We start from the raw sequence: 110,208 nt of genomic DNA, 5'->3' as shown, positions 1-110,208 counted from the left end.
ATGCCACCCCGGCCCGGCGGCGCCGCTGGTCAGGGCCGCCCGGCGCGGCCCGGCGCCCCGCGGCCCGGCGGTGGCCGGCCCGGCGGACCCGGCGGTCGTGACGGCGGCGGCGGCAACTACCGCGGCGGTGGCGGCGGTGGAGTCGGCGCCCCGCCCGGCGGTGGCGGCGGTTTCCGCGGTCGCCCCGGTGGTGGCGGTGGCCGCCCCGGACAGCGCGGCGGTGCGGCCGGCGCGTTCGGCCGTCCCGGTGGCGCGCCCCGGCGTGGCCGCAAGTCGAAGCGGGCGAAGCGCGCCGAGTACGAGAACATGCAGGCGCCGGTCGTCGGCGGCGTGCGGTTGCCGCACGGCAACGGCGAGACGATCCGGCTGGCGCGCGGCGCATCGCTCTCCGACTTCGCCGACAAGATCAACGCCAACCCGGCCTCACTGGTGCAGGCGCTGTTCAACCTCGGCGAGATGGTGACGGCCACCCAATCGGTGGGCGACGAGACGCTCGAGTTGCTGGGCAGCGAGATGAACTACGTCGTCCAGGTCGTCAGCCCGGAGGACGAGGACCGCGAACTGCTCGAGTCCTTCGACCTGACCTACGGCGAGGACGAGGGCGGCGAGGAAGACCTGCAGACCCGCCCGCCGGTGGTGACCGTGATGGGTCACGTCGACCACGGTAAAACCCGGCTGTTGGACACCATCCGCAAGGCCAACGTGCGTGAGGCCGAGGCGGGTGGCATCACCCAGCACATCGGTGCCTACCAGGTGTCCGTCGAGCACGACGGCGCCGAGCGGCCGATCACCTTCATCGACACCCCGGGTCACGAGGCGTTCACCGCCATGCGTGCGCGCGGTGCCAAGGCCACCGACATCGCGATCCTGGTGGTCGCCGCCGACGACGGCGTCATGCCGCAGACGGTGGAGGCCATCAACCACGCGCAGGCGGCCGACGTGCCCATTGTGGTGGCGGTCAACAAGATCGACGTGGAGGGCGCTGACCCGGCCAAGATTCGCGGCCAGCTCACCGAATACGGTTTGGTGGCAGAGGATTTCGGTGGCGAGACGATGTTCGTCGACATCTCCGCCAAGCAGGGCACCAACATCGATGCGCTGCTCGAGGCGGTTCTGCTGACCGCGGACGCCGCCCTGGACCTGCGGGCCAACCCCGACATGGAGGCCCAGGGTGTGGCGATCGAGGCGCACCTGGACCGCGGCCGCGGGCCGGTCGCGACCGTTCTGGTGCAGCGCGGCACGCTGCGCGTGGGCGACTCGGTGGTCGCCGGCGACGCCTACGGTCGGGTGCGGCGCATGGTCGACGAGCACGGCGACGACGTCGAAGAGGCGCTGCCGTCGCGGCCCGTGCAGGTCATCGGCTTCACGTCGGTGCCCGGCGCCGGTGACAACCTGCTGGTCGTCGACGAGGACCGCATCGCCCGCCAGATCGCCGACAAGCGCAGCGCCCGCAAGCGCAACGCGCTGGCGGCGCGCTCGCGCAAGCGGATCAGCCTGGAGGACCTGGACTCGGCGCTGAAGGAAACCAGCCAGCTGAACCTGATCCTCAAGGGCGACAACGCCGGTACGGTCGAGGCGCTCGAAGAGGCCCTGATGGGCATCCAGATCGACGACGAGGTGGCGCTGCGCGTCATCGACCGCGGTGTCGGTGGCATCACCGAGACCAACGTCAACCTGGCGTCGGCCTCGGACGCGGTGATCATCGGCTTCAACGTGCGGGCCGAGGGCAAGGCCACCGAGCTGGCCAACCGCGAGGGCGTGGAGATCCGCTACTACTCGGTGATCTACCAGGCGATCGACGAGATCGAGAAGGCCCTGCGCGGCATGCTCAAGCCGATCTACGAGGAGAACACGCTGGGTCGCGCGGAGATCCGGGCGATCTTCCGGTCCTCCAAGGTCGGCATCATCGCGGGCTGCATGATCAGCAGCGGCATCGTGCGCCGCAACGCCAAGGCCCGGTTGCTGCGCGACAACGTGGTGGTCACCGAGAACCTCACGATCAACTCGCTGCGGCGCGAAAAGGATGATGTGACCGAGGTCCGCGAGGGCTTTGAATGCGGTATGACGCTGGGCTATTCCGACATCAAGGAAGGCGACATCATCGAGTCCTACGAGCTGGTGGAAAAGGAACGGTCGTGACCCGGCATGGCTGACCCGGCCCGGGCCCGCCGCCTGGCCAAGCGGATCAACACGATCGTCGCCTCGGCGATCGAGTTCGAGATCAAGGACCCCGGGCTCGACGGGGTCACCATCGTGGACGCGAAGGTGACCGCCGACCTGCATGACGCGACGGTGTTCTACACGGTGATGGGACGCACGCTGGACGACGAGCCGGACTACGCCGCCGCCGCGGCCGCGCTGGAGCGGGCCAAGGGCGCGCTGCGCACGATGGTCGGGGCGGGCACCGGCGTGCGCTTCACACCCACCCTCACGTTCACCCGCGACACCACGTCGGACAACGTGCAGCGGATGGACGAGTTGCTGGCGCGGGCCCGCGCCGCGGACGCTGATCTGGCGCGGGTTCGTTCGGGCGCCAAGCCGGCTGGGGAGGCCGATCCATACCGGGATAGCGGATCGGGCGTCGAGCCCGGCCTCGACGGGAGCATCGGTGACGGCGACCAACGCGAATACTGAACTGGCCGGCGTGGGAGCACGCGTCGACGCGCCGGCCGCCGTCGAACTCCTGTCGGACGCCGACACCGTCGCGGTGATCGCCCACGTGCATCCCGACGCCGACACCATCGGCGCCGGGCTGGCGCTGGGTTTGGTGCTCGACAAGTGCGGCAAGCGGGTCGAGGTCAGCTTCGCCGAGCCGGCCGGTCTGCCGGAATCGCTGGCGTCGCTGCCGGGCCGCCAGCTGCTGGTCAGCCCGGACGAGATGCGTCGCGACGTCGATCTGGTTGTCACCGTTGACGTTCCGAGCGTCAAGCGGCTGGGCGCGTTGGGCGACCTGGCCGTGTCGGGCGCCGAGGTGTTGGTGATCGACCACCACGCCTCCAACGACGTGTTCGGCACCGCCAATTTCGTTGACGTGGCCGCGGATTCGACCACGATGATGATCGCCGACATCCTCGACGCGTGGGACAAACCCATCGATCCCGACGTCGCGCACTGCATTTACGCCGGCCTGACGACCGACACCGGATCGTTCCGCTGGGCCAGCGCGCGCGCCCTTCGCCTGGCCGCCCGGCTGGTCGACGCCGGCGTGGACAACGCCGCGATCAGCCGGACCCTGATGGACACCCATCCGTTCGGCTGGCTGCCGCTGCTGTCGCGCGTGCTGGCGTCGGCCCAGTTGCTGCCGGGCGCGGCCGGCGGCCGGGGACTGGTGTACGCGGTTGTCTGCCACCAGGATTGGAGCGCTTCGCGCCCGGAGGAAGTCGAAAGCATCGTCGACATCGTGCGGACCACGCAGCAGGCCGAGGTGGCCGCGGTCTTCAAGGAGATCGCGCCGGGGCAGTGGTCGGTGTCGATGCGGGCCAAGGCCGACGTGGACCTGGCGACTGTCGCGTCCGCGTTCGGCGGCGGCGGGCACCGGCTGGCGGCCGGCTACTCGACCACCGGCTCGATCGACGACGCCGTCGCGGCGCTGCGCACCGTGCTGGGGTGATTGACGGGGATCGACCCGGGGCCGGGGGCCGGCAGATCGCCGGCCTGGCGCTGCCCGCGCTGGGCGTGCTGGCGGCCGAACCGCTCTATCTGCTGTTCGACACGGCGGTCGTCGGGCGGCTCGGCGCCCTGAGCCTGGCCGGGCTGGCCATCGGCGGGCTGCTGCTCAGCCTGGTGGGTTCGGACCTGACCTTTTTGTCCTACGGCACGACGGCACGCTCGGCCCGGCACTTCGGCGCTGGGCACCGGGCATCGGCGGTGGCCGAGGGCGTGCAGGCCACATGGTTGGCGCTGGGGCTGGGCGCGCTCGTCGTGATCGTGGTGCAGGCCGCGGCGCAACCGCTGGTATCGGCCATCGCCGGCGGCAAAGTGGGGGGCGAGGCGATCGCCGGAGCGGCGCTGCCGTGGCTGCGGATCGCGATCTTCGGCGCCCCGGCCATTCTGGTGTCGCTGGCCGGGAACGGATGGCTGCGCGGCGTGCAGGACACCGTCCGCCCGCTGCGTTATGTCGTTGCCGGCTTTGGGCTTTCGGCGCTGCTGTGCCCGCTGTTGGTCTACGGCTGGCTGGGGTTGCCGCGCCTGGGGCTGGCCGGATCGGCCGTCGCCAATCTGGCGGGCCAGTGGCTGGCCGCGGTGCTGTTCGTACGCGCGCTGCTCGCCGAGCGGGCACCGGTGCGGCTGGACCGCGCCGTGCTGCGAGCCCAACTCGTGATGGGTCGCGACCTGGTGGTGCGGACGCTGGCTTTCCAGGCCTGCTTCGTCTCGGCCGGCGCGGTCGCCGCCCGATTCGGCGCGTCGGCGCTGGCCGCGCATCAAGTGGTGCTGCAGCTGTGGGAATTCCTTGCGCTGGTTCTGGATTCGTTGGCAATAGCGGCGCAGGCGCTGGTGGGCGCCGCGCTGGGCGCCGGTGACCCCGCGCACGCCAAATCGGTGGCGTGGCGGGTCACGCTGTGGTCGACGGCGGCCGCCGCGCTGCTGGCCGCGGTGTTCGCGGTCGGGTTTTCCGCGCTTCCCGCGCTGTTCACCGATGACCATTCGGTGCTGGCCGCGATCCGGGTGCCGTGGTGGTTCCTGGTGGCTCAATTACCCTTTGCCGGAATAGTTTTCGCGCTGGACGGCGTGCTGCTGGGTGCGGGGGATGCCGCGTTCATGCGCACCGCCACCGTGATCAGCGCGCTGGTCGGCTTCTTGCCGTTGATCTGGCTGTCGCTGGCGTTCGACTGGGGTCTCGCGGGCATCTGGTCGGGACTGACCACGTTCGTGCTGCTGCGCCTGATCTTCGTTGGCGCCCGGGCGATCTCGGGTCGCTGGGCGACCACCGCCGGTCGCTAGAACGCCCAGCTGCCCGAGCGCTGCACGACGAATCCGTGGTCGCCGCTGGTGGTGTCCAGGCAGGCGACCATGTTGTCGGCGCCCACCGCACAGGTGACGTTGAGGTAGGTCAACTTCTGGCCCGCGGCCAACAGTTTGGCGCCCGTGGGCAGCGCGGGTGGGTTGCCGTCGCATCCGCTGTAGGACATGCGGCTCAATTGGTAGCCGGGGCCCTTGAAGTCGACCGAACCCACCACGCAATCGCCCGGCCGCGGGCGGCCGCCGGGGATGGGGACGTCGTCCATGCCGGACATGTCGCCCTTGCACTTGATGCCCTGCGAGGGTGGGGGCGCGGGCGCCGGCCCGCCGTAGAAGTCACAGACCACCGCGAACGGGGTCGAAAAGCTGATCCGCGGCGAGGTGCCCGCGGGCCCGGTGCTGAGGTAGCCGTCGGCCGGGACGGCGGTGAAGCCGTCGAGGTTGGGGAAATTCGGTGGTGGCTGCGCGGCCGCGGGCGGCGCACCGACCACGATCGCCGATGCCGCCACCGTCAGGCCGGCGAGCGCCCTGCTGATTCCGACGACCGCGTGCATCACCTGATCGTATTGCGTGGCCGCAACCGGCCGGAACGGACCGCCCGGTCAGCGGACCTGGGCCCGGCCGCGTTGCAGCACGGCCTCGCGGTTGGCGGCGATGTCGTCGCCGCTGGTCCGGAATTGCCGGGCCGCCATCGCCTCCTGCCAGAGCCCGGCGCCGGTCTGCGCGTCGTCGATGCGGTGATAGGACGCCAGCAGCGCCCGCACCGCGTCCTGGTTGTTCCCGACGATCGACGCCGCGACCTGCCGGGCGGCACCCAGCAGTTGCTCGTGGGGCACCACCTCGGTCACCAGGCCGGCGCGCAGCGCGTCGGCGGCGGACAGGTAGTCGCCGGTCATGCTCATCCGCCGGGCCAGGCCGACGCCCACCTTTTGCGGTAGCCGCACGCTCAGCCCCCAGGTGGGCAGCAGGCCCACCCGGGCGTGCGTGTCGGCGAAGCGGGCGTTCTCCGAGGCGATCAGGATGTCGCAGTACAGGGCCAGCTCCAGCCCGCCGGTCACCGCGGCGCCGTTGATCGCGCCGATCACCGGCTTGCTCATCGCCGGCCACCGCGGCGAGATGTCCGGAAGCGCCGAGGAACCGCCCAGCTCCTTGAGATCCAGTCCCGCGCAGAACACCGGGTCGGCGCCGGTGACGATGACGACGTCGACGTCGTCGTCGGTTTCGGCGTCGGCCAGCGCACCGAAAAAGCGGTCCCGCAACGCCGAGGACAGCGCGTTGCGCGATTGCGGTCGGTTCAGGGTCAGGGTGCGCACCCGTTCCTCGGTGTCGATCAGCAGGATCTCGTCGGTCATGAGTGCCACCGTAGCCAGTCGTCGGTGGCGACCAGAGGCGGTACCACGGGGCGGCGCTTATCGTTGGGGTCATGTGCCGGAACATCACCGAACTGCGCGGTCTACAGCCGGCGGCCACCGCCGAGGAAATCGCGGCGGCGGCCCGCCAGTACGTGCGCAAGGTCAGCGGCATCACCCACCCCTCGGCGGTCAATGCCGAGGCGTTCGAGGAGGCGGTCGCCGAGGTCACCGAGACGACGACGCGGCTGCTCGGGAGGCTGGCGCCGCGGCGTCAGCCGCCCAAGACGGTTCCGCCGCTGCGCCGGCCCGAGGTGGTGGCCCGGCTGGCCGGCGCGACATGACGGTGACCACCACGATGCCCGCGCTCAAAGAGTGGAGCGCCGCCGTCCACGCCCTGCTCGACGGCCGCCAGCGGGTGCTGCTGCGCAAGGGCGGCATCGGGGAGAAGCGATTCGAACTGGCCGCCCGCGAATTCCTGTTGTTCCCGACGGTCGCGCACAGCCACGCCGAGCGGGTGCGCGCCGAGCATCAAGACCTCCTGGCCCCCGCCGCCGCCGACAGCACCGACGACGAGCTCGTGATCCGCGCCGCCGCGAAAGTGGTTGCGGCGGTGCCGGTTAACCGGCCGGACGGTCTTTCCTCCATCGAGGACCTGCACATCTGGACGCCCGAGTCGGTGCGCGCCGACCGGCTCGATTTTCGCCCCAAGCACAAAATGGCCGTGCTGGTGGTGTCGGTGATTCCGTTGGCCCAGCCGGTGCGCATCGCCCGCACCCCGGACTACGCCGGCTGCAAGAGCTGGGTGGAGCTGCCGGTGCACGCACCGCTGGCGGCGCCGGTGCACGACGATCGCGCGCTAGGCGCGGTCGCCATCCGCGTCCGCGACGCCGTTGGCTGACAATTCGGCCGGGCCGACGGGCAACACCAGCCGGGAGCGTCCGTAGCGCACGCTGTGAGTGACCGGTGTGGCGTGCCGCGCGGTCAGCACCGGTTCGTCGCCGCCGAGGTTGTGCGCGTAGCGCGGGGACCAACTGCCGGCGATCAGCACCCGGATGCGTGAGCCGGCGCGGAAGCGGTGGGCCGTGCCGTCGAGCTCGAGGCGAACGATCTTCTCCGACTTCGTCTTCGCCGCGGTGCGCAACCGCCGGTAGGCTTCGCTGACATTGCGCGACCGGCCCTTGGGATCGACCTCGCTCACCCGCACGAACAGGTCGACGTGCGGATTGTCGGCGCCGTGCGCGAGCTCGATGACCGGGGTCCCGTAGGCGTACAGGTCCTCGGTGAGGGCTGCGCTGGTGAACGCCAGCACATCGGCACGCGACGCGAGCCGGCTGTCGTCGCGGTAACCGCCGCTCGGGGACAGCAGCGGGCCGCCGGTGGTGGGCGTCGGATCGGCCGGGTCGTAGCGAAATGTGGCCGGGGACAGACCTTTCAGCGCCGGCGCGGTCTCGCCCAGGTAGCCGCCGGGCCGCAGGTACAGCGCGCGCTCGGTGGTGGCGGGCGGCCACTCGGACAGGCTGCGCCAGGCTTGGCCCCGGTCCACGCCGGTGACGTAGACCCGGACCGGGCTGGGCCGGCGCGCGGCGGGGGCGTCGCCCAGGTGGGTGCCCAGCCAATCCAGTGACTCCTGCGTGACGGTGGCCAGCCCGCTGGTGAGCAGCTGGGTGTGCGTCCACGGGCCGACGGTGAGCGCGACGTCGGCTCCCCGGCCGTGCAGATGCGTGTACTGCCGCAGCGTCTGCCTGATGAAGATGTCTTGCCAGCCGCCGACCAGCAGCACGGGCACCTGCACGCGGTCCAGCGCCTCGTTGCACCGCAACGGATCCCAGAACGGGTCGCCGGGATCGCGGTGTTCGACCCAGGATTCGAACCACGGGGCGCCCGTGCCGAGCAGGGCACGCGCGGCGTCGCCCAGTGGGGCCGCGGCCGCGGCCCGCGACACGTTGCGGCGGCTCTGCAACTGGCGCAGCGCGGTGCGGGCGCGCACCGGGTCCTCCTGGTGCGCCACCATGTCGCTCCAGCCCAGGAAGTCATTGACCGCGAAAGCGCCTGTACCCCAAGTTGATTCGTGGAAGTCGTGCGGGCCTACCACGATCACGGCGGTGGCCAGTTCCGGCGGGGGATCTTGCAGCAGGGCCCACTGGGTGAATCCCAGGTACGACATGCCGATGGTGGCGAAGCGGCCGGTGAACCACGGCTGCTCGCGCAGCCACGCGACGGTGTCGGCGCCGTCGGCGACCTCGTTGGCCATCGGCTCGAAAACCCCACCCGAGCCGAACGTTCCGCGCACGCTCTGCAGCACCACGTGATAGCCGCGCGCGGCATACAGCGCGCCGAATATCAGGGTGAACGGAAACCCGCGTCCGTAGGGGCCGCGGACCAGCAGGGTGCCGACGGCCGCGGTGGTGGTGGGCGTGTAATGGTCGGCCACCAGTTCGATCCCGTCGCGCATCGGCACGCGCACGCGTTCCACGGTGTAGTCGGTGGTCGCCGGGGGCAGACCGAGCAGGCGGCCGAGGGCCTTGGCGCCGAGGTGGTTCAGGGTGCGCAGGGCCGGCTGCGCGGGTCGGATCGAGGTGGTGCTCACCCTAGAACTTGTAGTACGGCGCGAGGTCGTTGGCGCGCTGCAGGTTGGTCTGCATGCAATCGACCTCGGGGTCGGAGTAGACGGTGGAGTAGTACAGCGCCTGCTGCAGCACCCCGTAGCTGGTCTTGAACGCGACCATGCAGGAGTAGAACCAGTAGCTGTTGTGATAGGTCGGCTTGAGCACCCAGTACTGGGCGGCGCGGTGGCCCGCGATCGTCGTCTCGACGGCGTCAGCGGGCAGCGATGCCTCGTAGGTGCGCCAGATGATCGGCTCGACGGCGACCTGATAGTTGCCCGCGTCGAAGTGGCAGCGCAGGCCGTCCTCGTGTTCGGGCGGTGTGAATCCCAGCCCGAGCCGCTGGATCACATCGAACGGGATGTCCTCGCACGCGTCGAACGGGCGCGGGTCGGTGGTCGCCACGATGGGGCTCTTCATGGTGGTTTCCATCGGTTGCGCGGTCGAGCGCAGTTCGACGGGGCGATCGCCGCCGCCCGGAGTCTGCGGGGCGGTCAGCAGGCCCACCGTGCCCCCGATGGCCGCTGTGAGCAGCGCACCCAGCGCGCCCATCAGACGAACATTGGCGAACACGACACCCCCCTGACGCCGCAGCGGTCCTTTCGGGGGAGTGTACAAGTCGCGCGCGTGACGTCACAGGCAAAGGTGAACTTGTTCTAGTTCGCCCGGCCGCCGGGCGCGAAAGCGGCTCGCCCGGCTCGGGTCGTTAGGGTGGTTATTCGTGGCTGGGCATAGATCGGGGCAGGACTCGACCAACGGTGGGCAACCGACGCTGTGGGCGGTGTCCGACCTGCACACCGGTCACCTCGGCAACAAGCCGGTCACCGAATCGCTGCATCCCTCGTCGCCCGACGACTGGCTGATCGTCGCCGGCGACGTCGCCGAGCGCACCGACGAGATCCGTTGGGCCCTCGACCTGCTACGACGGCGGTTCGCCAAGGTGATCTGGGTTCCGGGCAACCACGAGCTGTGGACCACCACCCGCGACCCCGTGCAGATCTTCGGCAAGGCGCGCTACGACTACCTGGTCAACATGTGCGACGAGATGGGCGTGATCACGCCCGAGCACCCGTTCCCGGTCTGGACCGAGCGCGGCGGCCCGGCCACGATCGTGCCGATGTTCCTGCTCTACGACTACAGCTTCTTGCCGCAGGGGGCCACGAGCAAAGCCGAGGGCCTGACCATCGCGCGCGACCGCAACGTTGTGGCCACCGACGAGTTCCTGCTCTCCTCGGAGCCGTACCCCACCCGCGAGGCCTGGTGCCGCGAGCGCCTGGAGATCACCCGCGCCCGCCTCGAACAGCTGGACTGGATGACACCGACCGTCCTGGTCAACCATTTCCCGTTGGTCCGCGATCCCTGCGACGCGTTGTTCTACCCGGAGTTCTCGCTGTGGTGCGGAACCACCAAGACCGCCGACTGGCACACCCGCTACAACGCGGTCTGTTCGGTCTACGGTCACCTGCACATCCCGCGCACCACCTGGTACGACGACGTGCGCTTCGAGGAGGTTTCCGTGGGCTATCCGCGGGAATGGCGGCGCCGCAAGCCGCCGAGCTGGCTGCGCCAGGTGCTGCCGGATCCCCAGTACTCGCCGGGCGACCTCAACGACTTCGGCGGCCACTTCGAGATCACCCCCGAGATGCGGCAGCAGGCCACGCAGTTCCGGGAACGGTTGCGGCAGCGGCAATCACGATGACGGGGGAGCACACGCTGGTGTCCTCCGTCTTGCCGGCCACGGATGGCCTGGCCTACTCGGAGACGTATTCCGATCCGCCCGATCTCGTCCCGCTGCCCGAAGAGGAGCCGTTGATCGCGAAATCGGTGGCCAAGCGGCGCAACGAGTTCATCACCGTCCGGCACTGCGCCCGGATCGCGCTGGGCGAGCTCGGCCTGCCGCCGGTGCCGATCCTCAAGGGTGAGAAGGGAGAACCCTGCTGGCCCGACGGCGTGGTCGGCAGCCTCACCCATTGCGCCGGCTACCGCGGCGCGGTGGTGGGCCGCACCGGCGCGCTGCGCTCGGTGGGCATCGACGCCGAGCCGCACGACGTGCTGCCCGACGGCGTGCTCAACGCGATCAGCCTGCCGGCCGAACGCACCGAGATCCCCGCCAACCTGTCGGGCGAACTGCATTGGGACCGAATCCTGTTCTGCGCCAAGGAGGCAACGTACAAGGCGTGGTTCCCGCTGACCAAGAGGTGGCTGGGCTTCGAGGACGCCCACATCACGTTCGAGTCCGACGGGCCGGGCGCGGCGACGGGCGGGTTCGTGTCGCGGATCCTGATCGATCCGACGGCGCTGTCCGGTCCACCGTTGACGGAGCTGGCGGGCCGTTGGTCGGTCGAGCGCGGGCTGGTGTTGACCGCCATCGTGTTATGAGCGGTGCGGGCATCGTCGTCGTCGACAAGCCGGCCGGAATGACCAGCCACGACGTGGTGGGCCGCTGCCGCCGGATCTTTTCCACCCGCCGGGTGGGGCATGCGGGGACCTTGGACCCGATGGCCACCGGCGTGCTGGTGATCGGCGTCGAGCGGGCCACCAAGATCCTCGGCCTGCTGACGGCTTCGTCGAAGTCGTACGCGGCCACCATCCGCCTGGGCCAGAGCACGTCGACCGACGACGCCGAGGGCGAATTACTGCACAGCGTCGCGGCGGGGGACCTGGCCAGCGAGGCGATCGAGGCCGCCGTCGGTGGCCTGCGCGGTGACATCGCGCAGGTGCCGTCGACCGTCAGCGCGATCAAGGTGGGCGGCAAGCGCGCCTACCGGTTGGCCCGCGAGGGCCAGGCCGTCGAGCTCGAGGCCCGCCCGGTGCGCATCGACCGGTTCGAGGTGCGCGGCGTCCGCCCCGGACCGCAGGGCCTGGACGTCACCGACGTTGACGTCGAGGTCGACTGCTCGTCGGGAACCTACATTCGAGCGCTGGCCCGCGATCTGGGCGCCGCGCTGGGGGTGGGCGGCCACCTGACGGCGTTGCGGCGCACCCGCGTCGGGCGCTTCGGGCTGGACCAGGCGCATGCGCTCGACGAGCTGGCGGAACGCCCGCGGCTGAGCTACAGCCTGGACGAGGCCTGCCTGCTGATCTTCCCGCGCCGCGACCTTTGCGCCGATGAGGCCGACGCCGCCGCCAACGGCCGGTCCCTGCCGCCGGCCGGCATCGACGGCGTCTACGCCGCGTGTGACCCCGACGGCCGGGTGATGGCGCTGCTGCGCGACGAGGGTGCGCGGACCAAGTCGGTGGTGGTGATCCGCCCGGCGACGCTCTAGCGGGTCCCGGCCGAGCGGTTGGTTGGGCCACGTTGCACACTGATGGTCTAGGCGGCCCACGCTGCGGAAGGGACGATGATGTCTAACAAGATCTCTAACAAGGTTTATGTCGTCGGCGTCGGGATGACGAAATTCGAGAAGCCCGGTCGCCGCGAGGGCTGGGACTACCCGGACATGGCGCGCGAATCGGGAACCAACGCCTTGGCGGACGCCGGCATCGCCTACCACGAGGTGCAGCAGGGCTACGTCGGCTACGTCGCCGGTGATTCGACGTCCGGGCAGCGCGCGCTCTATGAGCTCGGCATGACCGGCATCCCGGTCGTCAACGTCAACAACAACTGCTCCACCGGCTCGACGGCGCTTTTCCTGGCCGCGCAGGCGATCCGCGGTGGCATCGTCGACTGCGCGATCGCTCTGGGTTTCGAGAAGATGCAGCCCGGTTCGCTGGGCGGCGGGGCCCAGGACCGCGAATCGCCGATGGCCAAACACGTCAAGGCGATGGCCGAGATCGACGAGTTCGCGATGCCCGTCGCGCCGTGGATGTTCGGCGCCGCCGGCCGCGAGCACATGAAGCAATACGGCTCCACCGCAGAGCATTTCGCCAAGATCGGCTACAAGAATCACAAGCACTCCGTGAACAACCCGTTCGCCCAGTTCCAGGAGTCCTACACGCTGGAAGACGTCCTGGCGGCGCGGATGATCTCCGACCCGCTGACCAAGCTGCAGTGTTCGCCGACCTCCGACGGGTCGGGCGCCGCGATCCTGGCCTCGGAAAGCTTCGTCGACAGCCACGGGCTGGCGGGCCAGGCCGTCGAGATCGTCGGACAGGCCATGACCACCGACTTCGCCTCGACGTTCGACGGAAGCGCCAAGAACCTCATCGGCTATGACATGAATGTGCAAGCCGCACAACAGGTCTACGACCAGTCCGGGCTGGGTCCGCAAGACTTCCAGGTGATCGAGCTGCACGACTGCTTCTCGGCCAACGAGCTGCTGCTCTACGAAGCCCTGGGCCTGTGCGGGCCGGGCGAGGCGCCCAAGCTGATCGACAACGGCGACACCACCTACGGCGGTCGCTGGGTGGTCAACCCCTCGGGCGGCCTGATCTCCAAGGGCCACCCGCTGGGCGCGACCGGGCTGGCGCAGTGCGCGGAACTGACCTGGCAGCTGCGGGGCACGGCCGACAAACGTCAGGTCGAGGGCGTCAGCGCCGCACTGCAACACAACATCGGGCTGGGCGGCGCCGCCGTCGTCACCGCCTATCAGCGCGCCGAACGCTAAGGACATCATGATCGAGTGGTCCGACACCGACCTGATGGTCCGGGATGCCGTTCGGCAGTTCGTCGACAAGGAGATCCGGCCGCACCTCGACGAATTGGAAAGCGGCGCAATGTCGCCCTATCCGATCGCGCGCAAGCTGTTCAGCCAGTTCGGCCTCGACGCGATGGCCGCCGAGTCGGTCAAGAAGATGCTGGACTCCGAACGTTCCAAGCTCGACGGCAGGCCCGCGGCTGAGGAGCCCGACGAAAAGCCGGACGACGCAGGCGGTTTCGGCGGTGGCGCCCAGGGATCGATGATCGCGGTGCTGGTCTCCGAGATCGCCCGGGTCAGCATCGGGTTGCTGAGCACCGCCTCGGTGAGCCTCGGTCTGGGTGCGGCGACCATCATGAGCCGCGGCACGCTGGCCCAGAAGGAGCGCTGGCTGCCCGAGCTGATGACGCTGGAAAAGATTGCGGCGTGGGCGATCACCGAGCCGGACTCGGGCTCGGACGCGTTCGGCGGCATGAAGACCTACGTCAAACGCGACGGCGCGGACTACATCCTCAACGGGCAGAAGACGTTCATCACCAACGGGCCCTACGCCGATGTCCTGGTCGTGTACGCGAAGCTCGACGAGGGCGATGGCTCCCCGGACAAGAAGGTCGACAAGCGCAACCGGTCGGTGCTGGTTTTCGTGCTCGATGCGGGCATGCCGGGCCTGACGCAGGGCAAGCCGTTCAAGAAGATGGGCATGATGTCCTCGCCGACCGGCGAGCTGTTCTTCGACAACGTGCGGCTGAGCCCGGACCGGCTGCTCGGCGAGAGCGAACAGCACACCGACGGCGACGGCCGCGACAGCGCCCGCGCCAACTTCGCCGCCGAGCGGATCGGGATCGCGATGATGGCCTTGGGCATCATCGACGAATGCCACCGGCTGTGCATCGATTACGCCAAGAGTCGCACGCTGTGGGGCAAGAACATCGGGCAGTTCCAGCTGATCCAACTCAAGCTGGCCAAGATGGAAATCGCGCGAATGAACGTGCAGAACATGGTCTTTCACACCATCGAGCGCCAACAGGCCGGTAAACCGCTGACGCTGGCCGAGGCGTCGGCGATCAAGCTGTACTCGTCGGAGGCGGCGACCGAGGTGGCGATGGAGGCCGTGCAACTGTTCGGCGGCAACGGCTACATGGCCGAGTACCGGGTGGAGCAGCTGGCCCGCGACGCCAAGTCGCTGATGATCTACGCCGGGAGCAACGAGGTGCAGGTCACCCACATCGCCAAGGGATTACTGGCCGACTGAGCTTCGCGAGCGTAACCGCACTGCGAAGATCGTCGCCGATCATCGCAGCCACGTTACGTTCGCGAACCCGAAACCCTCAGGCCGTCACCCAGATCGCCCGCGCCGCCGGGCTGCCCAGGTCGACGGTCGTCTCGGCGCCGTCGCCGGATTCGATCGCCACCGAGATCATGCCGGCGAATTCGCGGCGGGTCAGGACCCGCAGCCGGGAGTCGAGGTTGATGCCGACGTCGGTGAAGTAGCGCAGCATCTCGGGGTCGGCGTCGGAGATCCGGGCCACCGTCCCGGCGTCCCCGTCGCCGCACGCCCACAGCTGGCGCGCCGGCGGGGTGGGCACCTGCCCGTCGGAGGCCGGGATGGGGTCGCCGTGCGGGTCGCGCTGCGGGAATCCCAGCTTGGCGTCGATGCGGGCCACGAGGCGATCCGACACCGCGTGCTCGAGCACCTCGGCCTCGTCGTGCACCTCGTCCCAGGCGTAGCCGAGCTCGTTGACCAGGAAGGTCTCCAGCAGCCGGTGCCGGCGCACCATCTCGAGCGCCGCCCGCCGCCCGGCCGCGGTCAAGGTCACCGCGCCGTACTTCTCGTGGTCGACGAGGCCCTGCTCGGCGAGTTTGCGGATCGACTCCGAGGCCGTGCTGGCCGACACCCCGATCTTCTCGGCCAGCATCTTGGTGCTGACCTTGTCGGGGGACCACTCCTGGGCATTCCAGATCGCCTTGAGGTAGTCCTGGCCGACCGCGGTGAGACCGCCACGCTCTTCGTCAGCCCTCACAACGACAAAGTTTAGGCAACCCCGTCCGGATCCGGCGTGTTCCCCGCCACCCCGGCGGGTGTTGCGCCCTCCGGATCTCCCGGCCGGGCACTCGGCGCCGTAGGCTTGCGGTCGTGCAGCGGTGGCGCGGCCAAGACGAGATTCCCACGGACTGGGGCAGGTGTGTGCTCACCATCGGTGTGTTCGATGGCGTGCATCGCGGCCACGCGGAGCTGATCGCGCACGCGGTGAAGGCGGGGCGGGCGCGCAGCGTGCCGACGGTGTTGATGACGTTCGACCCGCACCCGATGGAAGTGGTCTATCCCGGCAGCCATCCGGCGCAGTTGACGACGCTGACGCGGCGCGCCGAGCTGGTCGAGGAGCTGGGCATCGACGTCTTCCTGGTGATGCCGTTCACCACCGATTTCATGAAGCTCACGCCGGACCGCTACGTGCACGAGCTGCTGGTGGAGAACCTGCACGTGGTCGAGGTCGTCGTGGGGGAGAACTTCACCTTCGGCAAGAAGGCGACCGGCAACGTCGAGACCCTGCGGCGCGCCGGCGATCGCTTCGGGTTCGCCGTGGAGTCGATGTCGCTGCTGTCCGAACACCACAGCAACGAGACCGTCACGTTCTCGTCCACCTACATCCGGTCCTGCGTGGACGCCGGCGACGTGGTCGCGGCCACCGAAGCGTTGGGCCGCCCGCACCGGGTCGAGGGCGTGGTGGTGCGGGGTCACGGCCGCGGCGCCGAACTGGGCTTCCCGACCGCGAACGTGGCGCCGCCGATGTATTCGGCCATCCCGGCCGACGGCGTGTACGCGGCGTGGTTCACCCTGCTCGGCCACGGTCGCGGGGCGGGGGCCCCCGGGGAGATCGTCCCCGGCGAGCGCTATCAGGCGGCGGTGTCCGTCGGCACCAACCCCACCTTCTCCGGACGCACCCGCACCGTCGAGGCGTTCGTCCTGGACACCGACGCCGACCTGTACGGACAGTACGTCGCCCTCGATTTCGTCGCCCGCATCCGCGGACAGCACAAGTTCGACTCCATCGACGAACTCGTCGTCGCGATGGGCAAGGACACCGACCGGGCGCGGGCGCTGCTGTCCTCGGGTTGATGAGCCGCCGCGTTTGTGCCCGGCGGTCCCAGCGCTGCTAAACTGCCGGACGACATCGGCGCGTGCTGCGGTTCGCGGTGGCCGCGCCTGCACCATTTACCTTTCGCGGACCGATTGATGGAGATAGTTCGTGGCGCTGACTGCCGAGCAGAAAAAAGAAATCCTGGGCACCTACGGCCTGCATGACACCGACACCGGGTCCCCGGAGGCCCAGGTCGCGCTGCTGACCAAGCGGATCGCCGACCTGACCGAGCACCTGAAGGTGCACAAGCACGACCACCACTCGCGGCGCGGGCTGCTGCTGCTGGTCGGGCGCCGGCGCCGGCTGCTCAAGTACGTCGCCCAGATCGACGTGGCGCGGTACCGCTCGCTGGTCGAGCGCCTCGGCCTGCGTCGCTGACGCCCTCAACGACGGGCCGATGACGCCCGCCTGATCCCGCGCGATGCTGGCGGGGCGGGGTCGCCCGTGTAGAGTAAGGACGTTCTGGGCCGGTTCGGCCCGAGCAACGGTGCGGTCACGCAGATCCGCGTGCGCCGTTCCAGCGTGTCACTACGCACCTTCGAGGGAGCAGCCCAGTCTGCATCGGGCGGTCTTCGGTAGTGGCTGCCGGGCTCTCCGGATCTGGGGCTTCTCGGCCGCTTCGATCGATGGCCGTAGCCGCATTCAGACTGGCTCTTCGGGATTAGCTCCCAGGGTGACTCGCAGGCCCGCACGGGTCCTGCGGACCCTCTCCAGGTTGCGCGTGACTACGCGAAACAGCCGAATAAGAGAGGCCGTACGGACGTCCATGTCTGTCGCTGAAATTGAAGAGGGCGTGTTCGAGGCGACCGCCACCATCGACAACGGGAGCTTCGGCACCCGCACCATCCGTTTCGAGACCGGCCGGCTGGCCCAGCAGGCCGCCGGGTCCGTGGTCGCGTACCTGGATGACGAAAACATGCTGTTGTCGGCGACCACCGCCAGCAAGAGCCCCAAGGAGCACTTCGACTTCTTCCCGCTGACCGTCGACGTCGAGGAGCGGATGTATGCCGCCGGTCGCATCCCCGGTTCGTTCTTCCGTCGCGAGGGCCGTCCCTCCACGGACGCGATCCTGACCTGCCGGCTCATCGACCGGCCGCTGCGCCCGTCGTTCGTCTCCGGGTTGCGCAACGAGATCCAGGTCGTGGTCACGGTCATGAGCCTGGACCCCAACGACCTGTACGACGTGCTGGCGATCAACGCCGCGTCGGCCTCCACCCAGCTGAGCGGGCTGCCGTTCTCGGGTCCGATCGGGGGCGTGCGGGTCGCGCTGATCGACGGCCAGTGGGTGGCGTTCCCGACCGTCGAGCAACTCGAGCGGGCCGTGTTCGACATGGTGGTGGCGGGCCGCAAGGTGGATGGTGACGTCGCGATCATGATGGTCGAGGCCGAGGCCACCGAGAACGTCATCGAGCTCGTCGAGGGCGGCGCCCAGGCGCCGACGGAAACCGTTGTGGCCGAAGGACTCGAGGCCGCCAAGCCGTTCATCGCCGCCCTGTGCACCGCGCAGGAGGAGCTGGCCGGGTCGGCCGCCAAGCCGGTCGGCGAGTTCCCGACGTTCCCGGACTACCAGGAAGACGTCTACTACTCGGTCGCCTCGGTGGCCACCGACGAGCTGGCCAAGGCGCTGACCATCGGCGGTAAGGCCGAGCGCGACGCGCGCACCGACGAGCTCAAGGCCGAGGTGCTCGCGCGCCTAGCCGAGACGTACGAGGGCCGCGAGAAAGAGGTCAGCGCCGCGTTCCGCTCGCTGACCAAGAAACTGGTGCGCCAGCGCATCCTCACCGACCACTTCCGCATCGACGGCCGCGGCATCACCGACATCCGCGCCCTGTCTGCCGAGGTCGCCGTGGTGCCCCGCGCGCACGGCAGCGCGCTGTTCCAGCGCGGTGAGACCCAGATCCTGGGGGTCACCACGCTCGACATGGTCAAGATGGCCCAGCAGATCGACTCGTTGGGGCCGGAAACCTCGAAACGCTACATGCACCACTACAACTTCCCGCCGTTCTCCACCGGCGAGACCGGCCGCGTGGGTTCGCCCAAGCGGCGTGAGATCGGGCATGGCGCGCTCGCCGAGCGGGCCCTGATCCCGGTGCTGCCGGGCGTCGAGGAGTTCCCGTACGCCATCCGCCAGGTCTCCGAGGCGCTGGGTTCCAACGGCTCCACCTCGATGGGCTCGGTCTGTGCGTCCACCCTGTCGCTGCTGAACGCCGGTGTGCCGCTGAAGGCGCCGGTGGCCGGCATCGCGATGGGCCTGGTTTCCGACGACGTCGAGATCGACGGGCGCACCGAGCGCCGGTTCGTCACGCTGACCGACATCCTCGGCGCCGAGGACGCGTTCGGCGACATGGACTTCAAGTGCGCCGGCACCAAGGACTTCGTCACCGCGCTGCAGCTGGACACCAAGCTCGACGGCATCCCGTCGCAGGTCCTGGCGGGCGCGCTGGGCCAGGCCAAGGATGCGCGCGTGACGATCCTCGAGGTCATGGCCGAGGCCATCGACGCGCCCGACGAGATGAGCCCGTACGCCCCGCGGGTCACCACCATCAAGGTTCCGGTGGACAAGATCGGTGAGGTCATCGGCCCCAAGGGCAAGGTCATCAACGGCATCACCGAGGAGACCGGCGCGCAGATCTCCATCGAGGACGACGGCACCGTGTTCGTCGGCGCCACCGACGGGCCCTCGGCGCAGGCCGCGATCGACCGGATCAACGCCATCGCGAACCCGCAGCTGCCGACGGTCGGCGAACGTTTCCTCGGAACCGTGGTCAAGACAACGGATTTCGGTGCGTTCGTGTCGCTGCTGCCCGGTCGCGACGGCCTGGTGCACATCTCCAAGCTCGGCAAGGGCAAGCGCATCGCGAAGGTCGAGGACGTGGTGAACGTCGGCGACAAGCTGCGCGTCGAAATCGCCGACATCGACAAGCGCGGCAAGATTTCGCTGGTGCTGGTGGAGGACGACGCCTCGGCCCCCGCCGAAGCCCCGGCGGCCGCCCCTGCCGATGCCACGAGCTGATTCGGCAAAGCGAGCAGCTGACCCCGCGCTGCGGCGGGGCAACCACACGGCCGCGGCGGACACCGAACCGCAAGCCGCACTGCGCCGCACCACGCTGCCCGGCGGCTTGCGGGTGGTCACCGAGTACCTGCCCGCGGTGCGGTCCGCCTCGGTCGGGGTCTGGGTCGGCGTCGGCTCGCGCGACGAGGGTGCCACCGTCGCCGGCGCGGCCCACTTCCTCGAGCACCTGCTGTTCAAGTCGACCCCCAGCCGTACCGCGGTGGACATCGCCCAGGCGATGGACGCCGTCGGGGGGGAGCTGAACGCGTTCACCGCCAAGGAGCACACCTGCTACTACGCGCATGTGCTCGACAGCGACCTGGCGCTGGCCGTCGACCTGGTCGCCGACGTGGTGCTCAACGGCCGCTGCGCCGCCGAGGATGTCGAACTGGAACGCGACGTGGTCCTCGAGGAGATCGCGATGCGCGACGACGACCCCGAGGACGCGCTCGGGGACATGTTCCTGGGCGCGCTGTTCGGCGACCACCCGGTGGGCCGGCCCGTCATCGGCACCGCGCAGTCGGTGACGTCGATGACGCGCAGCCAGCTGCACTCGTTTCACGTCCGGCGCTACACGCCCGAACGCATGGTGGTGGCGGTGGCCGGCAACGTCGACCACGGCGAGGTGGTCGCGCTGGTGCGCAAGCACTTCGGCGCGCGCCTGGTCCGCGGCCGCGGACCCATCGCGCCGCGCAAGGGCGCGGGGCGGGTCACCGGCCGCCCCGGGCTGACGCTGGGCAATCGGGACGCCGAGCAGACGCACGTGTCGCTGGGTGTGCGCACGCCCGGCCGCGGCTGGCAGCACCGCTGGGCGCTGTCGGTGCTCAACACCGCGCTGGGCGGCGGCCTGAGCTCTCGGCTGTTCCAAGAGGTCCGGGAGCTGCGCGGGCTGGCCTACTCGGTGTACTCGACGGTGGACATCTTCGCCGACAGCGGCGCGCTGTCCGTGTACGCGGCCTGCCAGCCCGAACGCTTCGCCGAGGTCATGGCCGTCACGAGCACGGTCCTCGACTCCGTGGCCCGCGACGGCATCACCGAGTCGGAATGCCGGATCGCCAAGGGCTCGCTGCGCGGCGGCCTGGTCCTCGGCCTGGAAGACTCCGGCTCGCGGATGAGCCGCCTGGGCCGCAGCGAGCTCAACTACGGCAAACACCGCAGCATCGAGCACACCCTGCGCCAAATCGACCAGGTGACCGTCGAGGAGGTCAACGCCGTCGCCCGCAAGCTGCTCGGGCAGCGCTACGGCGCCGCGGTTCTCGGCCCCTATGCGGCCAAACGGTCACTGCCCCAACAACTTCGGGCGATGGTAGGCTAGCTCGAATGTCCGCCTCCTCACTCGCGCCCCCTCGGCGCTCGCCGTCGGCGGACTAGCCGAATGGTACTGGGCTTCTGGGACATCGTGGTGCCCATCGTGGGTGCCCCGATGGCCGGCGGGCCCGGAACTCCCGCGTTGGCCGCGGCGGTGTCCAACGCCGGCGGGCTCGGCTTCGTCGCCGGCGGGTACCTCAGCGCCGAGCAGTTCGCCGACGACATCGCCGCCGCGCGCAAGGCCACCACCGGCCCGCTGGGGGTGAATCTGTTTGTGCCCCAGCCCAGTGTGGCCGACTGGGTGGCCCTGGACTACTACGCGGCGGAACTCGAAGAGATCGCCGACCACTACCAAGTGGAGGTCGGTCACCCGCATTACGGCGACGACGACGGCTGGGAGCAGAAGCTCGAGGTGGTGGCCGACGTCCGTCCCGAGCTGGTGTCGTTCACGTTCGGTGTCCCGCCGCCCGACGTGATCCGGCGCCTCGGCGCGCTGGGCCTGCTGGTGATGGTCACGGTGACCTCGGCCTACGAGGCCGGGGTGGCCGTCGCGGCCGGCGCGGACAGCCTGGTGGCCCAGGGCCCCGCCGCGGGCGGGCATCGCGGCACGTTCGCGCCCGACATGGAACCCGCCAACGAGTCGCTGCACCAGCTCATCGATCGCATCCGCCACGCCCACGACGTCCCGATCATCGCCGCGGGCGGGCTGGGCACCGCCGACGAGGTCGGGGCCGCCCTGCGCAGGGGGGCGGTGGCCGCGCAGGTCGGCACCGCGCTGCTGCTCGCCGACGAGGCCGGCACCAACCCCGCGCATCGCACCGCCCTGAAAAACCCGCTGTTCGCGACAACCGTTGTGACGCGGGCATTCTCGGGCCGGTATGCGCGCGGCCTGGAAAACGACTTCACCCGCATGCTCGACCACGTGGCGCCGCTGGGCTACCCCGAGGTCAACCAGATGACATCGCCCATCCGGGAAGCCGCCGCCGCCATCGAGGACCCGAACGGGATACCGCTGTGGGCCGGGGCGGCATTCAAGCACGCCACCGCCGGCCCCGCGGCCGACATCATCGCCGGCCTCGCGGCCACGGGCTAACCCAGCACCTCGGCGGGGTCGGTGAACGGCAGGCCGAGATCGGTGGCCACCTGTTCGGACAGCAACGCGCCGTCGTGCGTCGAAAGACCTTTGCCCAGAGCGTGATCCGAGCGGCACGCCGCCCGCCAGCCGCGGTCGGCGAGCGCGAGCACATAGGGCATCGTCGCGTTCGTCAGCGCCACCGTCGACGTCTTGGGCACCGCGCTGGGCATGTTGGCCACGCAGTAGAACACCGTGTCGTGCACGACGAAGGTCGGGTCGTCGTGCGTGGTCGGCCGCGAGTCCTCGAAGCAGCCGCCCTGGTCGATGGAGATGTCCACCAGCACCGCGCCCGGTTTCATCTGCGCGACAAGGGAATTCGATACCAGGCTGGGGGCCTTGGCGCCGGGCCGCAGCACGGCGCCGATCACCAGGTCGGCGCGTTTGACGGTGCCCTCCAGGTCGTAGGCCGACGAGTAGCGGGTGCGGACCTGTCCGCCGAACTCGGCGTCGAGCAACCGAAGCTTGTTGATGTTGACGTCGAGCACCGAGACCATCGCCCCCATGCCGCCGGCGACGCGGGCCGCGTTGTAACCGGCCGTGCCCGCCCCGATCACCACGACGTCGGCCGGCTTGACGCCCGGCACGCCGCCCATCAGCACGCCGCGCCCGCCGTGGGTGCGCATCAGGTGATACGCCCCCACCTGAGCGGACAGCCGGCCGGCCACCTCGCTCATCGGCGCCAGCAACGGCAGTGTGCCGTCGCCGGTTTGGACGGTCTCGTAGGCGATCGACGTCGTTCCGGACGCCAACAACGCGTCGGTGCACGCACGCGACGCGGCCAGATGCAGATAGGTGAACAGAATCTGGTTGCGCCGCAACAGCTCATACTCGCCCGGCACGGGTTCTTTCACCTTGAGCAGCAGGTCGGCGTCGCCCCAAACCTGTTCGGCGGTATCGGCGAGTTGGGCGCCCGCCGCCTTGAACTCGGAGTCGGTGATCGAGGATCCCTCGCCTGCCCCGGACTGGACGAGCACGTCATGGCCGCGGCGGATCAACTCGGCGACACCGGCGGGGGTGATGGCCACGCGAAACTCGTTCGTCTTGGTCTCGGTCGGTACGCCGACTCGCATGATCGCCCCTCGTTCGCGCATTCCCTCTCAAGTGTGAAGAAAGTTCACAGGGGCCGCAATCGATGTGCATCGCATCGCGTGCTGGCTATGATCGGCGGATGACCGACCCGTGCGTTTCGGCCACCGTGCAGATCGATGCCCGCCCCGACGCGGTGTACCGGCTCATCACCGATCTGCCCACCCTGGCTTCGCTGGCCGAGGAGGCGGTGGCGATGGAATGGCGCAAGGGTGACGCCGTGCGGCCCGGCGCGGTCTTCACCGGCCACAACGAGAACGGCGGCCGGCGCTGGAGCACCAAATGCACCGTCACCGACGCGGAACCGGGCCGCCGCTTCGCCTTCGACGTGACCCACACCATCCTTCCGATCGCGCGCTGGCAGTACGACATCGTCGCGGCCGACGGGGGATGCGAGGTCACCGAAAGCACCTGGGACCGCAGGCCCGGGTGGTTCCGCAAGGTCGCCGGCAAGGCCACCGGCGTGAGCGATCGGACGGCCGCCAACACCGAGCACATCCGGCTCACCCTGCAGCGCCTCAAACAGCGCGCCGAAACCGAGTAGCCCAAGAGCCGCGGGAGTTCTGCCATGACGCGACGCGATCCCGCCGTAGCCGTCGTCGGGGCCGGCATGTCCGGGTTGTGCGTCGCAATTGCGTTGCTGCGCAGCGGTATTACCGATGTGACCATCTTCGAGAAGGCCGACGAGGTGGGCGGCACCTGGCGGGACAACACCTATCCGGGCCTGACCTGCGACATACCGTCACGGGTCTATCAGTACACGTTCGCCACCAACCCGCACTGGACGCACCTGTTCTCGCCCGGCGGCGAAATCCAGGACTACTTCCGGAATATCGCGGACCGGTTCGGCCTGCGGGACCGCATCCGGTTCGGCACCGAAATCACCGATGCCCGTTTCGAGAACGGCCGCTGGTCATTGCGCACCGCCGCCGGCGAACAGTGCGCGGCGGACTTCCTGATCACGGCCACCGGCGTGTTGCATCATCCCCGGATGCCGTCGATCGCCGGCCTGGACGACTTCGGCGGCCACGTCTTTCACTCGGCGCGCTGGGACCATTCCGTCGAGCTGGCCGGGCTCCGGATCGCGATCGTCGGCAACGGGTCGACGGGCGTGCAACTCGTCTGCGGCCTGGCCGGCGTGGCGGGCAGGGTCATGCTGTTTCAGCGCACGGCCCAGTGGGTGCTCAAGCTGCCCAACCCCCGCTACACCAGGTTCACCGGCCTCACCCGCAACAGGTTTCCGTGGCTGGACCGGATGGCGTACCGCGGCTACAGCGTGGTGTTCGACCTCTTCGCGGTGGGGCTGACCAAGCCCGGCGTGCGCCGAAAGATCATGGGGGCGCTGTGCCGCGCCAGCCTCCGCGAGGTCCGCGACCCCGAGCTGCGCCGGGCGCTGACCCCCGATTACACGCCGATGTGCAAACGGCTGGTGATGTCGGGCGGCTTCTACCGCGCGATGCAGCGCGACGACGTCGACCTGGTCACCGCCGGCATCGACCACGTGGAGCGGGGCGGCATCGTGACCGACGACGGCGTCCTGCACGACGTGGACATCATCGTGCTCGCCACCGGATTCGACACCCACGCCTTCTTCCGGCCGATGCGGCTGACCGGCCGCGACGGGATCGCCGCCGACGACGTCTGGCGCGACGGGCCGCGGGCGTACCAGACCGTCGCGATGCCGGGCTTTCCCAACTTCTTCATGATGCTGGGGCCGCACAGCCCGGTGGGCAACCTGGCGCTGACGACCGTCGCCGAATCGCAGGCCGAGCACGTCCTGGGGTGGATCCAGCGTTGGCGCCGAGGGGAATTCGACACCGTCGAGCCGACGCCCTCGGCGACCGAGCGCTACAACGCGGGGCTGCGCGCCGCGATGCCGAACACCGTGTGGACCACCGGCTGTGACAGCTGGTACCTCAACAAGGACGGCGTGCCCGAGGTGTGGCCTTTCACGCCGGCCGAACATCGCGCGATGCTGGTCAACACCGATCCGGGATCCTACGACCTGCGCCCGGTCGCGCCCTGAGGACGCCACAGACACCGGCCGGACAAAACCCGGTACCGGTGGTTCCGCATACTTGGTCGCGCAACTATAATGGCAGCTCGCGGCGTCGGAAACGCCGAGGTAGGGGGCAATAATGCTGACCATCGACGACCAGGCGGCGGGTCCGCACGACGCGTCGCTCGACCACGAACGGCTGGTCCTCGAGGCGCGCGACGTGCACTTCGATTGGGCGACGTTGCCGTTCCACTACGTGCCCGGTGAGCCGTTCTCCACCCACGTTCTCAACGTGCTGCATTTGCTGCTGCCCGCCGGCGAGGAGTTCTTCGTCGACGTGTTCAAGAAGGCCCTGCCGCTGATCAAAGACGATCAGCTGCGGCTGGACGTCCAGGGGTTCATCGGGCAGGAGGCGGTGCATTCCCAGGCGCACGCCGACGTGCTCGCCCACTTCGCCGCGCGGGGCATCGACCTGACCCCCTACACCGGCCAGATCAAGTGGCTGTTCGACACGCTGCTGGGGCCGCGGCCCCACTGGAGCGAGCGCCGCCGGCAGAGCTGGCTGCTCGAGCAGGTGTCTGTGGTCTCCGCCATCGAGCACTACACCGCCATCCTCGGCGAGTGGATCCTGAACTCGCCGGCCCACGACGCGATCGGCACCGATCCGGTGATGCTGGACATGCTGCGCTGGCACGGCGCCGAGGAGGTCGAGCACAAGGCGGTCGCCTTCGACACCATGAAGCATCTGCGGGCCGGCTACTGGCGGCAGGTCCGCGCCCAGCTGGTCGTGTCGCCCGCCATGCTGCTGTTGTGGATCCGCGGGGTGCGGTTCCTGTACTCGCTGGATCCCTATCTGCCGCCGCGCACCAAGCCCCGCTGGCGCGACTACTTCGCCGCGGCCCGCCGCGGATTGGTGCCCGGGCCGCTGCGATTCGTGCGAGCGATCGGGAACTACTACCGGCCGGGCTTTCACCCCTCGCAGCTCGGCGGGCTGGGGCAGGCCGTCGACTACCTAGCCGTCTCACCCGCCGCGCGGGCGTCGCACTGACCGATGGGCACCACGTCGAGCCTCACCGCCAGCGACGGCGTCACACTGGCCGTGCACCGCTACACCGACATCGACCCGGCGCGCCCAACCATCCTGGCGATTCACGGTTTTCCGGACAACCACCACGTCTGGGACGGCGTGGCCCGGGAGTTGGCCGGTAAGCCCTACAACTTCGTCGCCTACGACGTGCGCGGCGCCGGTGAATCCTCTTCTCCCACACAATGTTCCGGCTACGACTTCGCACAACTCGTCTCCGACATCGACGCGGTGATCGACAGCCTGGGCGTCGGGCGGGTGCACCTGCTGGGCCATGACTGGGGTTCGATCCAGGCGTGGGCGGCGGTCACCGACGACTCGGTGATGGGCAAGGTGGCGTCGTTCACGTCGATCTCGGGCCCGCACCTGCAGTACGCCGGGGCGTTTCTGCGGTCCGCGCGCACGCCCCGGGCCGTGGCCCAAGTCGCCAGGCAGCTGATCTCGTCGGGCTACATCGGTTTCTTCTTGTGCCCGGGAGTGCCCGAACTGTCGTTTCGCTCGAGGATCGGCGTGAAAGTCATTGAGGCCCTTGAACGCATCGGCCGCTCGAGCACCCGCAGCCAGCGCCACGAGACCATGCGGTCGGTCACCGACTATGTCCACGGGCTCAACCTGTACCGGCAGAACATGCCCGCGCCCATGCTGGCGCCGGGTCCGCAACTCCCGACGACGACGGTCGCCGTGCAGACCCTGGTTCCGCGGCGGGACGTCTTCGTCACACCCGCGCTGCAGCGCTTCACCGGAGCAATTCCCCACGGCGCCAGGGTGATCGCGATCGAGGGCGGGCACTGGGTCGTGACGTCGCGCCCCGACGTCGTCGCCCGGCTGACCGCCGAATGGGTCGACCGGGCCGTCGCCGGTGGGCCCGTCGTGGCCGAGGCGCGCGGCGAACGACGCGACGTGCGCGGCAAACTCGCCCTGGTCACCGGCGCCGGCGCCGGAATCGGCAGGGCCACCGCGCTGGAACTGGCCCGGCACGGCGCCCGCAAGATCATCCTCGCCGACCGTGATCGGGCCGCCGCCAAGGAAACCGCCGACGCCGTGCGCGCCGCGTGCGCCGAAGCCGCGGTCTACCAGGTCGACGTCAGCGACGAGGACGCGATGAACGAGCTTGCGGCACAAGTGCGCAACGAGCACGGGGTGGTCGACATCCTGGTGAACAACGCCGGCATCGGAATGGCGGGCCGGTTCCTGGAGACCAGCTCCGCGAATTGGGAAGACATCATGGGCGTCAACGTGCACGGCGTCATCTCCGGCAGCCGGGCGTTCGGTGCGCAGATGGTCGAGCGCGGCGAGGGCGGCACGATCATCAACGTGGCCTCGGCGGCGGCCTACCTGCCGTCGAAATCGATGGTCGCCTACAGCACCACCAAGGCGGCCGTGCTGGCGCTCAGCGAATCACTGCGCGCCGACTTCGCCGACGAGGGCATCACGGTCACCGCCGTGTGCCCGGGCTTCGTCAACACCAACATCGCCAAGAGCACGACCTACGCCGGGATGAGCGCCGAGCAGCAGGAGCGGGCGCGGGGCAAGGCCGACGCCGCCTACCGGCGCCGCAACTTCACCCCCGAGGCGACCGCCAAGGCGATCGTGAAGGCCATCAAGACCGGTCCGGCCGTGCTGCCGATCGCCGCCGAATCCAGGATCGGCTACGCGATGCGGCGGATCAGCCCGGGGGCGGTGCGGCTGTTCGCGCGCTTGGACATTCGGCAGACGTAGGGGGACCGGTGCCGGAAAGCATCTGGGCCAGCCGGCCCGCCGACCTGTACGGCCGGCGCGACCACGACCGCTTCGGGTCGCTGCTGTGGGGCATCCGTGCGGTGTTCGAGGGATTCGCCTCGGTGTCGCGGTGGCAGCCGTCGCGGGTGAAGCCGGTGCAGCGCACGCTGACCGCGGTCGTGACCAAACGCGAGCTCGTCGCGCCCGACGTCGTCGCGCTGACGTTGGCCGACCGCGACGGCGGCCTGCTTCCCTCCTGGACGCCCGGCGGGCACATCGACGTCCTGTTGCCCTCGGGCCGGCGCCGGCAGTACTCGCTGTGCGGTCCTCCCGGGCGGCGCACCGACTACCGCATCGCGGTGCGCCGGATCGCCGACGGCGGCGGCGGATCCATCGAGATGCACGAGGCCTTCGGCGTGGGCGACACGTGTGAGTTCGAAGGCCCGCGCAATGCGTTCTATCTCGGCACGGCCGAGCGCGACGTGTTGTTCGTCATCGGCGGCATCGGGGTGACGCCCATCCTGCCGATGATCCGCGCCGCCGCACAGCGCGGGATCGATTGGCGCGCAATCTATACCGGGCGCAGCCGCGAATACATGCCGTTGCTCGACGAGGTGGTGTCGGTGGCCCCGGAACGGGTCACGGTGTGGGCCGACGACGAGCACGGCCGCTTCCCGGCCGTGGCGGAGCTGCTGGCCGGCGCCGGCCCGGCCACCGCCGTCTACGTGTGCGGGCCGAGCGCCATGCTCGAAGCCGTGCGGGTCGCCCGCGACCAACATGCCGGCGCGCCATTGCATTACGAGCGGTTCAGCCCGGCGCCGATCGTCGACGGAGCTCCGTTCGAACTCGAGCTCGCGCGATCACGCCAGGTGCTCGCGGTGCCGGCCAATCGCACGGCGCTGGACGTCATGCTCGACCGCGACCCGACGACCCCCTATTCGTGCCGGCAGGGATTCTGCGGCACGTGCCGGGTCAAAGTGCTTGCCGGACAGGTGGATCACCGCGGGCGTGCCGCGCCCGGCGACGACGGCATGCTGGTGTGCGTCTCGCGGGCCGACGGCGGGCGCGTCGTCATCGACGCCTGAGGCCGCTACGGCCGGGACGGCTCCAGGTAGGCGGCCAACGCGTTGGTCAGGCCCCGGCGCGCCATGTCGAGGTCGGCGTAGGAGCCCAGCTGGCGTTCCGACACCAGGCCGCGCATCGCGCCGGGAATCAGGGCGGCCACCTCGCGGACCCGGTCCGGGTCGACGGCCAGACCGGCGAACGCCTGCTGGCAGGTCTCGAGCCAGCTCTTGCCCCAGGAAAACAGCTCGGCGGCGGTACGTGGGTAGAGGCGTTCGAGCTCGCCGGGATCGCGCGGCAGCGCGGCGCGCAGGTTCTCGATCGCGCGCGAATCCGCCGACGCCAGGCCGGTGTAGAGGGTGTCGATGATGGCGCCGACGCGTTCCCGCAGCGGCGCCTCCGTCGAGATCGGGGCCGACAGCGTCGAGAACGTCACGGCGCGCCGCTCGGCGGTGCGGTGCAGCACCGCGGCCCAGAACCCGTCGGTGTCGCCGAACTGGTACTGCACCGCGCCCCAGGTGGCGCCGATGTCCTTGGCGATGCGGTTGGCCGACACCGAGCCCGGCTCGCCGGAGGCCAGGGAGCGCAGCGCGGCCTCGAGCATGCTTTCGCGAGTCGCATGTCCGCGCCGGTTCGGGCGGCGGCCCGCGATCCCGGCTCCGCTGCGTGCGCGTGTCATTGGGCGATCTTATCCACCCCGGCCGGGCGGGATGAGTAGTTTCATAGAGGGTACTTTGATATTTTGGTGTTGCGGCCTATATTCGTAACCCGAGGGAGGGCAGTCATATGGCAGGACGCGATGGCTAAGCCGCCGTTGTCGATGAAGCCGACCGGTTGGTTCCAGGTCGCCTGGTCCGACGAGATCGGCGTCGGCGACGTGCACAAGATGAAGTACTTCGACCAGGAAATGGTCGCCTGGCGCGCGGAATCGGGCCAGCTCACGGTGATGAACGCCTACTGCGAGCACCTCGGCGCGCACCTGGGATACGGCGGCAAGGTCGTCGGCGAGGTGCTGCAGTGCCCGTTCCACGGCTGGCAGTGGAGCCAAGAGGGCCGCAACGTCTGCATCCCGTACCAGGACCGCCCCAACCGCGGCCGGCGCATGCGCACCTACCCGGTGGTGGAACGGAACGCGTCGGTCTACATCTGGCACGACCTCGAACGCCGCGAACCGTACTTCGACCCGCCGGATGTGTTCGCCGGCTTCGACGACGGCAGCAGCGCCGACGATTACTACCCGCAGCAGCGGCTCTACCGCGAGACGCTGGAGATGCACCCGCAGTACGTGCTGGAGAACGGGGTGGACTTCGCGCACTTCAAGTACGTGCACAACACCCCTATCGTGCCGGTGTTCACCCGCCACGACTTCGCCGAGCCGGTGTCGTATGTCGATTTCACCATCACCTTCGAGGGTGACGACGGGCAGAAGATCGAGGACGTCAATAGCGGCGTGCAGGCCATCAACGGCGGCTTGGGAATCGCGGTGACCAAGAGCTGGGGGATGATCGACAACCGCACCATCTCCGCGATCACCCCGGTGGACGAGCGCACCTCCGACGTCCGATTCATGGTCTACATCGGCCGCGCGCCGGGCAACGACTCGGACCGCGCCGAACGCAAGGCGGCCGAATTCGGCCGGGAAGTGATCCGCCAGTTCACCCAGGACATCGAAATCTGGCAGCACCAACGGTATTCGGATCCACCCGCACTGGCCACCGACGAGTACGAGGGATTCACGGCAATTCGCCAGTGGGCCAAGCAGTTCTATCCCGACGCGTTCGTATCGCAGGAAGGCTTAACCCGATGAGTGCAACACCGATCCGCGTCTTTCAGGTCGGAAGCGGAAACGTCGGCTCGGAGATGATCAAAAGGATCGCCGCCCAGCCCGATCTCGAACTCATTGGCGTGCATGCCTATTCGCCGGAGAAGGTGGGCAAGGACACCGGGGAGTTCGCCGGCGTGGGGGCCAATGGGGTGAAGTTCACCGGGACCGTCGAGGAGATCATCGCCGCCAAGCCGGACGTGCTGACCTTCCACGGAGTGTTCCCCGACGAGGACCTCTACTTACAGGTGCTCGAGGCGGGCATCGACATCGTCACCACCGCGGACTGGATCACCGGCTGGCATCGCGACACCAATCACCCGCACCCGTCGGGCAAACCGGTGAGCCGGCTGCTCGCCGAGGCGTGTGAGAAGGGCGGTGCGACGTTCTACGGCACCGGAATGAACCCCGGGCTCAATCAGATCCTGGGCGTCGTGTGCTCGGCCGACGTCGCCGACATCGAGAACATCACCACCATCGAGTCCGTCGACGTGTCGTGCCACCACTCGAAGGACACCTGGATCGAGGTGGGCTACGGCCAGCCGGTCGACGATCCGGAAATCCCCGCGAAGCTCGAGAAGTACACCCGCGTCTTCGCCGACAGCGTGTACATGATGGCCGACTGCTTCGACCTGCCGCTCGACGAGGTCAAGTTCAGCTACGAGCTGGGCGCCTGCACCAAGGACGTCGACCTGGGCTGGTACACCCTGCCGAAGGGTTCGCTGGGTGGCAACTACATCAAGTACCAGGGCATGGTCGACGGCGTCCCGCGGGTCGAGACGCATCTGGAATGGCAGATGACCCCACACACCGACCCCAGCTGGAACATCAAGGGCTGCTACATCACCCAGATCAAGGGCGACCCGTGCGTCTACAACAAGCACATGATCTTTCCCAAGCCCGGCGTGGACCTGTCCAACCCGGACAGCTTCGCCTCGATCGGCATGACCGTCACCGGCATGCCGGCCCTCGCCGCGATCAAGTCGGTGATCGCGGCGCCGCCGGGGCTGATCACCAGCGCCGACCTGCCGCTGCGCGGCTTCGCCGGGCGGTTCGTCACGTAGGTGAAGTCAGGGGCCGGCGCGGTCGCCGATGCCGCGCTCGGGGTGGTGATAGTCGTTCGTGCGGACCCCGCGGTCCAACCGCGGCGGCGGTATCCACTCGGTGTCCCCGCTGGCATTCTTCCTTGTCCGCCAGCCCTTTTCGACCAGCTTGTGGTGCGGCGCGCAGGCGAAGGTGAGGTTGTCGGCATCGGTCGTGCCGCCGGCCGCCCATTCGTTCAGGTGATGCACCTCGCACCAATAGCCGGGCGCGTCGCAGCCGGGATGCGTGCAGCCGCGGTCGTGAGCGTAGAGGACGAGGCGCTGATCCGGCGAGGCGATGCGCCGCGACCGGCCGAGATACAGTGGGCGGCTTGAATGCTCGTCGAACACGACGAGATAGTGGTATGGGTGGCTGCCCATCCGGATCACGTCGCGCATCGGCAGCAGCGTCCCGCCACCGGTTACCGCCCGTCCGTTGCCCGACGTCAGCTCCTGCAGCGTAGTCGCCACGATCACGGCCACCGGCAAGCCGTTGTGCTGGCCGAGTTTCGGATCGCCCAACTGGCCGCGCACCAGGGCGTTGAGCGCGTCGTGCTGGCGTTGGGCATGGCTGCGCGGATCTCGGCGCGCGCACTCGTCATCGGGTTCGCCTCCGACACAAGGCGTTTCATCGTCCGGGTTGCACATTCCGGGCGCCGCGAAGTGGGACATCCACGCATCGAGATTGGCACGCAGCTCCGGGGATGCGACCAGTTTTCCGACGCTCATCCCGTTGGGGCTCTGACCACACCAGGTGAAGCCGCGCTGACGCGCGCGGTCGGCGTCGGAGAACTTCCCGTCGGGATTGATCGACAGCGCGTACCGGTGTGCGAGCTTCTGCAGCTGATCGGGCCGTACTTTCGCGGCTTCATTCGCCAGGAATCGTTCGGCGGTTTCCACCTTGGCCACGGGCGTGGACGCCGGAAGGTCGCGGACAAACGCCTGAATCACCCGCAGGTGCTGGCCGTCGAGCAGGCCGTCGCTCCACGCCACGGCGGTGGCCGGCAACTCGGGCGGCAACTCCTGGCCGGTGAGGGTCAGCCGCGGCGACAGCTGGGTGGCGTCGTGAAGCCGACGGGACGCCTCGGCGCAGCTGATCCGCAACCAGTCCGCGATCACCTTGTGCACCGGGCCACCGAGGGCGGCGGGATCCTCCCTCACCAGGCCGGCGATCACGTCGTGGCTCACCGCGATCTGCCGCCGGCGCGAGGCCTCCATCCGCTCGAGCAAGCGCAGCCGCACGGCGGGGTCCAACCGGTCGAAGTTCAGCCCGCGGATCGCTGCGGCGGCGGCGTCGAGCGCGTCCAGGGCGGCGGACACCTCGGGCGACCCCTCGATCGAATACATGTTCGAATTTTATCGGCGGCCACCGTCCGGCGAAACGCACAATGCCGTATCTGTGGATAGACGCCGAACTGTGGACAACTCCCTCCGGTCTAGGGTGAAGGCCATGCGAGTGGGAGTGCTGGGAGCCAAGGGAAAAGTCGGATCGACGATGGTGGCCGCCGTGCAGGCTGCCGAGGATCTGACGCTGTCCGCCGAGGTGGACGCCGGTGACCCGTTGAACCTGCTGACCGACGGCGGCACCGAGGCGGTCATCGACTTCACCCACCCCGACGTGGTGATGGGCAACCTGGAGTTCCTCATCGGCAACGGGATTCACGCCATCGTCGGCACCACGGGCTTCACCGCCGAGCGGCTGCAGCAGGTGCAGGCCTGGCTTGCCGAGAACCCGAAAACGTCGGTGCTGATCGCGCCGAACTTCGCCATCGGGGCGGTGCTCTCGATGCACTTCGCCAAGCAGGCGGCGCCCTTCTTCGACTCGGCCGAGGTGATCGAGCTGCATCACCCGCACAAGGCCGACGCCCCGTCGGGCACCGCGACGCGCACCGCCAAACTGATCGCCGAGTCGCGAAAAGGCTTGCTGCCCAACCCCGATGCCACCAGCACCAGCCTGCCGGGCGCACGGGGCGCCGACGTGGACGGAATCCCGGTGCACTCGGTGCGCCTGGCCGGGCTGGTCGCGCACCAGGAGATCCTGTTCGGCACCGAGGGCGAGACACTGAGCATCCGCCACGACAGCTTGGACCGGACCTCGTTCGTGCCGGGCGTGCTGCTGGCGGTGCGGCGCATCACCGAGCACCCCGGACTGACGGTGGGCCTGGAGCCCCTGCTCAACCTGCAATGACCAAAGCGCTGCGCACCCAACTGCTCGTCGCCTTCATGTGCGTCGCGCTGTTGGTGTACTTCGCGCTGCTGGGGCGGGTGGCCGTCGCGATGATCGCCTCCGGGCGGCCCGCCGCCGTCGGCCTCGGGCTGGCGGTGTTGGTCATGCCCGTCATCGGCCTGTGGGCGATGGTCGCGACCCTGCGGGCCGGGTTCGCGCATCAGCGGCTCGCGCGCCTGATCGCCGCCGACGGAATGGAACTGGACACCAGCGCGCTGCCGCGCCGGCCCTCGGGCCGCATCGAGCGAGACGCGGCCGACGCGCTGTTCGCCACCGTGCGCACCGAAGTGGAAGACCACCCCGACGACTGGCGGCGCTGGTACCGGCTGGCCCGCGCCTACGACTACGCCGGGGATCGCCGCCGCGCCCGCGAAGCCATGAAGACGGCGGTGAACCTGCAGGGCCACCCATGAGTAAGACGCTGCTGATCGTGCACCACACCCCGTCGCCGCACACGCACGAGATGTTCGAGGCGGTCGTCTCCGGCGCCACCGACCCCGAGATCGAGGGCGTGGAGGTGCTGCGCCGCCCGGCGCTGACGGTCTCGCCGGCCGAGATGCTGGCCGCCGACGGCTACCTGCTGGGCACCCCGGCCAATCTCGGCTACATCTCCGGCGCGCTCAAGCACGCGTTCGACTGCTCCTACTACCAGCTGCTCGACTCCACCCGCGGGCGACCGTTCGGGCTGTACCTGCACGGCAACGAGGGCACCGAGGGCGCCGAGCGCGCCGTCGACACCATCACGACCGGGCTGGGCTGGTCCAAAGCCGCTGAGACGGTGGTGGTTTCGGGCAAGCCGGGCAAGGAGCAGCTGCAGGCGTGCTGGGAGCTGGGGGCGACGGTCGCGGCCCAGTTGATGGATTACGCGTAGGTCGGCTTGAACGCGTCGGCCGGCTGCGCCAGGGCCAGCGCCGAGCTGGTGCCGATCGGGCCGTGCCGGTCGAACAGGGTGGCCGCCCCGGTCGCGACCCCGGCCGTGCCGTAGTGGCTCTGGGCGGCCAGGCCGAGGAATTCGCCGTCGGGCAACCGGCTCGCGGTGACGGTGTAGTCGGCGTTGATGTAGCGCAATCCGCCGGTGCCCCAATGGGTCAGCGAACTCGTGATGTCACCGACGAACGCCAGGCGGGTGAACGGCGTCAGTGGGTGGCCGTGGACCATCGGCCGAAAGACCCTGGCCCACGCGAACTTCTGGGAGTCGGACTGCTCCCACTCGCCGGCGGCGATGCCGGGGCTGCCGTCGCGGGTGGCGCCATACCCCCAGATGAGAAACGGCATGCCCTCCGGGAAGCCGTCCGACGACGTCGGAAGCGGCGGCATCTCGACCGGAAAGGACCACACCCGGCCGTCCGGATGATCGCCGCGACGCAAAAACAGCGCGCTGGCCCGCGCGACGACCGTGCCGTTTTGGACCAGCTCGCCGTCGACCAGCTTGATGCGCCGCCCCTCCCGCGCCACCGACGTCCGGATTTGCACCGGCAGCATCAGGGCCGGGCGCAACAGGTCGACCGTGAACCGGGCGGGTTGCAGGTCGGGGTCGACGCCGGATTGCTCTATGCCCCAACCCAACAGGCCGCCGACGATCTGGCCGCCCATGGCCGCGCCCCACGGCCCCTGCGTCATCGTGCCCGGAACATAGGAGTCGCCGTCTACAGTGAAAAACGCCTCGGGCATGATGGCGGAATCGTTCGTCACCGCTATCACGATAGGACACCGGATAGTAAGGACCGGGTATGCCTCCAGTGATCGAAATCGCGCGCGACCACAATCCGTTCCCGACGGTCGGCGTGTCCCGCGGCCGCGACGGCATTCCGCGCTACGACGAGCTGCCCGCCACCCTGCTGGACATGCTCGCCGCACACGTCGACACCCGTCCGGACAGCGAGGCCGTGGTCGAGCTGGGCGGTGGCCGGCTGACGTACCGGCAACTCTGGGACCGCGCCGCGCGGGTCGCCGGCGGGCTGCGGGCGGAAGGCATCAAGCGGGGCGACCGGGTCGCGGTGCGCTACCCCGCGGGGATCGACTGGGTGCTGGCGTTCTGGGGCATCGTGATGGCGGGCGGCGTTGCGGTGGCGGTCAATACGCGCTCCGCCCAACCGGAGGTCGACTTCGTCCTGGCCGACTCGGGTGCGCAGCGCGACCTGGCGCCGGATTCCGCGTTGCCCGACGGGCCGCCGTCCGTCACCGAGCAACTCGGCCGCGCCGACGTGGCCGCCCTGTTCTACACGTCGGGCACCACCGGCCACCCCAAAGGGGTGCCGACCACCCACGAGGCGTTTTTGACCAACACCGAGAACGCGATCCGCTGTCTGCAACAGCCGCGAGACCTCGGTGAGGGAATGCGGACGCTCATCTCGGTTCCGCTGTTCCACGTGACGGGTTGCAATTCACAGCTTTTGGCCGCCGCCCGGCTCGGGGGAGCGTCGGTGATCATGCCCACCCTGAACCTCGACGCGTTGATCGCCGCGCTGGGCGCCGAGCGCGTTTCGGTCATGGTGACGGTGCCGGCGGTCTACTCACTGTTGTTGCGGCACAAGGGGTTTGCCGGAACCGACGTTTCGGGGATCCGGTGGGTGGGTTACGGCGGGGCCCCGATCGCCCCGTCGCTGGTGCGGTCGGTGAAGAACGCGTTCCCCCACGCCGCCGTGTTCAACGGCTACGGCATGACGGAGACGGCATCGCTGATGACGGTGCTGCCCGACGGCGACGCCATCGAGCACGCCGACTCGGTCGGGTATGCGGTCCCGTCGGTGGACCTCGGGGTGATCCCGTTCGGGGCCGAGCCCGGCGTGGGTGAGCTGGTGACCCGGGGCGCCAACGTCACCGCCGGCTACTGGAACCGGCCCGAAGCCACGGCGACGACCTTTGCCGACGGTTGGCTGCACACCGGCGACGTGGTGCGCGTCGACGACGCGGGCAGGGTGCACCTCATCGATCGGCTCAAGGACATCATCAACCGCGGGGGCGAGAACGTCTCCAGCGTCGAGGTCGAGGCCGTGCTGCTGGCGGCGCCCGGCGTCGCGGACGCCTGCGTGCTCGGGGTCGCCGACGACGTGATGGGGGAGAAGGTGGGGGCAGTGCTGTTCGGCGGTGGCGACGAGATCGACGTCCCGGCCGTGCTCGACCACTGTCGCAGCCGGCTGGCCGACTTCAAAGTGCCGCAATACGTCACGGTGGTCGATACCGCGCTGCCGCGCAATGCCGGTGGCAAGCTGCTCAAAACCAGGCTCCGCGAACAGGTGCGGTGGGGGGATCCGCTGCGATGAGCGCGAGCCTGCTGGTCGCCAACCGCGGCGAGATCGCACTTCGAATCATCCGCACCGCAACCGAACTGGGCATGCGAACGATCGCGGTCTATGCCGGCGACGACGCGCAGGGCCCGCACGTGCACGCCGCCGACGAAGCGATCGGGCTGCCCGGCAGCGGCCCGCAGGCCTACCTGGACCAGTCCGCCCTGCTGGCGGTGGCGAAGGGCTCCGGCGCGGACCTCATCCACCCCGGCTACGGATTCCTCAGCGAGAACGCCGAATTCGCCCACGCGTGCGCGGCCGGCGGCTTCACCTTCGTGGGCCCCGACCCCGGGGTGCTCGGGTTGCTCGGCAACAAGACCGCCGCCCGCGGCGCCGCGATCGCCGCCGGGGTGCCGGTGCTGCCCGCGACCGAGGGGGCGAGCAGCGTCGAGGACGTCAAGGCATTCTTCGCCGCGCAGGAGGGCGGCATCATGCTCAAGGCCCTCGCCGGCGGCGGCGGGCGGGGAATGCGCAAGGTGCACAGCGCCGATCAGATCGACGATGCCTACCAGCGTTGTGCGGCCGAGGCGCAGCTGGGTTTCGGTGATCCGGCGCTGTTCGCCGAGGCGCTCCTCGACGATGCCCGCCACATCGAGGTGCAGGTCGTGGCCGCACCGGCGGGTCACCAGACGCATGCGCTGGCGGTCGGTGATCGCGACTGCAGCATCCAGCGCCGCTACCAGAAGCTGGTCGAAATGGCTCCCGCCCAAGGGCTTTCGGATGCCCTGCGCCGGGCGTTGCACCACGCGGCGGTGCGGTTGTGCGCGCGGGTGGGCATGCGTGGGCTGGCCACGGTGGAATTCCTGGTCACCGGCGAGGATTTCGTCTTCCTCGAAGTCAACCCGCGAATCCAGGTGGAGCACACCGTCACCGAGGAAACCGCCGGCCTCGACCTGGTGGCCATCCAGCTGGCGATCGCCGGCGGCGCGTCCTTCTACCGGCTGGGGTTGCCGGCCGGGATCGCTTCCGACGGGCTCGAAGTCATCGGCGAGCCGGCCGCCCAGCGCGGTATCGCGATTCAGCTCAGGGTCAACATGGAGACGTTCGGGCCCGACTTTTCCGTGGTGCCGTCGGCGGGCACGCTGACGGCCTTCACCCCGCCGAGCGGCCCGGGGGTGCGCGTCGACACGTATGGCCGGCCGGGGCTGGCTGTGAGCCCTCAGTACGACTCGCTGCTGGCCAAGGTCATCGTCCATGTGCGCGGCGCGTCGTGGCCGGCGGCGGTGCGCAAAGCCGGCGCCGCGCTGTCCGAGTTCGGCATCGAGGGCATCCACACCAACATCGGATTTCTCCGCGAGCTGCTGACCGCAGACCGGCTCCAATCCGGTTGGGTGAGCGCCGGTTTCCTCGACGAGAGGCTTCCCGAGTTCGCGGCGGCCGCGTCGTCTCACCAGCGCGGTCCCGAGGTGGCGGCGGTCGAGCTCTATCCCGGCGAGGACGCCCTGCGCGCGCAGCTGGCCGGCACGGTGGTCGAGGTGGCATCCGAAGGGGCCGAGTACGCCGCCGGAAGCCAACTGGTGGTCCTCGAGGCGATGAAGATGCAGCACGTGCTCGCCGCGCCGGACGCGCTGCGGACCGTTCGGATTCTGGTGACGCCCGGGCAGGTCGTCGGGACCGGGGACCCGCTGCTGGTGTTCACCCGCACCGAGGCGGGCGGCGATGGCGAATCGTCCACGGCCGCAACAGATCTTGACCGATCGCGCGCCGACCTCGACGAGGTGACGCAGCGTCACGCGCTCACGCTGGACGAGGGCCGTCCGGCCGCGGTCGCCAAGCGGCACCGGCAGGGGCGCCGCACCGCGCGGGAGAACATCGCCGATCTGGTCGATCCCGGCAGCTTCGTCGAATACGGCGGGTTGGCCATCGCGGCGCAGCGCAGCCGCCGCTCGGAATCCGACTTGATCGCCAACACCCCGGCCGACGGCCTGGTGGCCGGCCTGGCGACCGTCGGCGCGGACCGGTTCGGGCGGGCCGCCGCCGAGGCCGTCGTGGTGTCCTATGACTACACCGTGCTGGCCGGCACTCAGGGCATGCGCAACCACGCCAAGACCGACCGCGCCTTCGACCTGGCGGCGCGAAAGCGACTGCCCGTGGTGCTGTTTGCCGAGGGCGGAGGGGGCCGGCCGGGCGACACCGACGTCGGCGGCGCCGCCGGGCTGGACGTGCCGACCTTCCGGATGCTGGCCGGGTTGCGCGGCGAAGTGCCGTTGGTATCGATCGTGTCCGGCCGGTGCTTTGCCGGCAACGCCGCGCTGGCCGGGGTCTGTGATGTGATCATCGCGACACCGGACGCCAACATCGGGATGGGCGGGCCGGCGATGATCGAGGGCGGCGGGCTGGGCGTGTACCCACCGGAGGCGATCGGGCCGATCGGTGTGCAGCGCCGCAACGGCGTGGTCAGCCTGGTCGCCCGCGACGAGGCCCACGCGGTGGCGCTGGCCAAGCAGTACCTGTCCTACTTTCAGGGCAGGCTGGACGAGTGGGAGGCGCCCGATCCCCGGCTGGCCCGGCATGTGGTGCCGCAGAACCGGTTACGTGCCTACGACGTCCACCGGGCGATCGAGGCGATCGTCGACTTCGGATCCGTGCTGGAGCTGCGGCCCGACTACGGTGTGGGCATCGTCACCGCGCTGGTGCGCGTCGAAGGCGTGCCGTACGGGCTGATCGCCAACAGCACGCATCACCTGGGCGGCGCGATCGATGCCGAGGCGGCCGACAAGACCGGCGACTTCCTCGCCCTGTGCGAATCGTTTGGGCTGCCGGTGATTTCGCTCTGCGACACCCCCGGCTTCATGGTGGGACCCGACGCGGAGACCCAGGCGGCGGTTCGCCGCTTCGGCCGGATGTTCGTGCTCGGCGCGCGGCTGACGGTGCCGCTGGGCATGATCATCTTGCGCAAGGGATACGGGCTGGGCGCGATGGCGATGGCCGGCGGTTCCTTCCGCGCGCCCCAGTTCACCGTCGCCTGGCCGACCGGCGAGATCGGCGGCATGGGCCTGGAAGGCGCCGTGCGGCTGGGCTACAGCAAGGAGCTGGCGGCGGTCGACGACCCGGCCGAACGGCAGTACCTCTTCGATCGCCTCGTGGCCGCCGCTTACGAGCACGGGAAGGCGTTGCGCGCGGCCACCACGTTCGAGCTGGACGACGTGATAGACCCGTCAGCCTCCCGGGCCTGGATCACCAGGCTCTCGGGAGGCTGACCGGGTCGAGCGATTATCCGTGGCCGGAGCCGCAGCCGACGCCGGGCAGGCAGCCGGTGCCGCCGGGCACGCCGCCCGGGCCGGCGAACTGGCCGCCGGAGCCGCAGCCCACACCCGGGACGCAGCCCTGGCCGCCGGGCCCGCCGCCGGGACCCTCGAACTGGCCTCCCGAGCCGCAGTTTCCGTTGGCGTCGCAGCCGCCGCCGCCCGGGTCCTGCTTGAAGGTGACGTGGGTCGGAGCGGGCGAATTGGCAGCTGGTCCGGCGACGGAAACGTCAGCAACGGCCGCGGGTGCGGCGGCGATAGCCGCAGCCACAGCCCCGGCAACAACCAGCGGTTTCATGAGTGTCAATTTCGATAGCATGCGCCTGGCATACCACCTCCACACGTGTCCAAAACATCGCGAATAAAATTCGGTGGCAAACAACGGAAGGCCCACGACATGACCTCACAAGATCTGACCGGCCGTACCGCAATCATCACCGGCGCGTCACGCGGAATCGGCCTGTCGATCGCTCAGCAGCTGGCGGCCGCGGGCGCCAACGTGGTGCTGACCGCCCGCAAGCAGGAGGCCGCCGACGAGGCCGCCGCGCAGGTCGGTGCCCAGGCCGTCGGCGTCGGGGCGCATGCGGTCGACGAGGAGGCGGCCCGGCGCTGCGTGGACATGACGCTCGAGCGCTTCGGCAGCGTCGACATCCTGGTCAACAACGCCGGAACCAACCCCGCCTACGGTCCGCTGATCGACCAGGACCACGCCCGTTTCACCAAGATCTTCGACGTCAACCTGTGGGCCCCCCTGCTGTGGACCTCGCTCGTCGTCAAGTCGTGGATGGGCGAGCATGGCGGGGCGATCGTCAACACCGCCTCCATCGGCGGCATGCACCAGTCGCCGGCGATGGGCATGTACAACGCCACCAAGGCCGCGCTGATCCACGTCACCAAGCAATTGGCGCTGGAACTTTCGCCGCGTGTGCGGGTCAACGCGATCTGCCCCGGCGTGGTGCGCACCAGGCTGGCCGAGGCGCTGTGGAAGGACCACGAGGATCCGCTGGCGTCGTCGATCGCACTCGGGCGCATCGGCGAACCGATCGACGTGGCCGCGGCGGTCGCCTTTCTGGTTTCCGACGCGGCGAGCTGGATCACCGGCGAAACCATGGTCATCGACGGTGGTCTGCTGCTGGGCGCCGCACAGGGATTCCGGTCCGCACCCGGCGGCGGGCAATGAGCGCCATCGACGCGGCCGAGCTGGACGCGCGCGTGCAGGCACTGCTGGACGAGCACGATCCGACGGCCGGCGACCCGCGGGAATTCCTTGGCGCGCAATACGATGCGGGCCTGGCCTGGGTGCACCTGCCGCGGGGTTTCGGCGGGCTGGATCTGCCGCGCACCGCCCAGGAGCGCGTCGATGCCCGGCTGGCCGCGGCCGGCGCGCCGGTGGGCGGCACCCCGAAGAACTACATCGGGATGGGCATGGCCGCGCCGACCATCGCGGCGTTCGGCACCGACGAGCAGAAGCGAAAGTTCCTGCGCCCGTTGTTCACCGGCGAGCAGATCTACTGCCAGCTGTTCAGCGAGCCGGGAGCCGGATCGGACCTCGCCGGGGTGTCCACCCGGGCGGTCCGGGACGGTGACGACTGGATTGTCAACGGGCAGAAGGTGTGGACGTCGCAGGCGCAGCACGCGCAGATGGCCATCCTGGTTGCCCGCACCGATCCGGCCGTGCCCAAACACGCCGGCCTGACCTACTTTCTGTGCGACATGACGCAGCCCGGTGTCGAGATCCGGCCGTTGCGCCAGATCACCGGAGAGGCCGAATTCAACGAGGTCTTCCTCACCGACGTCCGGGTGCCCGACGCGAATCGGCTGGGCCCGGAGGGCGGCGGCTGGCGGGTCGCGACCACCACGCTGAACAACGAACGCGTCGCCATCGGTTCCCGCGCCGGGCTGCCGCGCGAGGGCGGTCACATCGGCAAGGTCGCCGACGCCTGGCGCGACGAGCCGGCGCTGCGCGACCCCGCCATGCACGACCAGCTGATGCGGTTGTGGGTGGAGGCGGAGGTCTTTCGGCTCGCCGGTGAACGGCTGCGGCAGCAGGCCGCCACCGGTCAGCCGGGCCCGGAGGGGGCCGGCATGAAGGTGGCGTTCGCCACGCTGGCGCAAGCGATTTCGGGCTTCGAGATCGAGCTGCACGGCGAATCCGGCCTGCATTACGACGACTGGACCATGCGCAGGCCCGAGACGGTCGACCTGGTCGGCCGCGGGCCCGGCTACCGCTACCTGCGGGCGCGCGGCAATTCGATCGAGGGCGGCACGTCAGAAATCCTGCGCAACACCATCTCCGAGCGGATTCTCGGGCTGCCGGGCGAACATCGGGTCGACAAGGACGTCGCGTGGAAGAACCTGCCCCGATGAGCCCCCAGCGCGTGCCGACCGGCGACCTGCTCTACTCGGACACCGAAGAGGCGCTGCGGGCCGGCGTCCGTCAGCTGTTCGCCGAGCGTTGCCCGCCCGAGTCGGTGGCCGGCGCGTATGACGCGCAATCCCAAGACTTCTCGGGCGTGTGGCGGACGCTGGCCACCGAGCTGGGCGTGGCCGGCCTGCTGGTTCCCGAATCGCTCGGCGGCGCCGGCGCCGGCGTCCGCGAGGCCGCGGTGGTCATGGAGGAGATCGGCCGCGCGGTCGCACCGGTGCCGTTCTTGTCCAGCGCGGTCCTCGCCACGGTCGCGCTCATGCGGGCCGGGGACACCCAGACCGTCTCGGCGCTCGCCCAGGGCGAGCTGACGGCGGCGCTGGTGGTGCCGCTGACGGCAACGCCCGGCGACGCGGTCACCGGGGTGAGCGGCGGGCCCGACGGCCTCAGCGGATCGGTCACGCCCGTGGCCGGCGCCGGCGAGGCCGACGTGCTGGTGGTGCCGGTCGGCGGGCCGGACGGGCTCGAGCTGCACACCGTCGACCCCGCCGCAGCGGGCGTGCGGGTGTCGCCGCTGCTCGCGCTGGATATGACCAGACCCCTTGCCGCCGTGTCGTTTTCGAAAACGCCGTCGTCCCGGGTCGGGGCGGGCGACGGGCCGGTCGCCGACGCCGTCCTCACCGGGGCGGCCCTGCTGGCGTCCGAGCAACTCGGAGTCGCCCAATGGTGTTTCGACACCACGCTGGACTACGTCCGGCAACGCCGGCAGTTCGGCCGCACCATCGGCTCCTACCAGGCGATCAAGCACCGGCTGGCGGACCTGTGGTTCGACGTGGGGGCGGCGACGGCCGCGGCCCGCTATGCGGCCGACACCTGCGCTCGCGCCGACGACGACGCGGCCGCGGCGGCCGCCATCGCGCAGGCCTACTGCGGCGATGTCGCCGTGCACGCCGCCGAGGAATGCATCCAGCTGCACGGCGGCATCGGGATGACCTGGGAGTATCCCGCGCACCTCTACCTCAAGCGGGCCAAGAGCGACCAGCTGGCGTTCGGCACCGGCTACCGTCACCGCGCCCGGCTCGCCGAGTTGGTGAACCTGCCGCCAAGCTAGACAGCGCGCCGGGCAACCCTCAGCGCGGTAACGCCGCGGCGAACACCTCCGTCATCGCGGTCCAATGCCGCTCGGCGGCCGCGGGGTCATACGGCGCGTTGTCCGGGACGGCGAACCCGTGGCCCGCCGAATACCACTCGATGGTGTGCTCGACGCCGGCCGCCGTCAGCGCCTTGTCGAGCTGTTCCGCGTGATCGGCGGTGAACGACGCGTCGTTCTGGGCGCCGCCCACGTACACCGTCGCGGTCATCCGGTCGGCCAGCAGGTGCGGGCTGTCGTCGGAATCGGTTACCAGGCCGCCCCCGTGGAACGACGCCGCCGCGGCCACCCGGTCGGGCACCCGGCCGGCGACCATGAGCGACGTCCGCCCGCCCATGCAATAGCCGCACACGCCGAAGCGCTCGCCGGACACCTCGGGGCGGGCGGACAGGTAGTCGAAGAACGCGGTGGCGTCGGCGGCCATCCGGTCCGGGGTGACGCTGCCGATCATCGAAAACAGGCGTCCCCGTTCCGACTGGTCGCTGAAGACCGTCGCCATGTCGAACGGCGCCCATCCCGGGGTGCGGTAGTAGACGTCCGGGAGCAGCACGGCATAGCCGAATCCGGCCAGCTTGGCGGCCATCTGCTCAAACGTGTCCCGCACGCCGCCGGCGTCGGGATACATGACCACACCGGGCCACGGGACTTGGGATTCCGGCCCGTCGGGGGTGAACAGGTGCACCGTGCAGGTGCCATCGGGGGTGGTGACCACGTCGGTGATATTCGGCATGGCACCCGTTCTACTCCGCTCGCCTAGACGCCTAAACATCGGCGTCGACCCGCCGCGTCCGGCTTCGCCGCGCTTGCGATCGCCGCTGGATAAATCGGCGCCGACCCGCCGCGCCCGGCTTCGCCGCGCTCGCGATCGCCGCTGGATAAATCGGCGCCGACCCGCCGCGCCCGGCTTCGCCGCGCTCGCGATCGCCGCTAAGCTGACCGCGTGCCAATCCCGACGCCCTACGAGGACCTGCTCCGCCTGGTGCTCGACGCGGGAACGGAAAAATCCGACCGCACCGGCACCGGAACCCGAAGCCTGTTCGGTCAGCAGCTGCGCTATGACCTGTCGGCGGGCTTCCCGCTGCTCACCACCAAAAAGGTGCACCTCAAGTCGGTGGTGTATGAGTTGCTGTGGTTCCTGCGCGGCGATTCCAACGTCGCCTGGCTGCACGAGCACGGTGTCACCATTTGGGACGAATGGGCAAGTGACACAGGCGATCTCGGACCGATCTACGGCGTGCAATGGCGGTCCTGGCCGACACCGTCGGGCGAGCACGTCGACCAGATCAGCGCGGCCCTGGATTTACTGCGCACCGACCCCGACTCGCGGCGCATCATCGTGTCCGCCTGGAACGTCGGCGAAATCCCGCAGATGGCGTTGCCGCCCTGTCACGCCTTCTTCCAGTTCTACGTGGCCGACGGGCGGCTGAGCTGCCAGCTCTACCAGCGCAGCGCCGACCTGTTTCTGGGCGTGCCGTTCAACATCGCCAGCTACGCGCTGCTGACACACATGATGGCCGCGCAGTCCGGTCTGTCGGTCGGCGAATTCGTGTGGACGGGCGGGGACTGCCACATCTACGACAACCACGTCGAGCAGGTCCGGCTGCAACTGAGCCGCGAGCCGCGGCCTTACCCGGAACTCGTTCTGGGCAAACGTGATTCGATCTTCGACTACACCTACGACGACGTCGTCGTGCGCAATTACGATCCGCACCCGGCCATCAAAGCCCCCGTCGCGGTATGACGCGTGCCACCGTGGGCCTGGTGTGGGCCCAGTCGACCTCCGGCGTCATCGGGCGCGATGGCGGCATCCCGTGGAACGTGCCGGAAGATCTCGCCCGGTTCAAAGAGGTGACCATTGGGCACACCGTGGTGATGGGCCGGCGGACATGGGACTCGTTACCGGCCAAGGTGCGGCCGCTGCCCGGCCGGCGCAACGTCGTGCTGTCCCGCGAGAACGGCTTCGCCGCCCACGGCGCTCAGGTGGTCGGCTCGCTGGACGCGGCGTTCGCCCAGGCCGAGGGCGAGCCCGCGGTGTGGGTAATCGGCGGTGGGCAGGTGTATCTGGCCGCGTTGCCGTACGCCACCCGCTGCGAGGTCACCGAGATCGAGGTCGACCTGCGCCGCGACGACGACGACGCGCTGTCGCCCGCCCTGGACGAAACCTGGGTGGGCGAGGCGGGGGAGTGGCAGGCCAGCCGCTCCGGGCTGCGGTACCGCTTCCACAGCTACCGTCGCTGAGTCTGCGCACCCGCTCGCGCTCGGCCCTGACCTGACATACTCGGACTCGGGGGTCGGTCGCACAGGTTCTACCAGCCGTTTGGTGAAAAGGGGGAATTGGCAGTGATAACCGAACCCGTGAAGACGTTCTCGCGAAAGTTCATGGGCTACGACGCGGCCGCGGTCGATGCCCACATCGAGATGCTGGCCACCAAACAGCAGCTGCTGCTTGACGATGTCGAGAGCCTGCGGGCCCGGCTGCAGGAATCCGGCGAGCAAACCGCCGCGCTGCGCAAGGAAGTCGCCGTCCTCACCGACACCTCACCCTCGCCGCACGCCATGCAGAAGCGGATGGCGAAAATGCTGCGGCGCGCGGTCGACGAGGTCGCCGAGATGCAGGCCGAGGCGCGCGCCGAGGCGGACGCGTTGATCGCGGCGGCCGAGGCCGAAGCCGAAGCCGCCGAGCGCAAGCGCGACGAGGTGCTCGCGGACATGGCCGCGCAGCAGAAGGCGCTCGAAACCGAGTACGAACAGACCAAAGAAAAGCTCGAGGCCGAACTGGCGGGCATGCGCGCCGAGACCCAAGCGGCGATCGACGAGGCGCGTCAAAAAGCCGAGCGGGAGTGCGAGCGGCTCCTCGGGGACGCGAAGCAGGGGGCCGACCACTACCGTGACAACGCCCGGCGTGCGGTCGACGAGGCGACCGCGCGGCGAATCGAGATCCTCGAGCAGCTGATGGGCGTCTACCGCGACCTCGACGGGGTTCCGGCCGCGCTCGAGTCGGCCTACCAAGAACAGAAGAACCCGGCCGAGGACGGCGCCCTGACGCCGGTGGACGGCAAGGTCCGCGCGGGCTGAGCTTGCGCCTGCGCCGACGGGCGCGGCCGGGGCGGTATTCTCAGCGCCGTGTCGACCCGCAGGCTGTCCGCCGCTCAAGCCCGGCGGATTGCCGTTGCGGCCCAAGGATTTAACGAGCCCCGGCCGGGCGGCGAGATCACCCGGGCGCATCTGAAGCGGCTGATCTCCAGGATCCAAGTGCTGCAACTGGATTCGGTGTCGGTGGCGGTGCGCGCCCACTACGCCCCGGTGTTCAGCCGGCTCGGCCCCTACGACCGCGACGTGCTCGACCGCGCGGCCTGGGGCCCGCGTTCGTCGCGGCTGCTCGCCGAATATTGGGCGCACGAGGCCGCGTTGATGGCCGTCGAGGACTGGCCGCTGCTGCGCTGGCGGATGCGCCAGTACACCCATGGCCGGTGGGGAACCCATATCGTCAAGGCCAATCCGCGCCTGGCCGAGGAGGTGGTGGCCGCCGTCGCCGAACTCGGCCCCAGCACGGCCGGCCAAATCGAAGCGCATCTGGCCGCCGAGCCGCGCGGGCCACGCGGAAGCTGGTGGGGCAGCCGCAGCGACACCAAATGGGTGGCCGAGGCGCTGTTTTCCTCCGGGGTGCTCACCACGGCCACCCGGGTGGGCTTCGCCCGCCATTACGACCTGGTGGAGCGGGTGCTGCCGGCCGCGGTGCTGGCCCGCCAGGTCGACGACGACGAGGCGATCCGCGAACTGACGCTGCGGGCGGCCGCCGCGCTGGGCGTGGGCACCGAGGCCGACATCCGCGACTATTTTCGGCTGTCCGCCGCCCAGGTCAAACCGGCGATCGCGGAGCTGCTGGCCGCCGGTGACATCGAGCGGGTCGACGTCGACGGCTGGTCCGCCCCGGCCTACCTGCGCGCGGGCCGGACGGTGCCCCGCGCCGACCGCGGCACCGCGCTCCTCTGCCCGTTCGACCCGCTGATCTTCTTCCGGCCGCGGGTCGAGCGGCTCTTCGAATTCCATTACCGCATAGAGATTTACACGCCGGCCGCCAAACGACAGTACGGGTACTACGTGTGGCCGCTGCTGATGGACGGGCGGTTGGTGGCGCGGGTCGACCTCAAGGCCGACCGGTCCGCCGACTCGCTGCGCGTCGTCGGCGCGTTCGCCGAACCCGAAGCCCCCAAAGCCCGCGTCGCCGCGGCGCTGGCCGGCGAACTCGAGTCCATGGCGTCCTGGCTGGGCCTGGGCGGGTTCAGCGTTTCCGGCCGGGGAGACCTGGCCGCCGACCTGCGGGCGGTCCGCTGATGCCCGGCCTCCGACACCGATACGCCCGGCACGCCTTAAGGTGAGCGCCGTGGCCGAGATCGCGCCGCTGCGCGTGCAACTGATCGCCAAGACCGAGTTCTTGGCGCCCCCGGACGTGCCGTGGAGCACCGACGCCGACGGTGGCCCCGCGCTGGTGGAATTCGCCGGCCGGGCCTGCTATCAGAGCTGGTCGAAGCCCAACCCCAAGACGGCGACCAACGCCGGCTACATCAAGCACATCATCGACGTCGGACACTTTTCGGTGCTCGAGCACGCGAGCGTGTCGTTCTACATCACCGGCCTGTCGCGCTCGTGCACGCACGAGCTGATCCGGCACCGGCACTTCTCCTACTCGCAGCTGTCGCAGCGCTACGTCCCGGAGACGGAGTCGCACGTCGTCGTGCCGCCCGGCCTGGAAGACGATCCCGAACTGCAGCAGATCCTGGCCGCGGCCGCCGACGCCAGCCGCGCCACCTACACCGAGTTGCTGAGCAGGCTGGAGGCAAAATTCGCCGACCAGCCGAACGCCATCCTGCGGCGCAAGCAGGCGCGCCAGGCCGCCCGCGCCGTGCTCCCCAACGCCACCGAAACCCGCATCGTCGTCACCGGCAACTACCGGGCCTGGCGGCACTTCATCGCCATGCGCGCCAGCGAGCACGCCGACGTGGAAATCCGGCGGCTGGCCATCGAATGCCTGCGGCAACTGGCGAGCGCGGCGCCCGCGGTGTTCGCCGACTTCGAGATCTCCACGCTGGCCGACGGGACCGAGGTCGCGACCAGCCCGTTGGCGACCGAAGCCTGACCCCGGCTGTCACCGCCGTCACTCGGCCGTGGGGCGTTGTCGCTGCTAGGCGGGCACGTGTCTACCATCCGTCCGGCCGTGACTTCCGCGACCGCTGAGCCGACGTCCGTCGCCGCAACGCGCGCTCGTGCGGGTGCGAAATACCTTGCTGGCGCCAGGTAACCTGAACACCGTGAGCACGGTCGGATTCGACGCCCCAGCGCGGTTGGGAACCGTGCTGACCGCGATGGTGACACCGTTTCGCCCCGACGGCTCCCTCGACACCGCCACCGCCGCGCAATTGGCCAACCACCTGATCGACGCCGGCTGCGACGGACTGGTGGTCTCCGGCACCACCGGCGAGTCGCCGACCACCACCGACGACGAGAAGCGAGAACTGCTGCGCGTCGTGCTGGAGGCGGTGGGCGACCGGGCCCGCGTCATCGCCGGCGCGGGCACCTACGACACCGCGCACAGCGTCCGGCTGGCCAAGGCCTGCGCGGCCGAAGGCGCGCACGGGCTGCTGGTGGTCACGCCCTACTACTCGAAGCCACCCCAGAGCGGGCTGATCGCGCATTTCACCACCGTCGCCGACGCGACCGAATTGCCGGTGGTGCTCTACGACATCCCGCCCCGCTCGGTGATCCCGATCCAGCCCGAGACGATCCGCGCGCTCTCGGCGCACCCGAACATCGTCGGCATCAAAGACGCCAAGGCCGACCTGCACAGCGGCGGCCAGATCATCGCCGAGACCGGCCTGGCCTACTACTCCGGCGACGATGCGCTCAACCTGCCGTGGCTGGCGATGGGCGCCACCGGCTTCATCAGCGTGATCTCCCACGTGGCGGCCAATCAACTTCGGGAAATGTTGTCCGCCTTCAATTCTGGTGATATCGCCACCGCTCGCAAGATCAACTCCAACCTCGCCCCGCTGTGCGACGCGATGGGGCGCCTGGGTGGGGTGACGTTGTCCAAGGCGGGTCTGCGCCTGCAGGGCATCGAGGTCGGCGATCCCCGGCTGCCCCAAATGCCCGCCACGCCAGAGCAAATCGACGCATTGGCCGCCGACATGCGTGCGGCCTCGGTGCTCAGGTGACCCAAGGAGCGTCCGAGAAGTGGATGTAGACCTCGCCCCGCCAGGCCCATTGGCCAACGGAGGGTTGCGGGTCACAGCCCTGGGCGGTATCAGCGAAATCGGCCGCAACATGACGGTTTTCGAACACCTGGGCCGGCTGCTGATCATCGACTGCGGGGTGATGTTCCCCACCCACGACGAGCCCGGGGTCGACCTGATCCTCCCGGATTTGCGCCATATCGAAGACCGCCTCGACGACATCGAGGCGCTGGTGCTCACCCACGCCCACGAGGACCACATCGGCGGCATTCCGTTCCTGCTCAAGCTGCGGCCCGACATCCCGGTCGTCGGTTCGAGATTCACGCTCGCGCTGGTCGCCGCGAAGTGCCGCGAGCACCGCCTCAAACCGGTGTTCGTCGAGGTGGCCGAGGGCCAGAAAAGCACCCACGGCGCATTCGAATGCCAATACTTCGCCGTCAACCACTCCATTCCCGACGCGCTGGCGATCGCCGTGCACACCGGCGCGGGAACGGTTTTGCACACCGGCGACATCAAACTCGACCAGCTTCCGCTGGACGGCCGGCCGACCGACCTGCCCGGGATGTCGCGCCTCGGTGACGCGGGAGTGGACCTGTTCCTGTGCGATTCAACGAATGCCGAGCACCCCGGCGTCGGGCCGTCGGAAAGCGAAGTGGGCCCGACGCTGCACCGCCTGATCCGCGGCGCCGAAGGCCGCGTCATCGTGGCCTGCTTCGCCTCCAACGTCGACCGCGTCCAGCAAATCATCGACGCCGCAGTGGCTTTGGGCCGGCGCGTGTCGTTCGTCGGCCGCTCCATGGTGCGTAACATGGGCATCGCCCGCGAGCTCGGCTTCCTGCGGGTGGCCGATTCCGACGTGATCGACATCGGCGCCGCCGAGATGATGCCCCCCGAGCGGGTGGTGCTGATCACCACCGGCACCCAGGGCGAGCCGATGTCGGCGCTGTCGCGGATGTCGCGCGGCGAGCACCGCAGCATCACGCTGACCGCCGGTGACCTCGTGGTGCTGGCGTCGTCGCTGATCCCGGGCAACGAGGAGGCCGTCTACGGCGTCATCGACGAACTCGCCAAGATCGGCGCCCGTGTCGTCACCAACGCCCAAGCGCGCGTTCACGTTTCGGGCCACGCCTACGCCGGTGAGCTGTTGTTCCTGTACAACGGGATTCGGCCCCGCCACGTCATGCCCGTGCACGGGACGTGGCGGATGCTGCGCGCCAACTCCAAGCTGGCGGCCCGCACCGGGGTGCCGGAGGAGTCAATCCTGCTCGCCGAGAACGGGGTCAGCGTCGACCTGGTCGCGGGCAAGGCCGCGATAGCCGGGGCGGTGCCGGTCGGCAAGATGTTCGTCGACGGCCTGATCAACGGCGACGTCGGCGACATCACGCTGGGTGAGCGCCTCATCCTGTCGTCGGGGTTCGTCGCGGTGACCGTCGTGGTCCAGCGCGGCACCGGGCGTCCGGTGGCCCCACCGCACCTGCATTCGCGCGGATTCTCCGAAGACCCCAAGGCGCTCGAGCCGGCCGTGCGCAGGGTCGAGGCGGAGCTGGAAGCGCTTGCGGCCGAGAACATCACCGACCCGAGCCGCATCGCCCAGGGCGTCCGGCGCACCATCGGCAAGTGGGTGGGCGAAACCTATCGCCGCCAGCCGATGATCGTGCCGACCGTCATCGAGGTCTGACCAGTTAGATCTTCTCCGCGTAGGCCGACCACTCCAGTTGCGACGCCTTGAGTTTGCGCCCGGTGGGCGCGACATAACGCTGCGCGAGTTCGTCGGGCCCGGCTTGCTCCACCAGCCGCCAGCCGTACTCGGCGACGAACGCGGCGACGTCGTCGGGCTGCAAGCCGAAATGCCACAGCTGCCGGCGCTGACGGACGTTGCGGTACAGCGTGCGGGTGCCATACAGGTTCGTGCCGTCGATGAAATCCCTACGGACGTAGGTGAACACCAAACGGCTGCCGGGCGCCGCCGCGCGCAGCCCCTCCAGCGTGCGGCGGACGGTCGCCTCGGTTAGGTACTGCGTGACGCCCTCGCAGATGAAGAAGACCCGGTAGTCGGTGCGATAACCGTGCTCGGCGAGCGCGGTGAGCAGGTCGTCGTGCTCGAGGTTCAACGCCACCAACCGCACCGACAGCGGCGGCTCACCGAGCACCCGGCGGACCGTCTTGAACTTGCGGGCGATGTTGACCGGCAGGTCGACCTCGAACACCGGGATGCGGACCCGCCGCGTCAGCAGATAGGCGCGGGTGTCCAGCCCCGCCCCCAGGATGACGACGGCGTCGATGTCGTCGAGCGACTCGGCGAGCTTGTCGGCGATAAAACGCTTGCGGCAGGCCAGGTTCGCCCACAGCCCCGGGCCGGTGAACTCCGAGCCGCGGATCATCAGGCGACGAACCGGCGCGTACCGCGTCGCGCCGACCAGCCACCGCAGCGGGCGGGGCAAGAACAGCTCGGCGAAATCGTCGTCCACCAGGCGGCGCCCGGGCGGCTCGTTTTGCTCGACGGCCGCCAACACCATGGGGCCGAACGCCGTCTGAGCTACCGGATTTCGCGCCATGGCCGCTACTTGTTCAAGAAGCCCGCGTCGACCGGCAAGGTGACCCCCGTGATGTAGCGGGCCTGATCGGACACCAGCCAGGCCACCGCGTTGGCGATGTCCTCGGCGTCGAGCACCTCCACCGGCATGGCGTTGCCCATGGCGCCCGGTGTGTCCGTCGCGGCGGCCATCTTCGCCAGCCATTCCCGGGTGAACTCGTTGTTGATCATCGGCGTCTCGACACCGGACGGATGAATCGAGTTGACCCGAATCATCTGCCCGGCAAGCAGATTCGCGTAAACCCGCATCAACCCGACGACGCCGTGCTTGGCGGCGGCGTAGCCCACCGAACCGGCGTCCGGGCTGCCGACGCCGGCCAGCCCGGCGCTGGAGCTGATCAACACGATCGAGCCGCCGGTGCCCTGCTTGACCATGGTGGGTATCGCGACCTTGATCGTGTGGTACACGCCGGTGAGGTTGACGTCGATGACGTCGTGCCAGCCGTCGTCACCGGATTGCATAGGAGCGATCCCCGCGTTGGCCACCACGATGTCGAGGCGGCCGAACACGTCGAGACCCGCTTGCAGTGCCGCCGACAGGGATTCGCGGTCACGGACGTCGGCACGGGAGGCCACGATGCGCGCGCCCGTGTCCTCCACGAGCTTCACGGTGGCCGCCAGGTCCTCCGGCGTGGCCAGCGAGTAGGGGACGCTGGCGATCTGGTCGCACAGATCGACGGCGATGATGTCGGCGCCGTCGGCGGCCAGTCGCACGGCGTGCGCGCGCCCCTGGCCGCGCGCGGCGCCGGTGATGAAGGCGACCTTCCCTTTCAGCGGGCCTTCGGCCGACGGGGCCATCAGGGACGCAACTGTCCCTTGGCCGGATCGCCCGCCGAGATCGTCTGCAACATCTTGATGTCGGGGGCGCCGTCGAGGTGTTCCCCGGCCGCGCTGAACATCTTGCCGATCGCCGGGGCGGTGCTGTGCGCCTTGAGCGCCTCCTCGTCGGCCCATTGCTCGATGAAGACGAAGGTCTCGCCCGAATGATGCAGCGAATACAGCTGACAGCCCGGCTCGTCGTGCACCTCTTCGACCGCGCGGGTGAGGATGTCGCGAACGGTGTCGACCGATTCCGGTTTGACGGTCATGGTGGCGACGACGACAACGGGCATTGATGGCCTCCTGGGCGCTCCGGGTTTGGGTGACGAGCACGACTTCTGTCACCGAAATGTCACCCTACTCACGCCCCCGGGGACCCGATCCGCCACATGCCGCACAAGCCGAACCGTTACCAGTGTGGCGGGTGGTGTAGATGATGTCGATGCGACTACCCTTGCCGTCATGCCCAGTAAGACCGCCGCCCGCTCCGGAAGCCGAACGAGCAGGTCAAAGGCCCCTTCGCGCGCCGGCGGGTCCCGCGGCGCGCGACCAGCGGCGCCCCGCAGGAAGCCCAGCAGGCCCGCCCGGCGCCGGAACCACTCGCCGCTCGTCGGAATCGGGCTGACCTGCGGCCGCGCCCTGCGCGCCACCTGGCTGATGGCCGCGCGCGGGACGGGGGGCGCCGCCCGGTCGATCGGGCGGGCCCGCGACATCGACCCCGGCCACCGCCGCGACGGCATCGCCCTGCTTTTGCTGGGCTTTTCCGTGGTGGTCGCCGCGAGCTCGTGGTTCCACGCCGCCGGGCCGGTCGGTGCGTGGGTCGACACCGTCCTGCGGACCTTCATCGGCGCCGGCGTACTGGCGCTGCCCGTCGTCACCGCCGCGGTGGGGGTGACCCTGATGCGGACCGAGCCCAACCCCGACGTGCGCCCCAGGCTGATCCTCGGCGCCAGCCTGATCACCCTGTCGGTGCTGGGCCTGCGTCACCTGTGGTCGGGCTCGCCGGGCGATCCGGAACCGCGCCGGCGCGCGGCGGGATTCATCGGCTTCGCCATCGGCGGGCCGCTCTCGGACGGGCTCACCCCCTGGATCGCCGCGCCGCTGCTGTTCATCGGCTTCATGTTCGGCCTGTTGCTGTTGACGGGCACCACCATCCGGGAGCTGCCCGTGGTGATGCGCAACCTGTTCCACACCCGGTTCGTCGACGAGGTCTACGGCGACGAGCCCTACGACTACGCCGACGAGTTCGACGAGGACGACGCCGAACCCGCGCACGACGATTACTACGAGGACGCATCCCCGGAGCCGGACGACGAGCCGGCGCCGTGGTCGCCGGACGACGACGCCCAGGCCGCGCTGCAGGACGACATCCCCACGGTCCCCGAACCGGCCGTACAACCCGGCGCAGAACCCGGCGCGACGCGGGGCCGCAAGCGCGGACGATCGGGCAAGCAGGACACCATCGAGCTGGACCGCGTCGTCGAGGGGCCCTACACGCTGCCGTCGCTGAGCCTGCTGGTGGCCGGGGACCCGCCCAAGAAGCGCAGCGCCGCCAACAACGTCATGGCCGACGCCATCACCGAGGTGCTGACCCAGTTCAAGGTGGACGCGGCGGTGACCGGCTGCACCCGCGGACCGACCGTCACCCGTTACGAGGTCGAGCTGGGCCCGGGCGTCAAGGTCGAGAAAATCACCGCGCTGCAGAAGAACATCGCCTACGCGGTGGCCACCGAAAGCGTGCGCATGCTGGCCCCGATTCCCGGCAAGTCCGCCGTGGGCATCGAGGTGCCCAACACCGATCGGGAAATGGTGCGGCTGGCCGACGTGCTCACCGCGCCGTCGACGCGGCGCGACCACCACCCGCTGGTGATCGGGCTGGGCAAGGACATCGAGGGCGACTTCATCTCGGCCAACCTGGCCAAGATGCCGCACCTGCTGGTCGCCGGCTCCACCGGATCCGGTAAGTCCAGCTTCGTCAACTCGATGCTGATCTCGCTGCTGGCCCGGGCCACCCCGGAAGAGGTCAGGATGATCCTGATCGACCCGAAGATGGTGGAACTCACGCCGTACGAGGGCATTCCGCATCTGATCACCCCGATCATCACGCAGCCCAAGAAGGCGGCGGCCGCGCTGGCGTGGCTGGTCGAGGAGATGGAGCAGCGCTACCAGGACATGCAGGCGTCGCGGGTGCGCCACATCGACGACTTCAACGAGAAGGTGCGCTCCGGGGCCATCACCGCGCCACTGGGCAGCCAGCGCGAGTACCGGCCCTACCCGTACGTGGTGGCGATCGTCGACGAGCTGGCCGACCTGATGATGACCGCGCCCCGCGACGTCGAGGACGCCATCGTGCGGATCACCCAAAAGGCCCGCGCCGCAGGCATTCACCTGGTGCTGGCCACCCAACGCCCGTCGGTGGACGTGGTCACCGGGCTGATCAAGACCAACGTGCCGTCGCGGCTGGCGTTCGCCACGTCGTCGCTCACCGATTCCCGGGTGATCCTGGACCAGGCCGGCGCGGAGAAGCTGATCGGCATGGGCGACGGCCTGTTCCTGCCGATGGGGGCGGGCAAGCCGATCCGGTTGCAGGGCGCGTTCATCACCGACGAGGAGATCCAGGCCGTCGTCACCGCCTGCAAGGACCAGGCCGAACCCGAGTACACCGAGGGCGTCACCAACGCCAAGCCCACCGGGGAACGCACGGACGTCGACCCGGACATCGGCGACGACATGGACGTCTTCCTGCAGGCCGTCGAGCTGGTGGTGTCCAGCCAGTTCGGCTCCACCTCGATGCTGCAGCGCAAGCTGCGCGTCGGCTTCGCCAAGGCCGGCCGGCTGATGGACCTGATGGAGACCCGCGGCATCGTCGGGCCCTCCGAGGGGTCCAAGGCGCGTGAGGTGCTGATCAAGCCCGACGAGCTGGCCGGAACGCTGGCGTTGATCCGGGGCGGCGCCGACGCGGACGGCGGCGACCCCGACACCGACTAGCGCGAGCAGACGCAGAATCGCGCGCGGGCGGCCCGCGCAGTGCGATTCTGCGTCTGCTCGCGGTGTTACAGCACCAGCAGCATCCGGGAGTTGCCCAGGATGTTCGGCTTGACGTAGCTCAGGTCCAAGAACTCGGCCACACCGATGTCGTAGGAGCGGCACATCTCCTCGAACACCTCGGCGGTGACCGGCGTGCCCTCGATCTCGGTGAACCCGTGCCGCGCGAAGAAGTCGGTCTCGAACGTCAACACGAACAGCCGCTTGAGCGCCAACTCGCGGGCGACTTCCAGCAGCCGGTCGACGATCGCGTGGCCGATGCCGTGGCCGGTCATCGCCGGGTTGACCGCGACGGTCCGCACCTCGCCGAGGTCGGCCCACAGCACGTGCAGCGCCCCGCAACCGACCACGCGGCCCTCATGCTCGGCCACCCAGAACTCCTGAACGGACTCGTAGAGCGTCACGAGGTTCTTTTCGAGCAGGATCTTTCCCGCGTACGTGTCGACCAGTTGCTTGATGGCGGGAACATCGGGCGTTCGCGCTCGCCGAACCAGCGGCCGGTAGCCCTGTGGACTTCTGCTCACGGCTAACAGTATCGGCATCCGGGACGGCCGCGCTGGTCAACCGTTATTCTGTTGCGGTGTCGGGGCAGCCGCAGACGGGTCCGGTGGTAGGCCGCGCGAATATCGCCAATCTCGCCAATACGCTGACGCTGCTGCGGCTGGTGCTGGTCCCCGTCTTCCTGCTCGCCCTGTTCGCCGGCGACGGCCAGCAGGCCGGCTTGCGGGTGGTGGCCTTCCTCATCTTCGCGGTGGCCTGCATCACCGATCGGCTGGACGGGCTGCTCGCCCGCAACTACGGCATGGCAACCGAATTCGGCGCGTTCGTCGACCCGATCGCCGACAAGACGCTGGTGGGATCGGCGCTGATCGGGCTGTCGATGCTCGGCGAGCTGCCGTGGTGGGTCACCGTGGTGATCCTGGTTCGCGAATTCGGGGTCACCGTGCTGCGGCTGGCCGTGATCCGCCGCGGAGTCATCCCGGCCAGCTGGGGCGGCAAGCTCAAGACCGTCGTGCAGGTGTTGGCCATCGGATTGTTCGTCCTGCCTTGGGCAGGAACGCCGGGACCGTTCCGGGTGGCCGCGGCCGTGGTGATGGGCGCGGCGATCGTGCTGACGGTGATCACCGGGATCGACTACGTGGTGTCGACCGTCCGGGAAGTGCGCCGCACGAACGGTTGATTCCGGGGCGCCGAGCGGGAACCAGACCACCGCCGGCGGCGTTCACCTTAATGAGCACCTGCCGGAGGCAAGCTGAGTACGTGCCGCGCAGGGCCGACTGGACGAAGGAGGGCGGGATGCCGCCATTGGTGCGCGAGGTCATCGGCGACGTGCTGCGCGAGACCCGCACGACACAGGGCCGGACGCTGCGTGAGGTGTCCGATTCGGCGCGGGTGAGCCTCGGCTATTTGTCCGAGGTGGAACGCGGCCGCAAGGAGCCGTCGAGCGAGTTGCTCAACGCGATCTGCGACGCGCTGGACGTCCCGTTGTCGTCGGTTCTCACCGACGCCGGTGAACGGATGGCCGGCCAGGAAAGGGCCCACGAGCGCGCCGCCGTCGGCGCGCCCGCCGAAGCGGCCACGGGCACCAGCATCGACGTCAGCACCAAGGTCGTCATTCCGCCGGTGGCATCGCTGGCGCTGGCCTGAGCGCCCGTGGACCGATCCCGCCCAAGGGGTGGGGCGATCGGCACCAACCCATTAAATTGAGCGTCAGGCGCAGGGCCCGTCAGGGTCGATCCGGAACCATCCGGCCCCTCAAGAAGCGAAGGTGGAGCTAACTCATGGCCAATCCGTTCGTCAAGGCGTGGAAGTACCTCACGGCGCTATTCAACGCGAAGATCGACGAGCACGCAGACCCCAAGGTCCAGATCCAGCAGGCCATCGAGGAAGCGCAACGCACGCACCAGGCGCTGACGCAGCAGGCCGCGCAGGTCATCGGCAACCAGCGCCAACTCGAGATGCGGCTCAACCGTCAGCTGGCCGACGTGGAAAAACTCCAGGTCAACGTGCGTCAGGCCCTCACTCTGGCCGACCAGGCCACCGCCGCCGGGGACGCCGCCAAGGCCACCGAATACAACAACGCCGCCGAGGCGTTCGCCGCCCAGCTGGTCACCGCCGAGCAAAGCGTCGAAGACCTCAAGACCCTGCACGATCAGGCGCTGAACGCGGCCGGGCAAGCCAAGAAGGCGGTCGAACAGAACGCCATGGTGCTGCAGCAGAAGATCGCCGAGCGCACCAAACTGCTCAGCCAGCTCGAGCAGGCCAAGATGCAGGAACAGGTCAGCGCCTCACTGCAGTCGATGAGCGATCTGGCCGCCCCGGGCAACGTCCCCAGCCTCGACGAGGTGCGCGACAAGATCGAACGCCGGTACGCCAACGCGATCGGGGCCGCCGAGCTGGCGCAGGGCTCGGTCCAGGGCCGGATGCTCGAGGTCGAACAGGCCGGCGTGCAGATGGCCGGCCATTCCCGGCTCGAGCAGATCCGCGCGTCCATGCGCGGCGAGGCGCTGCCGACCGGGGGCACGCCCGCGGCGGGGTCCACTCCCGCCACCCCCGCGCCCGCGGAGAGCGCCGGCGGCGCGGTCAGCGAGAAGCCACTTGGTCAGTAGCCCGGTGTCATGGCGGTGAACGCGCCGCGCCCCGGCCTGTTGCGCGCGTTGCTGCACCGCGGATTGGCCACCGCCGCCGACCTTTCCGACCTGGTGGCCCGCAAGATCAGCGCGGCCGCGGATCCACGCGCGCGGCAGCTGCGTCGCCGCCGCCGCGCACTGCGGTGGGGCCTGATATTCGGGGCGGGGTGCCTGTTCTGGGCGGTGGTGACGATGCTGCTCGCCGCCTGGGGATGGTTCGCGTTGCTGCTGGAGATCACCGGCGGCGTCGCGGTCGTCATGGCCATCCCGGCCACCCTGTTGCTGCTGCGCTACCGCTGGCTGCGGTCCGAGCCGCTGCCGGTGCCCCGGACCACGAACGCGCGCCGGCTGCCGCCGCCGGGTTCGGCGGCGCGCCCCGCGATGTACGCGCTGGGCGCCTCCGAACGCGGATTCTTCTCGTTGGTGGCCGTGCTGGAGCGGGGCGCGATGTTGCCGACGGCCGAGATCCGCGACCTGACCGCGGCCGCCACCAAAACCTCCGCGGCCATGGCGTCCACCGCCGCGCAGGTGGTGTCGATGGAGCGGGCGGCTCAGGCCAGCGAAGAGTCGCGGTCGTATCTGGTGCCGACCATCAACGCGTTCACCGCGCAACTGAGCGCCGGCGTCCGTCAATACAACGAAATGGTCACCGCCGCAGCGCAATTGGTGTCCTCGGCTAACGGTGACGGGCTCGCCGAGTCGCAGCGGTACCGCACCGAGCTGGCCGGGGCCACGGACCGCCTGGTCGGTTGGGCGCAGGCGTTCGACGAACTCGGCGGACTGCGCGGCGCGAGCTAGTCTTCCGGGCGCGGGCCGTAGCGCTCGATGTACGACTGATGCATGCGGGCGTCGCGCTTGCGGGCCAGCTCGTCGACCAATTCGGGATCCAGATCGTGCACCGCCAGCATGTGGCGGCGCCACACCTTGTTGAGCGCGTGCGAAAAGTACACGAACGGAATGAGAATCGGCAGCGTCATGCTCAGATGCACGTCGAGCGTCGTCGGGATCAACCAGAACGGGGCCAGCACCACCACCGCCGGCACCGCCACGCGGCGCATCATCCGCGCGCTCGCACCCTTGCCGGCCAGGTCGTTGCGCACCCAGTCGCGCATCGAGTCCGGCAGCCGGCCACCGCAGCAATAGCGGACGAACTGCACGAAATTCGGCCGCGTGCGGTTGGCGTCCCGGTTCGTCATCGCGTCCCGTCGCTCAGAACGTCGCTCTCAGCGACGGCAGCACCAGCGCCGCCAGGCCGCGCGCGGTGGCCTTGAGCATGTCGAAGAAGTCGAAGTAGTCCCGCCACAACGTGATTCGCCCGTTGTGGACCTCGAACACGCCGCACACCCAGAACTGCAGCCGCAGGGGCCCGAAGATCAGCGCGTCGGTGCGTTCGGTGAGCACCGCGCCGCCTTCGGCCGCGATGCGGTGGATCTTCACCTCGAAGGCGGCGCGGCCCTCCATCTGGCGAAACAGCTTCATGGCCCTGGCGCGGCCATGGATGGTGGGCAGGCCGACGTTTTCGTAGACGAGGTCGTCGGCCAGCGCGGCGTCGGCGGCCTCGTAATCGGCGTCCTGCAGCGCGTTCAGGAATCCCTCGACCGTGCGGGTGTTCGCCACGGTTGTCCCAGTCAGCTCGGTCATCTTGCCAGCGTAGGCGAGTGCGGCGGCCGGGCGCTGTGGCAGGGTAAGGCCGATGCGTGTCGCCGTGGTCGCCGGGCCGGATCCCGGGCATTCGTTCCCGGCGATCGCGCTGTGCCGGCGTTTCGCCGAGGCGGGCGACGAGCCCACGCTGTTCACCGGCGCCGAATGGATCGACACCGCCCGCGGCGCCGGCATCGAGGCCGTCGCGCTGGACGGCCTGGTGGCCACCGACGACGACGTCGACGCCGGGGCCAGGATCCACCGGCGCGCCGCGCGGATGGCCGTGCTCAATGTGCCCGCGCTGCGCGACCTGGCGCCCGACCTGGTGGTCTCCGACGTCATCACCGCGGGCGGCGGTATGGCCGCCGAGCTGTTGGGGATCCCGTGGATCGAACTCAATCCGCATCCGCTGTATCTGCCGTCGAAAGGCCTGCCGCCGATCGGTAGCGGGCTGGCGCCGGGAACCGGGATCCGGGGCCGGTTGCGCGACGCAGCGATGCGCGCGCTCACCGCGCGTTCCTGGCGGGCCGGTCTGCGGCAACGGGCGGCGGTGCGCACCGAGATCGGGCTGCCGGCCGACGACCCCGGGCCGCTACGACGGCTGATCGCCACGCTGCCCGCCTGCGAGGTGCCCCGCCCGGACTGGCCGCCGGAGGCGGTGCTGGTGGGCCCTTTGCATTTCGAGCCGACCGACCGGGCGCTGGAAATCCCGGCGGGGTCCGGGCCCGTGGTGGTGGTCGCGCCGTCGACCGCGCTGACCGGCGCCGAAGGCCTGGCCGAGGTGGCGCTGGCCCGCCTGATACCGGGGGACACGCTGCCGGCGGGGGCGCGGGTGGTGGTCTCGCGGCTGGGCGGAGCGGAGCTGACGGTGCCGCCGTGGGCGGCCGTCGGGCTCGGCAGCCAGGCCGAATTGCTGACGCACGCCGACGTGGTGATCTGCGGCGGCGGGCACGGAATGGTGGCCAAGACGCTGCTGGCGGGCGTGCCGCTGGTCGCGGTGCCCGGCGGCGGCGACCAGTGGGAGATCGCCAACCGGATGGTCCGCCAGGGCAGCGCGCGGCTGGTTCGGCCGCTGACCGCCGACGCGCTGGTGGCCGCGGTCAACGAGGTGCTGGCGTCGCCCCGCTACCGGGCCGCGGCGCAACGAGCCGCTGCCGGCATCGCCGACGTCGCCGACCCGGTCCGGGTGTGCCACGACGCGCTGGCGGTGGCCGGATGATCCGCCGCGCATCGCCTTATGCTCCTTATGCTTCGGCGGGAGGCATGCAATGAGGATGATCGCGGCAGTCACGGCCGGCGCCCTGATGGCCGGCTCGGTATTCGGGGCGGGTGTCGCGCGCGCCGACAGCCCCGAGGAGCAGCAGGCCTGCCGGTTGATGGACGATCCGGCCGCCGCCGAGCAGGGGCTCGGGCCCGCCGAATACGCGTTCATGCAGTTGCGCGCCACGATGTCGGCGCAACGCGCCCGCGACACCATGTCCCTCGCGGCCCAGGAGGACTGCCCGAATCACATCATCGACCTGCCGGCGAGCTGGCGGTGACGGCGTTCGCGCCCGGGTGTCCGATCCATGCCCGCTGGGTATGTTCACTGGCGTGCGGCTAACGGAGTTTCACGAGCGGGTGGTGCTGCGCTTCGGTACCACCTACGGGTCATCGGTCTTGGTCGATCACGTGCTGACGGGTTTCGACGGGCGGACGGCCGCCCAGGCCATCGAGGAGGGGATCGAGCCCCGCGACGTCTGGCGGGCGTTGTGCGTCGACTTCGACGTGCCCCACGAGCAGTGGTGATCCGCGCGCGTTATTCGTATGCCGGATAAGGGTTTTGGCGCAGCACGGCGGCCAGGTGGATGGCGTTGCGGGTCGCGTTGCCGGTGGCGGACGCGACCGCCTCGGGGACGTCGTCGAGGTCGGTGTAGTCCGTGCCCTGCATGGCCTCGCCGTTCCAGTAGGTGCAGCCTTGCGCGGCGATCGAGAACCCGATGTCGTTGAGCGCCTGAAAGAGGTCGGCCACGATCTTGTGCGCGCCGTCCTCGTTGCCGACGACCGCCGCCAGCGCCACCTTGCCCACCATCGCCGGTCGTCCCGCGTCGTCGGTGTCGGACAGCTCGGCATCGAGGCGCTCCAGGACGCGCTGCGCGACGCTGGACATGTGCCCGACCCAGGTGGGCGTCGACACGATGACGATGTCCGCCGCCTTGACCTTGGTCAGCAGCGCCGGCCACTCGTCGCCCGGCCCCATGTCCGCCTCGACACCGGGCAGCAGCGCCAGGTCCACGCACCGCACCTTCTCGCCCTCGACGCCCGCGCCGCGCAGCGCATCGAGCAACTGATCGGCGAGCAGCTCGCTGCTGGACGGCGCGGGGCTCTTCTTCAACGAGCAGATCAGCGCGAGGGCGCGCAGGGATTGCGCTGCGGGTGAGGCCATGGCTGGCCGCATACCCCGGCGCGGCGGCACCAAACGACGCCCGGTCCTACCGTGGCGTCCGCTGAAGCGCGCAGTCCCCGCACAGGGAGCCCCCGGGCAGGCGATAGAACAGGCAGCAGCTGCGGCGCCGGAAGCCCAGCTGCGGGCCGGTGAGGACACCGGATCCGGCCAGCACGCCGGTGTCCAACAGGGAGCGGGTCGTCTCGGCGATCGCGCCGCGCAGGTCGGGCCGCGCCGAGAGCAGCGCCCGCGCGGCCCCCACCAGCGCGGAGGCGATGTTGCCCGCGAGCAGGGCGGGCGCCAGCTTGACCCGCAGGCCGGCGGCGAGCGGGCGCATGTGCTCGCTCACCACGACGCGATACAGCGCGTCCGGTGCGGGCGAGGTGATGGGCTCCCCGAGGGGTTTGGGCAGTCGCAGCTGTGCGCCGTCGTCGGCGCGTTGCAGGTCGTCGAGGTCGGGCAGGACGCCGTGGCCGATCGCGCACGCGAGCACCGGCGACCACAGCCGGGTGGCGTGGCCGAGATGAACCAGTGAGGCGCCGATCCGCGAGTCGGTGGAGCCGTAGCGCCGGACGGTGGCGTCGACCAGGTCGGCGCAGCCGTCGGCATAGGACTGCTTGACCGGATGCCATCCCGCCGCGTCGCCCCCGACGGCCAGGGCGAAAAAGCCTCCGTAGGAAGCCGTTTCGGCCAGCTCGGTGGAGATGTCCATCGCGTCGCGCCCGCCTCTTGAGGAAGTCCGCCCGGAAGCCCCCGTCGACGCCTTTCGGTAGCCGATGTTGCCACACGACCGGCGTGTCAGGCTTGAATCGAACACCTGTTCGGCTAGTGTGGTGAGCGTTCGCCAGTCAACTTGTCGGTGGCCTTCTCTAGTGTCACCGCCAACCGACCGATACCGGTCAGACGAACACCGACTATAGGAGAGGCACCATGGCGCAAGCCCCCGATCGCGAAAAGGCTCTCGAACTGGCGATGGCCCAGATCGAAAAGAGCTACGGCAAAGGCTCGGTGATGCGTCTCGGCGACGAGACGCGTCAGCCGATCTCGACCATCCCGACCGGATCCATCGCACTGGACGTGGCCCTGGGCATCGGCGGCCTGCCCCGCGGGCGGGTCGTGGAGATCTACGGCCCGGAATCCTCGGGTAAGACCACCGTCGCCCTGCACGCCGTTGCCAACGCCCAGGCCGCCGGCGGCGTCGCGGCCTTCATCGACGCCGAGCACGCCCTGGACCCGGAGTACGCCAAGAAACTCGGCGTGGACACCGATTCCCTGCTGGTTAGCCAGCCGGATACGGGGGAGCAGGCCCTCGAGATCGCCGACATGCTGATCCGCTCCGGCGCTCTGGACATCCTGGTCATCGACTCGGTGGCCGCGCTGGTGCCGCGCGCCGAGCTCGAAGGCGAGATGGGGGACAGCCACGTCGGTCTGCAGGCCCGGCTGATGAGCCAGGCGCTGCGGAAAATGACTGGCGCGCTGAACAATTCGGGCACCACCGCGATCTTCATCAACCAGCTCCGCGAGAAGATCGGGGTGATGTTCGGCAGCCCCGAAACCACCACGGGTGGAAAGGCGTTGAAGTTCTACGCGTCGGTGCGCATGGACGTGCGCCGGATCGAGACGCTCAAGGACGGCACCAACGCGGTCGGTAACCGCACCCGGGTCAAGATCGTCAAGAACAAGGTGGCACCGCCCTTCAAGCAGGCCGAGTTCGACATCCTCTACGGCCAGGGGATCAGCCGGGAAGGCTCGCTGATCGATATGGGTGTGGAGCACGGCTTCATCCGTAAGTCCGGCTCCTGGTTCACCTATGAGGGCGAGCAGCTCGGCCAGGGCAAGGAGAACGCTCGTACCTTCTTGATGGAGAACGACGACGTGGCCAACGAGATCGAGAAGAAGATCAAGGAAAAGCTTGGCATTGGCGCGGTCATGACCGATGACCCCTCCGGTGATGTCCTCCCCGCACCCGTCGACTTCTGAGCCCTCCCGCGAAGAGCAGGCGCGGGCGTTGTGCCTGCGCCTGCTCACCGCGAGAGCGCGCACCCGGGCCGAGCTGCACGGCCGGCTGGCCAAGCGCGGCTATCCCGACGACGTCAGCGAGCGGGTGCTCGACCGGTTGGCCTCCGTCGGCCTGATCGATGACACCGACTTCGCCCAGCAGTGGGTGCGGTCCCGTCGCGCGCACGCCGGAAAAAGCAAGCGCGCCTTGGCCGCCGAGTTGCACACCAAGGGCGTCGACAACGACGTGATCACCACCGTGCTGGCCGGCATCGACGCCGGCGCCGAGCGGGACCGGGCCGAGCAGCTGGTCCGGGCCAAGCTGCGTCGCGAGACGCTGGCCGACGATGACGCGCGGGTGACGCGCCGGCTGGTGGGGATGCTGGCGCGCCGTGGCTACAGCCAGAACCTCGCGTGCGAGGTGGTGTTCGCCGAGCTGGCCGCCGAGCGGGAGCGCCGCCGCGTCTAGCCCGGTGACGTGCGGTTTCTCGCGTGCCGACCGCTCGCCGTACCATAGCCCCGTGACTTCGATGGTGCGAGAGGCCGTGGCGCGAGACGCCGCAACGGTGCGCACCTACCAGGTCCGCACCTACGGCTGCCAGATGAACGTCCACGATTCCGAGCGGTTGGCGGGCCTACTGGAAGCGGCCGGATATCAGCGGGCGGCCGAGGGCGCCGACGCCGACGTGGTGGTTTTCAACACCTGCGCGGTCCGCGAAAACGCCGACAACAAGTTGTACGGCAACCTCAGCCACCTGGCACCGCGCAAGCGCGAAGATCCCGAGATGCAGATCGCGGTCGGGGGCTGCCTGGCGCAAAAGGACCGGGACGCGTTGCTGCGCAAGGCGCCGTGGGTCGACGTCATCTTCGGCACCCACAACATCGGATCGCTACCCACCCTGCTGGAGCGGGCCCGGCACAACAAGGTCGCCCAGGTCGAAATCGCCGAGGCGCTGCAGGAGTTCCCGTCGTCGCTGCCCAGCGCACGCGAATCCGCTTACGCCGCTTGGGTTTCCATCTCGGTCGGATGCAACAACAGCTGCACGTTCTGCATCGTGCCGTCGCTGCGGGGCAAAGAGGTCGACCGCAGCCCCGACGACATCCTGGCCGAGGTCGCCTCGCTGGTGGACGACGGCGTGCTCGAGGTCACGCTGCTGGGCCAGAACGTCAACGCCTACGGGGTGTCCTTCGCCGATCCCGCGCTGCCCCGCGACCGCGGCGCCTTCGCCCGCCTGCTGCGGGCCTGCGGCGACATCGACGGCCTGGAGCGGGTGCGGTTCACCTCGCCGCACCCGGCCGAATTCACCGACGACGTCATCGAGGCCATGGCGCAGACGCCGAATGTGTGCCCCGCCCTGCACATGCCGCTGCAATCCGGATCCGACCGGGTGCTGCGCGCGATGCGCCGTTCCTACCGCGCAGAGCGCTACCTCGGCATCATCGACCGCGTCCGGGCGGCCATGCCGCACGCCGCCATCACCACCGATCTGATCGTCGGATTTCCCGGTGAGACCGAGGAGGACTTCGCGGCCACGCTGGACGTCGTGCGCGCGGCCCGGTTCTCGGCCGCGTTCACCTTCCAGTACTCCAAGCGACCCGGCACCCCCGCCGCCGACCTCGACGGGCAGATACCGAAAGCCGTTGTGCAGGAACGCTATGAGCGGCTGGTCGCGCTGCAGGAGGAGATCTCGCTGCAGGGCAACCAGGCCCTGGTCGGGCAGACGGTCGAGCTGCTCGTTGCCACCGGCGAGGGGCGCAAGGACACCGCGACCGCGCGGATGAGCGGGCGGGCCCGCGACGGCCGGCTCGTGCACTTTGCCGTCGACCAAGCCGTCGACCAATCCGGCGACCAAGCCGTCGACACCCGGCCGCGGCCCGGCGACATCGTCACCACCGTGATCACCGGGGCCGCGCCCCACCACCTCATCGCCGATGCGGGCATCCTGACCCATCGCCGCACCCGGGCGGGTGACGCGCACGCCACCGGGCGGCGCCCGCGCGGCATCGGTCTCGGCATGCCCGCCGTCGGGCCGCCCGCCGGCCCGGCCGAACCCCTGGGATGTGCACGATGAAAGAAGAAGACCCACAGCTCGGCGCGCTGCGGACCGAGATCGAGGCCGCCGAACGGCGGGTGGCGCGCGGGTTCGATCCCGGCCCACGGGGTTTCTTCGTGTCGATCCTGGTGTTCGTGCTGCTGGGATCGTTCATCCTGCCGCACACCGGCGACGTGCGCGGCTGGGACGTGCTGTTCGGCAGCCACGGCGCCGGGGCGGCCGCGGTCGCGCTGCCGTCGCGGGTGTTCGCGTGGCTGGCGCTGGTGTTCGGCGTGGGCTTTTCGATGCTGGCGCTGGTGACCCGGCGCTGGGCGCTGGCCTGGGTTGCGCTGGCGGGCTCGGCGATCGCGGGTGCGGCGGGCATGCTGGCGATCTGGTCGCGTCAGACCGTGGCCGCGGGGCACCCGGGGCCGGGGTGGGGCCTGATCGTCGCCTGGATCACCGTGCTGCTGCTCATCTACCACTGGGCCCGCGTGGTGTGGTCGCGGACCATCGTGCAGCTCGCCGCCGAGGAGCAGCGCCGCCGCCTCGCCGCGCAGCAGCAGTCGACCTCGCTGCTGGATGACCGCGACCGCCCAGGCGCCACGGGCCGGCCCGACGATCCCGAAAGCAGTACGGGATCCGGCGGCGGCCGTTAGGACTTGCGGCTCAGGGCCTCGACGGCCGCCTGCGCCCACTGCCGCCACTGTTCGGCGTTGGCCTTGGCCTCTTCGGCTTCTTTGGTCCGTCCCGCCGCCGCGGCCTTCTGCGCCTGTTGCTCGTATTGCTCGGCGCGGGCCTGGAATTGCTCGGCCCGGGCCTGCGCCTGGGGATCCGACCAATCCGCCTCGCCGGCGTCGCGCACCTTCTTCTCGACCGCGCGCAGCCGCCGCTCCAGCTCGGCGGAGCGCTCCCGCGGGACCTTGCCGATCGCATCCCACTTCTCGGCGATCGAGCGCAGCGCCGCCCGGGCGGCGTCGTGGTTGCTGGTGTCCAGCTTCTCGGCCTCCGCCAGCAGCGCCTCCTTGGCCGCCGCGTTGGCGCGGAACTCCGCGTCCTTTTCCGCGGTCACCGCGTTGCGGGCGGTGAAAAACACGTCCTGGGCGGCCTTGAAGCGCCGCCACAGGGCGTCGTCGACCTCCCGGGTCGCCCGTCCGGCCGCTTTCCATTCGGTGAGCAACTTGCGGAACTCCGCACTGGTCGCCGTCCAGTCGGTCGAATCGGACAGCTCCTCGGCACGCTCGCACAGCCGCTCCTTGGCCTGGCGAATTCCCGAACGCTCCCGGTCCAACTCGGCGAAATGGGCTCCCCGCCGCCGGTTGAAGGCCTCCCGGGCCGCGGAATAGCGCTTCCACAACGCGTCGTCCACCTTGCGGTCCAGGCCGCTGATCGTCTTCCACTCGTCGAGGATCGCGCGCAGCCGATCGCCGGCGGCCTTCCACTGCGTCGAGGTGGCGGACAACTCCTCGGCCTCGGCGGCCAGCGCCTCCTTGCGGGCGGTCTGGGCGGCCCGATGCTCCTCGCGTCGGGAGCGTTCCGCGGCGACGGTCGCCTCGGCGTGTTCGGCGATGCCGGTCAACCGGGCGGCCAGGGCATCGATATCGCCCAGCACCGCGGCCGTCGGCAGCGTCTCGGCCAGCTCGGACGCGTGCGCCTTGATCTTGCGCGCGTCCCCGGTCCCCGAGGCCAGCCGCTCCTCCATCAGCGTGACCTCGGTGGCGAGGTCGTCGAACCGCCGACCGAAGTGGGCGAACGCGGCCTCGCGGTCACCGGCCTGCCAGGAGCCGACGACCCGCTCTCCGGCCGCGCTGATCAACCACACCGTGCCGTCGTCGTCCACGCGCCCGAACTGGTGCGGATCGCTGCGCGGGGGCGGCACCACCACCGGGTGAGCGGCCGGGCGCGACCCCGAGCTCACCGGCCGGGGACCGGGGCGCGGCCCCGGACGCGGCACCGGCCGGGCTGAATCGTCGCGAGGCTGGTCAGCCGTCATGCCCTCGTCACTACCCTTTCGCAACCTTCCGCGCGGTTGGTGTGCCGCGCGCCTGCCGCGCGTAGCGGCACCGTCTTCTGCATCTGCGGACGACCCATCCGGGTTTTCCCAGCAGGTGCCTAACAGTATTCAAGCAGCTTGCGCCGCCACGCGCCGCCACCTTGGTATTCCGGGCGGCGGCCCCGCGCGGCACTACCTGTGACGTTCTCTTAGAGTTATCCAAGCGGTCACATAGATTGGTGAAGTAATAATCGAAAGGTCGCCCGCGGCGCGGGCCGGACGTGTGAAACGTCATAGATTTGTATCTGAACTGAACGCGAAATGTGCGTGTATTTGCTTGCGCCCCGGGGAAAGCTGGGTCGGACGGTCGTGCGCTTGGGGGGTCGGGAAATATGTCGAAAGTTGATGTCGCTGCGTTGATTGCCCTGTGCGCGGCGCTGGCATCGGCGATCGGCGACGTGATCCGTCAGCGCTCCGCACACGAAATCACCGACAAGCAGGTTGGGCACCTCGAACTGTTCCGCATGTCGCTGCGCGACACGCGATGGTGGATCGGCGGCATGGCCGCGGTCACGAATTACAGCCTGCAGGCCGCCGCCCTGGCATGGGGCTCGGTGGTCCTGGTGACCGCCCTGCAGGTGACCGCGCTGCTGTTCGCGCTGCCCATCTACGCGCGGCTCGCCCACCATCGCGTCAAGCCACGGGAGTGGATGTGGGCGATGATCCTGGCCGCGGCGCTGGCGGTGGTCATCATCGTCGGCGACCCGGCGTCCGGTCACCAGCGCGCCCCGCTGCAGACCTGGGTCATCGTGGCCCTGATCATGGTCCCGCTGCTGGTGGCCTGCGTGGTGGCGGCACGAATCTGGTCCGGTAGCCCGTTCGCGCCCGTGCTGCTCGCCGTCGTGGCCGGCTCCTCGTTGGCGCTGTTCGCGGTGCTGACCAAGGGCATCGTCGAGATGTCCGAGCGCGGCGTCGTGCGCGTTCTGACGTCGCCGGAGTTCGTGCCCTGGCTGTTGGTGGCGCTGGCCGGGATGATCTTCCAGCAATCGGCTTTCCGCGCCGGCTCGCTGACCGCGTCGCTGCCGACGATGACGGTGGCAAAGCCCGTCGTCGCGGGGTTGCTCGGGGTGCTCGTGTTGGGTGAGACGCTGAACGCCAGCGGGCCCGAGGCGTTCGTGCTGATCGCCGCCGTGTCGGTGGTGATCATCGCGACGATCGCGTTGGCCCGCGGCGAGGCCGCCGCCGTCGGCGGGACCGAACCCGGCGGGGGCGCGCCGCGAAAAGTCCGAACGCGGGACGCATCCGCTGAGGATGGCCTCGGCCCCTACGGTGAGTGTCTGGTTGTCGCTGACGGCTCACGCTGCTGACTGGCGATCGCCACTGGCCTGACGGTGGCGACCCGCTGCGCCCGGCTCCGCCGCGCTTGCGATCGCCACTGGCCTGACGGTGGCGACCCGCTGCGCCCGGCTCCGCCGCGCTTGCGATCGCCACTGACTCTGGCCCGCCGGCTCGGTCACGTTAGTTTGGTGGCGTGCTGAGCGCCATTGCCATCGTTCCGTCGGCGCCGGTGCTTGTTCCCGAACTCGCCGGGGCGGCCGCCGCCGAGATGGCCGACCTGGTCGCGGCGACGATCGCCGCTGCCGCCATGCTGCCCGAACGCTGGGTGATCATCGGGACGGGCCCCGCCAACGAGGAATTCGGTCCCGACGCCGCGGGCACGTTCGCGGGTTTCGGGGTGGACGTGCGCGTCCGGCTGTCCCCGCAGAACGGCGATGAGCCCGAGCCGGTGGCGCTCCCGGTGTGCGCGTTGCTGGGTGGCTGGGTGCGCGGCCAGGCGCAGCCGCAGGCCAGCGCCCAGGTGCGCGTCTACCGCGACGACCACGACGTCGATACCGCGCTGAGCCGCGGCCGCGAACTGCGGGCCGAGATCGAGCGGCTGCCCGAGCCGATCGGGGTGCTGGTCGTCGCCGACGGCGCCAACACCCTCACCCCGGCCGCCCCCGGCGGACACGACCCGGACAACGCCGCCGCGCAAGACGCCCTGGACGACGCGCTGGCCGGCGGCGACATCACGGAGCTGATCCGCCTGCCGCACCAGATCCTGGGGCGGGTCGCCTTTCAGGTGCTGGCCGGCCTGTCCGAGCCGGGGCCGCGATCGGCCAAGGAGCTCTATCGGGGGGCGCCCTACGGGGTGGGCTACTTCGCCGGCGCCTGGCAGCTGTGACGGTGGCCGTGCGACCACTGGCGATCATCGGCCCCACCGGAAGCGGCAAGTCGCAGCTGGCCCTCGACATCGCCGAGCGGCTGGGCGCGGAGATCGTGAACGCCGACGCGATGCAGCTCTATCGCGGCATGGACATCGGCACCGCCAAGCTGCCCGTCGAGGCGCGCCGCGGCATTCCGCACCATCAGCTCGACGTCCTCGACGTCACCGAGACCGCGACCGTCGCCCGCTATCAGCGCGCCGCCGCCGCGGACATCGAAGCGATCGCGGCCGGCGGCGCGGTGCCCATCATCGTCGGCGGCTCGATGCTCTACATCCAGTCGCTGCTCGACGACTGGTCGTTTCCCGCCACCGATCCCGCGGTGCGGGCCCGCTGGGAGCGGCGGCTGGCCGAGGTCGGGGTCGGTGAGCTGCACGCCGAGCTGGCCCGTCGCGACCCCGCCGCGGCCGCATCGATCCTGCCCACCGACGCCCGGCGCACGGTGCGGGCCCTGGAAGTGGTGGAGCTGACCGGACAGCCGTTCGCCGCCTCCGCGCCGCGGATCGGCGCACCCCGGTGGGACACGGTCATCATCGGGTTGGATTGTGACACAACGATTCTCGATGACCGGCTGGCCAAGCGGACCGACGCGATGTTCGACCACGGCCTGGTCGGCGAGGTGACCGCGCTGCTCGAGCGCGGCCTGCGCGACGGGGTCACCGCCTCGCGGGCCCTGGGCTACGCGCAGGTGATCGCGGCGCTCGATGCCGGCGGCGGTCCGGATCGACTCCGCGAGGCCCGGGAGCAGACGTTCGTGGGCACCCGACGCTACGTGCGACGGCAGCGGTCCTGGTTTCGCCGCGACCACCGCGTGCAGTGGCTGGACGCCGCCGATCGCGCCCGGCTCGTCGACGGCGCGGTGCACGCGTGGCGGCACGTATCCTGAACAGGTGAAATTCGCAAAGGGCCACGGCACCCAGAACGACTTTGTGGTGCTGCCCGACCCGCAGGCCGAGCTGTGCCTGACCGGGTCGCGGGTGGCCGCGCTCTGCGACCGGCGACGCGGGCTGGGCGCCGACGGGGTGCTGCGGGTCACCACGGCCGGCGCCGCCGCCGCGGCCGGCGTGCTCGACCGGTTGCCCGACGGGGTGGCCGCCGACGACTGGTACATGGACTACCGCAACGCGGACGGGTCCATCGCCCAGATGTGCGGCAACGGCGTGCGGGTCTTCGCCCACTACCTGCGCGCCAGCGGCCTGGAGGGCCGCGACGATTTCGTGGTCGGGTCGCTGGCCGGTCCACGCCTGGTCACCGTGCATCGCGTCGACGCGGCGACCGCCGACATCAGCGTCGACATGGGCAAGGCCAACACGCTGGGCAGCGGGGGACAGGCCTTTGAAGCGACGGTGGGCGGCCGCCGGTTTTCCGGCGTGGCGATCGACGTGGGCAATCCGCATTTGGCCTGCGTCGACCCCGACCTGACCGTCGACGCGTTGGCGGCGCTGGACGTGGCCGCGCCGGTGAGTTTCGATCCCGCCCAATTCCCCGAGGGGGTGAACGTCGAGATCCTCACCGCACCGGCCGACGGGGCGGTGCACATGCGCGTCCACGAGCGGGGAGTGGGCGAAACACGCTCGTGTGGCACCGGAACGGTCGCGGCCGCGGTCGCCGCGCTGGCCGGCGCCGGCGCGGACACCGGCACGCTGACCGTTCGGGTGCCGGGCGGCGAGGTCGTCGTCACCATCACCGACGCCACCAGCTACCTGCGGGGGCCGTCGGTACTGGTGGCCCAAGGAGAAATCAGCGAGGAATGGTGGCGCGAACAGTAGCGTTAATTCAGATGCGCGACACCGACTTTGCGTGCATCATCTCTTATTGCCTATGACACATCCCGAATTTCGCGATCACGCTCCCACGGTCACGGAGCCCAGTACGGGCGAACTCGCCCTCGAGGATCGGTCGGCGCTGCGCCGCGTCGCCGGCCTGTCGACCGAACTCGCCGACGTCACCGAGGTCGAGTACCGCCAGCTTCGGCTCGAGCGGGTCGTCCTGGTGGGCGTGTGGACCGACGGCACCGCCGCCGACAGCCAGGCCAGCATGGCCGAACTGGCGGCGCTGGCCGAAACCGCCGGCTCCCAGGTGCTCGAAGGGCTCATCCAGCGCCGCGACAAGCCCGACCCGTCGACCTACATCGGTTCGGGTAAGGCCGCCGAACTGCGCGAAGTGGTGCTGGCGACGGGCGCCGACACCGTCATCTGCGACGGTGAGCTGTCGCCGGCGCAGCTGACGGCGCTGGAGAAGGCGGTGAAGGTCAAGGTCATCGACCGCACCGCGCTGATCCTGGACATCTTCGCCCAGCACGCCACCAGCCGGGAGGGCAAGGCTCAGGTGTCGCTGGCCCAGATGGAATACATGCTGCCGCGGCTGCGCGGTTGGGGTGAGTCGATGTCGCGGCAGGCCGGTGGCCGCGCCGGCGGCAGCGGGGGAGGCGTGGGCCTGCGCGGCCCCGGTGAGACCAAGATCGAGACCGACCGGCGGCGCATCCGCGAGCGGATGTCGAAGCTGCGCCGCGAGATCAAGGACATGAAGCAGGTCCGCGACACCCAGCGCAGTCGGCGGCTACACAGCGACGTGCCGTCGATCGCCATCGTCGGCTACACCAACGCGGGCAAGTCCAGCCTGCTCAACGCGCTGACCGGGGCGGGCGTGCTGGTGCAGGACGCGTTGTTCGCCACCCTGGAGCCCACCACCCGCCGCGCCGAGTTCGACCCCGATTCCAAGGCGGCCGGCGCTTACACGATCACCGACACCGTCGGATTCGTCCGGCACCTGCCCACCCAGCTCGTCGAGGCCTTCCGCTCCACGCTGGAGGAGGTCGTCGACGCCGACCTGCTGGTGCACGTCGTCGACGGCTCCGACGCCCACCCGCTGGCGCAGATCAACGCGGTGCGGCAGGTGGTCTCCGACGTTATCGCCGACCATGACGGCGCGCCGCCGCCCGAGCTGCTGGTGGTGAACAAGGTCGACGCCGCAAGCGATGTGGCGTTGGCCAAGCTCCGCCACGCGCTGCCGGGCGCGGTCTTCGTGTCCGCGCGCACCGGCGAGGGCATCGACGCCCTGCGCCGGCGGATCGCCGAGCTGGCCGTTCCCGCCGACACCGCCGTGGACGTGGTGATCCCGTATCACCGCGGGGACCTGGTGGCCCGCCTGCACGCCGACGGGCGCGTTCAGCAGGAGGAGCACAACGCCGAGGGCACCCGGATCAAGGCCCGGGTTCCGGTCGCCTTGGCCGGCCGGCTGCGCGAATTCGCCGCCCACTGAGCGGCCCGGCCTAGCTGTGATGTCCAGGGACATTGTCCCGTTTGGTATCGGTGAGCCTGTGTGACAGGTGAAGGCCTCCGGTTATGAAGTGGAGCTGTCTAGAAACCGCTTCATCAACCAGGAGGCCTTCGTGTCCCACGCTAACGCTGCTTTGACGCCACGCGCTCGTTTGAGGCTTGCTCGCCTCGTCGTCGAGCAGGGCTGGACCTACGCCGCGGCAGCCAAGATGTTCATGGTCGCCCCACGAACCGCCAAGAAATGGGCCGACCGATTTCGAACCGAACGGGTGGCCGGGATGGCCGATCGCAGCTCGCGGCCCCGTGTCAGCCCGACCAGGACCGGGCCACGCATGGTGCGGCGGATCGTGCGGTTACGGTGGCGTCACCGGCTTGGTCCAGTACAGATCGCTGGCCGGCTCGGTGTGCCGGCCTCGACCGTGCATGCGGTGTTGACCCGCTGCCGTATCAACCGGCTGTCCTACATCGACCGCGTCACCGGCGAGCCATTGCGTCGTTACGAGCACGCCTCGCCCGGAGCGCTGGTCCATGTCGACGTCACCAAGTTCGGCAACATCCCCGACGGCGGCGGGCACAAGTTCGTGAGCCGACAAATCAGCAAGCACAACGCCCGACAGACCGCCCGGCGCACTGGCCAGCGCGGCAAGGACTATCGCCCCCGGATCGGAACGGCGTTCGTGCACACCGTCATTGACGATCATTCCCGGATGGCCTACGCCGAAATCTGCGCGGACGAGAAGGCGGTCACAGCGATCGGCGTGCTGCAGCGCGCCGTGGCGTGGTTCACCGACCACGGCGTCACCGTCGAACGAGTCCTCTCAGACAACGGCTCGGCCTACAAGTCCTACGCATGGCGTGATGCCTGCGCCGAGCTGTGCATTACCCCGAAGCGAACCCGTCCATACCGACCGCAGACCAACGGCAAGATCGAGCGATTCCACCGCACTCTGGCCGACGGCTGGGCCTACGCTCGACTCTACGAATCAACCCAACAGCGCGACACCGCTCTAGCCGGCTGGCTGCACTTCTACAATCACCACCGACCCCACTCCGCCATCGGAGGCCAGCCACCGGTCACCCGACTGACCAACCTCCCTGGACATCACACCTAGCCGCCGATTCCCGCAGCCCACCGCCGCCGCAGCGCCGCCGCCGACCCGCCAGCTGCCGACCAACCGTCCGGTTGGTATATGTTGGGCTGCAGAAATCCCAGTCGCCGGAGGTCTTTCCATGAGCAGCGCCATCAAATACCAGCGCACTCTTTTCGAGTCAGAGCACGACCTGTTCCGTGAGTCCTACCGGGGCTTCCTCGAGCGCCACGTCGCGCCGTACCACGACGAGTGGGAGAAGGCCAAGATCGTCGACCGCGGTGTGTGGCTCGAGGCCGGCAAGCAGGGCTTCCTCGGCATGGCGGTGCCCGAGGAGTACGGCGGCGGCGGCAACCCGGACTTCCGGTACAACACGATCATCACCGAGGAGACCACGGCGGGCCGCTACAGCGGCATCGGTTTCGGCCTGCACAACGACATCGTGGCGCCGTACCTGTTGGCCCTGGCCACCGAGGAGCAGAAGCAGCGCTGGTTGCCGAAATTCTGTACCGGAGAACTAATTACGGCGATCGCGATGACCGAGCCGGGCACCGGCAGTGACCTGCAGGGCATCAAGACCCGCGCGGTCAAGCAGGGCGACCACTATGTGCTCAACGGTTCAAAGACGTTCATCACCAACGGAATCAACTCCGACCTGGTGATCGTCGTCGCGCAGACCGATCCGGACAAGGGCGCGCAGGGCTTTTCCCTGCTCGCCGTCGAACGCGGGATGGAAGGCTTCGAGCGCGGCCGGCACCTGGACAAGATCGGGCTGGACGCGCAGGACACGGCGGAGCTGTCATTCACCGACGTGCACGTGCCGGCCGAAAACCTCCTGGGCCAAGAGGGCATGGGGTTCATCTACCTCATGCAGAACCTGCCTCAGGAACGGATCTCGATCGCCATCATGGCGGCCGCGGCGATGGAGCAGGTGCTCGAGCAGACGCTGCAATACACCAAGGAGCGCAAGGCTTTTGGCAAGCCGATCGGCAGCTTCCAGAACAGCCGCTTCGTGCTCGCCGAGCTGGCGACCGAGGCGACCGTGGTGCGCATGATGGTCGACGAATTCGTCCGCCTGCACCTGGACCACAAGCTGACGGCCGAACAGGCGGCAATGGCCAAGTGGTACTCCACCGAAAAGCAGGTGCACCTGATCGACCGCTGTCTGCAATTGCACGGCGGCTACGGTTACATGCGCGAATACCCGGTCGCCCGTGCCTATCTGGATGCGCGGGTGCAAACCATCTACGGCGGCACGACCGAAATCATGAAGGAAATAATCGGCCGCGGCCTCGGGGTATAGCCTTTCGTTTGGTGGACCGTCATCCGGGCGGCGAACACCGTCGCCGGTAACGGCATTGCCTTTATCTGCGCCGCCGAGGTCGCTTCGTGCGCCAGCAGCAACCTCGGTGCGCGCAATTCCGCTGTGCGAGTCCGCAGTTTGGAAGTCGTGCACGACGACCACGGTCGCGATCGGCTTTCGGTGCGCTATTCGCAACGGCGCTGGGGTGGTGGCATGGTTTGTCGCGGTTTGGCCGTGGCCCGGCATCATTTCGACATCGGTGTGGTATCCCTTTTTGTAAAATTCGTGATTTGACTTCGCATTTCTTGTTGGCAGGAGCAAAGTTGTGCGAGCCCGGCGATAAGGCGGATCGTGCGCGGGTCCATTCCCCGCGGAAGAACGGCCCGCTCGCCGGTTATGCAGGTAAGGGCATAGCCGCAGATAGAGCCGTATCCGGAGGCTGGAAGGCTTGGTGAAGGTGCACAGAGGTCACATGCGCAAGCTGATCGGAAGCGCGCTGGTCAGCTTGACGACCACAGCACTGGCCGCCGTATTGCTGGCGCCCGCCGCCACCGCGAGCCCGATAGGCGACGCCGAAGCGGCGATGATGGCCGCGTGGGAAAAGGCCGGCGGCGACACGTCCCCGCTCGGCCCCCGCAAGGGCGATGTCTACCCCGCCGGAGACGGGTTCGCCCTGAACTTCGACGGCGGCAAGATGTTCTTCACCCCGGCCACCGGCGCCAAATTCGCCTACGGGCCCATCCTGGAGAAATACGAGATGCTGGGCGGGCCGGCCGGCAGCGATCTGGGTTTCCCGGCCATCAACGAAGTGCCGGGCCTGGCCGGCCCCGACAGCCGGGTGATCACCTTCTCGGCCACCGACAAGCCGGTCATTTTCTGGACGCCCGAGCACGGCCCGTACGTGGTGCGCGGCGCCATCAACTCCGCCTGGGACAAGCTCGGCAGTTCGGGCGGCGTGCTCGGTGTGCCGGTCGGCGACGAGACCTACAACGGCGAGGTGTCCTCGCAGAAGTTCAGCGGCGGACAGCTTTCGTGGAACCGGCAGACCAAGGAGTTCACCACCGAACCGCCGGGGCTGGCCGACCAGTTGAAGGGCCTGCAGGTCGCGATCGATCCCACCGCGGCCATCAACATGGCCTGGCGGGCGGCCGGGGGGCCCAACGGACCGCTGGGCGCCAAGCAGGGCGGGCAGACCCCCATCGGCGGTGACGGCATCGTCCAGAACTTCGCCGGCGGCAAGGTGTTCTTCACCCCGGCTACCGGTGCGAACGCCCTCGAGACCGACATACTGTCCAAATACGAGTCGCTCGGCGGGCCTGTCGGCAGCGACCTCGGCTTCCCCGTCACCAACGAAACCGACGGCGGAATCGGTCCTTCCAGCCGGATCTGCACCTTCTCGGCCACCGACAAGCCGGTGATCTTCCGGACCGCCGAGCACGGCGCGTTCGTCGTGCGCGGGGCGATGAAGGCCGCCTGGGACAAACTTCGCGGTCCGGCCGGCAAACTGGGGGCGCCGGTCGGCGACCAGGCCGTGGACGGCGACGTGATCTCCCAGCAGTTCACCGGCGGCAAGATTTCGTGGAACCGGGCGAAGAACACGTTCAGCACGGATCCGTCCAACCTGGCGCCGTTGTTGAGCGGACTGCAGGTGTCGGGTCAGAACCAGCCGAGCAATGCGGCCATGCCGTCCCACGCCAACAAATTCGGCGGGCATTCGTGGTGGTGGCTGGCCGCGATACCGGTCCTGGTGCTGCTGGTGGTGTTGGTGTGGGTGCTGTTCGCATGGCGCCGGCGTCGCTCCGGGAGCGAGGATGCCGCCGGCTACGCGCCCGATCACGGCTATGACGCGGCCGACGCGCCCTGGGGGCCGGAGGAACCCGACCTCGCGAGCGAGCATTTCGCGCTCGGCGGGTCGCACGAACCCGAGCGGCCGACGGAGGCCGCGGCCACCGCGCGGGTCAGCTGGCAGCGTCAGGTTCCGACGGAGAGCGAATACGGGCTCGAGGAGGAGGACCCCGACGCGATCGACACCGACTCCATCCCCGTCGTGTCGGAGGAGATGCTGTCGGAGGCCGACTATCCCGACGCCGAAGCCGATTACACCGACTACACCGACGCCGTTCCCGAGGTCGCCGAGTCCGAGACCGCGGATGACGCCGCCTACGTCGACGCCGACTACGCGGACGCCGGCTACGTCGAGGACGAGTACGCAAAGGACGAGTATCCCGACGTCGCCGTTCCGCACACCCCGCCGGACGCCGAGGCCGTGACCGGTGCCCTGGAAACCGCCGGCCCCGAGGATGAGTATCCCGACGTCGCCGTGCTGGATGCGGAAGTCGAACCCGAAGAGGGTGTCACGGCGGAGCCCGACGTGTCCGGGGCCGCCGAGGCCGCGGCCTTCGCCGCCGGCGCGGCGCAGCGATCCGGCGGGCGGCACGCCGCCGCGGACGAGGAAGACGGCGCGGACAACGGGCTGGCGGGCCCGGATGGGCGTCCGACCATCCATCTGCCGCTCGACGACCCGTACCAGGCGCCCGACGGCTACCCGATCAAGGCGAGCGCTCGTTACGGCCTGTATTACACGCCGGGCAGCGACCTGTACCAGGACACGCTCCCCGAGATCTGGTTGTCCAGCGAAGAGGTCGCCTTGGCCAACGGCTTCACCAGGGCCGACTAGCCGCCGGTCGCTAGACCTTGCGGATCACCGTGACGACCTTGCCCAGCACGGACGCGTCGTTGCCCGGGATGGGGTCGAACGCCGGGTTGTGCGGCATCAGCCACACCTGACCGCCGGCGCGTTTGAACGTCTTGACGGTCGCCTCGCCGTCCAGCAACGCCGCGACGATGTCGCCGTTGTCGGCGACGTTCTGCTGGCGCACCACCACCCAGTCGCCGTCACAGATCGCGGCCTCCACCATCGAGTCACCCACCACCTTGAGCAGGAACAGCGTGCCCTCGCCGACCAGCTCACGCGGCAGCGGGAACACATCTTCGACGGCCTCTTCGGCGAGGATCGGTCCACCGGCGGCGATACGGCCCAGAACCGGGACGAACGTCGGTTCTGGCAACGCATCCGACCCGGCCACCTCGGTGGCGGGCGCCGCCACGTCGTCGTCGGCGCCGCGGACATCGACCGCCCGTGGGCGGTTGGGGTCGCGGCGCAAATACCCCTTGCGTTCCAGCGTGCGCAGCTGGTGGGCCACCGAGGACGTCGACGTCAGCCCGACGGCGTCGCCGATCTCCCGGATGCTCGGGGGATAGCCGCGGCTGGTCACCGAGGCGCGAATGACATTCAAAATGGTCCGCTGCCGTTCGGTCAGCGCGGAATCCACGGAGTGCAGCCGGCCGCCCGCTCCGGCCGGGCCGGTGTCGTTCGGGGAAGTGTCGTTGCTGTCGCCCATGACACTGAATGTAACGGCACCGCCGACAAGAATCAAACATGTGTTCGACTTGCGTGTCGCCCCGGCGCGCCGTGGCCGGAAAGACGCCGCCATCGGCCGAATCACAAATGTGTAACTCTTGCCGAGATCGGGTATTTGTGCCTCGTGACAGTGGTAGAGGCCGACGGAGTTGTCGGTGGCGTGATCTAGCGTTTTGCTCGTGCGACACGCTTCGCTCAAATGTTCGGGTTTCGAACACACGAGCGATTAGAGTCGAACACACGAGCGAGAGCTAGTTGACCGGAGGAACGCAGATGACAATCATCCACACGCTTGCGCCGCGTACCAGCAGTCTTCGGCGCCCGATCAACGGACCGGTGCAGGGCGTTCGGTACGGCAGGGACGGGCTGGCCCGCTCGCGGCGTCCCGCGCCGGCACGGCCGGCGGGCGCGCCGACGCGTTACTACGGCACCGGGGTCGCGATGTCGGTCGCCCCGCACCGCAGGCGCTCCGTCACGTGGCTGACGACGGTCGGTCTGGCATTGGCCGCCGGGGCGATCACCTTGTGGCTGGGTCTCGTCGCGAATGTCGGGCAGGTACTCAACGGTGACTCGACGAATTCGGCCGCGCCCGTACCGAACCGGCTCGCCGTCGTGCGGGTCGACGCGGGGGAGTCGCTGCAGGATGTCGCTCACCGCGTGGCGCCCGACGCGCCGGCCGCCCAGGTGGCCGACCGCATCCGTGAGCTCAACGACCTGAACTCGCCGACGCTGGTTGCGGGCCAAACGCTGATCGCTCCGATCGGCTGACGGCCGTTGTGCGACAACGGGTCCGGCCCGGCACGCGGCCGGCGCGCGTGGCGCGGCCCCGCGGACGGCGGCTCCGTTAGCCGCGCAGGTCAGCGCACAGGTACGCTCAAAGTTCTGCGGTACCCCGTTGTCGGCACGGTGAAGGAGCGGTCATGCACTGTCCCTTCTGCCGCCACCCGGATTCCCGGGTGATCGACTCGCGCGAAACCGACGAGGGGCAGGCGATCCGGCGCCGCCGGTCGTGCCCCGAGTGCGGAAAACGTTTCACCACCGTGGAAACCGCGGTCCTGGCGGTGGTCAAGCGCAGCGGCGTCACCGAGCCCTTCAGCAGGGAAAAGGTCATCAGCGGAGTCCGACGGGCCTGCCAGGGCCGTCAGGTGGATGACGACGCGCTGAATCTGCTGGCCCAGCAGGTCGAAGACACCGTGCGCGCCGTGGCTTCCCCGGAGGTCCCCAGCCACGAGGTCGGCCTGGCCATCCTGGGGCCGTTGCGTGATCTCGACGAGGTGGCGTACTTGCGGTTCGCCTCCGTGTATCGCTCTTTCGAATCCGCGGACGACTTCGAGCGCGAGATCCAGGCGCTTCGTGAGCACCGCGGAGTGGCCACTCCGGGCTGACGGATCTCGCCGGGCGCTCGCTGGGCGGCCCGCTAGGCTCGGTGCATGCCCCCTGAGTTGCATCCCGACCTCGCGGCCCTGGCCCCGCTCCTGGGCACCTGGGTCGGCCAGGGTGCGGGCAAATACCCGACGATCCCGCCGTTCGACTACCTCGAAGAGGTCACGTTCGCCCATGTGGGCAAACCATTTCTGGCCTACGCCCAGAAAACCAAGGCGGTGGCCGACGGCAAGCCGTTACACGCCGAGACGGGATATCTTCGCGTGCCGCAACCGGGCCGCGTCGAACTGGTGCTGGCCCATCCCAGTGGCATCACCGAGATCGAGGTCGGCACCTATTCGGTCACCGGCGACGTCATCGAAATGCAGATGGCCACCACGGCCGTCGGCCTGACGCCCACCGCCAAAGAGGTGACGGGACTTGGCCGTTCCTTCCGCATCGACGGCGACGAGCTGTCCTACTCGGTGCAAATGGGCGCGGTCGGCCAGCCGCTGCAGGACCACCTCGCCGCGGTGTTGCGCCGGCAGCGCTGAGCGTTCACCACCCGCGGCCCATCGTCAGCCCACCTGTCGCACACCGTCATTGACCACCCGTCCGGCCACCGCGACCCACCCTTCGGCGCTCCAGGTGGTTTCGATGACGGAGCCGTTGCCCTGGGTGATCCGCAGGTTTCGGCTCAGGTAGTCGGTGATCCGCATCGCGGCCGAACCGGTGGCCTCGTCTTCGGGCACGCCGAGGTTGGCGGCGAACATGCGCACCCGCAGCGACCCGGTGGCCCGGTCGGTCCAGGCCCACAGGTAGTGCGCCGTGTCGTCGGGAAAGTCCGTCGGGTCGGCGGCGAGAACATCGTCGGCCGAACCGAATTCGTGCAGCGCGAACTCGGGTGCCCACTCCGCGCGGGCGCTGATGCGGGTGTGGTGTTCGTCGTAGCCCACCTGCACGATGCCCGCCGGTATCTGCAGCGTGTTGATCGGTGAACCGTGTTCCCGCAGCCACCACGAGGCGCCGACCGTCGGATGCCCGGCGAACGGGAGCTCCGTCCGGGGCGTGTAGATCGTGGCGTGCGCGGTTGCCGAGCCCGCGGCCGGAAGGTCAACGAAAACCGTTTCGCTGTAGCCCAATTGGGTGGCCAACCGCTGCCGGTCCGCGACCCGCACCTGGCCGGCATCCACCACGCCCAGCGGATTGCCGAAATTGCCGTCCGCATCGGTGAACACCCGCAACACCGTGACGTCGATACCCATGGCCCGACTGTACGGCCCCGAACCCGGCGGTCTCGATCACGGTGGAATCAGGTGGCGCTGCGTTCGTCGGACCCCATGGCGTTCAGGACGGCGACGCGGGCGCGGGCCGGGCCGGTGACGGCCTGCTCGCCGCCGCCGGTGCGCAGCAACCCGCGCAGGGCGGCCTGGTCGTATTCGGCGGGGGCGGTGGAGTCCATGAAGCGCTCGACGACATCGATGAAGCGGGCCGGATCGTCGTGAAAGGGAAAGTGGCCGGAGCCCTCGAAGATTTCGAGCCGCGAACCGGGCATCGCCGCGTGGGCCATCCACGCGTGCCGCACCGGAACCACCACATCCTTGGTGCCCCAGACGATCTGCACCGGGATGGCTTCGGTCAAATAACATCGGTCGAGCATGGTGACGATCTGACCGCGCCAGTCCACCACCGCCCGCAGGGTCCGGCTGAATGCCGCCGACGCCGTCGGTTCCGGCAGGTCATCGAGGATCCGCAGCACGTTGGGCAGGTCGCGGCCCAGCCCGGTGCTGCCGAACGCGGCGCCCAGGACGCGGCCCACGACCTGAACCGCCGGCAGCACCAGGGGCAATCGCAGCAGGGCGATGGCTTCGCTGCCCATCGGCAGCGACGCCCACCGCAAGACGAAGTTGACGTCCTTGGTCACGCCGCCGGCACCCACCAGGATCAGCCGCTCCACCAAATGCGGGAACTGGTAGGCGAATTGCATGGCCACACCGCCGCCCAGCGAATGACCGACGATGGTCACGCGCTCGATGTCGAGCACGCTGAGCAGGTCGCGCATCCCGTTGGCGTATGCGGCGATCGAGTAGTCCGCGCGCGGCTTGTCGGATCGGCCGTGGCCCAGCAGGTCCGGGGCGATGACCGTGAAGCGCTGGGCGAGCTTGGCCTGCACGGCATTCCACGTGGTGGAGTTGTCGCCGATGCCGTGGATCAGCAGGATCGCCGGCCCGGAGCCCGCGATGCGGTATGCGCGGCGGTAACCGTGGATGGTGCGGAACTCGAGTCTGGGTGCGGTCACTTCACGCACCGGGCGGAGCGTGTTCTTGCGCTTCCGCTCGGTCATAGGGCCAACCTTGCTGTCGGGCCGGGCTAAGGGCGGTGTGGCTGGGGGTTTGGGCCCGGGGTCAGGCCTGGTCGTCGTCGTCGAACTTCTTCTCCGCGTGCTGGGCCAGAAATCGCTCGAATTCTGCGCCTAGCTCGTCGCCGCTCGGCAGATCCTCGTCGCGTGATAGTAACGACCTGTTCTCCTGAGCGTCGATGAAGGCATCGTACTGGCGCTCCAGCGCGGCCACCACCTGAGCGACCTCTGCGCTCGCTTCGACCTGCTCGTCGATCTTGGCCCGAATCACCTCCGCCGCTTCGGTTAACGCGGTCAGCGGCAGCTCGAGGGACGCGGTCTTGGCGACCTGCTCGAGCAAGGCCTGCGCGGCGGCCGGGTAATCGGTCTGCGTGAGGTAGTGCGGGACGTGCACGGTGAAGCCGACCACTTCGTGGCCATGCTGGCCCATCCGGTATTCCAGCAGGTTGGACGCGCTGCCGGGGACCTGGATCTCCGCGATCCACGGCTGGAAATTGGCGATCAACTCCGGGTTGTTGGAGTGCGCGGTCATGGTGGTCGGACGGGTGTGCGGAACCGCCATCGGGACGGTGCCCAGGCCGATGGTCTGGCGCACGCCGAGGCGCTCGGCCAGCAGGCGCACCGCGGTGATGAAGCGCTCCCACTTGAGATCCGGCTCCATGCCCGCCAGCAACAGAAACGGGGTGCCGACGGTGTCGCGCAACGCGTAGAGGCTCAGCTCCGGATCGTCATAGTTGGTGAAGTGATCGGTCTTGAAGGTCATCAGCGGCCGCCGTGAGCGGTAGTCCAGCAATTCGTCGATCGCGAAGGACGCGACCAGCTCGGTATCCAGCACCGCCTTGAGGTGCGAGGCCGCCAGCCGGATGGCGTGACCGGCGTCGGAAAAGCCCTCCAGGGCGTGCACGAGTACGGGGCCGCGGCCGTCGGACGTCGACAACTGCGGCGCCGGCAGCTCCAGTTCGTACATGCCTGGCTGCCCCGGCTGGTACTGATCACCTGGGTCTTGATGGTGATCCATCTTCGATCGCCTCCTGTCGGGCGTCTCTCCAGGGTGCCCTACCAATTGTCCCCCGAATCAGGCGGCACCCACATCGAACAGCGAACTCGGTTCCCCGTCCGCACCCTGGAACGCGATAATTCTCAGCCGTAATCCGGTGAGAACATATCGGGGGGCCCGGCCGGTGCGTCAGCAAACGCCTTCGCGCAGCGCAGTGCGCGGAAGTCGGCTCGCCGCCACACCGTCGGGCATGATGAAGGCGATGCGCATACCGATCCTGGTGCTCTGCTCGGTGGTGGGGGTGGCGACGTCGCTGACGTCGTGTCACCGGCCCATCGAGCAGGTGTCGGGCGCCCCGGTGTCGGCGCCGCGAACCGGTGGCCCGGTGCAGCGGCTCAGCCAGCCCGAGCAGAAGGCGGTTGCGGGCCCGGTCGAGCCGGACCGGCGCATCGGGGCGATCTTCATCGACGGCGGCCCGCTCCACGTTTGCACCGGTTCGGTGGTGCATTCGAAGGGCGGGGACCTGATCATGACCGCGGCGCATTGCCTGGCCGGAGCGTCGCTGATCACCTTCGTTCCCGGTTTCGCCGGCGACGCCGCGCCCGCTCCCACCGACGTGTGGAAGGCCGACGCGGTCTACCTCGATCCCCGCTGGGTCGCCAGCAAGGATCCGCACGCCGACTACGCGATCGCGCGGGTCAGCAACGACACCGGCGCCGACGTCGAGTCCCGCGCCGGTTTGGCGCTGACGCTGGGCGTGACGCCGCCGCCGGGCAGTCGCGTGACCGTGCTGGGGTATCCGGTCGGCGTGGGCGGGGCGCCCATCGGATGTCAGGGCAGCACCTCGGTCAGCGACAGCGGATTCCCCGCGCTGGCGTGCGAAGGTCTGGTGGACGGCACCAGCGGCGCGCCCTGGGTCAGCGGCACCACGGTCACCGGCCTGATCGGCGGTCTCGAGCGCGGTGGGTGCGCCGCGGACATCTCGTACTCGGCGCCGTTCGACGGCCAGACCGCCGAGCTGCTGGCCCGCGCCGAAGCCGGTGGCCCGGGCGACCCGATCCCCAGCGACCTGCAGGACGCCTGCTAGCTAGCGCCGGAACTGGTTGAGCGCGCGCACCTTGTTCATCACGTCGAGCGCGGCCACCTTGTAGGCCTCGGAAAACGTGGGGTAGTTGAACACGGCATCCACCAGGTAGTCCACCGTGCCCCCGCACCCCATCACCGCCTGCCCGATGTGCACCATCTCGGTGGCGCTGGTGCCGAAGATGTGCACGCCGAGCAGCTTGAGGTCCTCGGTGGACACCAGCAGCTTGAGCATGCCGTAGGAGTCCCCCGCGATCTGGCCGCGTGCCAGCTCCCGGTACCGGGCCACCCCGACCTCGTAGGGGATCGCGTCCTTGGTCAGCTCCACCTCGGTGGCGCCGACGTAGGAGACCTCGGGGATCGAATAGATGCCGATCGGCTGCAGCTCGGTGATGCCGTCGCACGCTTCCCCGAACGCGTGGTAGGCCGCGAGCCGCCCCTGCTCCATCGAGGTCGCGGCCAGCGCGGGGAAACCGATCACGTCCCCGACGGCGTAGATGTGCTGCACCTTCGTCTGAAAATAGTCGTCCACGAAGATCCGGCCGCGGTTGTCGGCCTCGAGCTCGGCGTTGTGCAGGTCGAGATGGTCGGTCTGCCCCTGCCGGCCGGCCGAGTACATGACCGTCTCAGCGGGAATCTGCTTGCCGCTGGCCAAGGTGGTGACGGTGCCCGCCGAGCCGACGTCGACCGCGGTCACCTCCTCACCGAACCGGAACGTCACCGCCAGGTCGCGCAGGTGGAACTTCAGCGCCTCGACCACCTCGGGGTCGCAGAAGTCCAGCATGTCGTCGCGCTTTTCCACCACGGTGACCTTGGTGCCCAGCGCGGCGAACATCGAGGCGTACTCGATGCCGATCACGCCGGCGCCGACGACCACCATCGAGGTGGGCAACGTCTTGAGGTCGAGGATCCCGTCGGAGTCGAGCACGCGCTCTTCGTCGAACTCGACGCCGGACGGCCGCGCGGGCCTGGTGCCGGTGGCGATGACGATGTATTTGCCACTGATGGTTACCTTTTCGCGCCGTGACGGGTCTTCGACCTCGATGGTGTGCGGGTCGACGAATCGCCCGTGACCGATCAGCAGGTCGATGCGGTTGCGCATCAGCTGATTGCGCACCACGTCCACTTCCTTGCCGATCACGTGCTGGGTGCGGGCCAACAGATCGGCCGGGGTGATCTTCTCTTTCACCCGGTAGCTCGCGCCGTAGAGTTCGCGTTGGCTCATCCCGGTGAGGTAAAGCACCGCCTCGCGCAACGTCTTTGACGGGATGGTGCCGGTCTGGACGCACACGCCGCCGATCATCTGGCCGCGTTCGACGACGGCGACCGACTTGCCCAGCTTGGCCGAGGCGATGGCGGCCTTCTGCCCGCCGGGCCCCGAACCGATGACCACCATGTCGTACTCTTGCGCCGAGCCCATGGGCTAAACAGTAGAGCAGCACAACTCACAGTGCCGGGTTCATCCACAGCTCCGCCGCCGCGCCGGGGCGCGCGAGCACCGGCTGACGGTGGCGGCCGTCAGCGTTGGTGCTCATGACCACGCATCCCCGACCCGACTTCGAGCTTTCCCGCCCCGGCGCACTCATCGCCGCGCTGCCCGCCGTTCTCGGCTTCATTCCCGAAAATTCATTGGTTCTAGTGTCTTTGGACGATCGGCAGCTCGGGTCGGTGATGCGGGTCGACCTCTCCGAGGAGTTGGTCGACCGGGTCGGTCATCTCGCGGAGGTCGCCGCCGCGGCCCGGCCCGAGGCCGTCATCGCGGTGATCGTCGACGCGGACGGCGCGCACTGCCCCAGCTGCAACGAGGAGTACCGGCAGCTGTGTGAGGCGCTCGCAGAGTCCTTGTCGCAGCACGGCATTGAGCTGTGGGCCACCCACGTGGTCGACCGGGTCGCCCTGGGCGGGCGCTGGCATTGTGTCGAGGGCTGCGGGTCGAGCGGCCTCGTCGAGGACCCGTCGGCGTCGCCGCTGGCGGCCGCGGCGGTGTTGGAGGGCAGGCGGCTCTACCCGCGGCGCGCCGACCTGCAGGCGGTCATCGCGCCCGACGATCCGCAGCGCAGCGCCGCGTTGGCCGGCGCGGTCGGCCGGCAGGCCGCCCGGCGCCGCGCCGCGCATCGCGCGCACCCGGTCCGCTGCACCCGCGGCGACGTGGAGAGCGCGATGGCGGCCGCCGCCCGGGTCGCCTCGGGCGAATCGCTGTCCGACGCCGAACTGGCGGCGCTGGGCTGCGCGCTGAGCGATCCGCAGGTCCGCGACATCCTGTACGCGCTGGCCGTCGGCGAGGGCGCCGACGACGTCGAGTCGCTGTGGGCGGTGCTTTCGCGCACCCTGCCGGCGCCGTGGCGGGTCGAGGCGCTGGTCCTGCTCGCGTTCAGCGCGTACGCGCGCGGCGACGGTCCATTGGCGGGGGTGTCGCTGCAGGAGGCGCTGCGTTGTGAGCCCGGGCATCGGATGGCGGGCATGCTGGACACCGCGTTGCAGTCGGGTCTGCGGCCCGAGGACATCCGGGATCTCGCGCTGACCGGGTATCGGCTGGCCAAGCAGTTCGGGGTGCGGCTACCGCCGCGGCGGCCGTTCGGCCGCAGGGCGGGTTAGCCGGGAGGCGACGGGGTGGGTCAGACCTTTTCGACCTTGACCGCGTGGGCCATCTCGTGGGGCAGGGTGACGTTTTCGTGGCCCGGGATGACGATGGTCACGCCGGCGGGGCCGGTCTCGACGGTCACGCGCGCGTTGGGAACCACGCCGGCGTCCTTGAGGCGGGTGATCAGGCCGGTGTCGCCCTGGACGTGTTCGGTGAGCTGCCGGACCACGACGGCCACCGGGGAGCCGGGGGGCAACTCGGTCAGCCGGACGAGGATGGACTCCTCGGCGCCGGACTCGGGGCCCACACCCAGGTCCAGAAGCCCGGGGATCGGGTTGCCGAAGGGCGACGTGGTCGGGTGGTTGAGCACCTTGACCAATCGCCGCTCGACCTCCTCGCTCATCACGTGCTCCCAGCGGCACGCCTCGGCGTGCACTTCTTCCCAGGGCACCCCGATGACGTCGACCAGCAATCGCTCGGCGAGGCGGTGCTTGCGCATGACGGCCACGGCCAGCGCCCGGCCCTTGTCGGTGAGCTCGAGGTGGCGGTCACCGGCCACGTGGAGCAACCCGTCGCGCTCCATGCGGGACACGGTTTGGCTGACAGTCGGCCCGCTCTGATCGAGGCGTTCGGCGATTCGGGCACGTAGCGGCGTCACGCCCTCTTCTTCGAGGTCGTAGATGGTCCGCAGGTACATCTCGGTGGTGTCAACCAGGTCGTTCATTCAGCACCTTCCATCGACGCTGAGTCTACTTGGCCAGCTGCGTGAATGGGTGTAACGCCTCCCAGGCAAGCAGTATGCCCGCCGCTGACGCGGCGGGCATACCGGCTGCTACCTAGCTTGAGTGAGTTGTCAGCTCGCGTATGACCGTAGCCTGTCGGCGCGCTCCCCGTTGCGGAGTTTGGACATTACGTCCCGCTCGATTTGGCGGACCCGCTCGCGGGACAGCCCGAACAGCTTGCCGATCTGGTCCAACGTGCGCGGCTGGCCGTCGTCGAGGCCGAACCGCAACCGGATCACCTGGTGCTCGCGCTCGTCGAGCGTGGCCAGCACGCTGCGGATGTCGGTGTGCAGCAACTCGGCGATCACCGCGTTCTCGGCCGACATCGCCTCGGCGTCCTCGATGAAGTCGCCCAGCGGGGCTTCTTCCTCGGAGCCGACCGGCATGTCCAGGCTCACCGGGTCGCGGCTGTGCTCGAGCAGGTCGTTGATCTTGTCGACCGGGATGCCGGATTCGGCGGCCAGTTCCTCATCGGTGGCCTCGCGGCCCAGGTTCTGGTGCATCTCGCGCTTGATGCGCGCCAGCTTGTTGACCTGCTCCACCAGGTGGACGGGCAGCCGGATGGTGCGGCTCTGGTCGGCCATGCCGCGGGTGATGGCCTGACGGATCCACCAGGTGGCGTAGGTCGAGAACTTGAATCCCTTTGTGTAGTCGAACTTTTCCATCGCGCGGATCAATCCGAGGTTGCCCTCCTGGATCAGGTCCAGCAGCGGCATGCCGCGGCCCGTGTACCGCTTGGCCAGCGACACCACCAGGCGCAGGTTCGCTTCCAGCAGATGACGGCGCGCCGCCTTACCATCGCGCACCACGGCCTCTAGATCGCGTTTACGGTTCTCCCCGAGGCGCTTACGCGTTTCGAGCAGGTGCTCGGCATAGAGCCCGGCTTCGATGCGCTTCGCGAGTTCGACTTCCCCCGCCGCATTCAGCAACGCCGTCTTACCGATTCCGTTCAGATACACACGCACTAGATCCGCCGCGGGACTCTGAGCATCCAGATCGCCGTCAAATCTGCTCGTGCTGGCGTTCGCCATAGCGACCTCCCGTTCGGCTTGTACTGTCATCGAGTTCAACGACCGATCAGGTTTCAGAGTTCCCAGCGGTTCCCCATCTCACACGTCTTGACGTGCACAAATGTGCCGCAGACCTGAGAATGTCCTGAGAAGTGCGCGACGACGCACCTGACACGCAACGACCGCTAGCCGCGGTCGGTTCCGCCCCGCGGGTCGGGAGGCCACCCCGGTTGGGGGTGTAGCGGAGCCTCGAGCGCCGGGCGTTCGGCGCGGGGGAACAGGGGGGTGCGCCGGCGGGCATTGTCGAACCGGCGAGGCTCGTCGGGGCGGCGCGGCGGCCGGTCGTTGGCGATCAGCACGGCCATCCACGGCAGGGGAATGGACACCGCCACGATCGCCAGCGAGATCAAACCGTTGTGCCAGGCGCCGTAGGCGAGCGCGGCGAGGATGAGCGCCGGAATCCGGAAAGCCATCAGGGTCAGGTATTTACGCACCCGCGCGCGGTGTTGCTCCTCATAGGAGGGCTCGGCGGCGGTGATGAGCACTGGGCGGCCCTTGTTGCCGTCGAAGTCATCGAAGCTGCCGTCGAACCCCGATTCGGAGCCGTGCTTCATTTCTCCACTGTCCCACACCTGGCGGATTTCGGCTTGGCCGGTTTCGGGGCAGCTCGCAGCGCGCCGGGCAGTGCAAGAATGTCAGGTATGCAGACCCAGACGATCGAGCGCACCGATACCGACGAACGCGTCGACGACGGGACCGACAGCGACACACCCAAGTATTTTCACTACGTCAAGAAGGACAAGATCGCCGAGAGCGCGGTGATGGGCAACCACGTCGTGGCGTTGTGCGGCGAGGTGTTCCCCGTCACCAAGGCGGCCAAGCCGGGCTCGCCGGTCTGCCCGGAGTGCAAGCAGATCTACGACCGGCTCAAGAAGGGCTGATCACCCGGGCGGCTTCGCCGGCGCGGTATCGCGTTGTTGCGTTGCGGGATTCGCGATCGGGCTGGCCAGCGTCTCCACCGTCCGCTTCAGGGCGGGCGAACGGGAGAACAACCAGGTGCGCACCCGGTGGGCGTGCGTGGTGGGCGCGGGGAACTCTTCCTGGACGGCGGCATTGAGCTCGGCGCCGAGCATGATCGCGAAGCCGCCGAAGAAGGCGAACAGCAGGAAAGCGATCGGGGTGGACAGCGCGCCGTAGGTGTAGCCGGTGCTGGTGATCCATCTCAGGTAGAACCGCAGGCCCAGGGTGGCGGTGACGAACACCGTGGTCGCCAGCATCGCGCCGAGGATCAGCCGGTGTGACGGCAGCGGTTCCGGCAGCGCGACCCGGTAGAGGATCATCACCCCGAGCGTCAGGCCGATGATCAGCGCCGGGTAGTAGCCGTAGCGCAGCACGTTGGACAGGCCGAGCGGGATGTGTTCTTCCACCTTGCGCGGGCCCACCACCACCAGCGGCGCCGTCGCCACCACGACCACCAGCATCACGACGTAGAGGAACAGCGCGAAGAAGCGCTGCCGCACCGGATGGCGCAACGGCGTCTGGTCGTGCGCCTCGACGACGGAGTCGACGAACGCCGAGATGGCCGACGACCCCGCCCACAGCGAGATGATGAAACCCAACGACACCACCTCACCGCGGGCGTTGTTGGCGATGTCGTGGACGGTCGGCTCGATGATCTCGTTGACCACGCTGGGGGAGAACACGCTGTGCGCGGTCGAAATCAGCTGCCGCAGGATGTTGGGCAGCATGTCCGGCCCGAACAGCGGCGCCACGTAGGCCATGGTGCCCAGCATCCCAAGCAGCAGCGGCGGCAGGGACAACGCCGACCAAAAACCCGCCTGAGCCGACTCGGAAAAGATCGAGTCGTCCCAACTCTTGGAAAGAGCCCTCAGGGTGATTCGCCAGATGTGGTGGCGCGATGGTTTTGCGACCTGATCGCTCATACCCGTCCAGCATTACCGAAGATCGCGCGCGCTGCCCACATTGGCGACGGGCGAGTTCGGGCGCGACTAGCTTCCGCTGACCTCCAGCACGGCGTCCAGCTCGGTCAGCTTGGCCTCATGCTCGTTGGCGTGGTGCTGGCAGAAGAGAAGCTCGAGGCCGGAAGGCAGCTTGGCGCGTACACGAGCCGCGGCACCGCAGCGGTCGCAGCGGTCGGCCCGTGTCAGTTCGGGACTCGTCAGAGTTGCATTCATGGCTTCTCCGTTCTCGTACATTCACTTTCTCAGACGTATGGCGTTTTCGCCTTGTTCCCCGATCGTTATCGGGTGTGTCGTTTCTCACGGCCTGGTCAGTTTGGTTTCGACGGTTCTCTAGGGTGACGTCGTGACCCTCGCTCCTGACCTGCTGGTGCATCTGTGCGGGACCGAGCAGTGGGCGCAGGCCCGCCGTGACGGCGCCATCGGCCCCGCCGGCGGGGCCGCCTTCATCCATCTGTCGACGCCCGGTCAGGTCCACCTGCCCGCCAACCGGCTCTACCGGGGACGCCGCGACCTGGTGCTGTTGCACATCGACCCGGCCCGGCTCGACGCGCCGGTGCGTTGGGAGCCGGGAGTGGCAACCGATCCGGAGTCGATGTTGTTCCCGCACCTGTACGGCACCCTGCCGGTGGCCGCGGTGACCCGGGTCACCCCTTATCCTCCCGGGGCCGACGGCACCTTCCCTCCGGTCGCCGCCGGGTCGACGTAGGCGTCGGCCTCGATTTCCACCAGCAACTCGGGCGCGATCAGCGCCGAGACCTCGACCATGGTGGCGGCGGGGCGTATCGCGCCGAACACCTGCTCGTGCACGGCCCCCACCTCCCGCCAGCGCGAGATGTCGGTGACGTAGATGCGCGTGCGCACCACGTCGCTGAGCGCCGCGCCCGCTTGCTGCAACGCAATTTCGATGCGGCGCAAGGCATCTCGCGCCTGGGCGGCGATGTCTCCGGCGGGCCCGTCGCCGGTGGTTCCGGCCACCGACACGTGCGGGCCGACCCGCACCGCGCGCGAGTAACCGACCACCGATTCGAAGGCGGATTCGGAGAGGACCACTTTGCGGCGTGACGACATGCGCCTCACGCTACGACGGCGGCGCCGTCGGCGCAGCCGAATTTCACCGCCGCGGCAGGTCTTTGGCCGGCACGCGTTCAGCGCGCCGCGAACAGCTTGTGCACCAACCGTTCTCGCGAACGGCCGACCCGGCTAGTCGAGGTAGTCGCGCAACACCTGCGAGCGGCTGGGGTGGCGCAGCTTCGACATGGTCTTGGACTCGATCTGGCGGATGCGCTCGCGGGTCACCCCGTACACCTGCCCGATCTCGTCCAGGGTGCGGGGCTGGCCGTCGGTGAGCCCGAAGCGCAGGCGTACCACGCCGGCCTCGCGCTCGGAGAGCGTCTCGAGCACCGACTGCAACTGGTCTTGCAGCAGCGTGAACGACACGGCGTCGACGGCCACCACGGCCTCGCTGTCCTCGATGAAATCGCCCAGCTGGCTGTCGCCCTCGTCGCCGATGGTCTGGTCCAGCGAGATCGGCTCGCGCGCGTATTGCTGGATCTCGAGCACCTTTTCGGGCGTGATGTCCATTTCCTTGGCGAGCTCTTCGGGCGTGGGCTCGCGGCCCAGATCCTGCAGCAGCTCTCGCTGGATGCGGCCCAGCTTGTTGATCACCTCGACCATGTGCACCGGGATGCGGATGGTGCGGGCCTGGTCGGCCATGGCCCGGGTGATGGCCTGACGGATCCACCACGTGGCGTACGTGGAGAACTTGTAGCCCTTGGTGTAGTCGAACTTCTCGACCGCGCGGATCAGACCCAGGTTGCCTTCCTGGATGAGGTCGAGGAACGCCATGCCGCGGCCCGTGTAACGCTTGGCCAGCGACACCACCAGCCGCAGGTTGGCCTCGAGCAGATGGTTTTTGGCGCGGTCGCCGTCGCGGCAGATCCACTGCATGTCGCGGCGCTGGGCGGCGGGCAGTTTGTCACCGCGCTCGGTCATCTCGGTCATCAGCTGCGTGGCATACAGGCCGGCCTCGATGCGCTTGGCCAGCTCGACCTCTTCCTCGGCGTTGAGCAGCGCGACCTTACCGATCTGCTTGAGGTACGCGCGAACCGAGTCGGCGGAGGCGGTGAGCTCGGCGTCCTTACGGGCCTGGCGCAGCGCCTCGGATTCGTCCTCGTCCCAGACGAAATCGCCGGAGGCCTTGTCCTTTTCGGTGGGCTCGGCGATCTCGTCGTCCTCGTCGGCGGCGGGTTCGGCGGCCGCCACGGGGGCGGGCGCCTCCTCGTCGTCGCTCTCATCGGAGTCGGCGGATTCGACTTCGGCTTCGGGCGCCACGTCCTCCTCGAGGTCGTCGAGGGATAGGTCGCTGTCGATGTCGAGCTCCTCACCGGGCTCACCCTCGAGGTCGGGTTCGTTGTCGAGATCCTCGACGGCGCCGTCGGAATCGAGGGCGTCGGGATCCGCCGGCCCGCCCTTGGCCGCTTTGGTGCCGCGCCCCTTGGGCTCGGCTCCCTTGGCGCGGGTCTTTTTGGCGGGCTCGGCGGTTTCGGATTTGGTGGACCGAGAGGCTGTCTTGGCGGCCCGTTTGGCGGGCGCGGAGCCGTTGGCGGCCTTGGCCGCCGGACGCTTGGCGGGGGACGGCGGAGACTTCGTGGCGGTGCGTTTCACCGGCCCATCGGTTGCCGGGCTTGCCTTGGTCGCTGCCACTTACACCCCTTCGTTTGGGCTCACCTTCGGTGGGTATTGGGCATGGTTAACCGAAAGTGTCTGCTATGTCGATGTCGGCGTTGGTATCAGCGTGAGTAGTCGCACGCTATCGGTTGGGCGTTCGCCGAGCACCATTGTAACGACAGTGCGCGGTACTACAGCTCTGCCGGGCGAAATTCAGTGGGTCACGTCCGAGGTGGCGGCCATCGCCGCGCCGACGATCCCGGCGGTGTTGAGCAGGGCCGCGGGCACCACCGGGGTGCGGTTCTCGAGCAGTGGCAGCCACTTGTCGGCCTTGCGGCTGATGCCGCCCCCGGCGATGAACAGGTCCGGCCACATCGCGTTCTCGATGCTCACCAGCACCTCGGTCACGTGTTTGGTCCATTTTTCGTAGGACCAGCCCTTCTTTTCCTTCACCGAGGACGCGGCTCGTTTCTCGGCTTCCTTGCCGCCGACCTCGAGGTGCCCGAACTCGGTGTTGGGGATCAGCGTGCCGTTGTGGATGACCGCCGAGCCGATGCCGGTGCCGAAGGTCAGCAGAATCACCAGGCCCGTCTGGTTTCTGCCCGCCCCGTAGTGCTCCTCGGCCAGCCCGGCCGCGTCGGCGTCGTTGAGCACCGTGACGTCCTGGCCGTCCAGCTCGGCGCTGATGATGTCGCGGGCGTTGGCGCCGATCCAGGACTTGTCCACGTTGGCCGCGGTCTGCGCGACGCCGTGCGTGACGACCCCGGGATAGGTCACGCCGAGGGGCCCGGTCCATCCGAATTCGTTGACGACCGCGGCGATGGTCTTGGCGACCGCCGCCGGCGTGGCGGGTTGCGGGGTCAGCAGTTTGACCCGCTCGCCGATCAACAACCCGGTGTCCATGTCGACGATGCCGCCTTTGATGCCGCTGCCACCGACGTCGATGCCGAAGCCGCGGCGTTCATGCGTCCCGTCGGCCGCTGCGGCGCCGGGCGTGTCCGTGGTCGAGTCGGTGGTGGTCATCGAATCTCCTCGGCGTGACTGGGCTGTCCGCTCACCTTAACGCCGCGACGCTGGGGCCTGCGGCGTCTGCGCGGCCGTGGCGACTGTGATGCGATAGAGCGGTGATCCAATCCGATGACGAGCTCGTGCGGCTGCGTTCCGTGGCCGAAACCCTGGCCGTGGAGGCCGCCGCGTTCGTGCGGCGTCGGCGCGCCGAGGTGTTCGGCGCCGAGCCGGCCGGCGTGACGGCCCCGGACAGCGGCGCGGTGCGGGCCAAGAGCACCCCGACCGATCCGGTGACGGTGGTCGACACCGAGACCGAGCGGCTGTTACGCGACCGGTTGGCCGAATTACGGCCTGGGGACCCCATTCTCGGCGAGGAGGGCGGCGGGCCGACCGACCCGGCGGGCGCGCCGGCCGGATCGGTGACCTGGGTGCTCGATCCCATCGACGGCACGGTGAACTTCGTTTACGGCGTTCCCGCCTACGCGGTGTCGGTCGGCGCGCAGGTCAACGGCGAGTCGGTGGCCGGGGCGGTCGCCGACGTCGTCGGCGACCGGGTGTACTCGGCGGCGATCGGCCTCGGTGCGCACGTCACCGACGGCCAGGGGACCCAGCCATTGCAGTGCTCGGCGGTCGAGGACGTGTCGATGGCGTTGCTGGGCACCGGTTTCGGCTATTCGCGGCAGCGCCGCGCGGCGCAGGCGGCGCTGTTGGCGCGCATGCTGCCGGTGGTCCGCGATGTCCGTCGCATCGGCTCGGCGGCGCTGGATCTGTGCATGGTGGCCTCGGGCCGGCTGGACGCCTACTACGAGCACGGCCTGAAGGTGTGGGACCGCGCCGCCGGCGCGCTGATCGCCGCCGAGGCGGGGGCCCGCGTGGTGCTGCCGGCGCACGACGCCACCGGGGCGGGACTGGTGCTGGCGGCCGCTCCCGGGATCGCCGACGAGCTGCTGGCCGTGCTGGAGCGGTTCAACGGCCTGGATCCGATTTTGGATTGACCGCCTCAGCAGCTGCTGGCGTGAATCTTGGCCAGCAGCGTGGGATCTGACGGCTCGCTGGCGCCGGGCCGCAGGGTGGCGAGCACGGCGTCGATGTCGTCGTTGTGGGCCAACGCGCTGAAGTCGGTTCCCAAGGCGAGGTCGACGGAGTCGTCGGCGCGGCTGTCGTTGAACAGTTCGGTGCACGGCGCGACCAGCCACACCGCCGCGGCGGTGGCCTGTCCGGCGGTGCCGAAACGGATTTGGCCTTGGCAGTCGAGCCGGGTGCCCGCGTAGAGCGGGTCGTTGGCGGCGGTCGGCTGCGCGAAGCCGAGGTCTTTCATCGCCCCGGCGACGTCGCCGGCCTGCCCGCCCCGGCCGCTGGCGTTGAGGACGCGGACCTTGGTGTCGGCGAGTTTGGCGGGCGCGACGTCCATCATGGCGCTGCGCGACACCTGCTCGCCGAGCTGGGCCGACGCCGACCCGGTCGACTTCGGCGGGAGGTTGCACACCACCGCCTCGTGCACCTTGGCGGGCCGCGTCAGCGCCACGGTCCAGATCACGCCGGTGGCCACTGCGAGGAAAATCACCACGACGATCGCGGGCTTGGGGTTGCGGCGCCGGAAGGGCCGACCATGCTTGTCAAAGGCTGTACCCTCGGTGATTTGTGTGACCACAGCTGCACTCTAAACCCACTGTTCAGAAGCGAGCGCAAGGGTGAAAATAGGTGTGTGACGCAAATCACACCTTAATGGGCCGCGATACGGGCACGAATCATTTGGTGGATGCGTTCGACGCTGGTACAAAGCGATGCTTGAGATTTTCGAGGGCATGCAGAGACGAGCAGAGGCAATAGGGCAGGGGAATAGATATGCCTACCGATTATGACGCTCCACGGCGTACCGAGACGGACGACGTTTCGGAGGACTCGCTGGAGGAGCTCAAAGCGCGTCGGAACGAGGCGGCTTCGGCCGTCGTCGATGTCGACGAATCTGAATCCGCTGAGAATTTCGAACTGCCCGGCGCCGACCTGTCCGGTGAAGAGCTTTCGGTCCGTGTCGTTCCGAAGCAGGCTGACGAGTTCACCTGCTCGAGTTGCTTTCTGGTGCAACACCGCAGTCGGCTCGCCAGCGAGAAAAACGGCGTGATGATCTGTACCGACTGCGCAGCCTGATAGCTGCGCCTACCTTGTCAGGGCCGACAGCACCCGCTCCGGGTGACGGCAACTCACCAGCCAGTACGGAGTCGGGTCGTCCGGGTCGTCGAGGACGACCAGGATCATCGGTGCCACCCACGCCCTGTGCAGGACGTAGGCCGCCGGGTCGAGTTGGCGCCCCAACGCGGCGGATTTGGCCGAGGGGGCTACCTGTGCGGAGCGGGCGATCGCGGTGACCGGCAGGTGCGCATGGCCCGCCCACAGTTCCACTTCCCCCGGCACGGACGGGTTGGCGGTGACCCGGATCTCGATGCGGCCCAGCCATAACAGCGCCCCGGCCGCGACCGCGAACAGCGTGGCGTACGGCCACCAGGAGGACTGGCGGGTGACGCCCATGTTGAACTCGAACGCGATGATGCCGGCCAGCGCGAAGGCCGGTGGCCACCACCACCACGGAACCCACAATCGTTCGCGATACCGCACGTTGTGCGGCGCGACGCGCGTATCGGACACGCAGTCAAGGGTAGTCTGTGGCCCCGTGTCGACCAGTCTGGCCATCGTCCGCCTTGACCCGGAGCTTCCGCTGCCCGCCCGCGCCCACGAGGGCGACGCGGGGATCGATCTCTACAGCGCCGAAGACGTCAAACTCGAGCCCGGGCGGCGCGCCCTGGTGCGCACGGGTGTCGCGGTCGCCATCCCGTTCGGAATGGTCGGCCTGGTGCATCCTCGGTCGGGATTGGCTGCGCGCGTTGGGCTTTCGATCGTCAACAGTCCCGGTACCATCGACGCCGGCTACCGCGGCGAGATCAAGGTCGCGTTGATCAACCTCGATCCGGCCGAGCCGATCGTGGTCCATCGCGGCGACCGCATCGCCCAACTGTTGGTGCAGCGGGTCGAGTTGGTGGAGCTGGTCGAGGTGTCGTCGTTCGACGAGGCCGGGCTGGCCGAGACGTCCCGTGGCGACGGTGGTCACGGTTCCTCCGGCGGACATGCGAGTTTGTGATGGGCCGGCGACGGGCACGGCGAAGCGATGAGGAGGAGCGGCGCTGATGGCTGCATTCGGTAAACGCTCGCGCAAGGACGACAGCGCCCCGGCCGCGCAGGCGGACGGGGCCGTGACGCCGGGCGCCGACGAGCCCGCCGCCGAGGAACTCGAGGGCCCGTTCGACATCGAGGACTTCGACGACCCCGCCGTCGCCGAGCTGGCCCGGCTCGACCTGGGCTCGGTGCTGATCCCCATGCCCGAGGCCGGGCAGCTGCAGGTCGAGCTGACCGAAACCGGTGTCCCGAGCGCGGTCTGGGTCGTCACGCCCAACGGTCGTTTCACCATCGCCGCCTACGCGGCGCCCAAGACGGGCGGGCTGTGGCGTGAAGTCGCCGGCGAGCTCGCCGAGTCGCTGCGCAATGACTCGGCCCAGGTCAGCATCAAGGACGGGCCGTGGGGGCGCGAGGTGGTCGGAACCGCCACCGGCGTGGTGCGCTTCATCGGGGTCGACGGATACCGCTGGATGATCCGCTGCGTCATCAACGGCGCCCACGAGACGATGGAGGCGCTCGAACAGGAGGCGCGAGCGGCGTTGGCGGACACCGTGGTTCGCCGCGGCGACACACCGCTTCCGGTGCGCACGCCGCTGGCCGTGCAGCTGCCCGAGCCGATGGCGCAACAGCTGCGCGAAGCCGCCGCGGCGCAACAGGCTGCCGCACAGCAAGGCGAGGAGCAACAGACCCCTGCCGACGAGCCGGCCGCGCGCCGCAGCGCCGACGGCTCGGCCATGCAACAGCTGCGCACCACCACCGGCGGCTGACGCGAAGGCGAGCGGCTAGCCCAGCTCGTCCAGCGCCTGAAGGCAGGCCGCGCCCAGGGCGGCGGGATCCGACCCGATCTGATCCAGCGTCACCGTGCGCAGCGCCGCGCGCGGCGCCGCGGCGACCCAGTCGACACCGGCCTGCAACGGGTGAATCGGATCGTCGACCGCGGCCGCCACCGCCAGCGGCGCGGCCAGTCCGGCCAGCTCGTCGCAACTCGGCGCGACGTAGGCGGCGGCTTCCTCCATGGCGTCCGGCAGGTGCGGCCACTGCGCGCCCCACGAGCGGGCCAGCTCGTCGGCCAGCCACGGCGGGCTGGAGGCCCGCATCCGGGTCGTCGTCGCCGCCAGGCCGTCGGCTCGCAACTGGGAGGCCGAATACCGCGCCGTGAGGGCGGCCGGCGCCTCGCCGGGCGCCCCCGCCCACGCCGGCAGCGCGGCCAGCACCGCGACCGCCCGGTCCGGATGGGCCAGCGCCCAGGCCGCCGCCACGGCCGCGCCGATCGACACGCCGCCGACGGCGATCGGTCCTTCGCGCGCCGCGGCGTCCAGCGCCGCCAGGTAGCCGTCGATCAGCCGGTCGGGGCGCGGCGGCGGGGCCACCAGCACCGCGCCGACCTGGGCTAGCGGGCGGGAAAACGCCCGGTGAACGTAGTCGTCGTCGGAGCCGGTTCCCGGCAATAACACCGTCGTGACACCGCCCAGATCGACCACCACCCCTCGATAGTGCACGGCGTTTACCTGCGGTCCAACATCACGTTTGAGTCGGTTGGCGCTGGGGAACCAAGAGGTCTACGGTGTCCGTTGGCATAGAGGAAGCATCGAAGCTTTTATCGTCAGGAGTGGCCATGGGGGCCCAAGGGTATCTGCGCCGGCTGACCCGTCGGCTGACGGAGGATCCGGAGCAACGCGACTCTGAGGAACTGTCCGACGAAGTCGCCAGCACCGGCGCGCAACGGGCTATCGATTGCGAGCGTGGCCAGGAGGTCACGATGGTCGGCACGCTGCGCAGCGTGGAATGCAACGGCAGGGCCTGCGCCGGCGGGGTGCGCGCCGAATTGTTCGACGGCAGCGACACCGTCACGCTCGTGTGGCTGGGCCAGCGCCGCATCCCCGGCATCGACTCGGGCCGCACCCTGCGGGTGCGGGGCCGACTCGGCAAGCTCGAGAACGGAACCAAAGCGATCTACAACCCGCACTACGAAATTCAGCGGTGACCGTCCCAGAAGGCTTGGGCGGGGCAACCCCGTCCCCCCGGGAACCGGGCTCATCGGAACAAACCACTAGCCGCATCAACCCCGAGCGCCTGCTGGCGCAGGCGGGTGGGGTCAGCGGCGTCATCTACTCGTCTCTTCCCGTCATCGTCTTCGTCATCGTCTCGAGCGTGTCGGGCCTGGTCCCGGCCATCGCGGCCGCCCTGGGGGTCGCCGCGCTGGTCTTGCTCTGGCGGCTGATTCGGCGGGATTCCCCGCAACCGGCGTTCTCCGGGTTCTTCGGCGTGGCGCTGTGCGCGCTGATCGCCTACGTGCTGGGGGAGTCCAAGGGTTATTTCCTGCTGGGCATCTGGATGTCGTTGGTGTGGGCGGTGGTGGTCGCGGCGTCGGTGCTGATCCGCCGGCCGCTGGTGGGGTACGTGTGGAGCTGGGCCGCCGGGCGCGGGGACGGCTGGCGCAGCGTTCCCCGGGCCGTCCTGGCGTTCGACGTCGCCTCGCTGGGCTGGGTGCTGGTGTTCGCCGCCCGCTTCGTGGTCCAGGGGCTGCTCTACGACGCCGACCGGACCGGGTGGCTGGCGGCCGCGCGGATCGGGATGGGCTGGCCGCTGACCGTGCTGGCCGCGCTGGCGACCTACGCCGCGATCAAGTCGGCGCAGCGGGCCATCGCAGAGAGCGCCGGGGTCGAGCTGGAACCCCGCACCGTGGGCGATTAGCCCAACAGCAGCTTCTGCAGGTCCTCTTCGGCCTCGGCGACGGCGACGAACAGCAGCTCATCGCCGCCTTCCAGCGGCTCGTCCTCCTCGGGCACGATCACCCGCGGGCCGCGCAGGATCGTCACCAGCGAGGTGTCGCGCGGCAGCTGCAGTTTGCGCACCGGCTTGCCGCCCCACGGCGTGTCATCGGGCAGGGTGATCTCGACGAGGTTGGCCTGCCCCTTGCGGAATTCCATCAGCCGCACCAGATCGCCGACGGCGACGGCCTCCTCGATGAGCGACGCCAGCATGCGCGGCGTCGACACCGCGACGTCGACGCCCCAGGCGTCGGTGAACAGCCACTCGTTGCGCGGGTCGTTGACCCGGGCCACCACCCGGGGCACCGCGAATTCGGTTTTGGCCAACAGGCTTAGCACGACGTTGGCCTTGTCATCGCCGGTGGCGGCCACCACCACGTCGAACTCCTGCATGCGCACCGATTCCAGCAGGCTCAACTCGCACGCGTCGCCCAGGCGCCAGTGCGCGGCCGGAATGGCGTCGACGTCGACGTGGTCGGGGTTCCGCTCGATCAGCGTCACATCGTGGCCGTTGCCGATGAGTTCCCGTGTGACCGAGCGGCCGACCGCGCCGGCGCCGGCAACCGCTACCTTCATATGCGCCGTCTCCTCAAAGCCAGTCGCTCGAAATCATCACAGGTCCTCGCTCGGCGGTAGCGCGGCGATGGCCACCGCCTCGGCGGCGCGGCCGGATATCGCCGCGACATAGACCTGGTCGCCGGCCTGGATCACCGATTTCGGCTCGGGCAGCACGCCGGCGCCGAAGCGGATCAGGAAGGCGACCCGGGCGCCGGTGGCCTGCTCGAGATCGGTGACCCGATGGCCGATCCAGTCCTCGTGCAGGACCACCTCGGAGACGGCGACCGTGCCGGTCGGATCGCGCCACTTGGCCGTCTCGGTCTCCCGCAGCAGCGCATTGAGCAGGCGGTCGGTGGTCCAGGGCACGGTCGCGATGGTGGGAATGCCCAGGCGCTCGTAGACCTCCGCGCGCTTGGCGTCATAGATACGGGCCACGACCCGCTTGACGCCGAACGTCTCGCGCGCCAGCCGCGCGGAGATGATGTTGGAGTTGTCCCCGGAGGACACCGCGGCGAACGCGTCCGCCTCTTCGATACCCGCCCTCAGCAGTACATCTCGGTCGAATCCCTGCCCCAGCACCCGCTCGCCGGCGTATTCGGGGCTGAGCCGGTTGAAGGCCGTGCTGTCGCGGTCGATGACCGCCACGTCGTGACCGATGCGGGACAACCCGTCGGCGACCGAAGAGCCGACCCGGCCGCAACCCATCACTACTACTCGCACTTGTGGTCCTCTCGGCCGCGTCCTGCGCCCTTCGTCGGCAACGCACGTGGGCAAGCCGTTTCGGTCGGCGAACATTCTCGTCCACGAACGCTACCGTCAAACCCGTCTGGGCTTACTCTTGGCTCTCGTGTCCAAACTTTCAACCGCCACTCGTCGGTTGCTTATCGGCCGGCCGTTTCGCAGCGACCGGCTCAGCCACACGCTGCTGCCCAAGCGGATCGCCTTGCCGGTGTTCGCCTCCGACGCGCTGTCCTCGGTGGCGTATGCGCCCGAGGAGGTCTTCCTCATGCTCTCGGTGGCGGGGGTGTCGGCATACGCGCTGACGCCGTGGATCGGGCTCGCGGTGGCCGCGGTCATGTTGGTGGTGGTCGCCAGCTACCGGCAGAACGTCCACGCCTACCCGTCCGGTGGCGGCGACTACGAGGTGGTCACCACCAACCTCGGCGAGACCGCGGGCCTCGTCGTGGCCAGCGCCCTGATGGTGGATTACGTTCTGACCGTGGCCGTTTCGACGGCATCGGCGATGGCGAACATCGGCTCGGCCATCCCGATCGTGGCCGAACACAAGGTGTTCTTCTGCGTGGCCTCCATTTTGCTGGTGATGGCGCTGAACCTGCGTGGGGTGCGCGAATCCGGGGTGGCGTTCGCCATCCCGACCTACGCGTTCATCATCGGTGTCCTCGTCATGATCGGCTGGGGCCTGTTCCGGATCTTCGTGCTGGGTGATCCGTTGCGGGCGGAGTCCGCCGGTTTCCAGATGCACGCCGAACACGGCCAGGTCGTCGGTTTCGCGTTGGCGTTCTTGGTGGCGCGGTCGTTTTCCTCGGGGTGCGCGGCGCTCACGGGTGTCGAGGCGATCAGCAACGGGGTGCCGGCGTTTCAGAAACCCAAGTCGCGCAACGCGGCCACGACCCTGCTGATGTTGGGCGCCATCGCGGTGACCCTGCTGATGGGCATCATCGTGCTGGCTCAGAAGATCGGGGTTCAGCTCGTCGAGGATCCCGCGACGCAACTGAGTGGGACCCCGAAGGGCTACTACCAAAAGACCCTGGTCACCCAACTGGCGCAAGCGGTGTTCGGCGGCTTTCATCTCGGGTTCCTGCTGATCGCCACGGTGACCGCCCTCATCCTGGTGCTGGCGGCCAACACCGCGTTCAACGGGTTTCCGGTGCTGGGTTCGATCCTGGCGCAGCACAGCTACCTTCCGCGCCAATTGCACACCCGCGGAGACCGGTTGGCGTTCTCCAACGGGATCCTGTTCCTGTCCGGGGTGGCGGTGCTGGCGATCGTGGCGTTCCGCGGCGAGGTCACGGCGCTGATTCAGCTCTACATCGTCGGCGTGTTCATTTCGTTCACGCTGAGCCAGGTCGGCATGGTGCGGCACTGGACCCGGTTGCTGCGCACCGAGACCGATCCGGGGGCGCGGCGCAGGATGATGCGCTCACGGGTGGTCAATACCGTCGGATTGCTTTCCACCGGTGCGGTTTTGCTGGTGGTCCTGGTCACCAAGTTCGTCGCCGGGGCCTGGATCGCCCTGTTCGCGATGAGCCTGCTGTTCGGAATGATGAAGATGATTCACCGGCACTACAACACCGTGAACCGCGAACTGGCCAAGCAGGCCGAAGGCGGGGAGGACGTGGTGTTGCCCAGCCGCAATCACGCCGTGGTGCTGGTGTCGAAGTTGCACCTGCCGACGATGCGTGCGCTGGCCTACGCGCGGGCCACCCGGCCCGACGTTCTCGAGGCCGTGACGGTCAGCGTCGACGACGCCGAAACCCGCGAGCTGGTGCACAAGTGGGAGGAAAGCGATATCAGCGTTCCGCTCAAGGTCATCGCATCGCCCTATCGCGAAATCACCCGTCCCGTACTGGAATACGTCAAGCGGGCCAGGGAGGAGTCGCCGCGCACCGTGGTCACGGTGTTCATCCCGGAGTATGTGGTGGGGCACTGGTGGGAGCAGGTGCTGCACAACCAGAGCGCGCTGCGGCTCAAGGGCCGGCTGCTGTTCATGCCCGGCGTCATGGTGACTTCGGTTCCGTGGCAACTGAGTTCGTCGGAACGGCGCAAGACGTTGCAGCCGCATGTGGCGCCGGGCGACGCTCGTCGGGGTATTTTCGATTGACCCGCGAATCGACCCGCGCACCGCGCGGCGTGCCGCCCCCGGTGGGGGAGCTGACGTTGACCACGGGTGCCCCGGCCAACGGCGGCAGCTGCGTGGCGCATCACGAAGGCCGGGTGGTGTTCGTCCGGTACGCGCTGCCCGGTGAGCGGCTGCGCGCCCGGGTGACGGCGGATCGTGGATCGTATTGGCACGCAGAGGTTATCGAGGTCCTCGAGCCGGCCGAGGGCCGTACGGCGTCGCTGTGCCCGATCGCCGGGGTCGACGGTGCCGGCTGCTGCGACCTGGCGTTCGCCGTCCCCGAGGTGGCGCGCGCGCTCAAGGCCGAAGTCGTGGCCAACCAGCTGGAGCGCCTCGGCGGCCATCGCTGGAGCGGCGAGGCCGAGCCGCTGCCGTCGGGACCCACGGGGTGGCGCACCCGCGTCCGCCTCGATGTGGGGGCCGACCGTCGGCCGGGCTTTCACCGTTATCACAGCGACGATTTGGTGACCGACCTGCGCTGTGCGCAGCTGCCAGGCGGCATGCTCGACGGGATCACCAAGACCGAGTGGCCGGCGGGCGCCCAGCTGCACGTGGCCGTCGACGACGACGGGGCGCGCCATGTGGTGCGCACCCTGCGGCAGGGCAGACGCACCGCGACCAAGGTGACGCAGGGCCGCTACGAGGCGGTGCAGCGGGTGGCGGGGCGCACCTGGCACGTGCCGGTGACCGCCTTTTGGCAGGCGCACCGCGACGCCGCGGCGACCTACAGCGGTCTGGTCGCCGACTGGGCGGCCGCCGGTACCGGCATGAGCGCCTGGGATCTCTACGGTGGCGCAGGCGTTTTCGCCGCCGTCCTGGGCGAGGCCGTGGGGCCCTCGGGTCGGGTGCTCAGCGTGGACACCTCGCGCGCGTCGACGCGGGCCGCCCGGGCCGCGCTGGCCGATCTCACCCAGGTGCAGGTCGTCACCGACTCGGTGCGGCGCGCGCTGGCGGCGCAACGGGGGAGCGCCTCAAAAGCAGATGTGGCGGTCCTGGATCCGCCGCGGGCGGGCGCCGGGCGCGAGATCATCGATCTGCTGGCCGCGGCCGGTGTCCCGCGCATCGTGCACATCGGTTGCGAGGCAGCATCTTTCGCGCGCGATATCGGGATCTACCTCGGCCACGGCTATGCCGTCGAGAAGATCAAGGTGTTCGACGCCTTCCCGTTGACCCATCACACCGAATGCGTCGCGCTGCTGACGCGCTAGCCGCGCTGCTGCCAGCGCTCGAGCATCGCCGGGATCTCGTCGAGCATGAACGCGTAGAAGTCGCGCATCCGCGTGAGCCGTTGCCCGGCAACGCTATCCGAGCCTGTCGCCGCAATCCCGGCCTCAGCGGCGGCCTGCATCGCCGATATCACGACGTTCTGGTTGGTGAAAAGGGTCGCCCACGCGTCGTCGCGCAGCCGGTAGTGATCCCGTCTGCTGCCGGGGGCGGGCGCCCGCTCGGCCAGACCCACGGAGGTGAGCATCTTGAGTGCACCCGAGATCGCGCCCGAGCTGGCCTGTAGCCGCTCGGCCAACTCGCCCATCGTCATGCTGGCGCGCTCGGTGAACAGCAACGTGGCCAGCACCCGGGCGGTCATGCGTTGCAGCCCGTGATCGGCGAGGACGAGTGCGAGCTGTTCGGCCGCATCGCGTTGATCAGCACGTTCGGCCACGTGCGCCCCTCTCGTGCGTTGGGTATTCTGTAATTTCTGAAAGTTCAGTATAGTGTGCTGCGGCGCTCCGGGAAGTCTGGTCGGAACAAGGTATCCGTATGCACGCGGTGCCGGCAGCCGGCCGACGCACCGCGCTGACCCGGAAGGGGACAAGCGCGTCATGCAAAACCTCGGGGCGACAACCACATTGCCAGGCACCACGGCCGACGTGATCCGCGTCAGTGGCCTTACGTTCACCTACCCAAAGGCGCCAGAACCCGCCGTGCGGGGCATGGACTTCACCGTCAGCCGCGGTGAGATCTTCGGTTTTCTGGGCCCCAGCGGCGCCGGGAAGTCGACGACGCAGAAACTTCTCATCGGCCTGCTCCGCGGCCACGGCGGGGAGGCCGCGATCTGGGGCAGGGACCCACTGGCCTGGGGTTCCGATTACTACGAGCGCATCGGTGTCTCGTTCGAACTGCCCAACCACTACCAGAAGCTGACCGGGCTGGAGAATCTGCAATTCTTCGGATCGTTGTACGCGGGCGCGACGCTGGATCCAATGCAACTGCTGGACGCGGTGGACCTGGCCGACGACGCCCACACACGAGTCGGCAAGTACTCCAAGGGAATGCAGATGCGGCTGACGTTCGCCAGGTCGCTGATCAACGACCCCGAACTGCTCTTCCTCGATGAGCCCACTTCCGGGCTGGACCCGGTGAACGCCCGCAAGGTCAAGAACATGATCCTGGACCTGAAGGCACGCGGCCGCACGGTTTTTCTCACCACCCATGACATGGCGACCGCCGACGAGCTGTGCGACCGCGTGGCCTTTGTCGTCGACGGGGCGATCGTCGCGATGGACACGCCCGCCGAGCTCAAAATCGCCCGCAGCCGGCGGCTGGTGCGCGTGGAGTACCGGGGCGACGACGGGCGTCTGGTGACCGCAGAGTTCGGAATGGACGGCCTGGCCGACGATCCGGCGTTTCATGCGGCGCTGCGCGACCACCACGTCGAGACCATCCACAGCAGGGAGGCCAGCCTCGACGATGTGTTCGTCGAGACGACCGGAAGGCGGCTGGGATGACCAGGTTGGCGAGCGCGCTGCGACTCGAGCTGACGCTGCAAGTGCGGCAGAAGTTCCTGCATGCGGGTGTCTTCTCGGGTCTGATCTGGCTGGCCGTGCTGTTGCCGATGCCGCCGGGCCTGCGCCCGGTCGCGGAGCCGTATGTGCTGGTGGGTGACATTGCGATCATCGGGTTCTTCTTCATCGGGGGCACGGTGTTCTTCGAGAAGCAGGAACGCACGATCGGCGCGATCGTTTCCACGCCGCTGCGGTTCTCCGAATACCTGGCCGCCAAACTGACTGTGCTGCTCGGTATTTCACTGTTCGTGGCGATGACTGTGGCAAGCATTGTGCATGGGTTCGACTATCATCCCGCGCCGCTGGTGCTCGGCGTTGTGCTCGGGACGCTGTTGATGCTGCTGGTGGGTTTCGTGACCTCGCTGCCGTTTTCCTCCGTGACCGACTGGTTCCTGGCGGCGACCGTCCCACTGGCGATCATGCTGGTGCCGCCGGTCGTGTACTACTCCGGCCTCTGGCCGAATCCGGTGCTCTACCTCATCCCCACGCAGGGCCCCCTGTTGCTGTTGGGGGCCGCGTTCGGTCAGGTGAGTCTGGCGCCGTGGCAAGTCGTGTACGCGGCCCTGTATCCGGTCGCGTGCCTGGCGGGGTTGGGCAGGGCGGCCAACGCGATGTTCGATCGCTACGTCATCGAAAGGTCGGGTGCGGTCTGATGGCGATGTCAGGCCTCGTCAGCACGCGGGCGTTGGTCGCGTTCGGCCGCAACGACATTCGCGGAACCTACCGCGATCCACTGCTGTGGATGATCGTGGTCGCCCCAGTCATATGGACCACCGGCGTTGCGCTTCTCACGCCGCGCATCACCGAGATGTTGGCCGACCGCTACGGGTTCGATCTGGTTCCCTACTACCCGCTGGTCCTCACCGCGTTCCTGCTGCTGACCAGCATCATCATCACCGCCGCGATCGCCGCGTTCCTGGTTCTGGACGAGCTCGACGCCGGCACGCTGACCGCGCTACGGGTGACGCCGGTGCCGCTGTCGGCCTTCTTTGCCTATCGCGCAGCCACGGTCATGGTGGTGACCACCACCTACGTCGTGGCGACCATGTCGCTCAGCGGGATACTCATGCCGGGCCTGGTGCCGTCGCTGATCCCGATCGGAATACTGGCGGGACTGTCGGCGGTCGTGACCCTGTTGCTGATACTGGCCATGGCGAACAACAAGATCCAGGGTTTGGCCATGGTTCGCGCGCTGGGCATGCTGATTGCCGGGCTGCCCTGC

116 protein-coding genes (2 of these 116 only partly in view) are annotated in these 110,208 nt (G+C 69.2%); 77 read left to right on the top strand and 39 right to left on the bottom strand.

The window, feature by feature from the left end; all coding sequences use genetic code 11:
* The 4 genes in view from infB to AC0KS4_RS16705 are tightly spaced (at most 6 nt apart) and all read left to right on the top strand, a layout consistent with a single transcriptional unit that may run on beyond the window.
* Positions 1-2,139, top strand: partial view of a translation initiation factor IF-2 gene (gene infB / locus AC0KS4_RS16720; RefSeq protein ID WP_238956438.1) — the 3' portion only. 639 nt of this gene lie to the left of the window's left edge; 2,139 of the gene's 2,778 nt are visible here — the last part of the coding sequence; its start codon lies beyond the left edge, outside the window; its stop codon occupies positions 2,137-2,139.
* Positions 2,140-2,145: 6 nt separating this feature from the next.
* On the top strand, positions 2,146-2,634 hold the full coding sequence (rbfA, locus tag AC0KS4_RS16715) for a 30S ribosome-binding factor RbfA (protein WP_225327605.1): 489 nt from the start codon (positions 2,146-2,148) through the stop codon (positions 2,632-2,634).
* Positions 2,609-3,610, top strand: coding sequence for a DHH family phosphoesterase (locus AC0KS4_RS16710; RefSeq protein ID WP_238956437.1), 1,002 nt, complete (start codon positions 2,609-2,611; stop codon positions 3,608-3,610). Before rbfA ends, AC0KS4_RS16710 begins: the two co-directional genes overlap by 26 nt.
* On the top strand, positions 3,610-4,941 hold the full coding sequence (locus AC0KS4_RS16705) for an MATE family efflux transporter (RefSeq protein ID WP_238957340.1): 1,332 nt from the start codon (positions 3,610-3,612) through the stop codon (positions 4,939-4,941). The genes AC0KS4_RS16710 and AC0KS4_RS16705 overlap by 1 nt, the downstream gene beginning before the upstream one ends.
* On the opposite strand, the gene AC0KS4_RS16700 is transcribed toward AC0KS4_RS16705, so the two are convergent.
* The gene (locus AC0KS4_RS16700) at positions 4,938-5,513 is read right to left on the bottom strand and encodes a hypothetical protein (RefSeq protein WP_238956436.1); all 576 of its coding nucleotides are present in this window, start codon (positions 5,511-5,513) and stop codon (positions 4,938-4,940) included. The genes AC0KS4_RS16705 and AC0KS4_RS16700 overlap by 4 nt on opposite strands.
* A gap of 48 nt (positions 5,514-5,561) precedes the next feature.
* Positions 5,562-6,311 (bottom strand): enoyl-CoA hydratase, encoded by a 750-nt coding sequence (locus tag AC0KS4_RS16695; protein ID WP_225327608.1) that lies wholly within the window; start codon positions 6,309-6,311, stop codon positions 5,562-5,564.
* A gap of 71 nt (positions 6,312-6,382) precedes the next feature.
* On the opposite strand from AC0KS4_RS16695, the gene AC0KS4_RS16690 reads away from it, so the two are divergent.
* Both AC0KS4_RS16690 and AC0KS4_RS16685 read left to right on the top strand, forming a co-directional pair.
* Positions 6,383-6,652, top strand: coding sequence for a DUF2277 family protein (locus AC0KS4_RS16690; RefSeq protein ID WP_225327609.1), 270 nt, complete (start codon positions 6,383-6,385; stop codon positions 6,650-6,652).
* On the top strand, positions 6,649-7,209 hold the full coding sequence (locus tag AC0KS4_RS16685; RefSeq protein WP_238956435.1) for a DUF1802 family protein: 561 nt from the start codon (positions 6,649-6,651) through the stop codon (positions 7,207-7,209). The genes AC0KS4_RS16690 and AC0KS4_RS16685 overlap by 4 nt, the downstream gene beginning before the upstream one ends.
* Here the strand turns inward: AC0KS4_RS16685 and AC0KS4_RS16680 are convergent.
* Positions 7,168-8,898 (bottom strand): CocE/NonD family hydrolase, encoded by a 1,731-nt coding sequence (locus tag AC0KS4_RS16680; protein ID WP_238956434.1) that lies wholly within the window; start codon positions 8,896-8,898, stop codon positions 7,168-7,170. The genes AC0KS4_RS16685 and AC0KS4_RS16680 overlap by 42 nt on opposite strands.
* 1 nt (position 8,899) lies before the next feature.
* Positions 8,900-9,487 (bottom strand): DUF3558 domain-containing protein, encoded by a 588-nt coding sequence (locus AC0KS4_RS16675; protein WP_225327612.1) that lies wholly within the window; start codon positions 9,485-9,487, stop codon positions 8,900-8,902.
* 148 nt (positions 9,488-9,635) lie between these two features.
* On the opposite strand from AC0KS4_RS16675, the gene AC0KS4_RS16670 reads away from it, so the two are divergent.
* The 5 genes from AC0KS4_RS16670 (at position 9,636) to AC0KS4_RS16650 (ending at position 14,743) form a co-directional block, all read left to right on the top strand.
* The gene (locus AC0KS4_RS16670) at positions 9,636-10,613 is read left to right on the top strand and encodes a metallophosphoesterase family protein (protein ID WP_238956433.1); all 978 of its coding nucleotides are present in this window, start codon (positions 9,636-9,638) and stop codon (positions 10,611-10,613) included.
* The gene (gene pptT / locus AC0KS4_RS16665) at positions 10,610-11,293 is read left to right on the top strand and encodes a 4'-phosphopantetheinyl transferase PptT (RefSeq protein WP_238956432.1); all 684 of its coding nucleotides are present in this window, start codon (positions 10,610-10,612) and stop codon (positions 11,291-11,293) included. Before AC0KS4_RS16670 ends, pptT begins: the two co-directional genes overlap by 4 nt.
* A complete protein-coding gene (gene truB, locus AC0KS4_RS16660; RefSeq protein ID WP_238956431.1) occupies positions 11,290-12,180 on the top strand; it encodes a tRNA pseudouridine(55) synthase TruB in 891 nt (296 codons plus the stop codon). Before pptT ends, truB begins: the two co-directional genes overlap by 4 nt.
* Positions 12,181-12,258: 78 nt before the next feature.
* On the top strand, positions 12,259-13,461 hold the full coding sequence (locus AC0KS4_RS16655) for a lipid-transfer protein (RefSeq protein WP_238956430.1): 1,203 nt from the start codon (positions 12,259-12,261) through the stop codon (positions 13,459-13,461).
* A gap of 7 nt (positions 13,462-13,468) precedes the next feature.
* Entirely contained in the window at positions 13,469-14,743 is a 1,275-nt protein-coding gene (locus tag AC0KS4_RS16650; RefSeq protein WP_238956429.1) for an acyl-CoA dehydrogenase family protein, read from the top strand.
* A 76-nt stretch (positions 14,744-14,819) separates the two neighbouring features.
* On the opposite strand, the gene mntR is transcribed toward AC0KS4_RS16650, so the two are convergent.
* Positions 14,820-15,512, bottom strand: a complete 693-nt coding sequence (gene mntR, locus AC0KS4_RS16645; RefSeq protein WP_238956428.1) for a manganese-binding transcriptional regulator MntR — start codon at positions 15,510-15,512, stop codon at positions 14,820-14,822.
* 113 nt (positions 15,513-15,625) lie between these two features.
* On the opposite strand from mntR, the gene AC0KS4_RS16640 reads away from it, so the two are divergent.
* From AC0KS4_RS16640 to AC0KS4_RS16620, 5 genes are all read left to right on the top strand, one after another.
* Entirely contained in the window at positions 15,626-16,609 is a 984-nt protein-coding gene (locus AC0KS4_RS16640; protein WP_225327619.1) for a bifunctional riboflavin kinase/FAD synthetase, read from the top strand.
* Positions 16,610-16,739: 130 nt separating this feature from the next.
* The gene (gene rpsO / locus AC0KS4_RS16635) at positions 16,740-17,009 is read left to right on the top strand and encodes a 30S ribosomal protein S15 (RefSeq protein ID WP_066950523.1); all 270 of its coding nucleotides are present in this window, start codon (positions 16,740-16,742) and stop codon (positions 17,007-17,009) included.
* 388 nt (positions 17,010-17,397) lie between these two features.
* Entirely contained in the window at positions 17,398-19,644 is a 2,247-nt protein-coding gene (locus tag AC0KS4_RS16630; RefSeq protein ID WP_238956427.1) for a polyribonucleotide nucleotidyltransferase, read from the top strand.
* Positions 19,631-20,998: a M16 family metallopeptidase gene (locus AC0KS4_RS16625; protein ID WP_238956426.1), complete on the top strand. Its 1,368-nt coding sequence runs from the start codon at positions 19,631-19,633 to the stop codon at positions 20,996-20,998. Before AC0KS4_RS16630 ends, AC0KS4_RS16625 begins: the two co-directional genes overlap by 14 nt.
* 60 nt (positions 20,999-21,058) lie before the next feature.
* Positions 21,059-22,084, top strand: coding sequence for a nitronate monooxygenase (locus AC0KS4_RS16620; RefSeq protein WP_225327622.1), 1,026 nt, complete (start codon positions 21,059-21,061; stop codon positions 22,082-22,084).
* On the opposite strand, the gene ald is transcribed toward AC0KS4_RS16620, so the two are convergent.
* Positions 22,081-23,196, bottom strand: a complete 1,116-nt coding sequence (gene ald, locus AC0KS4_RS16615) for an alanine dehydrogenase (protein ID WP_238956425.1) — start codon at positions 23,194-23,196, stop codon at positions 22,081-22,083. The two genes, AC0KS4_RS16620 and ald, sit on opposite strands and share 4 nt — an antisense overlap.
* 98 nt (positions 23,197-23,294) lie before the next feature.
* Here ald and AC0KS4_RS16610 point away from each other — a divergent pair, with 98 nt between their 5' ends.
* The 5 genes from AC0KS4_RS16610 to AC0KS4_RS16590 all read left to right on the top strand — a co-directional run bounded on the left by AC0KS4_RS16610 (position 23,295) and on the right by AC0KS4_RS16590 (position 29,099).
* Entirely contained in the window at positions 23,295-23,756 is a 462-nt protein-coding gene (locus AC0KS4_RS16610) for an SRPBCC family protein (RefSeq protein ID WP_238956424.1), read from the top strand.
* 24 nt (positions 23,757-23,780) lie between these two features.
* Entirely contained in the window at positions 23,781-25,238 is a 1,458-nt protein-coding gene (locus AC0KS4_RS16605) for a flavin-containing monooxygenase (protein WP_238956423.1), read from the top strand.
* 112 nt (positions 25,239-25,350) lie between these two features.
* Positions 25,351-26,259: a metal-dependent hydrolase gene (locus tag AC0KS4_RS16600; RefSeq protein WP_225327626.1), complete on the top strand. Its 909-nt coding sequence runs from the start codon at positions 25,351-25,353 to the stop codon at positions 26,257-26,259.
* Positions 26,260-26,262: 3 nt separating this feature from the next.
* Positions 26,263-28,014 carry an SDR family oxidoreductase gene (locus AC0KS4_RS16595; protein WP_238956422.1) on the top strand — a complete coding sequence of 584 codons (1,752 nt, stop codon included), beginning with the start codon at positions 26,263-26,265 and terminating at the stop codon, positions 28,012-28,014.
* A gap of 8 nt (positions 28,015-28,022) precedes the next feature.
* Complete coding sequence (locus AC0KS4_RS16590; protein ID WP_238956421.1) at positions 28,023-29,099, top strand: PDR/VanB family oxidoreductase; 1,077 nt, start codon at positions 28,023-28,025, stop codon at positions 29,097-29,099.
* 5 nt (positions 29,100-29,104) lie between these two features.
* Here the strand turns inward: AC0KS4_RS16590 and AC0KS4_RS16585 are convergent, their stop codons facing one another.
* On the bottom strand, positions 29,105-29,680 hold the full coding sequence (locus tag AC0KS4_RS16585; RefSeq protein ID WP_425326357.1) for a TetR/AcrR family transcriptional regulator: 576 nt from the start codon (positions 29,678-29,680) through the stop codon (positions 29,105-29,107).
* 195 nt (positions 29,681-29,875) lie between these two features.
* Here AC0KS4_RS16585 and AC0KS4_RS16580 point away from each other — a divergent pair, with 195 nt between their 5' ends.
* Positions 29,876-30,883, top strand: a complete 1,008-nt coding sequence (locus tag AC0KS4_RS16580) for a Rieske 2Fe-2S domain-containing protein (RefSeq protein ID WP_238956419.1) — start codon at positions 29,876-29,878, stop codon at positions 30,881-30,883.
* Positions 30,880-31,962, top strand: a complete 1,083-nt coding sequence (locus tag AC0KS4_RS16575; RefSeq protein ID WP_238956418.1) for an NAD(P)H-dependent amine dehydrogenase family protein — start codon at positions 30,880-30,882, stop codon at positions 31,960-31,962. The genes AC0KS4_RS16580 and AC0KS4_RS16575 overlap by 4 nt, the downstream gene beginning before the upstream one ends.
* Positions 31,963-31,968: 6 nt before the next feature.
* Here AC0KS4_RS16575 and AC0KS4_RS16570 read toward each other — a convergent pair whose 3' ends face one another.
* A complete protein-coding gene (locus AC0KS4_RS16570; RefSeq protein WP_238956417.1) occupies positions 31,969-33,327 on the bottom strand; it encodes an HNH endonuclease signature motif containing protein in 1,359 nt (452 codons plus the stop codon).
* Between the two features lie 103 nt (positions 33,328-33,430).
* Between AC0KS4_RS16570 and dapB the strand changes: the two genes are divergently transcribed.
* From dapB to AC0KS4_RS16555, 3 genes are read left to right on the top strand one after another with little or no spacing between them, the layout of a single operon-like run.
* Positions 33,431-34,168: a 4-hydroxy-tetrahydrodipicolinate reductase gene (dapB, locus tag AC0KS4_RS16565; protein ID WP_238956416.1), complete on the top strand. Its 738-nt coding sequence runs from the start codon at positions 33,431-33,433 to the stop codon at positions 34,166-34,168.
* Positions 34,165-34,620 carry a hypothetical protein gene (locus tag AC0KS4_RS16560; protein ID WP_238956415.1) on the top strand — a complete coding sequence of 152 codons (456 nt, stop codon included), beginning with the start codon at positions 34,165-34,167 and terminating at the stop codon, positions 34,618-34,620. Before dapB ends, AC0KS4_RS16560 begins: the two co-directional genes overlap by 4 nt.
* Positions 34,617-35,078 carry a flavodoxin family protein gene (locus AC0KS4_RS16555; protein ID WP_008258632.1) on the top strand — a complete coding sequence of 154 codons (462 nt, stop codon included), beginning with the start codon at positions 34,617-34,619 and terminating at the stop codon, positions 35,076-35,078. The genes AC0KS4_RS16560 and AC0KS4_RS16555 overlap by 4 nt, the downstream gene beginning before the upstream one ends.
* On the opposite strand, the gene AC0KS4_RS16550 is transcribed toward AC0KS4_RS16555, so the two are convergent.
* Positions 35,069-35,878 carry a thioesterase family protein gene (locus tag AC0KS4_RS16550; RefSeq protein WP_238957339.1) on the bottom strand — a complete coding sequence of 270 codons (810 nt, stop codon included), beginning with the start codon at positions 35,876-35,878 and terminating at the stop codon, positions 35,069-35,071. The two genes, AC0KS4_RS16555 and AC0KS4_RS16550, sit on opposite strands and share 10 nt — an antisense overlap.
* 59 nt (positions 35,879-35,937) lie before the next feature.
* Here AC0KS4_RS16550 and AC0KS4_RS16545 point away from each other — a divergent pair, with 59 nt between their 5' ends.
* On the top strand, positions 35,938-37,470 hold the full coding sequence (locus AC0KS4_RS16545; protein WP_238956414.1) for a class I adenylate-forming enzyme family protein: 1,533 nt from the start codon (positions 35,938-35,940) through the stop codon (positions 37,468-37,470).
* The gene (locus AC0KS4_RS16540; protein ID WP_238956413.1) at positions 37,467-40,694 is read left to right on the top strand and encodes an acetyl-CoA carboxylase family protein; all 3,228 of its coding nucleotides are present in this window, start codon (positions 37,467-37,469) and stop codon (positions 40,692-40,694) included. The genes AC0KS4_RS16545 and AC0KS4_RS16540 overlap by 4 nt, the downstream gene beginning before the upstream one ends.
* 13 nt (positions 40,695-40,707) lie before the next feature.
* On the opposite strand, the gene AC0KS4_RS16535 is transcribed toward AC0KS4_RS16540, so the two are convergent.
* Complete coding sequence (locus AC0KS4_RS16535) at positions 40,708-41,037, bottom strand: PE-PGRS family protein (protein WP_225327636.1); 330 nt, start codon at positions 41,035-41,037, stop codon at positions 40,708-40,710.
* Positions 41,038-41,136: 99 nt separating this feature from the next.
* On the opposite strand from AC0KS4_RS16535, the gene AC0KS4_RS16530 reads away from it, so the two are divergent.
* Genes AC0KS4_RS16530 through AC0KS4_RS16520 form a run of 3 tightly spaced genes read left to right on the top strand, consistent with a single transcriptional unit; the run spans position 41,137 to position 44,215 of the window.
* Positions 41,137-41,919, top strand: coding sequence for an SDR family oxidoreductase (locus tag AC0KS4_RS16530; protein WP_238956412.1), 783 nt, complete (start codon positions 41,137-41,139; stop codon positions 41,917-41,919).
* A complete protein-coding gene (locus AC0KS4_RS16525) occupies positions 41,916-43,106 on the top strand; it encodes an acyl-CoA dehydrogenase family protein (RefSeq protein ID WP_238956411.1) in 1,191 nt (396 codons plus the stop codon). The genes AC0KS4_RS16530 and AC0KS4_RS16525 overlap by 4 nt, the downstream gene beginning before the upstream one ends.
* 11 nt (positions 43,107-43,117) lie before the next feature.
* Positions 43,118-44,215, top strand: coding sequence for an acyl-CoA dehydrogenase family protein (locus AC0KS4_RS16520; protein WP_238957338.1), 1,098 nt, complete (start codon positions 43,118-43,120; stop codon positions 44,213-44,215).
* A 19-nt stretch (positions 44,216-44,234) separates the two neighbouring features.
* Here AC0KS4_RS16520 and AC0KS4_RS16515 read toward each other — a convergent pair whose 3' ends face one another.
* Entirely contained in the window at positions 44,235-44,984 is a 750-nt protein-coding gene (locus AC0KS4_RS16515) for a dienelactone hydrolase family protein (protein ID WP_238956410.1), read from the bottom strand.
* 210 nt (positions 44,985-45,194) lie between these two features.
* On the opposite strand from AC0KS4_RS16515, the gene AC0KS4_RS16510 reads away from it, so the two are divergent.
* The 7 genes from AC0KS4_RS16510 (at position 45,195) to AC0KS4_RS16480 (ending at position 52,162) form a co-directional block, all read left to right on the top strand.
* Positions 45,195-45,995: a thymidylate synthase gene (locus AC0KS4_RS16510; protein WP_238956409.1), complete on the top strand. Its 801-nt coding sequence runs from the start codon at positions 45,195-45,197 to the stop codon at positions 45,993-45,995.
* Positions 45,992-46,492 (top strand): dihydrofolate reductase, encoded by a 501-nt coding sequence (locus tag AC0KS4_RS16505; protein ID WP_238956408.1) that lies wholly within the window; start codon positions 45,992-45,994, stop codon positions 46,490-46,492. Before AC0KS4_RS16510 ends, AC0KS4_RS16505 begins: the two co-directional genes overlap by 4 nt.
* A gap of 102 nt (positions 46,493-46,594) precedes the next feature.
* Entirely contained in the window at positions 46,595-47,329 is a 735-nt protein-coding gene (locus tag AC0KS4_RS16500) for a cell division protein DivIVA (protein WP_238956407.1), read from the top strand.
* A gap of 48 nt (positions 47,330-47,377) precedes the next feature.
* On the top strand, positions 47,378-48,589 hold the full coding sequence (locus tag AC0KS4_RS16495; protein WP_238956406.1) for a winged helix-turn-helix domain-containing protein: 1,212 nt from the start codon (positions 47,378-47,380) through the stop codon (positions 48,587-48,589).
* A 49-nt stretch (positions 48,590-48,638) separates the two neighbouring features.
* Positions 48,639-49,391: an FAD-dependent thymidylate synthase gene (gene thyX, locus AC0KS4_RS16490; RefSeq protein ID WP_238956405.1), complete on the top strand. Its 753-nt coding sequence runs from the start codon at positions 48,639-48,641 to the stop codon at positions 49,389-49,391.
* 172 nt (positions 49,392-49,563) lie between these two features.
* Positions 49,564-50,466, top strand: coding sequence for a 4-hydroxy-tetrahydrodipicolinate synthase (dapA, locus tag AC0KS4_RS16485; RefSeq protein WP_238956404.1), 903 nt, complete (start codon positions 49,564-49,566; stop codon positions 50,464-50,466).
* 19 nt (positions 50,467-50,485) lie between these two features.
* Positions 50,486-52,162: a ribonuclease J gene (locus tag AC0KS4_RS16480; RefSeq protein ID WP_238956403.1), complete on the top strand. Its 1,677-nt coding sequence runs from the start codon at positions 50,486-50,488 to the stop codon at positions 52,160-52,162.
* Positions 52,163-52,166: 4 nt separating this feature from the next.
* Here the strand turns inward: AC0KS4_RS16480 and AC0KS4_RS16475 are convergent, their stop codons facing one another.
* The 3 genes from AC0KS4_RS16475 to AC0KS4_RS16465 are packed head-to-tail and all read right to left on the bottom strand — an operon-like array spanning position 52,167 to position 54,189.
* A complete protein-coding gene (locus AC0KS4_RS16475) occupies positions 52,167-53,039 on the bottom strand; it encodes an SAM-dependent methyltransferase (RefSeq protein ID WP_238956402.1) in 873 nt (290 codons plus the stop codon).
* 5 nt (positions 53,040-53,044) lie between these two features.
* Positions 53,045-53,875, bottom strand: coding sequence for a mycofactocin-coupled SDR family oxidoreductase (locus AC0KS4_RS16470; protein WP_238956401.1), 831 nt, complete (start codon positions 53,873-53,875; stop codon positions 53,045-53,047).
* The gene (locus tag AC0KS4_RS16465; RefSeq protein WP_008258613.1) at positions 53,875-54,189 is read right to left on the bottom strand and encodes a putative quinol monooxygenase; all 315 of its coding nucleotides are present in this window, start codon (positions 54,187-54,189) and stop codon (positions 53,875-53,877) included. The genes AC0KS4_RS16470 and AC0KS4_RS16465 overlap by 1 nt, the downstream gene beginning before the upstream one ends.
* 169 nt (positions 54,190-54,358) lie before the next feature.
* Between AC0KS4_RS16465 and AC0KS4_RS16460 the strand changes: the two genes are divergently transcribed.
* On the top strand, positions 54,359-56,884 hold the full coding sequence (locus AC0KS4_RS16460) for an FtsK/SpoIIIE family DNA translocase (RefSeq protein ID WP_238956400.1): 2,526 nt from the start codon (positions 54,359-54,361) through the stop codon (positions 56,882-56,884).
* 65 nt (positions 56,885-56,949) lie between these two features.
* Here the strand turns inward: AC0KS4_RS16460 and AC0KS4_RS16455 are convergent, their stop codons facing one another.
* Positions 56,950-57,483, bottom strand: a complete 534-nt coding sequence (locus tag AC0KS4_RS16455; RefSeq protein ID WP_255641640.1) for an amino-acid N-acetyltransferase — start codon at positions 57,481-57,483, stop codon at positions 56,950-56,952.
* 38 nt (positions 57,484-57,521) lie between these two features.
* Here AC0KS4_RS16455 and pgsA point away from each other — a divergent pair, with 38 nt between their 5' ends.
* From pgsA to pspM, 4 genes are all read left to right on the top strand, one after another.
* Positions 57,522-58,121 (top strand): CDP-diacylglycerol--glycerol-3-phosphate 3-phosphatidyltransferase, encoded by a 600-nt coding sequence (gene pgsA, locus AC0KS4_RS16450; RefSeq protein ID WP_225327651.1) that lies wholly within the window; start codon positions 57,522-57,524, stop codon positions 58,119-58,121.
* 116 nt (positions 58,122-58,237) lie between these two features.
* On the top strand, positions 58,238-58,588 hold the full coding sequence (clgR, locus tag AC0KS4_RS16445) for a transcriptional regulator ClgR (protein ID WP_225327705.1): 351 nt from the start codon (positions 58,238-58,240) through the stop codon (positions 58,586-58,588).
* 134 nt (positions 58,589-58,722) lie between these two features.
* Complete coding sequence (gene pspA / locus AC0KS4_RS16440; protein ID WP_225327652.1) at positions 58,723-59,550, top strand: phage shock protein PspA; 828 nt, start codon at positions 58,723-58,725, stop codon at positions 59,548-59,550.
* Positions 59,551-59,559: 9 nt separating this feature from the next.
* On the top strand, positions 59,560-60,369 hold the full coding sequence (gene pspM / locus AC0KS4_RS16435) for a phage shock envelope stress response protein PspM (RefSeq protein WP_238956399.1): 810 nt from the start codon (positions 59,560-59,562) through the stop codon (positions 60,367-60,369).
* On the opposite strand, the gene AC0KS4_RS16430 is transcribed toward pspM, so the two are convergent.
* Positions 60,366-60,767 carry a DUF5313 domain-containing protein gene (locus AC0KS4_RS16430; protein ID WP_238956398.1) on the bottom strand — a complete coding sequence of 134 codons (402 nt, stop codon included), beginning with the start codon at positions 60,765-60,767 and terminating at the stop codon, positions 60,366-60,368. The two genes, pspM and AC0KS4_RS16430, sit on opposite strands and share 4 nt — an antisense overlap.
* 13 nt (positions 60,768-60,780) lie before the next feature.
* Complete coding sequence (locus AC0KS4_RS16425; protein WP_238956397.1) at positions 60,781-61,212, bottom strand: limonene-1,2-epoxide hydrolase family protein; 432 nt, start codon at positions 61,210-61,212, stop codon at positions 60,781-60,783.
* Positions 61,213-61,264: 52 nt separating this feature from the next.
* Here AC0KS4_RS16425 and AC0KS4_RS16420 point away from each other — a divergent pair, with 52 nt between their 5' ends.
* Genes AC0KS4_RS16420 through AC0KS4_RS16410 form a run of 3 tightly spaced genes read left to right on the top strand, consistent with a single transcriptional unit; the run spans position 61,265 to position 63,000 of the window.
* On the top strand, positions 61,265-62,431 hold the full coding sequence (locus AC0KS4_RS16420; protein ID WP_238956396.1) for a glycosyltransferase: 1,167 nt from the start codon (positions 61,265-61,267) through the stop codon (positions 62,429-62,431).
* A gap of 49 nt (positions 62,432-62,480) precedes the next feature.
* Positions 62,481-62,753, top strand: a complete 273-nt coding sequence (locus AC0KS4_RS16415; protein ID WP_225327657.1) for a hypothetical protein — start codon at positions 62,481-62,483, stop codon at positions 62,751-62,753.
* A gap of 52 nt (positions 62,754-62,805) precedes the next feature.
* On the top strand, positions 62,806-63,000 hold the full coding sequence (locus AC0KS4_RS16410) for a DUF3046 domain-containing protein (protein WP_425326323.1): 195 nt from the start codon (positions 62,806-62,808) through the stop codon (positions 62,998-63,000).
* Positions 63,001-63,010: 10 nt separating this feature from the next.
* Here AC0KS4_RS16410 and AC0KS4_RS16405 read toward each other — a convergent pair whose 3' ends face one another.
* A complete protein-coding gene (locus AC0KS4_RS16405; RefSeq protein WP_238956395.1) occupies positions 63,011-63,649 on the bottom strand; it encodes a flavodoxin family protein in 639 nt (212 codons plus the stop codon).
* Between the two features lie 34 nt (positions 63,650-63,683).
* The gene (locus AC0KS4_RS16400) at positions 63,684-64,349 is read right to left on the bottom strand and encodes a (2Fe-2S)-binding protein (RefSeq protein WP_238956394.1); all 666 of its coding nucleotides are present in this window, start codon (positions 64,347-64,349) and stop codon (positions 63,684-63,686) included.
* 218 nt (positions 64,350-64,567) lie between these two features.
* Between AC0KS4_RS16400 and recA the strand changes: the two genes are divergently transcribed.
* The 4 genes from recA to AC0KS4_RS16380 all read left to right on the top strand — a co-directional run bounded on the left by recA (position 64,568) and on the right by AC0KS4_RS16380 (position 68,327).
* Positions 64,568-65,617, top strand: coding sequence for a recombinase RecA (gene recA, locus AC0KS4_RS16395; RefSeq protein ID WP_225327660.1), 1,050 nt, complete (start codon positions 64,568-64,570; stop codon positions 65,615-65,617).
* A complete protein-coding gene (gene recX, locus AC0KS4_RS16390) occupies positions 65,589-66,104 on the top strand; it encodes a recombination regulator RecX (RefSeq protein WP_238957337.1) in 516 nt (171 codons plus the stop codon). The genes recA and recX overlap by 29 nt, the downstream gene beginning before the upstream one ends.
* 61 nt (positions 66,105-66,165) lie before the next feature.
* Positions 66,166-67,707, top strand: a complete 1,542-nt coding sequence (miaB, locus tag AC0KS4_RS16385) for a tRNA (N6-isopentenyl adenosine(37)-C2)-methylthiotransferase MiaB (protein ID WP_225327707.1) — start codon at positions 66,166-66,168, stop codon at positions 67,705-67,707.
* Complete coding sequence (locus AC0KS4_RS16380; protein WP_225327661.1) at positions 67,695-68,327, top strand: Rv2732c family membrane protein; 633 nt, start codon at positions 67,695-67,697, stop codon at positions 68,325-68,327. The genes miaB and AC0KS4_RS16380 overlap by 13 nt, the downstream gene beginning before the upstream one ends.
* Here the strand turns inward: AC0KS4_RS16380 and AC0KS4_RS16375 are convergent.
* Entirely contained in the window at positions 68,324-69,661 is a 1,338-nt protein-coding gene (locus tag AC0KS4_RS16375; protein ID WP_225327662.1) for a DUF349 domain-containing protein, read from the bottom strand. The two genes, AC0KS4_RS16380 and AC0KS4_RS16375, sit on opposite strands and share 4 nt — an antisense overlap.
* A gap of 392 nt (positions 69,662-70,053) precedes the next feature.
* Here AC0KS4_RS16375 and AC0KS4_RS16370 point away from each other — a divergent pair, with 392 nt between their 5' ends.
* From AC0KS4_RS16370 to AC0KS4_RS16330, 9 genes are all read left to right on the top strand, one after another.
* Positions 70,054-71,028 (top strand): DMT family transporter, encoded by a 975-nt coding sequence (locus AC0KS4_RS16370; RefSeq protein ID WP_225327663.1) that lies wholly within the window; start codon positions 70,054-70,056, stop codon positions 71,026-71,028.
* Between the two features lie 164 nt (positions 71,029-71,192).
* Positions 71,193-71,885, top strand: coding sequence for a class III extradiol ring-cleavage dioxygenase family protein (locus tag AC0KS4_RS16365; protein WP_225327664.1), 693 nt, complete (start codon positions 71,193-71,195; stop codon positions 71,883-71,885).
* Positions 71,886-71,893: 8 nt separating this feature from the next.
* Positions 71,894-72,811 carry a tRNA (adenosine(37)-N6)-dimethylallyltransferase MiaA gene (gene miaA / locus AC0KS4_RS16360; RefSeq protein WP_238957336.1) on the top strand — a complete coding sequence of 306 codons (918 nt, stop codon included), beginning with the start codon at positions 71,894-71,896 and terminating at the stop codon, positions 72,809-72,811.
* A 4-nt stretch (positions 72,812-72,815) separates the two neighbouring features.
* Entirely contained in the window at positions 72,816-73,694 is an 879-nt protein-coding gene (gene dapF / locus AC0KS4_RS16355) for a diaminopimelate epimerase (RefSeq protein WP_238956393.1), read from the top strand.
* Positions 73,695-73,746: 52 nt separating this feature from the next.
* The gene (hflX, locus tag AC0KS4_RS16350) at positions 73,747-75,186 is read left to right on the top strand and encodes a GTPase HflX (protein ID WP_225327666.1); all 1,440 of its coding nucleotides are present in this window, start codon (positions 73,747-73,749) and stop codon (positions 75,184-75,186) included.
* Between the two features lie 130 nt (positions 75,187-75,316).
* The gene (locus tag AC0KS4_RS16345) at positions 75,317-76,315 is read left to right on the top strand and encodes an IS481 family transposase (RefSeq protein ID WP_238956392.1); all 999 of its coding nucleotides are present in this window, start codon (positions 75,317-75,319) and stop codon (positions 76,313-76,315) included.
* A 118-nt stretch (positions 76,316-76,433) separates the two neighbouring features.
* Positions 76,434-77,594 (top strand): acyl-CoA dehydrogenase family protein, encoded by a 1,161-nt coding sequence (locus AC0KS4_RS16340; RefSeq protein WP_225327667.1) that lies wholly within the window; start codon positions 76,434-76,436, stop codon positions 77,592-77,594.
* 147 nt (positions 77,595-77,741) lie between these two features.
* Entirely contained in the window at positions 77,742-77,888 is a 147-nt protein-coding gene (locus tag AC0KS4_RS16335) for a hypothetical protein (protein WP_225327668.1), read from the top strand.
* Between the two features lie 178 nt (positions 77,889-78,066).
* Positions 78,067-80,271, top strand: coding sequence for an LGFP repeat-containing protein (locus AC0KS4_RS16330; protein WP_238956391.1), 2,205 nt, complete (start codon positions 78,067-78,069; stop codon positions 80,269-80,271).
* 10 nt (positions 80,272-80,281) lie between these two features.
* Here the strand turns inward: AC0KS4_RS16330 and lexA are convergent, their stop codons facing one another.
* Entirely contained in the window at positions 80,282-80,995 is a 714-nt protein-coding gene (gene lexA / locus AC0KS4_RS16325; RefSeq protein ID WP_225327670.1) for a transcriptional repressor LexA, read from the bottom strand.
* Positions 80,996-81,288: 293 nt separating this feature from the next.
* Here lexA and AC0KS4_RS16320 point away from each other — a divergent pair, with 293 nt between their 5' ends.
* The 3 genes from AC0KS4_RS16320 to AC0KS4_RS16310 all read left to right on the top strand — a co-directional run bounded on the left by AC0KS4_RS16320 (position 81,289) and on the right by AC0KS4_RS16310 (position 82,931).
* Positions 81,289-81,783 (top strand): LysM peptidoglycan-binding domain-containing protein, encoded by a 495-nt coding sequence (locus tag AC0KS4_RS16320; RefSeq protein ID WP_238956390.1) that lies wholly within the window; start codon positions 81,289-81,291, stop codon positions 81,781-81,783.
* A gap of 152 nt (positions 81,784-81,935) precedes the next feature.
* A complete protein-coding gene (gene nrdR, locus AC0KS4_RS16315; protein WP_008258565.1) occupies positions 81,936-82,400 on the top strand; it encodes a transcriptional regulator NrdR in 465 nt (154 codons plus the stop codon).
* A gap of 45 nt (positions 82,401-82,445) precedes the next feature.
* Entirely contained in the window at positions 82,446-82,931 is a 486-nt protein-coding gene (locus AC0KS4_RS16310; RefSeq protein WP_238956389.1) for a peroxynitrite isomerase, read from the top strand.
* A gap of 24 nt (positions 82,932-82,955) precedes the next feature.
* On the opposite strand, the gene AC0KS4_RS16305 is transcribed toward AC0KS4_RS16310, so the two are convergent.
* From AC0KS4_RS16305 to AC0KS4_RS16295, 3 genes are all read right to left on the bottom strand, one after another.
* The gene (locus tag AC0KS4_RS16305) at positions 82,956-83,642 is read right to left on the bottom strand and encodes a PhzF family phenazine biosynthesis protein (protein ID WP_238956388.1); all 687 of its coding nucleotides are present in this window, start codon (positions 83,640-83,642) and stop codon (positions 82,956-82,958) included.
* Positions 83,643-83,689: 47 nt separating this feature from the next.
* Positions 83,690-84,721, bottom strand: coding sequence for an alpha/beta fold hydrolase (locus AC0KS4_RS16300; protein ID WP_225327674.1), 1,032 nt, complete (start codon positions 84,719-84,721; stop codon positions 83,690-83,692).
* Positions 84,722-84,782: 61 nt separating this feature from the next.
* Positions 84,783-85,754 (bottom strand): proteasome assembly chaperone family protein, encoded by a 972-nt coding sequence (locus tag AC0KS4_RS16295; protein WP_225327675.1) that lies wholly within the window; start codon positions 85,752-85,754, stop codon positions 84,783-84,785.
* A 229-nt stretch (positions 85,755-85,983) separates the two neighbouring features.
* Here AC0KS4_RS16295 and AC0KS4_RS16290 point away from each other — a divergent pair, with 229 nt between their 5' ends.
* Positions 85,984-86,820: a trypsin-like serine peptidase gene (locus AC0KS4_RS16290; protein ID WP_238957335.1), complete on the top strand. Its 837-nt coding sequence runs from the start codon at positions 85,984-85,986 to the stop codon at positions 86,818-86,820.
* Here the strand turns inward: AC0KS4_RS16290 and sthA are convergent, their stop codons facing one another.
* On the bottom strand, positions 86,821-88,236 hold the full coding sequence (gene sthA / locus AC0KS4_RS16285) for a Si-specific NAD(P)(+) transhydrogenase (protein ID WP_238956387.1): 1,416 nt from the start codon (positions 88,234-88,236) through the stop codon (positions 86,821-86,823).
* Between the two features lie 113 nt (positions 88,237-88,349).
* On the opposite strand from sthA, the gene AC0KS4_RS16280 reads away from it, so the two are divergent.
* Positions 88,350-89,411: a DUF4192 domain-containing protein gene (locus tag AC0KS4_RS16280; RefSeq protein WP_238956386.1), complete on the top strand. Its 1,062-nt coding sequence runs from the start codon at positions 88,350-88,352 to the stop codon at positions 89,409-89,411.
* Positions 89,412-89,431: 20 nt separating this feature from the next.
* Here the strand turns inward: AC0KS4_RS16280 and AC0KS4_RS16275 are convergent, their stop codons facing one another.
* From AC0KS4_RS16275 to AC0KS4_RS16265, 3 genes are all read right to left on the bottom strand, one after another.
* Positions 89,432-90,121 (bottom strand): metal-dependent transcriptional regulator, encoded by a 690-nt coding sequence (locus tag AC0KS4_RS16275; protein ID WP_225327679.1) that lies wholly within the window; start codon positions 90,119-90,121, stop codon positions 89,432-89,434.
* Between the two features lie 129 nt (positions 90,122-90,250).
* The gene (gene sigB, locus AC0KS4_RS16270; protein WP_050782802.1) at positions 90,251-91,240 is read right to left on the bottom strand and encodes a sigma-70 family RNA polymerase sigma factor SigB; all 990 of its coding nucleotides are present in this window, start codon (positions 91,238-91,240) and stop codon (positions 90,251-90,253) included.
* A 134-nt stretch (positions 91,241-91,374) separates the two neighbouring features.
* A complete protein-coding gene (locus tag AC0KS4_RS16265; RefSeq protein WP_238956385.1) occupies positions 91,375-91,821 on the bottom strand; it encodes a DUF3099 domain-containing protein in 447 nt (148 codons plus the stop codon).
* Between the two features lie 69 nt (positions 91,822-91,890).
* Here AC0KS4_RS16265 and AC0KS4_RS16260 point away from each other — a divergent pair, with 69 nt between their 5' ends.
* The gene (locus AC0KS4_RS16260) at positions 91,891-92,130 is read left to right on the top strand and encodes a DUF3039 domain-containing protein (RefSeq protein ID WP_225327682.1); all 240 of its coding nucleotides are present in this window, start codon (positions 91,891-91,893) and stop codon (positions 92,128-92,130) included.
* Here AC0KS4_RS16260 and AC0KS4_RS16255 read toward each other — a convergent pair whose 3' ends face one another.
* The gene (locus AC0KS4_RS16255; RefSeq protein ID WP_225327683.1) at positions 92,131-93,132 is read right to left on the bottom strand and encodes a YihY/virulence factor BrkB family protein; all 1,002 of its coding nucleotides are present in this window, start codon (positions 93,130-93,132) and stop codon (positions 92,131-92,133) included. It lies immediately after the preceding gene.
* A 66-nt stretch (positions 93,133-93,198) separates the two neighbouring features.
* Positions 93,199-93,384 (bottom strand): DUF7455 domain-containing protein, encoded by a 186-nt coding sequence (locus AC0KS4_RS16250; protein ID WP_008258551.1) that lies wholly within the window; start codon positions 93,382-93,384, stop codon positions 93,199-93,201.
* Between the two features lie 130 nt (positions 93,385-93,514).
* Here AC0KS4_RS16250 and AC0KS4_RS16245 point away from each other — a divergent pair, with 130 nt between their 5' ends.
* Entirely contained in the window at positions 93,515-93,877 is a 363-nt protein-coding gene (locus AC0KS4_RS16245) for a DUF952 domain-containing protein (RefSeq protein ID WP_238956384.1), read from the top strand.
* Here AC0KS4_RS16245 and AC0KS4_RS16240 read toward each other — a convergent pair.
* From AC0KS4_RS16240 to ppgK, 3 genes are all read right to left on the bottom strand, one after another.
* Positions 93,823-94,239, bottom strand: coding sequence for a RidA family protein (locus AC0KS4_RS16240; RefSeq protein ID WP_238956383.1), 417 nt, complete (start codon positions 94,237-94,239; stop codon positions 93,823-93,825). The genes AC0KS4_RS16245 and AC0KS4_RS16240 overlap by 55 nt on opposite strands.
* A 132-nt stretch (positions 94,240-94,371) precedes the next feature.
* Complete coding sequence (locus AC0KS4_RS16235; RefSeq protein ID WP_225327686.1) at positions 94,372-95,874, bottom strand: RNA polymerase sigma factor; 1,503 nt, start codon at positions 95,872-95,874, stop codon at positions 94,372-94,374.
* A gap of 177 nt (positions 95,875-96,051) precedes the next feature.
* Entirely contained in the window at positions 96,052-96,861 is an 810-nt protein-coding gene (ppgK, locus tag AC0KS4_RS16230) for a polyphosphate--glucose phosphotransferase (RefSeq protein ID WP_225327687.1), read from the bottom strand.
* Positions 96,862-96,962: 101 nt separating this feature from the next.
* Between ppgK and AC0KS4_RS16225 the strand changes: the two genes are divergently transcribed.
* Entirely contained in the window at positions 96,963-97,841 is an 879-nt protein-coding gene (locus AC0KS4_RS16225) for an inositol monophosphatase family protein (protein WP_238956382.1), read from the top strand.
* 5 nt (positions 97,842-97,846) lie between these two features.
* Here the strand turns inward: AC0KS4_RS16225 and cei are convergent, their stop codons facing one another.
* Positions 97,847-98,497, bottom strand: coding sequence for an envelope integrity protein Cei (gene cei / locus AC0KS4_RS16220; RefSeq protein ID WP_225327689.1), 651 nt, complete (start codon positions 98,495-98,497; stop codon positions 97,847-97,849).
* A 194-nt stretch (positions 98,498-98,691) separates the two neighbouring features.
* Between cei and AC0KS4_RS16215 the strand changes: the two genes are divergently transcribed.
* The gene (locus tag AC0KS4_RS16215; RefSeq protein ID WP_008258544.1) at positions 98,692-98,994 is read left to right on the top strand and encodes a DUF4193 domain-containing protein; all 303 of its coding nucleotides are present in this window, start codon (positions 98,692-98,694) and stop codon (positions 98,992-98,994) included.
* A 9-nt stretch (positions 98,995-99,003) separates the two neighbouring features.
* Here AC0KS4_RS16215 and AC0KS4_RS16210 read toward each other — a convergent pair whose 3' ends face one another.
* Complete coding sequence (locus AC0KS4_RS16210; RefSeq protein WP_238956381.1) at positions 99,004-99,489, bottom strand: DUF3093 domain-containing protein; 486 nt, start codon at positions 99,487-99,489, stop codon at positions 99,004-99,006.
* Positions 99,490-99,514: 25 nt separating this feature from the next.
* Between AC0KS4_RS16210 and dut the strand changes: the two genes are divergently transcribed.
* Positions 99,515-99,979, top strand: a complete 465-nt coding sequence (gene dut, locus AC0KS4_RS16205) for a dUTP diphosphatase (RefSeq protein ID WP_008258542.1) — start codon at positions 99,515-99,517, stop codon at positions 99,977-99,979.
* A gap of 46 nt (positions 99,980-100,025) precedes the next feature.
* Entirely contained in the window at positions 100,026-100,781 is a 756-nt protein-coding gene (locus tag AC0KS4_RS16200) for a DUF3710 domain-containing protein (protein WP_225327691.1), read from the top strand.
* A gap of 15 nt (positions 100,782-100,796) precedes the next feature.
* On the opposite strand, the gene AC0KS4_RS16195 is transcribed toward AC0KS4_RS16200, so the two are convergent.
* Positions 100,797-101,498 carry an alpha/beta hydrolase gene (locus AC0KS4_RS16195; protein WP_225327692.1) on the bottom strand — a complete coding sequence of 234 codons (702 nt, stop codon included), beginning with the start codon at positions 101,496-101,498 and terminating at the stop codon, positions 100,797-100,799.
* 131 nt (positions 101,499-101,629) lie between these two features.
* Between AC0KS4_RS16195 and AC0KS4_RS16190 the strand changes: the two genes are divergently transcribed.
* Positions 101,630-101,998: an OB-fold nucleic acid binding domain-containing protein gene (locus AC0KS4_RS16190; protein ID WP_003875251.1), complete on the top strand. Its 369-nt coding sequence runs from the start codon at positions 101,630-101,632 to the stop codon at positions 101,996-101,998.
* Between the two features lie 14 nt (positions 101,999-102,012).
* Positions 102,013-102,708 (top strand): DUF3159 domain-containing protein, encoded by a 696-nt coding sequence (locus tag AC0KS4_RS16185; protein WP_238957334.1) that lies wholly within the window; start codon positions 102,013-102,015, stop codon positions 102,706-102,708.
* On the opposite strand, the gene AC0KS4_RS16180 is transcribed toward AC0KS4_RS16185, so the two are convergent.
* Together AC0KS4_RS16180 and AC0KS4_RS16175 are read right to left on the bottom strand one after the other, a co-directional pair.
* Positions 102,705-103,361 (bottom strand): potassium channel family protein, encoded by a 657-nt coding sequence (locus tag AC0KS4_RS16180; RefSeq protein ID WP_225327693.1) that lies wholly within the window; start codon positions 103,359-103,361, stop codon positions 102,705-102,707. The genes AC0KS4_RS16185 and AC0KS4_RS16180 overlap by 4 nt on opposite strands.
* Before the next feature lie 36 nt (positions 103,362-103,397).
* Positions 103,398-104,063, bottom strand: a complete 666-nt coding sequence (locus AC0KS4_RS16175; RefSeq protein ID WP_008258523.1) for a potassium channel family protein — start codon at positions 104,061-104,063, stop codon at positions 103,398-103,400.
* Between the two features lie 127 nt (positions 104,064-104,190).
* Here AC0KS4_RS16175 and AC0KS4_RS16170 point away from each other — a divergent pair, with 127 nt between their 5' ends.
* Positions 104,191-106,185 (top strand): APC family permease, encoded by a 1,995-nt coding sequence (locus AC0KS4_RS16170; protein ID WP_238956380.1) that lies wholly within the window; start codon positions 104,191-104,193, stop codon positions 106,183-106,185.
* A 29-nt stretch (positions 106,186-106,214) separates the two neighbouring features.
* On the top strand, positions 106,215-107,411 hold the full coding sequence (locus AC0KS4_RS16165; protein ID WP_238957333.1) for a class I SAM-dependent RNA methyltransferase: 1,197 nt from the start codon (positions 106,215-106,217) through the stop codon (positions 107,409-107,411).
* On the opposite strand, the gene AC0KS4_RS16160 is transcribed toward AC0KS4_RS16165, so the two are convergent.
* Positions 107,408-107,863, bottom strand: a complete 456-nt coding sequence (locus tag AC0KS4_RS16160; protein ID WP_308193066.1) for a GbsR/MarR family transcriptional regulator — start codon at positions 107,861-107,863, stop codon at positions 107,408-107,410. The genes AC0KS4_RS16165 and AC0KS4_RS16160 overlap by 4 nt on opposite strands.
* A gap of 160 nt (positions 107,864-108,023) precedes the next feature.
* On the opposite strand from AC0KS4_RS16160, the gene AC0KS4_RS16155 reads away from it, so the two are divergent.
* The 3 genes in view from AC0KS4_RS16155 to AC0KS4_RS16145 are tightly spaced (each overlapping or abutting the next) and all read left to right on the top strand, a layout consistent with a single transcriptional unit that may run on beyond the window.
* Complete coding sequence (locus AC0KS4_RS16155) at positions 108,024-108,929, top strand: ABC transporter ATP-binding protein (RefSeq protein WP_225327695.1); 906 nt, start codon at positions 108,024-108,026, stop codon at positions 108,927-108,929.
* Positions 108,926-109,639, top strand: a complete 714-nt coding sequence (locus tag AC0KS4_RS16150) for an ABC transporter permease (RefSeq protein WP_238956379.1) — start codon at positions 108,926-108,928, stop codon at positions 109,637-109,639. Before AC0KS4_RS16155 ends, AC0KS4_RS16150 begins: the two co-directional genes overlap by 4 nt.
* Positions 109,639-110,208, top strand: the 5' portion of a protein-coding gene (locus AC0KS4_RS16145) for an ABC transporter permease (RefSeq protein WP_425326322.1). 183 nt of this gene lie beyond the right edge of the window; only the first 570 of its 753 coding nucleotides appear in the window; it begins with the start codon at positions 109,639-109,641; its stop codon lies off the right edge, out of view. The genes AC0KS4_RS16150 and AC0KS4_RS16145 overlap by 1 nt, the downstream gene beginning before the upstream one ends.

Source organism: Mycobacterium sp. NTMscope_MAC_12 (assembly GCF_976985675.1).
This window is presented reverse-complemented; position numbering and strand designations above follow the sequence as displayed.

Bases quoted from the DNA above. Each gene is read 5' to 3' on its own strand.
- rbfA (WP_225327605.1), top strand. From the start codon at position 2,146: ATGGCTGACCCGGCCCGGGCCCGCCGCCTGGCCAAGCGGATCAACACG.
- AC0KS4_RS16700 (WP_238956436.1), bottom strand. From the start codon at position 5,513: ATGCACGCGGTCGTCGGAATCAGCAGGGCGCTCGCCGGCCTGACGGTG.
- AC0KS4_RS16695 (WP_225327608.1), bottom strand. From the start codon at position 6,311: ATGACCGACGAGATCCTGCTGATCGACACCGAGGAACGGGTGCGCACC.
- AC0KS4_RS16690 (WP_225327609.1), top strand. From the start codon at position 6,383: ATGTGCCGGAACATCACCGAACTGCGCGGTCTACAGCCGGCGGCCACC.
- AC0KS4_RS16685 (WP_238956435.1), top strand. From the start codon at position 6,649: ATGACGGTGACCACCACGATGCCCGCGCTCAAAGAGTGGAGCGCCGCC.
- pptT (WP_238956432.1), top strand. From the start codon at position 10,610: ATGACGGGGGAGCACACGCTGGTGTCCTCCGTCTTGCCGGCCACGGAT.
- truB (WP_238956431.1), top strand. From the start codon at position 11,290: ATGAGCGGTGCGGGCATCGTCGTCGTCGACAAGCCGGCCGGAATGACC.
- AC0KS4_RS16655 (WP_238956430.1), top strand. From the start codon at position 12,259: ATGTCTAACAAGATCTCTAACAAGGTTTATGTCGTCGGCGTCGGGATG.
- AC0KS4_RS16650 (WP_238956429.1), top strand. From the start codon at position 13,469: ATGATCGAGTGGTCCGACACCGACCTGATGGTCCGGGATGCCGTTCGG.
- AC0KS4_RS16630 (WP_238956427.1), top strand. From the start codon at position 17,398: ATGTCTGTCGCTGAAATTGAAGAGGGCGTGTTCGAGGCGACCGCCACC.
- AC0KS4_RS16625 (WP_238956426.1), top strand. From the start codon at position 19,631: ATGCCACGAGCTGATTCGGCAAAGCGAGCAGCTGACCCCGCGCTGCGG.
- AC0KS4_RS16620 (WP_225327622.1), top strand. From the start codon at position 21,059: ATGGTACTGGGCTTCTGGGACATCGTGGTGCCCATCGTGGGTGCCCCG.
- ald (WP_238956425.1), bottom strand. From the start codon at position 23,196: ATGCGAGTCGGCGTACCGACCGAGACCAAGACGAACGAGTTTCGCGTG.
- AC0KS4_RS16610 (WP_238956424.1), top strand. From the start codon at position 23,295: ATGACCGACCCGTGCGTTTCGGCCACCGTGCAGATCGATGCCCGCCCC.
- AC0KS4_RS16605 (WP_238956423.1), top strand. From the start codon at position 23,781: ATGACGCGACGCGATCCCGCCGTAGCCGTCGTCGGGGCCGGCATGTCC.
- AC0KS4_RS16600 (WP_225327626.1), top strand. From the start codon at position 25,351: ATGCTGACCATCGACGACCAGGCGGCGGGTCCGCACGACGCGTCGCTC.
- AC0KS4_RS16595 (WP_238956422.1), top strand. From the start codon at position 26,263: ATGGGCACCACGTCGAGCCTCACCGCCAGCGACGGCGTCACACTGGCC.
- AC0KS4_RS16585 (WP_425326357.1), bottom strand. From the start codon at position 29,680: ATGCTCGAGGCCGCGCTGCGCTCCCTGGCCTCCGGCGAGCCGGGCTCG.
- AC0KS4_RS16580 (WP_238956419.1), top strand. From the start codon at position 29,876: ATGGCTAAGCCGCCGTTGTCGATGAAGCCGACCGGTTGGTTCCAGGTC.
- AC0KS4_RS16575 (WP_238956418.1), top strand. From the start codon at position 30,880: ATGAGTGCAACACCGATCCGCGTCTTTCAGGTCGGAAGCGGAAACGTC.
- AC0KS4_RS16570 (WP_238956417.1), bottom strand. From the start codon at position 33,327: ATGTATTCGATCGAGGGGTCGCCCGAGGTGTCCGCCGCCCTGGACGCG.
- dapB (WP_238956416.1), top strand. From the start codon at position 33,431: ATGCGAGTGGGAGTGCTGGGAGCCAAGGGAAAAGTCGGATCGACGATG.
- AC0KS4_RS16560 (WP_238956415.1), top strand. From the start codon at position 34,165: ATGACCAAAGCGCTGCGCACCCAACTGCTCGTCGCCTTCATGTGCGTC.
- AC0KS4_RS16555 (WP_008258632.1), top strand. From the start codon at position 34,617: ATGAGTAAGACGCTGCTGATCGTGCACCACACCCCGTCGCCGCACACG.
- AC0KS4_RS16550 (WP_238957339.1), bottom strand. From the start codon at position 35,878: ATGCCCGAGGCGTTTTTCACTGTAGACGGCGACTCCTATGTTCCGGGC.
- AC0KS4_RS16545 (WP_238956414.1), top strand. From the start codon at position 35,938: ATGCCTCCAGTGATCGAAATCGCGCGCGACCACAATCCGTTCCCGACG.
- AC0KS4_RS16540 (WP_238956413.1), top strand. From the start codon at position 37,467: ATGAGCGCGAGCCTGCTGGTCGCCAACCGCGGCGAGATCGCACTTCGA.
- AC0KS4_RS16535 (WP_225327636.1), bottom strand. From the start codon at position 41,037: ATGAAACCGCTGGTTGTTGCCGGGGCTGTGGCTGCGGCTATCGCCGCC.
- AC0KS4_RS16530 (WP_238956412.1), top strand. From the start codon at position 41,137: ATGACCTCACAAGATCTGACCGGCCGTACCGCAATCATCACCGGCGCG.
- AC0KS4_RS16525 (WP_238956411.1), top strand. From the start codon at position 41,916: ATGAGCGCCATCGACGCGGCCGAGCTGGACGCGCGCGTGCAGGCACTG.
- AC0KS4_RS16515 (WP_238956410.1), bottom strand. From the start codon at position 44,984: ATGCCGAATATCACCGACGTGGTCACCACCCCCGATGGCACCTGCACG.
- AC0KS4_RS16505 (WP_238956408.1), top strand. From the start codon at position 45,992: ATGACGCGTGCCACCGTGGGCCTGGTGTGGGCCCAGTCGACCTCCGGC.
- AC0KS4_RS16475 (WP_238956402.1), bottom strand. From the start codon at position 53,039: ATGGCGCGAAATCCGGTAGCTCAGACGGCGTTCGGCCCCATGGTGTTG.
- AC0KS4_RS16470 (WP_238956401.1), bottom strand. From the start codon at position 53,875: ATGGCCCCGTCGGCCGAAGGCCCGCTGAAAGGGAAGGTCGCCTTCATC.
- AC0KS4_RS16465 (WP_008258613.1), bottom strand. From the start codon at position 54,189: ATGCCCGTTGTCGTCGTCGCCACCATGACCGTCAAACCGGAATCGGTC.
- AC0KS4_RS16460 (WP_238956400.1), top strand. From the start codon at position 54,359: ATGCCCAGTAAGACCGCCGCCCGCTCCGGAAGCCGAACGAGCAGGTCA.
- AC0KS4_RS16455 (WP_255641640.1), bottom strand. From the start codon at position 57,483: ATGCCGATACTGTTAGCCGTGAGCAGAAGTCCACAGGGCTACCGGCCG.
- clgR (WP_225327705.1), top strand. From the start codon at position 58,238: ATGCCGCCATTGGTGCGCGAGGTCATCGGCGACGTGCTGCGCGAGACC.
- pspA (WP_225327652.1), top strand. From the start codon at position 58,723: ATGGCCAATCCGTTCGTCAAGGCGTGGAAGTACCTCACGGCGCTATTC.
- pspM (WP_238956399.1), top strand. From the start codon at position 59,560: ATGGCGGTGAACGCGCCGCGCCCCGGCCTGTTGCGCGCGTTGCTGCAC.
- AC0KS4_RS16430 (WP_238956398.1), bottom strand. From the start codon at position 60,767: ATGACGAACCGGGACGCCAACCGCACGCGGCCGAATTTCGTGCAGTTC.
- AC0KS4_RS16425 (WP_238956397.1), bottom strand. From the start codon at position 61,212: ATGACCGAGCTGACTGGGACAACCGTGGCGAACACCCGCACGGTCGAG.
- AC0KS4_RS16420 (WP_238956396.1), top strand. From the start codon at position 61,265: ATGCGTGTCGCCGTGGTCGCCGGGCCGGATCCCGGGCATTCGTTCCCG.
- AC0KS4_RS16415 (WP_225327657.1), top strand. From the start codon at position 62,481: ATGAGGATGATCGCGGCAGTCACGGCCGGCGCCCTGATGGCCGGCTCG.
- AC0KS4_RS16405 (WP_238956395.1), bottom strand. From the start codon at position 63,649: ATGCGGCCAGCCATGGCCTCACCCGCAGCGCAATCCCTGCGCGCCCTC.
- AC0KS4_RS16400 (WP_238956394.1), bottom strand. From the start codon at position 64,349: ATGGACATCTCCACCGAGCTGGCCGAAACGGCTTCCTACGGAGGCTTT.
- recA (WP_225327660.1), top strand. From the start codon at position 64,568: ATGGCGCAAGCCCCCGATCGCGAAAAGGCTCTCGAACTGGCGATGGCC.
- recX (WP_238957337.1), top strand. From the start codon at position 65,589: ATGTCCTCCCCGCACCCGTCGACTTCTGAGCCCTCCCGCGAAGAGCAG.
- miaB (WP_225327707.1), top strand. From the start codon at position 66,166: ATGGTGCGAGAGGCCGTGGCGCGAGACGCCGCAACGGTGCGCACCTAC.
- AC0KS4_RS16380 (WP_225327661.1), top strand. From the start codon at position 67,695: ATGTGCACGATGAAAGAAGAAGACCCACAGCTCGGCGCGCTGCGGACC.
- AC0KS4_RS16375 (WP_225327662.1), bottom strand. From the start codon at position 69,661: ATGACGGCTGACCAGCCTCGCGACGATTCAGCCCGGCCGGTGCCGCGT.
- AC0KS4_RS16370 (WP_225327663.1), top strand. From the start codon at position 70,054: ATGTCGAAAGTTGATGTCGCTGCGTTGATTGCCCTGTGCGCGGCGCTG.
- hflX (WP_225327666.1), top strand. From the start codon at position 73,747: ATGACACATCCCGAATTTCGCGATCACGCTCCCACGGTCACGGAGCCC.
- AC0KS4_RS16340 (WP_225327667.1), top strand. From the start codon at position 76,434: ATGAGCAGCGCCATCAAATACCAGCGCACTCTTTTCGAGTCAGAGCAC.
- AC0KS4_RS16330 (WP_238956391.1), top strand. From the start codon at position 78,067: ATGCGCAAGCTGATCGGAAGCGCGCTGGTCAGCTTGACGACCACAGCA.
- lexA (WP_225327670.1), bottom strand. From the start codon at position 80,995: ATGGGCGACAGCAACGACACTTCCCCGAACGACACCGGCCCGGCCGGA.
- AC0KS4_RS16320 (WP_238956390.1), top strand. From the start codon at position 81,289: ATGACAATCATCCACACGCTTGCGCCGCGTACCAGCAGTCTTCGGCGC.
- nrdR (WP_008258565.1), top strand. From the start codon at position 81,936: ATGCACTGTCCCTTCTGCCGCCACCCGGATTCCCGGGTGATCGACTCG.
- AC0KS4_RS16310 (WP_238956389.1), top strand. From the start codon at position 82,446: ATGCCCCCTGAGTTGCATCCCGACCTCGCGGCCCTGGCCCCGCTCCTG.
- AC0KS4_RS16305 (WP_238956388.1), bottom strand. From the start codon at position 83,642: ATGGGTATCGACGTCACGGTGTTGCGGGTGTTCACCGATGCGGACGGC.
- AC0KS4_RS16300 (WP_225327674.1), bottom strand. From the start codon at position 84,721: ATGACCGAGCGGAAGCGCAAGAACACGCTCCGCCCGGTGCGTGAAGTG.
- AC0KS4_RS16295 (WP_225327675.1), bottom strand. From the start codon at position 85,754: ATGGATCACCATCAAGACCCAGGTGATCAGTACCAGCCGGGGCAGCCA.
- AC0KS4_RS16290 (WP_238957335.1), top strand. From the start codon at position 85,984: ATGATGAAGGCGATGCGCATACCGATCCTGGTGCTCTGCTCGGTGGTG.
- sthA (WP_238956387.1), bottom strand. From the start codon at position 88,236: ATGGGCTCGGCGCAAGAGTACGACATGGTGGTCATCGGTTCGGGGCCC.
- AC0KS4_RS16280 (WP_238956386.1), top strand. From the start codon at position 88,350: ATGACCACGCATCCCCGACCCGACTTCGAGCTTTCCCGCCCCGGCGCA.
- AC0KS4_RS16275 (WP_225327679.1), bottom strand. From the start codon at position 90,121: ATGAACGACCTGGTTGACACCACCGAGATGTACCTGCGGACCATCTAC.
- sigB (WP_050782802.1), bottom strand. From the start codon at position 91,240: ATGACAGTACAAGCCGAACGGGAGGTCGCTATGGCGAACGCCAGCACG.
- AC0KS4_RS16260 (WP_225327682.1), top strand. From the start codon at position 91,891: ATGCAGACCCAGACGATCGAGCGCACCGATACCGACGAACGCGTCGAC.
- AC0KS4_RS16255 (WP_225327683.1), bottom strand. From the start codon at position 93,132: ATGAGCGATCAGGTCGCAAAACCATCGCGCCACCACATCTGGCGAATC.
- AC0KS4_RS16250 (WP_008258551.1), bottom strand. From the start codon at position 93,384: ATGAATGCAACTCTGACGAGTCCCGAACTGACACGGGCCGACCGCTGC.
- AC0KS4_RS16240 (WP_238956383.1), bottom strand. From the start codon at position 94,239: ATGTCGTCACGCCGCAAAGTGGTCCTCTCCGAATCCGCCTTCGAATCG.
- ppgK (WP_225327687.1), bottom strand. From the start codon at position 96,861: ATGACCACCACCGACTCGACCACGGACACGCCCGGCGCCGCAGCGGCC.
- AC0KS4_RS16215 (WP_008258544.1), top strand. From the start codon at position 98,692: ATGCCTACCGATTATGACGCTCCACGGCGTACCGAGACGGACGACGTT.
- AC0KS4_RS16200 (WP_225327691.1), top strand. From the start codon at position 100,026: ATGGCTGCATTCGGTAAACGCTCGCGCAAGGACGACAGCGCCCCGGCC.
- AC0KS4_RS16190 (WP_003875251.1), top strand. From the start codon at position 101,630: ATGGGGGCCCAAGGGTATCTGCGCCGGCTGACCCGTCGGCTGACGGAG.
- AC0KS4_RS16180 (WP_225327693.1), bottom strand. From the start codon at position 103,361: ATGAAGGTAGCGGTTGCCGGCGCCGGCGCGGTCGGCCGCTCGGTCACA.
- AC0KS4_RS16155 (WP_225327695.1), top strand. From the start codon at position 108,024: ATGCAAAACCTCGGGGCGACAACCACATTGCCAGGCACCACGGCCGAC.
- AC0KS4_RS16150 (WP_238956379.1), top strand. From the start codon at position 108,926: ATGACCAGGTTGGCGAGCGCGCTGCGACTCGAGCTGACGCTGCAAGTG.